At 71.8% G+C, this 114,487-nt stretch carries 105 protein-coding genes (2 of these 105 cut by a window edge); 54 read left to right on the forward strand and 51 right to left on the reverse strand.

Translation table 11 applies throughout. The features are described from left to right. The 5 genes from GIS00_RS09620 to GIS00_RS09635 form a co-directional block, all read right to left on the reverse strand. Positions 1-316 carry the beginning of an ABC transporter substrate-binding protein gene (locus GIS00_RS09620; protein WP_154768208.1) on the reverse strand. 989 nt of this gene lie to the left of the window's left edge, so the window shows 316 of its 1,305 coding nt (coding positions 1-316); its start codon is at positions 314-316; its stop codon lies off the left edge, out of view. A gap of 427 nt (positions 317-743) precedes the next feature. Next, a complete protein-coding gene (locus GIS00_RS09625; RefSeq protein WP_154768209.1) occupies positions 744-1,022 on the reverse strand; it encodes a hypothetical protein in 279 nt (92 codons plus the stop codon). Between the two features lies 1 nt (position 1,023). Beyond that, positions 1,024-2,079 carry a phosphotransferase family protein gene (locus GIS00_RS09630; protein ID WP_196073206.1) on the reverse strand — a complete coding sequence of 352 codons (1,056 nt, stop codon included), beginning with the start codon at positions 2,077-2,079 and terminating at the stop codon, positions 1,024-1,026. Next, positions 2,076-3,089: a DUF7064 domain-containing protein gene (locus GIS00_RS26860; RefSeq protein ID WP_196073207.1), complete on the reverse strand. Its 1,014-nt coding sequence runs from the start codon at positions 3,087-3,089 to the stop codon at positions 2,076-2,078. Before GIS00_RS26860 ends, GIS00_RS09630 begins: the two co-directional genes overlap by 4 nt. A 71-nt stretch (positions 3,090-3,160) precedes the next feature. Continuing rightward, positions 3,161-4,705: an AMP-binding protein gene (locus GIS00_RS09635; RefSeq protein ID WP_322097783.1), complete on the reverse strand. Its 1,545-nt coding sequence runs from the start codon at positions 4,703-4,705 to the stop codon at positions 3,161-3,163. Between the two features lie 389 nt (positions 4,706-5,094). Here GIS00_RS09635 and GIS00_RS09640 point away from each other — a divergent pair, with 389 nt between their 5' ends. The 6 genes from GIS00_RS09640 to GIS00_RS09665 all read left to right on the forward strand — a co-directional run bounded on the left by GIS00_RS09640 (position 5,095) and on the right by GIS00_RS09665 (position 11,682). Further along, positions 5,095-5,346: a hypothetical protein gene (locus GIS00_RS09640; protein WP_154768211.1), complete on the forward strand. Its 252-nt coding sequence runs from the start codon at positions 5,095-5,097 to the stop codon at positions 5,344-5,346. Next, positions 5,343-5,837: an acyl-CoA thioesterase gene (locus tag GIS00_RS09645; RefSeq protein WP_154768212.1), complete on the forward strand. Its 495-nt coding sequence runs from the start codon at positions 5,343-5,345 to the stop codon at positions 5,835-5,837. Before GIS00_RS09640 ends, GIS00_RS09645 begins: the two co-directional genes overlap by 4 nt. 112 nt (positions 5,838-5,949) lie before the next feature. Then, a complete protein-coding gene (locus GIS00_RS09650; protein WP_154768213.1) occupies positions 5,950-7,776 on the forward strand; it encodes a methylmalonyl-CoA mutase family protein in 1,827 nt (608 codons plus the stop codon). After that, positions 7,773-9,965, forward strand: coding sequence for a methylmalonyl-CoA mutase (gene scpA, locus GIS00_RS09655; RefSeq protein WP_154768214.1), 2,193 nt, complete (start codon positions 7,773-7,775; stop codon positions 9,963-9,965). Before GIS00_RS09650 ends, scpA begins: the two co-directional genes overlap by 4 nt. Then, entirely contained in the window at positions 9,962-10,954 is a 993-nt protein-coding gene (meaB, locus tag GIS00_RS09660; protein ID WP_154768215.1) for a methylmalonyl Co-A mutase-associated GTPase MeaB, read from the forward strand. The genes scpA and meaB overlap by 4 nt, the downstream gene beginning before the upstream one ends. Before the next feature lie 125 nt (positions 10,955-11,079). Further along, positions 11,080-11,682, forward strand: a complete 603-nt coding sequence (locus GIS00_RS09665) for a GNAT family N-acetyltransferase (RefSeq protein WP_322097784.1) — start codon at positions 11,080-11,082, stop codon at positions 11,680-11,682. A gap of 91 nt (positions 11,683-11,773) precedes the next feature. Here the strand turns inward: GIS00_RS09665 and GIS00_RS09670 are convergent, their stop codons facing one another. After that, positions 11,774-12,379 carry a TetR/AcrR family transcriptional regulator gene (locus GIS00_RS09670; RefSeq protein ID WP_154768216.1) on the reverse strand — a complete coding sequence of 202 codons (606 nt, stop codon included), beginning with the start codon at positions 12,377-12,379 and terminating at the stop codon, positions 11,774-11,776. Between the two features lie 92 nt (positions 12,380-12,471). On the opposite strand from GIS00_RS09670, the gene GIS00_RS09675 reads away from it, so the two are divergent. Continuing rightward, complete coding sequence (locus GIS00_RS09675; RefSeq protein WP_154768217.1) at positions 12,472-13,914, forward strand: DHA2 family efflux MFS transporter permease subunit; 1,443 nt, start codon at positions 12,472-12,474, stop codon at positions 13,912-13,914. An 86-nt stretch (positions 13,915-14,000) separates the two neighbouring features. Here the strand turns inward: GIS00_RS09675 and GIS00_RS09680 are convergent, their stop codons facing one another. Then, positions 14,001-14,723, reverse strand: coding sequence for a response regulator (locus GIS00_RS09680; RefSeq protein ID WP_154768218.1), 723 nt, complete (start codon positions 14,721-14,723; stop codon positions 14,001-14,003). A 121-nt stretch (positions 14,724-14,844) separates the two neighbouring features. On the opposite strand from GIS00_RS09680, the gene GIS00_RS09685 reads away from it, so the two are divergent. Genes GIS00_RS09685 through GIS00_RS09695 form a run of 3 tightly spaced genes read left to right on the forward strand, consistent with a single transcriptional unit; the run spans position 14,845 to position 18,780 of the window. Further along, positions 14,845-16,269, forward strand: coding sequence for a serine/threonine-protein kinase (locus tag GIS00_RS09685; RefSeq protein ID WP_196073208.1), 1,425 nt, complete (start codon positions 14,845-14,847; stop codon positions 16,267-16,269). A gap of 10 nt (positions 16,270-16,279) precedes the next feature. Then, complete coding sequence (locus GIS00_RS09690; protein WP_154768220.1) at positions 16,280-17,089, forward strand: purine-nucleoside phosphorylase; 810 nt, start codon at positions 16,280-16,282, stop codon at positions 17,087-17,089. A 2-nt stretch (positions 17,090-17,091) separates the two neighbouring features. Then, positions 17,092-18,780, forward strand: coding sequence for a phospho-sugar mutase (locus GIS00_RS09695; protein ID WP_154768221.1), 1,689 nt, complete (start codon positions 17,092-17,094; stop codon positions 18,778-18,780). A gap of 87 nt (positions 18,781-18,867) precedes the next feature. Here GIS00_RS09695 and GIS00_RS09700 read toward each other — a convergent pair whose 3' ends face one another. Both GIS00_RS09700 and upp read right to left on the reverse strand, forming a co-directional pair. Beyond that, a complete protein-coding gene (locus tag GIS00_RS09700; RefSeq protein ID WP_154768222.1) occupies positions 18,868-19,971 on the reverse strand; it encodes an META domain-containing protein in 1,104 nt (367 codons plus the stop codon). Between the two features lie 100 nt (positions 19,972-20,071). Then, positions 20,072-20,725: a uracil phosphoribosyltransferase gene (gene upp, locus GIS00_RS09705; protein WP_154768223.1), complete on the reverse strand. Its 654-nt coding sequence runs from the start codon at positions 20,723-20,725 to the stop codon at positions 20,072-20,074. Between the two features lie 135 nt (positions 20,726-20,860). Here upp and deoC point away from each other — a divergent pair, with 135 nt between their 5' ends. The 3 genes from deoC to GIS00_RS09720 are packed head-to-tail and all read left to right on the forward strand — an operon-like array spanning position 20,861 to position 24,245. Continuing rightward, complete coding sequence (gene deoC, locus GIS00_RS09710) at positions 20,861-21,886, forward strand: deoxyribose-phosphate aldolase (RefSeq protein ID WP_154768224.1); 1,026 nt, start codon at positions 20,861-20,863, stop codon at positions 21,884-21,886. A gap of 14 nt (positions 21,887-21,900) precedes the next feature. Next, entirely contained in the window at positions 21,901-23,358 is a 1,458-nt protein-coding gene (locus GIS00_RS09715) for an aldehyde dehydrogenase family protein (RefSeq protein ID WP_154768225.1), read from the forward strand. Beyond that, positions 23,358-24,245, forward strand: a complete 888-nt coding sequence (locus GIS00_RS09720) for an aldehyde dehydrogenase family protein (protein WP_154768226.1) — start codon at positions 23,358-23,360, stop codon at positions 24,243-24,245. The genes GIS00_RS09715 and GIS00_RS09720 overlap by 1 nt, the downstream gene beginning before the upstream one ends. 74 nt (positions 24,246-24,319) lie before the next feature. Here GIS00_RS09720 and GIS00_RS09725 read toward each other — a convergent pair whose 3' ends face one another. Continuing rightward, on the reverse strand, positions 24,320-25,522 hold the full coding sequence (locus GIS00_RS09725; protein ID WP_154768227.1) for a hypothetical protein: 1,203 nt from the start codon (positions 25,520-25,522) through the stop codon (positions 24,320-24,322). 110 nt (positions 25,523-25,632) lie between these two features. Between GIS00_RS09725 and GIS00_RS09730 the strand changes: the two genes are divergently transcribed. The 3 genes from GIS00_RS09730 (at position 25,633) to GIS00_RS09740 (ending at position 28,798) form a co-directional block, all read left to right on the forward strand. After that, positions 25,633-27,003, forward strand: a complete 1,371-nt coding sequence (locus GIS00_RS09730; RefSeq protein ID WP_154768228.1) for an FAD-dependent oxidoreductase — start codon at positions 25,633-25,635, stop codon at positions 27,001-27,003. Between the two features lie 8 nt (positions 27,004-27,011). Further along, positions 27,012-27,611: a DUF6891 domain-containing protein gene (locus GIS00_RS09735; RefSeq protein WP_154768229.1), complete on the forward strand. Its 600-nt coding sequence runs from the start codon at positions 27,012-27,014 to the stop codon at positions 27,609-27,611. 101 nt (positions 27,612-27,712) lie between these two features. After that, complete coding sequence (locus GIS00_RS09740; protein WP_154768230.1) at positions 27,713-28,798, forward strand: S-(hydroxymethyl)mycothiol dehydrogenase; 1,086 nt, start codon at positions 27,713-27,715, stop codon at positions 28,796-28,798. A 212-nt stretch (positions 28,799-29,010) separates the two neighbouring features. Here the strand turns inward: GIS00_RS09740 and GIS00_RS09745 are convergent, their stop codons facing one another. Beyond that, entirely contained in the window at positions 29,011-29,211 is a 201-nt protein-coding gene (locus GIS00_RS09745) for a DUF5302 family protein (RefSeq protein WP_154768231.1), read from the reverse strand. A gap of 204 nt (positions 29,212-29,415) precedes the next feature. Here GIS00_RS09745 and GIS00_RS09750 point away from each other — a divergent pair, with 204 nt between their 5' ends. From GIS00_RS09750 to GIS00_RS09760, 3 genes are all read left to right on the forward strand, one after another. Next, on the forward strand, positions 29,416-30,858 hold the full coding sequence (locus GIS00_RS09750) for a gamma-aminobutyraldehyde dehydrogenase (RefSeq protein ID WP_322097785.1): 1,443 nt from the start codon (positions 29,416-29,418) through the stop codon (positions 30,856-30,858). A 9-nt stretch (positions 30,859-30,867) separates the two neighbouring features. Then, complete coding sequence (locus GIS00_RS09755; protein WP_154768232.1) at positions 30,868-32,124, forward strand: aminotransferase class III-fold pyridoxal phosphate-dependent enzyme; 1,257 nt, start codon at positions 30,868-30,870, stop codon at positions 32,122-32,124. A gap of 204 nt (positions 32,125-32,328) precedes the next feature. Continuing rightward, positions 32,329-33,555: a hypothetical protein gene (locus GIS00_RS09760; RefSeq protein WP_230313354.1), complete on the forward strand. Its 1,227-nt coding sequence runs from the start codon at positions 32,329-32,331 to the stop codon at positions 33,553-33,555. A gap of 81 nt (positions 33,556-33,636) precedes the next feature. Here the strand turns inward: GIS00_RS09760 and GIS00_RS09765 are convergent, their stop codons facing one another. Together GIS00_RS09765 and GIS00_RS09770 are read right to left on the reverse strand one after the other, a co-directional pair. After that, the gene (locus tag GIS00_RS09765; RefSeq protein ID WP_154768233.1) at positions 33,637-34,650 is read right to left on the reverse strand and encodes a type IV toxin-antitoxin system AbiEi family antitoxin domain-containing protein; all 1,014 of its coding nucleotides are present in this window, start codon (positions 34,648-34,650) and stop codon (positions 33,637-33,639) included. Positions 34,651-34,855: 205 nt separating this feature from the next. After that, on the reverse strand, positions 34,856-35,947 hold the full coding sequence (locus GIS00_RS09770) for an adenosine deaminase (protein ID WP_154768234.1): 1,092 nt from the start codon (positions 35,945-35,947) through the stop codon (positions 34,856-34,858). Positions 35,948-36,117: 170 nt separating this feature from the next. Between GIS00_RS09770 and GIS00_RS09775 the strand changes: the two genes are divergently transcribed. Together GIS00_RS09775 and GIS00_RS09780 are read left to right on the forward strand one after the other, a co-directional pair. Further along, the gene (locus GIS00_RS09775; protein ID WP_154768235.1) at positions 36,118-37,140 is read left to right on the forward strand and encodes an ATP-binding cassette domain-containing protein; all 1,023 of its coding nucleotides are present in this window, start codon (positions 36,118-36,120) and stop codon (positions 37,138-37,140) included. Next, the gene (locus tag GIS00_RS09780) at positions 37,137-37,940 is read left to right on the forward strand and encodes an ABC transporter permease (RefSeq protein ID WP_154768236.1); all 804 of its coding nucleotides are present in this window, start codon (positions 37,137-37,139) and stop codon (positions 37,938-37,940) included. The genes GIS00_RS09775 and GIS00_RS09780 overlap by 4 nt, the downstream gene beginning before the upstream one ends. 64 nt (positions 37,941-38,004) lie before the next feature. Here the strand turns inward: GIS00_RS09780 and GIS00_RS09785 are convergent, their stop codons facing one another. Next, positions 38,005-39,288, reverse strand: coding sequence for a thymidine phosphorylase (locus GIS00_RS09785; RefSeq protein WP_154768237.1), 1,284 nt, complete (start codon positions 39,286-39,288; stop codon positions 38,005-38,007). Between the two features lie 282 nt (positions 39,289-39,570). Here GIS00_RS09785 and GIS00_RS09790 point away from each other — a divergent pair, with 282 nt between their 5' ends. From GIS00_RS09790 to GIS00_RS09805, 4 genes are all read left to right on the forward strand, one after another. Further along, positions 39,571-40,830: a cytochrome P450 gene (locus tag GIS00_RS09790; RefSeq protein ID WP_322097787.1), complete on the forward strand. Its 1,260-nt coding sequence runs from the start codon at positions 39,571-39,573 to the stop codon at positions 40,828-40,830. A gap of 68 nt (positions 40,831-40,898) precedes the next feature. Next, positions 40,899-41,609: a purine-nucleoside phosphorylase gene (gene deoD, locus GIS00_RS09795; protein ID WP_154768238.1), complete on the forward strand. Its 711-nt coding sequence runs from the start codon at positions 40,899-40,901 to the stop codon at positions 41,607-41,609. 10 nt (positions 41,610-41,619) lie between these two features. Continuing rightward, positions 41,620-42,375: a creatininase family protein gene (locus GIS00_RS09800; protein WP_154768239.1), complete on the forward strand. Its 756-nt coding sequence runs from the start codon at positions 41,620-41,622 to the stop codon at positions 42,373-42,375. 54 nt (positions 42,376-42,429) lie between these two features. After that, a complete protein-coding gene (locus tag GIS00_RS09805; protein ID WP_154768240.1) occupies positions 42,430-43,098 on the forward strand; it encodes an alpha/beta hydrolase in 669 nt (222 codons plus the stop codon). Between the two features lie 154 nt (positions 43,099-43,252). Here GIS00_RS09805 and GIS00_RS09810 read toward each other — a convergent pair whose 3' ends face one another. Further along, positions 43,253-44,611, reverse strand: coding sequence for an amidohydrolase (locus tag GIS00_RS09810; RefSeq protein ID WP_196073209.1), 1,359 nt, complete (start codon positions 44,609-44,611; stop codon positions 43,253-43,255). 155 nt (positions 44,612-44,766) lie between these two features. Here GIS00_RS09810 and GIS00_RS09815 point away from each other — a divergent pair, with 155 nt between their 5' ends. Next, entirely contained in the window at positions 44,767-45,693 is a 927-nt protein-coding gene (locus tag GIS00_RS09815; protein WP_230313355.1) for a class I SAM-dependent methyltransferase, read from the forward strand. Further along, positions 45,690-46,220 (forward strand): RBBP9/YdeN family alpha/beta hydrolase, encoded by a 531-nt coding sequence (locus tag GIS00_RS09820; RefSeq protein ID WP_154768242.1) that lies wholly within the window; start codon positions 45,690-45,692, stop codon positions 46,218-46,220. The genes GIS00_RS09815 and GIS00_RS09820 overlap by 4 nt, the downstream gene beginning before the upstream one ends. Here the strand turns inward: GIS00_RS09820 and GIS00_RS09825 are convergent. The 6 genes from GIS00_RS09825 to GIS00_RS09850 form a co-directional block, all read right to left on the reverse strand. After that, positions 46,217-47,416, reverse strand: coding sequence for an amidohydrolase family protein (locus tag GIS00_RS09825; protein ID WP_154768243.1), 1,200 nt, complete (start codon positions 47,414-47,416; stop codon positions 46,217-46,219). The genes GIS00_RS09820 and GIS00_RS09825 overlap by 4 nt on opposite strands. After that, positions 47,413-47,829, reverse strand: coding sequence for a cytidine deaminase (locus tag GIS00_RS09830; RefSeq protein WP_154768244.1), 417 nt, complete (start codon positions 47,827-47,829; stop codon positions 47,413-47,415). The genes GIS00_RS09825 and GIS00_RS09830 overlap by 4 nt, the downstream gene beginning before the upstream one ends. 105 nt (positions 47,830-47,934) lie before the next feature. Then, a complete protein-coding gene (locus GIS00_RS09835; protein ID WP_154768245.1) occupies positions 47,935-49,170 on the reverse strand; it encodes an ABC transporter permease in 1,236 nt (411 codons plus the stop codon). Continuing rightward, positions 49,167-50,279, reverse strand: a complete 1,113-nt coding sequence (locus tag GIS00_RS09840; RefSeq protein WP_154768246.1) for an ABC transporter permease — start codon at positions 50,277-50,279, stop codon at positions 49,167-49,169. Before GIS00_RS09840 ends, GIS00_RS09835 begins: the two co-directional genes overlap by 4 nt. Further along, positions 50,279-52,015 carry an ABC transporter ATP-binding protein gene (locus GIS00_RS09845; protein ID WP_154768247.1) on the reverse strand — a complete coding sequence of 579 codons (1,737 nt, stop codon included), beginning with the start codon at positions 52,013-52,015 and terminating at the stop codon, positions 50,279-50,281. Before GIS00_RS09845 ends, GIS00_RS09840 begins: the two co-directional genes overlap by 1 nt. A gap of 269 nt (positions 52,016-52,284) precedes the next feature. Continuing rightward, complete coding sequence (locus GIS00_RS09850; RefSeq protein ID WP_322097788.1) at positions 52,285-53,490, reverse strand: BMP family lipoprotein; 1,206 nt, start codon at positions 53,488-53,490, stop codon at positions 52,285-52,287. A 617-nt stretch (positions 53,491-54,107) separates the two neighbouring features. Between GIS00_RS09850 and sdhC the strand changes: the two genes are divergently transcribed. The 6 genes from sdhC to GIS00_RS09880 all read left to right on the forward strand — a co-directional run bounded on the left by sdhC (position 54,108) and on the right by GIS00_RS09880 (position 59,547). Further along, positions 54,108-54,548 (forward strand): succinate dehydrogenase, cytochrome b556 subunit, encoded by a 441-nt coding sequence (gene sdhC / locus GIS00_RS09855; protein ID WP_154768248.1) that lies wholly within the window; start codon positions 54,108-54,110, stop codon positions 54,546-54,548. Positions 54,549-54,618: 70 nt separating this feature from the next. Continuing rightward, on the forward strand, positions 54,619-55,050 hold the full coding sequence (locus GIS00_RS09860; protein WP_154768249.1) for a succinate dehydrogenase hydrophobic membrane anchor subunit: 432 nt from the start codon (positions 54,619-54,621) through the stop codon (positions 55,048-55,050). Between the two features lie 16 nt (positions 55,051-55,066). Next, positions 55,067-56,833: a succinate dehydrogenase flavoprotein subunit gene (sdhA, locus tag GIS00_RS09865; RefSeq protein ID WP_154768250.1), complete on the forward strand. Its 1,767-nt coding sequence runs from the start codon at positions 55,067-55,069 to the stop codon at positions 56,831-56,833. Next, complete coding sequence (locus GIS00_RS09870; RefSeq protein ID WP_154768251.1) at positions 56,833-57,627, forward strand: succinate dehydrogenase iron-sulfur subunit; 795 nt, start codon at positions 56,833-56,835, stop codon at positions 57,625-57,627. The genes sdhA and GIS00_RS09870 overlap by 1 nt, the downstream gene beginning before the upstream one ends. 112 nt (positions 57,628-57,739) lie before the next feature. After that, positions 57,740-58,408, forward strand: coding sequence for a hypothetical protein (locus tag GIS00_RS09875; protein WP_154768252.1), 669 nt, complete (start codon positions 57,740-57,742; stop codon positions 58,406-58,408). A gap of 455 nt (positions 58,409-58,863) precedes the next feature. Beyond that, positions 58,864-59,547 (forward strand): hypothetical protein, encoded by a 684-nt coding sequence (locus GIS00_RS09880; protein ID WP_154768253.1) that lies wholly within the window; start codon positions 58,864-58,866, stop codon positions 59,545-59,547. 110 nt (positions 59,548-59,657) lie between these two features. Here the strand turns inward: GIS00_RS09880 and GIS00_RS09885 are convergent, their stop codons facing one another. From GIS00_RS09885 to GIS00_RS09920, 8 genes are all read right to left on the reverse strand, one after another. Then, positions 59,658-60,080, reverse strand: coding sequence for a VOC family protein (locus GIS00_RS09885; protein WP_154768254.1), 423 nt, complete (start codon positions 60,078-60,080; stop codon positions 59,658-59,660). A gap of 149 nt (positions 60,081-60,229) precedes the next feature. Beyond that, positions 60,230-61,456: an MFS transporter gene (locus GIS00_RS09890; protein ID WP_196073210.1), complete on the reverse strand. Its 1,227-nt coding sequence runs from the start codon at positions 61,454-61,456 to the stop codon at positions 60,230-60,232. Positions 61,457-61,464: 8 nt separating this feature from the next. Continuing rightward, positions 61,465-62,079 (reverse strand): TetR/AcrR family transcriptional regulator, encoded by a 615-nt coding sequence (locus GIS00_RS09895; RefSeq protein ID WP_154768256.1) that lies wholly within the window; start codon positions 62,077-62,079, stop codon positions 61,465-61,467. A 237-nt stretch (positions 62,080-62,316) separates the two neighbouring features. After that, positions 62,317-63,432 (reverse strand): trans-sulfuration enzyme family protein, encoded by a 1,116-nt coding sequence (locus GIS00_RS09900; RefSeq protein WP_154768257.1) that lies wholly within the window; start codon positions 63,430-63,432, stop codon positions 62,317-62,319. A gap of 132 nt (positions 63,433-63,564) precedes the next feature. Continuing rightward, positions 63,565-64,623: an inner membrane protein YhjD gene (gene yhjD, locus GIS00_RS09905; protein WP_196073211.1), complete on the reverse strand. Its 1,059-nt coding sequence runs from the start codon at positions 64,621-64,623 to the stop codon at positions 63,565-63,567. A 319-nt stretch (positions 64,624-64,942) separates the two neighbouring features. Next, entirely contained in the window at positions 64,943-65,980 is a 1,038-nt protein-coding gene (trpS, locus tag GIS00_RS09910) for a tryptophan--tRNA ligase (RefSeq protein WP_154768259.1), read from the reverse strand. A 16-nt stretch (positions 65,981-65,996) separates the two neighbouring features. Beyond that, complete coding sequence (locus GIS00_RS09915; RefSeq protein WP_322097789.1) at positions 65,997-67,586, reverse strand: hemolysin family protein; 1,590 nt, start codon at positions 67,584-67,586, stop codon at positions 65,997-65,999. Between the two features lie 148 nt (positions 67,587-67,734). Then, positions 67,735-69,078: a S8 family peptidase gene (locus tag GIS00_RS09920; protein WP_154768260.1), complete on the reverse strand. Its 1,344-nt coding sequence runs from the start codon at positions 69,076-69,078 to the stop codon at positions 67,735-67,737. A gap of 287 nt (positions 69,079-69,365) precedes the next feature. On the opposite strand from GIS00_RS09920, the gene GIS00_RS09925 reads away from it, so the two are divergent. The 4 genes from GIS00_RS09925 (at position 69,366) to GIS00_RS09940 (ending at position 74,892) form a co-directional block, all read left to right on the forward strand. Further along, complete coding sequence (locus tag GIS00_RS09925) at positions 69,366-72,146, forward strand: CHAT domain-containing protein (protein ID WP_154768261.1); 2,781 nt, start codon at positions 69,366-69,368, stop codon at positions 72,144-72,146. 140 nt (positions 72,147-72,286) lie between these two features. Beyond that, positions 72,287-73,018 (forward strand): RNA polymerase sigma factor, encoded by a 732-nt coding sequence (locus GIS00_RS09930; protein WP_154768262.1) that lies wholly within the window; start codon positions 72,287-72,289, stop codon positions 73,016-73,018. A gap of 80 nt (positions 73,019-73,098) precedes the next feature. Then, on the forward strand, positions 73,099-73,599 hold the full coding sequence (locus GIS00_RS09935; RefSeq protein WP_154768263.1) for a hypothetical protein: 501 nt from the start codon (positions 73,099-73,101) through the stop codon (positions 73,597-73,599). 267 nt (positions 73,600-73,866) lie between these two features. Further along, complete coding sequence (locus GIS00_RS09940; protein WP_154768264.1) at positions 73,867-74,892, forward strand: LacI family DNA-binding transcriptional regulator; 1,026 nt, start codon at positions 73,867-73,869, stop codon at positions 74,890-74,892. On the opposite strand, the gene GIS00_RS09945 is transcribed toward GIS00_RS09940, so the two are convergent. After that, positions 74,871-75,740, reverse strand: a complete 870-nt coding sequence (locus tag GIS00_RS09945; RefSeq protein ID WP_322097790.1) for an exodeoxyribonuclease III — start codon at positions 75,738-75,740, stop codon at positions 74,871-74,873. The two genes, GIS00_RS09940 and GIS00_RS09945, sit on opposite strands and share 22 nt — an antisense overlap. 476 nt (positions 75,741-76,216) lie before the next feature. Between GIS00_RS09945 and GIS00_RS09950 the strand changes: the two genes are divergently transcribed. Then, positions 76,217-77,812 carry an AMP-binding protein gene (locus GIS00_RS09950; RefSeq protein WP_154768265.1) on the forward strand — a complete coding sequence of 532 codons (1,596 nt, stop codon included), beginning with the start codon at positions 76,217-76,219 and terminating at the stop codon, positions 77,810-77,812. A 101-nt stretch (positions 77,813-77,913) separates the two neighbouring features. After that, the gene (locus tag GIS00_RS09955; protein WP_154768266.1) at positions 77,914-78,348 is read left to right on the forward strand and encodes a MarR family winged helix-turn-helix transcriptional regulator; all 435 of its coding nucleotides are present in this window, start codon (positions 77,914-77,916) and stop codon (positions 78,346-78,348) included. Between the two features lie 85 nt (positions 78,349-78,433). Here the strand turns inward: GIS00_RS09955 and GIS00_RS09960 are convergent, their stop codons facing one another. Both GIS00_RS09960 and GIS00_RS09965 read right to left on the reverse strand, forming a co-directional pair. Then, entirely contained in the window at positions 78,434-78,730 is a 297-nt protein-coding gene (locus tag GIS00_RS09960) for an antibiotic biosynthesis monooxygenase family protein (protein ID WP_154768267.1), read from the reverse strand. Positions 78,731-78,992: 262 nt separating this feature from the next. After that, complete coding sequence (locus GIS00_RS09965) at positions 78,993-80,207, reverse strand: NADP-dependent isocitrate dehydrogenase (RefSeq protein ID WP_154768268.1); 1,215 nt, start codon at positions 80,205-80,207, stop codon at positions 78,993-78,995. 390 nt (positions 80,208-80,597) lie between these two features. Between GIS00_RS09965 and GIS00_RS09970 the strand changes: the two genes are divergently transcribed. Then, positions 80,598-81,074, forward strand: coding sequence for a MarR family winged helix-turn-helix transcriptional regulator (locus GIS00_RS09970; RefSeq protein WP_196073212.1), 477 nt, complete (start codon positions 80,598-80,600; stop codon positions 81,072-81,074). 176 nt (positions 81,075-81,250) lie between these two features. Beyond that, complete coding sequence (locus GIS00_RS09975) at positions 81,251-81,946, forward strand: maleylpyruvate isomerase N-terminal domain-containing protein (protein WP_196073213.1); 696 nt, start codon at positions 81,251-81,253, stop codon at positions 81,944-81,946. A 103-nt stretch (positions 81,947-82,049) separates the two neighbouring features. Here GIS00_RS09975 and GIS00_RS09980 read toward each other — a convergent pair whose 3' ends face one another. Both GIS00_RS09980 and GIS00_RS09985 read right to left on the reverse strand, forming a co-directional pair. Continuing rightward, positions 82,050-82,313 (reverse strand): DUF3017 domain-containing protein, encoded by a 264-nt coding sequence (locus GIS00_RS09980; protein WP_154768271.1) that lies wholly within the window; start codon positions 82,311-82,313, stop codon positions 82,050-82,052. A 16-nt stretch (positions 82,314-82,329) separates the two neighbouring features. Then, positions 82,330-83,193, reverse strand: coding sequence for a bifunctional methylenetetrahydrofolate dehydrogenase/methenyltetrahydrofolate cyclohydrolase (locus GIS00_RS09985; RefSeq protein WP_322097791.1), 864 nt, complete (start codon positions 83,191-83,193; stop codon positions 82,330-82,332). A gap of 207 nt (positions 83,194-83,400) precedes the next feature. On the opposite strand from GIS00_RS09985, the gene GIS00_RS09990 reads away from it, so the two are divergent. Beyond that, positions 83,401-83,973: a DinB family protein gene (locus GIS00_RS09990; RefSeq protein ID WP_154768273.1), complete on the forward strand. Its 573-nt coding sequence runs from the start codon at positions 83,401-83,403 to the stop codon at positions 83,971-83,973. Here the strand turns inward: GIS00_RS09990 and GIS00_RS09995 are convergent. From GIS00_RS09995 to purN, 3 genes are all read right to left on the reverse strand, one after another. After that, entirely contained in the window at positions 83,915-84,607 is a 693-nt protein-coding gene (locus tag GIS00_RS09995; RefSeq protein ID WP_154768274.1) for a pentapeptide repeat-containing protein, read from the reverse strand. The two genes, GIS00_RS09990 and GIS00_RS09995, sit on opposite strands and share 59 nt — an antisense overlap. Before the next feature lie 19 nt (positions 84,608-84,626). Then, a complete protein-coding gene (gene purH, locus GIS00_RS10000) occupies positions 84,627-86,240 on the reverse strand; it encodes a bifunctional phosphoribosylaminoimidazolecarboxamide formyltransferase/IMP cyclohydrolase (RefSeq protein ID WP_154768275.1) in 1,614 nt (537 codons plus the stop codon). A gap of 79 nt (positions 86,241-86,319) precedes the next feature. Then, the gene (gene purN, locus GIS00_RS28905) at positions 86,320-86,946 is read right to left on the reverse strand and encodes a phosphoribosylglycinamide formyltransferase (protein WP_322097792.1); all 627 of its coding nucleotides are present in this window, start codon (positions 86,944-86,946) and stop codon (positions 86,320-86,322) included. Between the two features lie 390 nt (positions 86,947-87,336). On the opposite strand from purN, the gene GIS00_RS29265 reads away from it, so the two are divergent. Together GIS00_RS29265 and GIS00_RS10010 are read left to right on the forward strand one after the other, a co-directional pair. Next, positions 87,337-87,546 (forward strand): hypothetical protein, encoded by a 210-nt coding sequence (locus GIS00_RS29265; protein WP_407666820.1) that lies wholly within the window; start codon positions 87,337-87,339, stop codon positions 87,544-87,546. Beyond that, positions 87,531-87,776, forward strand: a complete 246-nt coding sequence (locus GIS00_RS10010; RefSeq protein WP_407666821.1) for a GNAT family N-acetyltransferase — start codon at positions 87,531-87,533, stop codon at positions 87,774-87,776. The genes GIS00_RS29265 and GIS00_RS10010 overlap by 16 nt, the downstream gene beginning before the upstream one ends. A 143-nt stretch (positions 87,777-87,919) precedes the next feature. Here GIS00_RS10010 and GIS00_RS10015 read toward each other — a convergent pair whose 3' ends face one another. The 5 genes from GIS00_RS10015 to GIS00_RS10040 form a co-directional block, all read right to left on the reverse strand. Next, entirely contained in the window at positions 87,920-89,380 is a 1,461-nt protein-coding gene (locus GIS00_RS10015) for a cell division protein PerM (protein ID WP_154768277.1), read from the reverse strand. 260 nt (positions 89,381-89,640) lie between these two features. Continuing rightward, positions 89,641-90,564, reverse strand: coding sequence for a DUF5336 domain-containing protein (locus GIS00_RS10020; RefSeq protein ID WP_196073214.1), 924 nt, complete (start codon positions 90,562-90,564; stop codon positions 89,641-89,643). Positions 90,565-91,026: 462 nt separating this feature from the next. Next, positions 91,027-91,926: a succinate--CoA ligase subunit alpha gene (gene sucD / locus GIS00_RS10030; protein ID WP_322097793.1), complete on the reverse strand. Its 900-nt coding sequence runs from the start codon at positions 91,924-91,926 to the stop codon at positions 91,027-91,029. 32 nt (positions 91,927-91,958) lie between these two features. Continuing rightward, positions 91,959-93,125, reverse strand: a complete 1,167-nt coding sequence (gene sucC, locus GIS00_RS10035; protein WP_322097794.1) for an ADP-forming succinate--CoA ligase subunit beta — start codon at positions 93,123-93,125, stop codon at positions 91,959-91,961. A 240-nt stretch (positions 93,126-93,365) separates the two neighbouring features. Next, positions 93,366-95,396 (reverse strand): hypothetical protein, encoded by a 2,031-nt coding sequence (locus tag GIS00_RS10040; protein ID WP_154768280.1) that lies wholly within the window; start codon positions 95,394-95,396, stop codon positions 93,366-93,368. Positions 95,397-95,695: 299 nt separating this feature from the next. On the opposite strand from GIS00_RS10040, the gene GIS00_RS10045 reads away from it, so the two are divergent. Both GIS00_RS10045 and GIS00_RS10050 read left to right on the forward strand, forming a co-directional pair. Next, positions 95,696-96,049 (forward strand): hypothetical protein, encoded by a 354-nt coding sequence (locus GIS00_RS10045; protein ID WP_154768281.1) that lies wholly within the window; start codon positions 95,696-95,698, stop codon positions 96,047-96,049. 71 nt (positions 96,050-96,120) lie between these two features. Beyond that, positions 96,121-96,570, forward strand: a complete 450-nt coding sequence (locus tag GIS00_RS10050; RefSeq protein ID WP_407666828.1) for a hypothetical protein — start codon at positions 96,121-96,123, stop codon at positions 96,568-96,570. A gap of 92 nt (positions 96,571-96,662) precedes the next feature. On the opposite strand, the gene GIS00_RS10055 is transcribed toward GIS00_RS10050, so the two are convergent. Next, on the reverse strand, positions 96,663-97,403 hold the full coding sequence (locus GIS00_RS10055) for an SDR family NAD(P)-dependent oxidoreductase (RefSeq protein WP_154768282.1): 741 nt from the start codon (positions 97,401-97,403) through the stop codon (positions 96,663-96,665). 177 nt (positions 97,404-97,580) lie between these two features. Here GIS00_RS10055 and GIS00_RS10060 point away from each other — a divergent pair, with 177 nt between their 5' ends. Further along, complete coding sequence (locus tag GIS00_RS10060; protein WP_154768283.1) at positions 97,581-98,153, forward strand: TetR/AcrR family transcriptional regulator; 573 nt, start codon at positions 97,581-97,583, stop codon at positions 98,151-98,153. Here the strand turns inward: GIS00_RS10060 and GIS00_RS10065 are convergent. Continuing rightward, positions 98,114-99,127: a hypothetical protein gene (locus tag GIS00_RS10065; protein WP_154768284.1), complete on the reverse strand. Its 1,014-nt coding sequence runs from the start codon at positions 99,125-99,127 to the stop codon at positions 98,114-98,116. The genes GIS00_RS10060 and GIS00_RS10065 overlap by 40 nt on opposite strands. 48 nt (positions 99,128-99,175) lie before the next feature. Here GIS00_RS10065 and GIS00_RS10070 point away from each other — a divergent pair, with 48 nt between their 5' ends. Continuing rightward, positions 99,176-99,586 (forward strand): hypothetical protein, encoded by a 411-nt coding sequence (locus GIS00_RS10070; RefSeq protein WP_154768285.1) that lies wholly within the window; start codon positions 99,176-99,178, stop codon positions 99,584-99,586. Between the two features lie 833 nt (positions 99,587-100,419). On the opposite strand, the gene GIS00_RS10075 is transcribed toward GIS00_RS10070, so the two are convergent. From GIS00_RS10075 to GIS00_RS10090, 4 genes are all read right to left on the reverse strand, one after another. After that, positions 100,420-100,596 carry a hypothetical protein gene (locus tag GIS00_RS10075; protein ID WP_154768286.1) on the reverse strand — a complete coding sequence of 59 codons (177 nt, stop codon included), beginning with the start codon at positions 100,594-100,596 and terminating at the stop codon, positions 100,420-100,422. Between the two features lie 81 nt (positions 100,597-100,677). Next, positions 100,678-101,649 carry an isopenicillin N synthase family dioxygenase gene (locus GIS00_RS10080; protein WP_154768287.1) on the reverse strand — a complete coding sequence of 324 codons (972 nt, stop codon included), beginning with the start codon at positions 101,647-101,649 and terminating at the stop codon, positions 100,678-100,680. Continuing rightward, complete coding sequence (locus GIS00_RS10085) at positions 101,649-103,070, reverse strand: purine-cytosine permease family protein (RefSeq protein WP_154768288.1); 1,422 nt, start codon at positions 103,068-103,070, stop codon at positions 101,649-101,651. Before GIS00_RS10085 ends, GIS00_RS10080 begins: the two co-directional genes overlap by 1 nt. 466 nt (positions 103,071-103,536) lie before the next feature. Beyond that, positions 103,537-106,059: a UvrD-helicase domain-containing protein gene (locus GIS00_RS10090; RefSeq protein ID WP_154768289.1), complete on the reverse strand. Its 2,523-nt coding sequence runs from the start codon at positions 106,057-106,059 to the stop codon at positions 103,537-103,539. Between the two features lie 188 nt (positions 106,060-106,247). Between GIS00_RS10090 and GIS00_RS10095 the strand changes: the two genes are divergently transcribed. The 4 genes from GIS00_RS10095 (at position 106,248) to GIS00_RS10110 (ending at position 109,416) form a co-directional block, all read left to right on the forward strand. After that, a complete protein-coding gene (locus GIS00_RS10095) occupies positions 106,248-107,678 on the forward strand; it encodes a DUF222 domain-containing protein (protein WP_154768290.1) in 1,431 nt (476 codons plus the stop codon). Positions 107,679-107,941: 263 nt separating this feature from the next. Then, complete coding sequence (locus tag GIS00_RS10100) at positions 107,942-108,481, forward strand: peptidase (protein WP_322097795.1); 540 nt, start codon at positions 107,942-107,944, stop codon at positions 108,479-108,481. Positions 108,482-108,598: 117 nt separating this feature from the next. Further along, positions 108,599-109,099 (forward strand): SRPBCC domain-containing protein, encoded by a 501-nt coding sequence (locus GIS00_RS10105; RefSeq protein ID WP_154768291.1) that lies wholly within the window; start codon positions 108,599-108,601, stop codon positions 109,097-109,099. Continuing rightward, on the forward strand, positions 109,096-109,416 hold the full coding sequence (locus GIS00_RS10110; protein ID WP_322097796.1) for an ArsR/SmtB family transcription factor: 321 nt from the start codon (positions 109,096-109,098) through the stop codon (positions 109,414-109,416). The genes GIS00_RS10105 and GIS00_RS10110 overlap by 4 nt, the downstream gene beginning before the upstream one ends. Here GIS00_RS10110 and GIS00_RS10115 read toward each other — a convergent pair whose 3' ends face one another. From GIS00_RS10115 to GIS00_RS10125, 3 genes are read right to left on the reverse strand one after another with little or no spacing between them, the layout of a single operon-like run. Beyond that, positions 109,417-110,940, reverse strand: coding sequence for an AtzH-like domain-containing protein (locus GIS00_RS10115; protein ID WP_154768292.1), 1,524 nt, complete (start codon positions 110,938-110,940; stop codon positions 109,417-109,419). A gap of 5 nt (positions 110,941-110,945) precedes the next feature. Continuing rightward, positions 110,946-112,037: an acetamidase/formamidase family protein gene (locus tag GIS00_RS10120; protein WP_154768293.1), complete on the reverse strand. Its 1,092-nt coding sequence runs from the start codon at positions 112,035-112,037 to the stop codon at positions 110,946-110,948. Further along, complete coding sequence (locus GIS00_RS10125; protein WP_322097797.1) at positions 112,034-112,771, reverse strand: FadR/GntR family transcriptional regulator; 738 nt, start codon at positions 112,769-112,771, stop codon at positions 112,034-112,036. The genes GIS00_RS10120 and GIS00_RS10125 overlap by 4 nt, the downstream gene beginning before the upstream one ends. Positions 112,772-112,894: 123 nt before the next feature. Between GIS00_RS10125 and GIS00_RS10130 the strand changes: the two genes are divergently transcribed. Beyond that, entirely contained in the window at positions 112,895-113,608 is a 714-nt protein-coding gene (locus GIS00_RS10130) for a YoaK family protein (protein ID WP_230313357.1), read from the forward strand. A gap of 72 nt (positions 113,609-113,680) precedes the next feature. Further along, positions 113,681-114,487 carry the 5' portion of a pyridoxal-phosphate-dependent aminotransferase family protein gene (locus GIS00_RS10135; RefSeq protein WP_154768370.1) on the forward strand. Its footprint extends 387 nt past the window's final position, so the window shows 807 of its 1,194 coding nt (coding positions 1-807); its start codon is at positions 113,681-113,683; its stop codon lies beyond the right edge, outside the window.

Genomic DNA, 114,487 nt, shown 5'->3' on the forward strand with positions numbered 1-114,487 from the left:
CGGCGATCGCCAGCTCGACGCCGCGACGCTGCTCGAACTGGGTGGCCGGCGCGGCGCTCGAGCCCAGCAGCGCGATCTTCGCGGTGATCGGCCCCGAGGATCCGCCGCCGGTCGCCGAGCCGGTCGCCGAGCCCGTCGCCGAACCTGTTGCGGAACCGGCGGTGTCGGGAGCGGCGGTGCTCCCGCCGGAGGTGGCCGGTGTGGTGGCCGGGGTGGTGCCGGCGGAGTCCGATCCCCCGCCGCAGGCCGACAACAGCATCGCCACGGTGGCGGCGCCGGCGGCCAGCAGCATCCTGGTCCGGGAGTTGTTCCTCATCGAGCAGTCCTTTCGGGGGCCGGTCGTCGTCGATCCGGCGGCCTGGGAGCCTGGGAGTGGTCCGCCCGGTGCCGGCACGCGCATCACGAGGTCGACCGGCCTACCCGGTGCGACTCCAGGGCGTTGTCACCCTGCGCTGCGCATGTGCTCCGACGGGAGCGGTTGTACTACTTGCAACAGGGCCGTGCACCCCGTTGTACTGCGGCGATCACCTGTGTTGTGAACCATAGTTCTACCTCGGTGTGCGGTCAACCCGGGAGCGGCGCGGATGCCGTGCCGCACCCTCCCGGTTCCGGGCAGGCCGCAGCGCACCGGCTCACGCAGGGTCGGAGGTCGGTGTGCCGCGGTGGGAGGGGACGCCGGAGAAGCCCTCCGCACGAGGGAATCCGGGCCGCGCCGCGGCGGGATCAGGCATCCCGCGCGGTGTTCAGGCCTCGGCGCCGGTGACGGCCTTCCGGTAGTGCAGCGAGACCTGTCTGCCCAGCAGTCCTTCCACCTCGAGCAGGTGACTGTGCGTGCTGCCGTCCGGCGCGGCACCGTTCGGCGCGGCACCGTCCGCGTCCAGTTCGACGGCGATGTTGGAGAGCAGGCCCGCGGCGGCCCACAGCTGGCTCCGGGCGTAGGCGTCGGTGACGTGCGGCAGCACGTCGGCGGTCACCGCGTCGGCGATGGCCCGCAGCGCGACACCGGTGGCGATGTAGTCCATCTCAGCTCCCTTCCGGCCCTGCCGGCTCTGCCGGACCTGATGTCGCAGCGGGCGTCTCCCCTGCCGATTCCGACCGGAGGACCTTGCGCAGCACCAGGGCGGCGACGCTGCGGTTGGTGTAACAGGAGAGCAGCGGCCGCAGGTCCGCGTACTGCCCGGCACCGATGAGGTCGACCGCCTTCGCGTCCATCGACATCTTCGACCAGCCGGCCGCCACCTCCCACCAGAGCAACCGGTCGGCATCCACCGGCGTCCCGGTGAGATCGGCGTAGCGGTCGAGGAACTCGGCGCGAGGCAGCAGGCCCATCACCTCGTCGTCCGGACCGAAGGTCGACATCAGGGTCCAGCCGAGATCGAAGTACGGATCGCCGAGGCCGGCCTCCTCCCAGTCCAGTACGGCCGAGATCCGGTCCTCCCCCTCCCACATCACGTTGGCCAGCCGGTAATCGCCGTGCACCACGGCCCGGTGCGCCGGTTCCGGCGGGCGGTGGTCGACCAGCCAGCGGCCGATGTACTCGTGGTAGGCCGGCAGCACGAGAGCGGTGGCGGCCAGGGACTTCTCCCAGCGGTCGAGCACCGCGGTCGGGGTCTTGAGCGGGGCCCAGCCGAGCCGCCCCGCCCCGTCGTCGGTCACCGCGTGCACGCCGGCCAGCACCTGCAGGTACTCCTGCGCCATGGCGGCGCGGCGCTGCTGCCCGATGCCGTGGGCGCCGTCCAGGATCACCTCGCCGAAGACCTGGCGGCTGGCGAAGAACGGCCGGCCGATCACCTCCCCGGTGGGCTCGATCAGTTCGACGGCGGGTACCGGCAGTCCGGCGTCGCCGAGCCAGGACACCAGCCGCGCCTCGGCCTCCGGCTCGTACGGCTCCAGGGGCCCGACCGCCGGCGGGATCCGCACGACGATGCCCGGTCCGTCCTGCCCGGTGACCCGGTACAGCAGGGTGGACTGGGACAGCCCACCGCTGAGCAGGGTCCGGGCCAGCACGGCCGGGTCCACGCCGAGGTGCGCGGCGAGGTGGCGGTTCAGGGCGTCGAGGTCCAGCGCCGATGTACTCACCGGCCGGCTCCGGCCTCTGCAGCTGCCGCGCGCCGCTGCGCCGCGCGCACGCCCTGCAGCCGCATGATGTCGTCGTGCCACTGGATCTCGGCCCAGCCGGACCGGCCGTCCCAGGTGCAGTCCAGCAGGTCCATCACCAGGAAGATGTTCTGCCCGCCGTCGATCACTGCGGAACCGCGGGTGGTGCCGGTGATCTCGTAGTCGACGCCGTTCGTGTCGGTGACCCGGTAGCGGACCGCGCTGGTCCGGAAACCGTCGCGGGTGTAGTCGACCTCGGCCGAGCGCAGCGGTACCGGGCCCGCACCGGTGAGCACGTACCCGTTGCTGACCACCGGCTCCCCCGCGGCGTTCTCGCTGGTGTGCGTGAGCAGGGTGAGCTCGCGCCCGAAGTGGAACAGGTCGAAGGTGCCGATGCCGTGCCGGAACTCGGCCCGCGGGCTCCACGAGTGGTCCCGGTTGGAGACGCAGTCCACCGCGTGCTCGATCCCGTCCAGCACCACGGTGCCGGTGACCGCCATGGTCTGGTCGATGTGGCCGTAGGGCTCGTCGCCGGACCGTCCCGGCGGCCCGGCGGCCGCCTGCCGATGGAAGGCGGTGAACCCCTCACCACCGCCGTCGATCGCGGAGAAGTCCAGGGTCACCGGGTCCATGAGTGCCTCGAAGGTCAGCCGGGCGGTCATCCGGCCGCACTTGGACCGGTAGGTCAGCTCGTAGCGCTGCGGCGCCCGGCCGCGCACCGCCACCCCGGACAGCAGCGAGAAGTCGGAGAGCCGGTCGCTGCCGATCGGGCTGTGGTACTGCATGTCGGCGAGCTCCATGTCCAGCACGCTCTCGCAGTGGCCGGAGTAGGCGTACACCTTGCTGACCGCCACCCCGAGGTTGGTCCGGAAGCCCATCCAGAAGTGCAACCGGATCATGGTGTCGGTGGTGACCGCGGAGAACCACTGGGTCTCCAGCCATCTCGGCTCGCGGTAGCTGGGTCGGGTGAAATCCCCGTAACTGCGGGACATCTCGTGCAGACCTCGGTCTCTCTCGGGCCGACTCTCCCAGTCGCTCCCGGTGGTCGGAAAGGGCGGCGCGGTCAGGCCGGCCGGGCGGCGCCGACGTAGGCGTCGCGCAGCGTCCGCTTGACCAGCTTGCCGGTCGCCGTGCGCGGCAGGGTCGCCGCGAAGTCGACCGACCGGGGGCACTTGTACCGGGCCAGCCGGCCCCGGCAGAACTCGATGATCTCCGCGGCCAGCTCCGGCGAGGGCCGGTGCCCGGCGGTCAGCTCGACCACTGCCTTGACCTCCTCGCCGAGATCGTCGTGCGGGACACCGATCACGGCGGCATCCGCCACCGCGGGGTGCTCCACCAGCACCTCCTCGATCTCGACCGGGTAGATGTTCACCCCGCCGGAGATGATGGTGAACCCGACCCGGTCGGTGAGGTAGAGGTATCCGTCCGCGTCCAGGTGCCCGATGTCGCCGGTGGTGCTCATGTCACCGGCGGCGGAGCGGCCGGCCGCGGTCTTCTCCGGGTCGTTGAGGTAGACGAAGTTGGTCGCCCCCTTGATCCAGACCTCCCCGGTGGCGCCGGTGGGCAGCACGTTCCGGTCGGGGTCGAGGATCAGCACCTCGCCGAGCAGCGGCCGGCCGACGGTGCCCGGGTGGGCCAGCCACTCGTGCGAGTCGCAGATGACGCTGCCGTTGGCCTCGGTCGACCCGTAGTACTCGTAGATGATCGGGCCGAGCCAGTCGATCATCGCCCGCTTCACCGATGCCGGGCACGGCGCGGCACCGTGGGTGATGGCCTCCAGGGTGGACACGTCCCGGGAACGGCGCACCTCCTCCGGCAGCTGCAGGATCCGCGACAGCATGGTCGGGACCACGAGAGAGTGTGTGACGCCGTACTTCTCGACCAGCTCCAGGAACCGGCCGGCGTCGAACCTGGACATGATGACGCAGGTGCCGCCGCAGCGCAGCGACTCGGCCGTCGCGCTCTGCGGCCCCGAGTGGTACAGCGGGGCCGGCTGCAGGAACACCATGTCCGGCCGGGTCCGGTAGACCTTCGGGACCAGCTGGAACACCGGCAGCGGGTCGCTGGGGTCCAGGTCCGGCATCGGCCGCTGCACGCCCTTGGGGTTCCCGGTGGTGCCCGAGCTGTAGAGCAAGGCCATCCCGAGCTTCTCGCCCTCGACCGGCGTCGCCGGGAACGGTGCGACCGCCTCGGCCAGGTCCTCGAAGGAGCCGGCCAGCTCGTCGGGCCGGTCGACCATCAGCCAGCGGCGGACGCCGGGGCAGAGGTCGGGCAGCCCGGCGGCAGCGGCCATCCGGGCGGTGGTGACGACCACCTCGGCCGCCGAGTCGTTGATGATCCAGGCCGCTTCCGCCGTGGTCAGGTGCGAGTTGACCAGCGTGTAGTAGAGGCCGGTCCGTTCCCCGGCGCCCATCGCGACCACCATCTCCAGGGAGTTCTCCATGAAGTAGGCGACGTGGTCGGTGCGCTGCAGACCCTCGGCGCGCAGCAGGTGCGCGAGCCGGTTGGCCGCCGCTTCGTACTCGGCGTACGTGAGCTGCTCCCCGGTGTCGGCCATCACCAGCGCCACCCGGTCCGGGTACGCCTCCGCCCGCCTACCGGGATACACGGCGGTCCTGCCCGACGACTGGCAGGGCTGCTCGGCCCTGCTCGATGCTGCGCTGCATCCTGCTCTCCTCCCGGCGGCCCGCCGGGCCGCCACGTGCTGCTGATGCGAATGCTAGTTGCACCCGGAGATCGGGTCAATCAGTGGTACAAGTGCGGGAACGAGTCCCGATTGCTAATCTCCATTCTACCTAGTTCCACCACCCGCTGGTCTCCGGCCGGTCAGTCCACCGGCGCACCGACCGGCGCCCCCACCTCCGGAAGGCCGCACCCGGTGACCGCACTGCTGCTGATGATCCGCAAGCACCCCGACCTGGACGACGAGGAGTTCCGCGCCTACTACGAGCGCAGGCACCTCCCGCTGATCGCAGGCCTGATCCGGCCACGCCGCAGGTGTACCGCAGGCACTACGTCACCACCGCCGACCCGCTGGTGCAGCGACTGGCCGCCGGCCGCGGCGACCCGGCGCCGGCCGGGGACCTGTCGGCCGTCACCGAGCTGGTGTTCGCCACCCGGGAGGAGGCCGAGGACATGGTGGAACAGATGCTGGCCCTCGGCGTGCTGGAGCAGGTCCTCGCCGACGAGGCCGCGTTCATCGCCCCGGGCGGGGTCAGCTGGCTGCTGCAGCACCGGGTCAAGGGGTGACCGGTCGGCCCCCGGCGCCGGAGCTCTCCGCGGCGCTCGCCGTGCCGCCCACGATGGACCTTCTCGTCGGGCCGGATCGGCTCGACATCAACGGGCACATGGGGTTCCGGCACTACTTCGACCTCGCCTCGGAGGCGATGCGGCCGCTGTTCGAGCAGCAGCTGGAGGTGGACGGGCCCTACCGGCTGGAGCGGCGTCTCGGCTTCTTCGTCGTCGAGCACCGGCTGCGGTACCTGGCCGAGGTGCACGCCGGCCACCGGGTGACCGCGCACGCCGCGATCGCCGCGGTCGGCCGGCGGTCGATGGAGATCCGGACGATCCTGGTGAACCGCACCACCGACGCGGTCTCGTACGTGATGGACGCACAGTTCGTGCACATCGACCTGCGGACCCGGGCCTCGGCCCCGTTCCCGCCCGACCTGGAGCGGCGGCTGCGGGCGGCCACCGCCGGAGCCGCGGAGCCCGCCGGACGTGACCAGCACAACGTGTGACGTGAGCCAGCTCATGTGAGCCGCGGTTCACGCAAGCTCGTAGAGTCCGTGTCATGTTCGCCCTCGATGCGGAGAGCGCCCGGATGCCGGGTGCGCGCCGCCACCGCGCCCGATGACCGCCCGTCTGGACCCGGCCGCGCCGGACGCCGCCGCCGGCGCCGACCGGGAGACGCGCTGGCAGGAGGCCGCGGCCGGGGTGCTGCGCAAGGCCGGGCGCGACGTGCCGGACGCCGCCGCCGCGCCGGCCATGTTGTCGAAGCGGACCCTCGAGGGACTGCAGGTCCCCGCACTCGGCACGCCCGAGCTGCTGGAGTCGCTGCCCGAGCAGGGTGCACCCGGCGCCTCCCCCTACACCCGCGGGCCGGGACCCCGGCCGGACGGCTGGGACGTCCGCGCCGCGGTGCTGGAGACCGACCCGGCGACGGCCGCGGCGGTCGTGTTGGAGGAACTGACGGGCGGCGCCACCTCGCTGCTGCTGCCCGTCGGCATCGACGCCCTGCCGGCGTCCGGACTGGCCGACGTCCTGGACGGCGTCTACCTCGACCTCGCCGCGGTGGTGCTGCAGCCGACCGGGCCGGCGCTGCCCGCGGCCCGGGCACTCGCCGACCTCGCCGCGGCGAAGGGTGTGACCTTGCACCCGGCCTCCGGGCTCGGCGCCGACCCGATCGGGCACGCGGTACGCGCCGGGGCGACCGCGCCGGAGGCGACCGAGTCGGCCGAGCTGGCGGAGATCGCCGAGCTGGCCGCCGGTCTCGGCATCACCGCCTTCGTGGTGGACGGATCGGCCGCGCACGACGCCGGCGCCGGCGACGCCGCCGAGCTGGGCTGGGCGCTGGCCGCCGCCGTGCAGCTGTTGCGCGACCTGGAGGCGGCCGGCCGCCCGGCGGCCACGGTGCTGCCGCTGCTGGAGTTCCGGTTCGCCGCGACCGACGAGCAGTTCCCGACCATCGCGAAGTTCCGTGCGGCCCGACTGCTCTGGGACCGGGTGCTGGAGCTCTCCGGGGCGGACGGCCGGCCAGCCCAGCGCCAGCACGCCGTCACCTCCTGGCCGATGACCACCCGGTACGACCCGTACACGAACCTGCTCCGCACCACCGTGGCCTGCTTCGCGGCCGGCGTCGGCGGAGCCGACGCGGTGACCGTGCGGCCGTTCGACGTCGCGGTGGGCCTGCCGGAGTCGCTCGGCCGGCGGACGGCCCGCAACATCTCGCACCTGCTGCTGGGCGAGTCGCACGTCGCGGCGACCGCGGACCCGGCCGGCGGTGCCCCGGCCGTCGAGGCCCTCACCTGGGAACTGGCCGAGGCGGCGTGGACCGAGTTCGACGCCATCGAGGAGGCCGGCGGCGCCTGCGCGGCGCTGGCCGACGGGTCGGTGCGCGCCCGCTGGGCGGCCACCGTCGCCGAGCGGACCAAGCGGCTGGCCACCCGCAAGCAGCCGATCACCGGCGTCTCGGAGTTCCCGCAGACCGCGGAGACCCTGCCCGTCCGGCGGCCGCTGCCCTCGGTACCGGGCGAGAGGTGGGCGCAGCTGTACGAGGCGCTGCGCGACGAGCCCGTCGGCCACGTGCAACTCGCCACCATGGGCACCGCGGCCGCACACACCGCCCGGACCACCTTCCTGTCCAACGCGCTGGCGGCCGGCGGCATCCCCGTGACCACCACCGGCGACCTCGCCTCCGCGGAGGGTGTCGCGGACCGGCTGGACGGCGCGCAGGTGGTCTGCCTGGCCGGGACCGACAAGGACTACGCCGACTGGGGTCCCGGGCTGATCGAGGCCCTGCGGGCGGCCGGCGTCGGCCGGGTGCTGCTGGCCGGGCGGCCCTCGGACGAGCTGGCACCGCTGGTCGACGACTCGCTGGCGGTGGGCCAGGACCTGCCGTCCTTCCTCGCACGCACCCGGGCAGCGCTGCAGCTGCAGACCACAGGAGCGGACCGATGACCGACACCTCACCGACCACGAAGGCGTTCTCCGTGCCGGGCTCGTTCGCCGGGCTGCCGCTGCGCGGGGCCGCGGTCGCGGCGGCTCCGGCCGACGTCCCCGACTCGTGGCTGTCCCCCGAGGGCATCCCGATCGAGAGGGTCTACGGCGCCGGTGATCTCGCCGGACTGGACGCTCTCGACACCTATCCCGGGATCGCCCCGTTCCTGCGCGGGCCGTACCCGACGATGTACACCACCCAGCCGTGGACGATCCGCCAGTACGCCGGGTTCTCCACCGCGCAGGAGTCGAACGCCTTCTACCGCCGCAACCTCGCCGCCGGGCAGAAGGGCCTGTCCGTCGCCTTCGACCTGGCCACCCACCGTGGCTACGACTCCGACCATCCGCGGGTGACCGGCGACGTCGGGATGGCCGGCGTGGCCATCGACTCGATCCTGGACATGCGGCAGCTCTTCGACTCCATCCCGCTGGACCGGATGAGCGTCTCGATGACGATGAACGGTGCGGTGCTGCCGATCCTGGCGCTCTACATCGTCGCGGCCGAGGAGCAGGGGGTGAAGCCGGAGCAGCTCTCGGGGACGATCCAGAACGACATCCTCAAGGAGTTCATGGTCCGGAACACCTACATCTACCCGCCGAAGCCGTCGATGCGGATCATCTCCGACATCTTCGCCTACACCGCGGAGCACATGCCGAAGTTCAACTCCATCTCGATCTCCGGGTACCACATCCAGGAGGCCGGTGCGACAGCGGATCTCGAGCTGGCGTACACCCTGGCCGACGGGGTGGAGTACCTGCAGGCGGGTGTCGACGCGGGGCTGGACATCGACGCGTTCGCGCCGCGGCTGAGTTTCTTCTGGGCGATCGGCATGAACTTCTTCATGGAGGTCGCGAAGATGCGGGCGGGTCGGGCGATCTGGGCCCAGCTGGTGTCCGAGTTCAACCCGAAGAACGCGAAATCGCTGTCCCTGCGCACCCATTCGCAGACCTCCGGCTGGTCGCTGACCGCGCAGGACCCGTTCAACAACGTGGCCCGCACCTGCATCGAGGCGATGGCCGCGACCCAGGGGCACACCCAGTCGCTGCACACCAACGCGCTGGACGAGGCGATCGCGCTGCCGACCGACTTCTCGGCGCGGATCGCCCGGAACACCCAGCTGCTGCTGCAGCAGGAGTCGGGCACCACGTCGATCATCGACCCGTGGGGCGGCTCCTACTTCGTGGAGAAGCTGACCCACGACCTGGCGGCCAAGGCGCTCGAGCACATCGCCGAGGTGCGCAAGGCCGGCGGCATGGCGGCGGCGATCGACGCCGGCATCCCGAAGATGCGCATCGAGGAGGCCGCCGCCCGCACCCAGGCGCGGATCGACTCCGGCGCGCAGATCGTGGTGGGCGTCAACAGCTACCAGGTGCCCGCGGCCGAGGCCGGCGAGATCGAGGTGCTCAAGGTCGACAACGGTGCGGTGCGGGCCGCGCAGCTGGAGAAGCTGGCCCGGCTCAAGGCCGAGCGGGACCCGGCCGCGGTCACCTCCGCGCTCGAGGCGCTGACCCGGTCGGCCGCGCAGGGCAACGGGAACCTGCTCGACCTCGCGGTGCAGGCCGCCCGGGCGAAGGCCACCGTCGGCGAGATCTCCGAGGCGCTGGAGAAGATCTACGGGCGGCACACCGCGGTGATCCGTACGATCTCCGGCGTGTACCGATCCGAGGCCACCGCCACCGGCGGCTCCACCGCCGTGGACAAGGTGTTGGCCGCCACCGACGCCTTCGAGGAGGCGGAGGGCCGCCGCCCGCGCATCCTGGTGGCGAAGATGGGCCAGGACGGGCACGACCGCGGCCAGAAGGTCATCGTCTCCGCGTTCGCCGACCTCGGCTTCGACGTGGACGTGGGCCCGCTGTTCTCCACGCCGGAGGAGGTCGCGCAACAGGCGGTCGACGCCGACGTGCACGTGGTCGGGGTGTCCTCGCTGGCCGCCGGCCACCTGACCCTGGTGCCGGAGCTGCAGCAGGCGCTGGCCGACGCCGGCCGGCCGGACATCATGATCGTGGTCGGCGGTGTCATCCCGCCGTCCGACGTGCCGCTGCTGCTGGAGATGGGTGCCGCCGCGGTCTTCCCGCCCGGCACGGTGATCGCCGACTCGGCACTGGACCTGCTGGCCAAGCTGTCGTCCTCGCTCGGGCACGTGGCTTGACCCGCTCCGCCCCGATCCCCGGCCGGGACGACCCGGCCGGGCTCGCGGCAGCGGTCGCCGACGGTGGCCGCGGGGCGCTGTCCCGCGCCATCACCCTGGTCGAGTCCACCCGGGCCGACGACCGCGCCGCCGCTCGTGAGCTGCTCGGCACCCTGACCCCACCGGCGACACCTGCAGTGCGCGTTGGCATCTCGGGGGTGCCCGGGGCCGGGAAGTCGACCCTGGTGGAGACCCTGGGCATGCAGCTGATCGAGCAGGGCCACCGGATCGGGGTGCTGGCGGTCGACCCGTCCAGTACCCGCACCGGCGGCTCGGTGCTCGGTGACAAGACGCGGATGCCGAAGCTGGCCGCGCACCGCGACGCCTACGTGCGCCCCTCCCCCAGCGCCGGCTCGCTGGGCGGGGTGGCCCGGGCCACCGCCCAGGCGATCCCGCTGCTGGAGGCGGCCGGCTGCGACGTCGTGCTGGTGGAGACGGTGGGCGTCGGCCAGTCCGAGACCACCGTCGCCGGGATGGTCGACACCTTCCTGCTGCTCGCCCTGGCCCGCTCCGGCGATCAGCTGCAGGGCATCAAGAAGGGCGTGCTGGAGATCGCCGACGTGGTCGCGGTCAACAAGGCCGACGGCAGCCACGAGGTGGAGGCGAAGGCCGCCGCCCGCGAACTCACCGGGGCGCTGCACCTGGTGCAGGGCGCCGGCCGGATGCCGACCGTGCTGACCTGCTCCGGTGCCACCGGGGCCGGTGTGCCCGGGCTCTGGCAGCGGATCCTGCGGCACCGGGACGAGCTGGGATCCGAAGGGCTGCAGACGAAACGGGCCGAGCAGCGGGTCACCCTGGCCTGGGCACTGGTGCGCGACGAACTGGACCAGCGGCTGCGCCGGTCGGCCGCGGTGCGGGCCGCCCGGGGGGACGTGGAGTCCGCGGTCCGCGACGGATCGCTGTCCGCCGCCGGGGCCGCCGACGCGCTGCTCGAGGCCTTCGACGGCTGACACCGCTGCTGCGGCCGGGGCCGGTGAGACTGCTGCGGCCCGGGCCCGGCGGGACCGCAACTGCGGCCCCGCCCGGCCGACGCAATCCGGTGGTGCGGGGCGCGGCGGCCTGCCAGCATGACCGGGTGGCAATCCACCTGACGACCCCGCGGCTGGTGCTGCGGGAGTTCACCGCGCACGACGGCGCCCTGCTGGAAGCGCTGGACGCCGATGCGGAGGTGGTGCACTTCATCACCGGCGGGCGTCCCACCCCACGGGCCGAGATCGAGGACGATTGGCTGCCGGCGATCCTGGAGAGATACCGGCGCACACCGGGTTTCGGATTCTTCGCCGCGGAGCTGGTGGATGCTTCCCCGGACGGCGGCATGGGTGACGCGCGGATCGACGGACGGTTCGTGGGGTGGTTCCACTTCCGGCCCCGGCCGGAGGACCCGGACGACGTCCCCGAGCTCGGCTACCGTCTGGTGCGGTCGGTGTGGGACACCGGGCTGGCCTCCGAGGGATCGATCGCGTTGGTGGACAAGGGATTCCGGGAGCAGGGCGTCTCCCGGGTGGTCGCCGAGACCATGGTGGTGCACACCGCATCGCGAAGGGTGATGGAGAAGGCGGGGCTGCGCCCGGTGCGCTTCTTCCACGCCGTGTGGCCCGACCACATCCCGGGTGACGAGCACGGGGACGTGGAGTACGCCATCACCCGCGATGAATGGCTGGCGCAGGGCCGGGGCTGACAGGTTCGGCCGTGGGCGCCCCGCTTGTGCGCGCGGGAGGGGCGGGCGGGCATCCGGCCCGCGCCGCGCCGATGCCGGGAACGCCTGCCGCTCAGGCGGTCTCGCCGGCCGCCACGATGTCGGCAGCCTTGTCGCCGAACGCGCAGGTGAGCACCGCACTCGCGTCCGGGTCCAGGTCGTGCCGGTGCAGGTCCAGCGCCAGCACGGTGTTGATCAGCATGCCCTGGGCCAGGAACTCGCGGACCCGGTCCGGGTCGAAACCGGCGTCGTCGCGGAGCACCCGGAAGAACGACAGGAACCCGGCCCGCGCCACCGGCCCGATGGTCGGGTCGGTCCCGGTCAGGAACGACTGCATCAGCACCCGCAGCAGCGGCCGGTCGGTGACCAGGTCGACGTAGGTCCGGCCGATGGCGCGGACCAGCGCCTGCGGATCGTCCTTGCCCACCTCGGCGATGACCTGCTGCACCGTCCGGCGCAGGTCCTCCTGTGCCCGGGTGACGGTCTCCAGGAACAGTTCCTCCTTGGTGCCGAACATGCGCACCACATAGGGCTGGCTGATCCCGGCGGCGCGGGCGATCCGGTCGGTGGTGGTGCCGGCGTACCCCCGGCTGCCGAACTCCACCGCAGCGGCGTCGAGCACCATCTCCCGGCGCTGAGCTGCGGGGATGCGCTCCTTCGAGGGAACTTCGGCGGGCATGTTGACATGTTATCAGTCGATTACTACTGTCAGCGGCGGAAGTTATCAGTCGATTACAACAAGTCATTCAGAGATCCGAGGAGGAGGTCAGGATGAGCACCCCCACGAAGACCCGCACCATCCCGATCTGGCTGGCCGTGGTGGCCGTGTCGGTACCGATGTTCATGGCCACCCTGGACAACCTGGTGGTCACCAGCGCACTCCCGGTCATCCACGAGGAGCTCGGCGCAGGCGTCGAGCAGCTGCAGTGGATCACCAACGCCTACACACTCAGCTTCGCCGCGCTGATGCTGCTGGCGGTCGGGCTCGGCGACCGGTTCGGCCGGCGCACCCTGTTCCTGATCGGCACCGGCGTGTTCACCGTGGCCTCCGCCCTGGCGGCGCTGGCCACCGACCCGCTGTTCCTGGTCGCTGCCCGGGCACTGCAGGGCATCGGTGCGGCCGCGATCATGCCGCTCTCGCTCACCCTGCTGGCCGGCGCGGTCCCCGACCGGATGCGGGCCTTGGCGATCGGGATCTGGGGCGGCATCTCGGGTCTCGGCGTCGCACTCGGGCCGCTGATCGGCGGCGCGGTGGTCGAGGGCTGGAACTGGCAGGCGATCTTCTGGATCAACGTGCCGATCGGTCTGCTGTCGGTGCCGCTGGCCGCCTATGCACTGCGCAACTCCTTCGGCGCCCGGGTCCGGGCGGATCTGGTCGGCGTGCTGCTGGCCGGTGCCGGCGTGTTGGCCACCGTGTTCGGCATCGTCCGCGGCAACGACGCAGGCTGGACCAGCCTCGAGGTGCTGGGCTCGCTGATCGCCGGTGTGCTGCTGCTCGGCGGGTTCGTGCTCCGGGAATCACGCACCGCAGCCCCACTGCTGCCGCTGCGGCTGTTCAAGGTCCGCAGCTTCTCCGTGGTCAACGTGGTCGGGTTCGCCTTCAGCTTCGGTGCCTTCGGCGCGGTCTTCATCCTGGTGCAGTTCCTGCAGATCGTGCAGGGCAGCAGCCCGCTGGAGGCCGGTCTGCAGACCATGCCGTGGACGCTGGCGCCGATGGTCGTCGCGCCGCTGGCCGGGCTGCTGGCGCCGCGGTTCGGCACCCGCAACCTGCTGCTCACCGGCCTGGTGCTGCTCGCGGCCGGCATCGGCTGGCTGTCGCTGACCATGACCGCGGACGTCGCCTACTCGCGGATGCTGCCCGGGTTCCTGGCCGCCGGCATCGGCATGGGCCTGGTGTTCGCCCCGTCCTCCACCGCGGTGCTGTCCGACATGGTCCCGGCCGACCATGCCAAGGCCTCCGGCACCAACTCCACCGTCCGCGAGGTCGGGGTGGCGCTGGGCGTCGCGGTGCTGACCGCCGTGTTCACCGGGTTCGGCGGGGTGCTCTCCCCCACCGGCTACGTCGACGCCGCCCGCCCGGCGGTGCTGGTCGGTGCGATCGCGGTCGCCCTGGCCGCCGTGGTCACCGTGCTGCTGCCGGCCGGCAAGGGCGTCGCCGCCACCGACGACCGGCCGGACGCGCCGACCGGGAAGCCGGAGCTGGTCAGCGCCTGAGGTTCTCGTCCCGACGGCCCCGCCACCCTGCCACGGGTGGCGGGGCCGCGGTGATTCCTGGACCACCACACATTCCCAGGGCGATTTCAGCCCTGCTCGAACCGGTAGCCCATGCCCGGCTCGGTGAGCAGGTACCGCGGGTGCGCCGGATCCGGTTCCAGCTTGCGTCGGAGCTGGGCGAGATACACACGCAGGTAGTGGGTCTCGCCGTCGTAGGCGGGGCCCCACACCTCGGTCAGCATCACCTTGCCGGGCACCATCCGGCCGGCGTGCCGGACCAGCAGTTCCAACAGCGACCACTCGGTCGGGGTCAGCCGGACCGGGGCGCCGTCCCGGACCACCCGGTGCGCGGCCAGGTCCACCGTGAAGTCGGCGGTGACCACCGATTCCGGCTCGTCCGGTCTCCCGGCGGTGGCCGCACCGCGCCGGACCGCCGCCCGCACCCGGGCCAGGAACTCGTCCATGGCAAAGGGTTTCGTCAGGTAGTCGTCGGCCCCGGCGTCCAGCGCCTCGACCTTCTCCGCCGACGTCGACCGCGCCGACAGCACCAGTACCGGGGTGCCGGACCAGCCGCGGATGCCCTCCAGCACCGAGATGCCGTCGATGTCCGGCAGCCCGAGGTCCAGCACCACCGTCGCCGGCTTCTCCCGGGCGACCGCGTCCAGCGCCGACCGCCCGTCGTGCACCACCGTCACCTCGTAGCCGTGCGCCCGCAGGTTGATCGCCAGCGCCCGGCCCAGCGGCAGGTCGTCGTCGACCACCAGCACCTTCGTCGTCCGTCCGGACGCAGCGGGTTCGCCGGCGGTCATGGTGGCCACGCTAGGCCATCGGCCCGGAGCCGCTCACGTTCCGCGCCCTCCGGCACCATGCGGGCGCACCGTGCCTGATTCCCACGCCCAACCAGCACCCTTCGGGCGCACAATGGCACCCGTGCCCCCTGTCCCCCCTGGTCCGCCCGGTCCGCCCCGCCCCCGGGAGCCCGACCTGCCGACCACGCCGGCCCGGTACCTGGTCAACCGGTACCGGCTGGACCGCAAGCTCGGCCGCGGCGCGATGGGCACCGTGTGGGCGGCGCACGACGAGTCGCTGGATCGCTGGGTGGCGATCAAGGAGGTCGCCGTCCCCCCGGGCACCCCCTCCGGCCAGGCGGACCAGGTCGCCGAGCGGGCGATGCGGGAGGCCCGCGCCATCGCCTCCATCGCCGACCCGCACGTGGTCACCGTGTTCGACCTGGTCCAGGTCGGGAACGCCCCGGCGATCGTGATGGAGCTGCTGGACGCCACCCCGATCTCCGAGGTGATCGCCACCGGCGGCGCGCTGGCCGAGAGCCAGGCGGTGAACATCGGCCTGGCCGTGGCGTCGGCACTGATGGCCGCGCACGCCGCCGGCGTCACCCACCGGGACGTGAAGCCGGGCAACGTGCTGCTCTGCCGGGACGGCCGGATCAAGCTCACCGACTTCGGCATCGCGCGCAGCTCCTGGGAGCACACCCTCACCGCCACCGGCCTGCTGCTCGGTTCGCCCGCCTACATCAGCCCTGAGGTCGCCTCCGGCAAGCCCGCCACCCCGCGGTCGGACATCTGGGGGCTCGGCGCCCTGCTGTTCGCCTGCGTGCAGGGCCGGCCGCCGTTCGACGCCGGCGACCCGCTGCGCACCCTCGCATCCGTGGTGCAGGACCCGGTGCCGTCCGCTCCCGACGCGGGCCGGCTGACCGCGCTGATCGGTTCGCTGATGCAGAAGGACCCGCGCCGCCGGATGGGGCTGGACCACGCCCACCGGATCCTCCGCACCATGGCCGGCGATCCGCTCGGATCGACGCTGGTGCAACGGGTCTGGGGCGCCCCGTCGATCCCCGGAGCGCCGTCCCGGCCGGGTCGCGCCCGGCCGCTGCCCCGTCATCCCACCGGCGCGGTCGCCGGTCCCGGTGCCACCGGCGCACGTTCCGGCGCACCTTCCGGCGCAGCCGGCACTGTCGGCACCGCCGGCCCGGGCGGCGTCCCCGCCCCGGGCGTCGTCCCGGCAGCCGGCACCGCGGCGGCCGCCGTTGCGGCCCTGCGCGCCGGTGCGGCGGCCGGCATCCAGGCGAACCGGGCGAGCATCGCCGCCTCCGGCGGGGCGACCACCGGCGCCGCGCTGCCGCCACCGCCCTGGGCCGAGGGGACGTCGGCGGCGCTGCGGGCCCTGCCGCCCAAGACCGCCGCCGAAAACGGCGACGTCCGGTCGCTGCGCACCGTGGTGGTGGCAGCCCTGGTCGCGGTGCTGTGCGTGATTGCCGGGTTCGTCCTCGCCCGCGGCCTGGGCAGCGCCCTGGAGTGGGGCGCGACGATCATCGGACTGCTCGGGGGCGTGGCATAGGCTCGCGCGCATGAGCGAGCCGATCCCGACCGACCACCGCGAGCAGGCCGCGGCCGCCGCGAACGCCCTGGCCAAGGCCACCGGAACGCTGCACCACGACGTCGCCCTGGTGATGGGCTCCGGCTGGCTGCCGGCCGCAGACGCACTGGGCGAGCCGGCCGCGGAGATCGACGTGGCCACCCTGCCCGGCTTCCTGCCGCCGACCGTGCAGGGCCATTCCGGCCGGGTGCGGTCGGTACCCATCGGCGACAAGCGCGCACTGGTGTTTCTCGGCCGCACCCACCTCTACGAGGGCCGCGGGGTCCGACCGGTGGTGCACGCGGTCCGCACCGCGGTGGCCGCCGGCGCCCGGCTGGTGGTGCTGACCAATGCGGCAGGCGGTCTGCGCCAGGGGATGTCGCCCGGGCAGCCGGTGCTGATCTCCGACCATCTCAACCTGACGGCCACCTCGCCGATCGAGGGAGCGCACTTCGTCGACCTCACCGACCTGTACTCGCCGCGGGTGCGGGCGCTGGCGAAGGAGTTCGACGCGTCGCTGGAGGAGGGCGTCTACGCCCAGCTGCCCGGGCCGCACTTCGAGACCCCGGCGGAGATCCGGATGCTGCGCACCATGGGCGCCGACCTGGTCGGCATGTCCACCGTGCTCGAGGCGATCGCGGCCCGGGAGGCGGGCGCCGAGGTCTTCGGCCTGTCCCTGGTCACCAACCTCGCCGCCGGGATGACCGGGGAGCCGCTGGACCACGAGGAGGTCCTGCAGACCGGCCGGGACGCGGCCGCCAGGATGGGGACGCTGCTGGCCGACGTGCTGACGAGGGCCTGACGATGGCGCTGTCGCCGGCCCTCCGGGACGCCGCGCTGACCTGGATCGCCGACGACCCGCACGAGGGCGACCGGGCCGAGCTGCAGCGGGTGCTGCGGTCCGCGCTGGACGGCGACGGCGCCGCGGCGGCCGAGCTGGACCGGCGGATGAGCGCGCCACTGGCCTTCGGCACCGCGGGCATCCGGGGGCCGCTGCGGGCCGGGCCGGCCGGCATGAACCTGGCCGTGGTGCGGCGGACCGCGGCCGGGCTCGCGTCCTACCTGCACGGCCTGCGCGAGATCGGCAGCACCGTGGTGGTCGGCTACGACGCCCGGCACCGGTCCGAGGAGTTCGCCAAGGATGTGGCGGGAACCCTTGCGGCCAAGGGCTTCCGGGTGCTGCTGGCGCCGTCCGCGCTGCCCACCCCGCTCGTCGCCTACGCCACCCGGGCGCTACGCGCCGCGGCCGGGGTACAGGTCACCGCCTCGCACAACCCGCCGCAGGACAACGGGATCAAGGTCTACCTCAAGGGCGGCACCCAACTGGTCGGCCCGTCGGACGTGCAGATCGAGGCCGGCATCGCGGCGGCCGGTCCGGCGAAGGACATCGACGCCTCCGGTGCCGTCCTGCCGTGGCCGGAAGACCTGCTGACCGACTACCTGGCCGCGGCCGCCGCGGTGGCGCAGCGGTCCGGCAGCACGCCGGAGCAGCGGTCCGCGGTCCGTGTCGCCGCCACCCCGCTGCACGGCGTCGGTGGTGAGATCCTGGTCCGGGCGCTGGATCTGGCCGGCGTGCAGGACGTGCACGTGGTGGCCGAGCAGCGGGTGCCGGACCCGGACTTCTCCACCGTGGTGTTCCCGAACCCGGAGGAGGCCGGGGCCACCGACCTGCTGCTGGCACTGGCCGAGTCCGTCGACGCGGACCTGGCGATCGCGAACGACCCGGACGCCGACCGGTGCGCGATCGGCGTGCGCGGCCCGGACGGCTGGCGGATGCTGTCCGGCGACGAGACCGGTACCCTGCTGGGAGATCATCTGCTGCGGCACCTGGACCGCGCGGAGCACCCGGATCCGTTGGTGGCCACCACCATCGTCTCGTCGCAGGCGCTCGGGGCGGTGGCCGCGGCGCACGGCGTGCGGTACGACGAGACCCTCACCGGGTTCAAGTGGATCGTCCGGGCGGGCGACGGCGCGGGCACCGGGCTGGTGTTCGGCTACGAGGAGGCGCTGGGCCTCTGCGTCGACCCGGATCATGTGCGGGACAAGGACGGCATCTCGGCCGCGGTGCTGGCGGTGGACCTGGTGGCCGGGCTGAAGGCGGCCGGGCGGACGGTCGCCGACGCACTGGACGACATCGCCCGCCGGGACGGCCTGCACCTGACCGGCGCGCTGTCGGTGCGGGTCACCGACCTGTCGCTGATCGAACAGGCGATGGCCCGGCTGCGGTCCGGGCTGCCCGGCTCGCTGGCCGGCGAGGAGATCGTCGACGCCCGGAACCTGTTGCCGCGCACCGACGCCGTGCTGATCCGCACCGCGGCCGGATCACGGGTGGTGATCCGGCCGTCCGGCACCGAACCGAAGCTGAAGTGCTATCTCGAGGTGGTCGCCGAGGTGCCCGACGGCACGGGCGATCTCACCGCGATCCGGGCGGAGGCGACCGAGCGGCTGGGCCGGCTCAAGGCCGCCGCCGCCGAGCTCGTCGGGCTGGGCTGACTGGTCGGCCGGCGGAACGGTGCGCACACCGCTCCGCCGGCCTTCGTCAGGACGTCCTGGCGCCCGGCCGGACCGACCGGGCAGCGCTCACTTGTCGCCGGCGGGCTGCGACGGGATCTGCACGTCCGGTGTGGGCGCGGCACTCTCGCTGCCGGGCTCGATCTTGTCGCCCGGCTGGCCTTCGGTCGCGGCGCCACCGGAGACGGCCGGCGCGGCGCGGAACATCAGGCCGGTGCCGTCGGCGGCGGTGATGACCAGGCTCTGGTCGGTCAGCAGGTAGGAGACGGTCCCGTCCAGGGCGCCGAACATGGTCTGCTCGACCGTCATGATGTCCTCGTCGCAGGCCATCATGGTGCTGACGATGCCCTCGATCTCCATCGAGCCGGGGGTGTCCGGGGTGCCCTCGGTGACCGCGACGGTGCTGCCGCCGCCGTTGCACCCGCCGTTGACCGACAGCTGGGTGCCGTCGACCCGCAGCCAGGCGTTCACGTCGGCCGGGATCGAGGAGGCGACGTCACCGTCGAGGATGCCGTCGAGCACCCAGTTGGTGCCGGTCAGCGACGCCGGCTGCTGCATCCCGAAGGTGATGGACGACCCGTCGGTGCCGGTCAGCACCAGGCTGCCGTCGCCGTACTCGGCCTTCGGCCCGGCCTGCAGGAATTCTGCGACCCAGCTGTCCTGGTCCATCAGCGGCTGCTCGCAGGCCATCTCGGTCTGCGACAGCTCCGACACCGTCCAGACGCCGTCGGCCTCGGCCAGGGTGCCGCCCATGCTGTTGCAGCCGGCCCGCACCCCGAGCTGGGTGCTGTCGGTGATGCTCAGCGTGATCGAGCTGCCCTCGACCAGGTCATGCCCCTTCACGTCGGCCGAGTCGGTCACCACCCAGGTGGTCAGCGGCAGCGAGATCCCGGCCGCGCCACCACCTCCGGGCTGTGTCGGGGCATCACCCGCGCTCCCGGAGGCCGGCCCGCCCGGCGACGACGGCACCGGGGAGTCCGGGGCGGACGTCGGCAGATCGGAGGCCGTCCCGGAGCCGGCCGCTGCGGAGGTCGGCGCGTCGGACGTGCCGGCGGAGCCGGCGGGGGCGGCCTGCGCGCACCCGGCGACGAGCAGCCCGGCCGCGACCAGGGCGGCCAGGCCGCCGGCGCTACGGCGGGAAAGGGTCGTGGGAGTACTCGGTCCTCGGCTCATGGTGACTGGACGGAGGCCGGGGTCCGGCGGGTTGCACGGGGTGGCCGGAATTCTGCGCATCCGCGGGAACCCGTCGTCTCTCCCGGTCCTCCGGATACCCCTAGACCGAGCCGAACTGCCGGTCACCGGCGTCGCCGAGGCCGGGGACGATGTAGCCGGAGTCGTTGAGCCGCTCGTCGACCGAGGCGGTGACCACCCGCAACGGCAGGTTCGCCTCGGCCAGCGTGACCAGCCCCTCCGGCGCGGCGAGCGTGCAGATCGCGGTGACGTCGGTGGCGCCGCGCGCGGTCAGCAGCTCGATGGTGTGCACCATCGACCCACCGGTGGCCAGCATCGGGTCCAGCACGTAGACCGGGCGACCGGCCAGCGTCTCCGGCAGCGACTCCATGTACGGCGTGGGCTGCAGCGTTTCCTCGTCCCGGGCCAGTCCGACGAACCCCATCTGCGACTCGGGGATGAGGGCGTGCGCCTGGTCGGCCATCCCGAGACCGGCCCGCAGCACCGGCACCAGCAGCGGCGGGTTGCCCAGCCGGAAGGCGGTGGTGCGGGCGACCGGCGTGTGGATCGGGTAGCGCTCGACGGCCAGGTTGCGGGACGCCTCGTAGATCAGCATCAGGGTGAGTTCGCGCAGCGCCGCCCGGAATGTCGCGTTGTCGGTGCGGGCGTCCCGCATCGTCGACAGCCGGGCGGCGGCCAGCGGGTGGTCCACCACGGTGACGTCGAGTCCGGCGGGGATGGCGTGCGGCTCGGGCATGCCGGCGTCCTCTCGGGGCAGGGGTGCAGGTCGCGCCCACGGTAGCCGGGCGACCGCCGCCGCGGCGCACCGGTGACCCCGGACGGACCGGGGTGACACCGGGACCGCGCGCGGAAGGGCGCATAGGATCGGCGGATGACCACAGCACTCCCGCAACCGGGCGGAGCAGGCGGGGTCACCGGCCCCGCGGCAGCCGCTCCCGCGCCCGCGTCGGTCGCCGGGGCGGAGTTCGCCGACGTCGTGGCGGACGAGAGCTCGCTGCGCCGGTTCCTGCACGGCCTGCCGGGTGTCGACCCGGTCGGTGTCGAGCAGCGCGCGGCCGGCCTGTCCACCCGCTCCATCAAGAAGGACTCCAAGAAGCAGGCCATCGACCTGGCGATCGCGATGGTCGACCTGACCACGCTGGAGGGCGCGGACACCGCCGGCAAGGTGCGGTCGCTGGCCGCGAAGGCCCGGCGCCCCGACCCGGAGCGGCCGGACACCCCGACGGTGGCCGCGGTCTGCGTGTACCCGGACATGGTGGCCACGGCCGCGGAGCGGCTGGCCGGCACCGGGATCGGCATCGCGTCGGTGGCCACCGCGTTCCCGTCCGGCCGGTCCTCCCTCGAGGTCAAGCTCGCCGACACCCGGATGGCCATCGACAGCGGCGCCACCGAGGTCGACATGGTGATCGACCGCGGCGCCTTCCTGGAGGGCCGCTACGGCAAGGTCTTCGACGAGATCGTGGCGATCCGCGAGGTGTGCACGGCGGGCGGGGTACGGCTCAAGGTCATCATGGAGACCGGCGAGCTGGCCACCTACGACAACGTGCGCCGGGCGTCCTGGATGGGACTGCTGGCCGGCGCCGACTTCATCAAGACCTCGACCGGCAAGGTCGCCCCCGCCGCCACCCTGCCGGTCACCGTGGTGATGCTGCAGGCCGTGCACGACTGGCACCAGCGCACCGGCGAGCTGCGCGCCGTCAAACCGGCCGGCGGCATCCGGACCGCGAAGGACGCACTGAAGTATCTGGTGGCGGTGCGCGAGGTGGCCGGTCCGCAGTGGCTGGACCCGTACCTCTTCCGGTTCGGTGCCTCGTCCCTGCTCAACGACCTGGTGCTGCAACGCCGCACCCAGCAGGACGGCCACTACTCCGGCCCCGCCTACGTCACCGTCGACTGACAGATCGGGAGATCATGAGCGACAAGAGGTTCCCGCTCGACTGGGAGTACGCCCCGGCGCCCGAGTCGGCGGCGATCGGCCGCATCGCCGAGCGGTACCGGATGTTCGTCGGCGGCAAGTTCGTCGACGGCCGCGGCGACGACCTGAAGACGGTCAACCCGGCCACCGAGGAGCCGCTGGCGACCGTGAGCACCGCCGACGCGGCGGACGTGGACGCCGCGGTCGGGGTCGCCCGCAAGGCCTACGACAAGGTCTGGTCGTCGATGCCCGGCGCCGAGCGGGGCAAGTACCTGTTCCGGATCGCCCGCGGGATCGCCGAGCGGGCAAGGGAACTCGCCGTGGTGGAGACCCTGGACAACGGCAAGCCGATCAAGGAGTCCAGGGACGTCGACGTCCCGACCGCATCCTCGCACTTCTTCTACCACGCCGGCTGGGCGGACAAACTGCGTCATGCCGGGCTGGGTCCGGACCCGCGCCCGCTGGGCGTGGTCGGCCAGGTCATCCCGTGGAACTTCCCGCTGCTGATGGCCGCCTGGAAGATCGCCCCGGCGCTGGCTGCGGGGAACACCGTGGTCATCAAACCTGCTGAGACCACACCGCTCTCGATCCTGGTGCTGGCCGAGATCATCGCCGATGCGGATCTGCCGCCGGGCGTGGTGAACATCCTGCCGGGCGCGGGCGAGGTCGGCCGCACCCTGGTCGGGCACCCGGGGATCGACAAGGTCGCGTTCACCGGCTCGACCGAGGTGGGCCGGCAGATCCAGTCCACCCTGGCCGGGACCGGGCGGCGACTGACCCTGGAGCTCGGTGGCAAGGCCGCGAACATCGTGTTCGACGACGCGCCGATCGACCAGGCCGTCGAGGGCATCGTCAACGGCATCTTCTTCAACCAGGGGCACGTGTGCTGCGCCGGATCCCGGCTGCTGGTGCAGGAATCGGTCGCCGAAGAAGTGATCGGCAAGCTGCAGCAACGGATCTCGACCCTGCGCATCGGAGATCCGATGGACAAGAACACCGATGTCGGGGCGATCAACTCCGCGGAGCAGCTGGGACGGATCCGCGAGCTGACCGACGCCGGTGACGACGAGGGCGCGCAGCGGTGGACCTCCCCCTGCCCGGTCCCGGACCGCGGCTTCTTCTTCCCGCCGACGGTGTTCAGCGGTGTCTCCCAGTCGATGCGGATCGCCCGCGAGGAGATCTTCGGGCCGGTGCTGTCGGTGTTGACCTTCCGCACCCCGGACGAGGCGATCGCGAAGGCGAACAACACCCCGTACGGGTTGTCCGCGGGCGTCTGGACCGAGAAGGGCTCCCGGATCCTCGGCATGGCCTCCGCGCTGCGGGCCGGCGTGGTGTGGGCCAACACCTTCAACCGCTTCGACCCCACCGCCGCGTTCGGCGGCTACAAGGAGTCCGGGTTCGGCCGCGAGGGCGGCATCTCCGGCCTCGCCGCCTACCTGCAGGAGGAGGACTGATGGCGGATCGGGTCACGGTCGCCAAGACCTACAAGCTGTTCGTCGGCGGGGCGTTCCCGCGTTCCGAGTCCGGCCGGACCTACCAGGTCACCTCCCCGTCGGGGGCCTTCCTGGCGAACGCCGCCCTGGGATCCCGCAAGGACGGCCGGGACGCGGTGTCGGCCGCCCGCAAAGGCTTCGGCGGCTGGGCCGGCGCCACCGCCTACAACCGCGGCCAGGTGATCTACCGGATCGCCGAGATGTTGGATGGCCGGGCCGCCCAGTTCGAGGCGCTGCTGGTGGAGGCGGACGGCCTGTCGGCCAGGGCCGCCCGGGCGTCGGTGGCCGCCTCGGTCGACCGGCTGGTGCACTACGCCGGCTGGACCGACAAGTTGACCGCGGTGCTCGGCAGCTCGAATCCCGTGGCCGGGCCGTTCTTCTCGTTCACCTCACCGGAGCCGACCGGCGTGGTGGTGGCGGTCGCGCCGCAGCAGGACAGCCTGCTGGGCCTGGTGTCGGTGATCGCCCCGGTCATCACCTCCGGCAACGCGGTGGTGGTGATCGCCTCCACCGAGCGGCCGCTGGCCGCGGTCACCCTGGCCGAGGTGCTGGCCACCTCGGACCTGCCGGGTGGCGTGGTCAACATCCTCACCGGCGACCCGGCGGAGATCATGCCGCACCTGGCCGCGCACGGTGACGTCAACGCCCTCGATCTCACCGGCGTCGGGCCGGAGCTGCGCACCGAGCTGGAGCGGGCCGCGGCCGGGACGGTGAAGCGGGTCTACGCGCCGGCCGCCTTCGACCCGACGAAGGAGCCGGGACTCGGCCGGCTGCGTGCCTTCCTGGAGTTCAAGACCGTCTGGCACCCGACCGGCGCCGTGTCGCTGGCCGGTGGCGGGGGCTACTGAGCCGGGCTCGAAGCGCAGGCTGTCGGTCCGGGCGGGTCGGAGGGTCGCTGCCCGACTCTGCCCGTTCCGGCGGGTCAGAAGGTGGTGTAGCCGCTGCGGGCGAGGGTGAAGCCCTTCCCCGCGGGGTTGCGGCAGGTGATCCCCTTCGACTCGGTGACCAGGCAGCCGTACCCGCTGGGGTCGAGGTAGAAGGTGTCGTAGGCGGCGATGGCCGTCCCCGCGTTGACCAGCCGATCGCCCTGGCAGCCCTCCAGCGGCTTCGCGCCGGAGGCGTCCAGCAGGGCGACCGTGCCCGGCTGCACCCCGGTGGTGCAGGTCGGCAGGGTGAAGTCGGCCTTCTCGATCCGGCAGGCCAGAGAGGTGTCGAAGGCGCAGACGATGTTGCCGGTCGGGGTGATGAAGCCAGGACTCAGCGCTCCCAGCTTCCGGGCGGAATCCGGACCGAACCCCTCCACCTCGGGCGTGCCCTCGCACGGACCGGTCAGCGGGACGGCCGGCATCGGCGGCGCGTCCAGCGCCGGCGGGCCACATCCGTCCGCCGTGATGCCGCTGCCGTCGACCTGCCAGGTGTGCCAGGACTTCGGCGACTGCGCGTAGGCCAGCCCGTAGTCGGAGAAATCGGCGATCCCGGCGACCAGCAGGCCGCCGTCGTCCGTCGCCGCCACCGCCAGCTCTTCCTGGGCGACCAGCGACGGCACCACCGTCCGCAGCGTCCGGTCACCGACCTCGATCACGCTGCCGAACGCGGTGTGCGCGCCGGGCACACCGCTGACCAGGCACAACAGGGTCGCGTCGTGGGGCCGGCAGTCCACCGCCGGGCGGGGTCCGGTCAGCTCGATGGCAGCGGAGGCGATCACGTCCGCCCCGGCGATCAGCAGTGCGGCACCCTCGTCGGCGCCGACGTCCACCGTCACCAGGCTCCAGCCGCCGCCCAGGTCGGTGGCGGACTGCGCCGGGCAGCTGCCGGCGGTCCAGCAGTCCGGCACCTCGGGTCCGGCGCCGTCCGTGCTCCTCGGGCTCGCAGTGCTCGGGGTGCTCGGGGTGGTGGTGACCACCCGATCCGTCTGCTGCGGGGTGCTACCGGTCGTGGTGGTGCCGCTCGCCGGGGTGGAGCTGGTGGCCAGGGTGGTCGGGGTCGATGCGCCGGTGACCACCCGCGACGGGTCCGGCAATGCTTCACCCCGCACGCCGGAGGTGCAGCCGGCGATCACGCTCAGCACAGTGAGCAGGCCGCCCGCCAGGGCCGCCGCGCGCCGGCGACGGGTGGTGCCGGTCATGTCGGTCCTCCTGCAGGTCACCCCGGTCGTTGTCGAGTTGCTCACGAGTGGGGGAAGGGCACCCTTTCCTCCACTACCCTGGAGTGGTTGCCCGCACCGAGGAGATCTGCATGTCCCAGCCCGCGTCGCCCGCCCCGCTCCGTGTCGCCGTCGTCGGCGCCGGTCCGGCCGGAATCTACGCTGCCGACATTCTGACCAAGAACGATCCCGATGTCACGGTGGACATCTTCGATCGGCTGCCCACCCCGTACGGGCTGATCCGCTACGGCGTGGCGCCCGATCACCCGCGGATCAAGCAGATCATCGTCGCGCTGCACCGGGTGATGGAGTCGGAGCGCATCGCGTTCTTCGGCAACGTCCAGGTCGGCGTCGACGTCAAGGTCGACGAGCTGCGACAGTTCTACGATGCGATCATCTTCGCCACCGGTGCCGAGCGCGACCGGTCGATGGGCATCCCGGGCGAGGAGCTGGACGGCTCCTACGGCGCGGCGGACTTCGTGGCGTTCTACGACTCGCACCCGGACCGCGAGCAGACCTGGAACCTGGTCGGCCCGCGCGAGGTCGCTGTGATCGGCGTCGGCAACGTCGGGCTGGACGTCGCCCGGATCCTGGCCCGCACCGGCGACGAGCTGCTCTACACCGACATCCCCGAGCACGTGCACGCCGTGCTGAAGGACTCGACGGTCACCGACGTGCACATGTTCGCCCGGCGTGGCCCGGCGCAGGCCAAGTTCACCCCGGTGGAGCTGCGCGAGCTGGACCACTCCCCCAACGTGCAGTGCGTCGTGGTGCCCGAGGGCATGGAGTTCGACGAGGGCTCGCAGACCGCGCTGGCCGGGTCGAAGTCGCTGCGGATGGTCGTCGACGTGCTGTCCGAGTGGGCCATCCGGGATGCCAAGCCCGGCCCGCACCGCCGCATCCACCTGCACTTCCTGGAGAACCCGGTGGAGATCCTGGGCGAGGACGGCAAGGTCGTCGGGCTGCGCACCGAGCGGCAGGAGCTGACCGGTGACGAGGGTGTCCGCGGCACCGGCGAGTTCACCGACTGGCCGATGCAGGCCGTCTACCGCGCCGTCGGCTACCGGTCGGAGTCGGTCGAGGACCTGCCGTTCGACACGAAGAAGCTGGTGCTGCCCAACGTCGCTGGCCGGGTCGTCGACCTGCACGGCGAGCCGCTGCCGGGCATCTACGCCACCGGCTGGGTCAAGCGCGGCCCGGTGGGCCTGATCGGGCACACCAAGTCCGACGCTGCCGAGACCGTCCGGAACCTGCTCGCCGACGAGCCGGAGCTGGCCCGGGCCCCGCACCGCGGGCGCGCCGACGTCATCGCGCTGCTCGGCGAGAAGAGCCTCCCGGTCACCGATTTCGAGGGCTGGGACCGGCTGGACGCGCACGAGCGCACGCTCGGCGAGCCGACCTCCCGCGAGCGGATCAAGGTGCACACCCGCGACGGCATGACCTCCGTCGCCCGGGTGCGCTGACCGTCCCGGTGCCGCTGGACCCGTCCTCGTTCGACGAGGACGGTCCGCTCGACCGCGCCTGGGTGTCGATCGCAACCGGCTTCCGCACGCGTGCCGAGGTGATCGACGAGCTGGGCGATCTCGCCGCCGACGATCCCGATGCAAGCATCACCCCGGCCGACGTCCCGGGCATCGTCGACGAGCTGTGGGCGCTGCGCGAGCGGCAGATCGCGGCCGGCCCGCCGGTGTCCGACGCGCACCGGCTGGAGGGCGCGTTCGCCGAGCTGCGGGCGTCCGGCATCGTCGCCGCCGCCGACACCGGCTGGGACCAGGGCGAGGCCGAGGAGATCTGCCGCGCCGAGGCCGTCCGGGTCCGGGCGCGCGGATTCGTGTTCTTCCACCACCAGGACACCGCGCGGTTGCTGCTGCGGAAACCGTTGCTGTACCTGGGATTCGACGCCGCGGTGCGCTCCCCGGACCGGGCGACCTACGATGCCGAGGCCCTCGCGGTGGCACACCAGGTGTGCTCGACCCTGGTCCGGCACGGCCTGCGTGTGGTCTGGGACGGCACGGTGGGCAGCCGCATCCGGTTGCCGGGGATCGACTGGCGGCGCCCGCTCCCCCGCTGAATCCCCCGGCCCCGGGGCCGCTCCTTCCGCGCGGCACAGCCGGCTTCGTTAGGCTCCCGGGGACCGGCCGATCCGGCCCGAGAGACGAAGGAGATCAGTCAATGGTGCAGCGGGTGCAGGGTGTCATCTCCCGGGCCAAGGACGCCCCTGTCGAGCTGACCACGATCCTGGTCCCGGATCCCGGCCCGGGCGAGGCCGTGGTGAAGGTGCAGGCCTGCGGGGTGTGCCACACCGACCTGCACTACAAGGTCGGCGGCATCGGCAACGACTACCCGTACCTGCTCGGGCACGAGGCCGCCGGCATCGTCGAGTCGGTGGGTCCGGATGTCACCGATGTGCAGCCCGGCGACTACGTGATCCTGAACTGGCGCGCGGTGTGCGGTTCCTGCCGGGCCTGTCTGCGCGGCCGTCCCTGGTATTGCTTCAACACCCACAACGCCACGCAGAAGATGACTCTCGAGGACGGCACCGAGCTGTCCCCGGCGCTGGGCATCGGCGCGTTCGTGGAGAAGACCCTGGTCGCCGCGGGCCAGTGCACCAAGGTCGACCCGCAGGCGCCGGCCACCGTCGCCGGGCTGCTGGGCTGCGGTGTGATGGCCGGTATCGGCGCGGCGATCAACACCGGGAACGTGGCCCGCGGTGACAGCGTGGCGGTGATCGGCTGCGGCGGCGTCGGTGACGCGGCGATCGCCGGGGCCCGGCTGGTCGGCGCGCACACGATCATCGCGGTGGACACCGACCAGCGGAAGCTGGACTGGGCCAAGGAGTTCGGCGCCACTCACACGGTGCTGGTCGGCGACGGCGACGTGGTGGAGAAGATCCAGGAGCTGACCGACGGTTTCGGTGCGGACGTGGTGATCGATGCGGTGGGCCGGCCGGAGACCTGGAAGCAGGCCTTCTACGGCCGCGACCTGGCCGGCACCGTGGTGCTGGTCGGCGTGCCGAACCCGGCGTGGAACCTGGAGATCCCGCTGATCGACATCTTCGGCCGGGGCGGGCAGCTGAAGTCGTCCTGGTACGGCGACTGCCTGCCCAGCCGCGACTTCCCGGTACTGATCGACCTGTTCCTGCAGGGCCGGCTGCCGCTGGACAAGTTCGTCAGCGAGACCATCGGCCTGGAGGACATCGAGTCCGCCTTCGAGAAGATGCACCACGGCGACGTGCTGCGCAGCGTCGTCACCATCTGAGTCGCTCGCCGGGTCCGGGTTCTCCTCCCGGCTGGCTTTCCTGCGACCGGCATCGATCCGACGGCCGCGGGCTCCGGGTTCCGCATCGACGCCCGTGCGGCGCGGATCGACCCGAAGTGCAGAAGAGGCGGCGGTCCAGGACCTTCGGGTCCGGGACCGCCGCCTCCTGCTGTTGCGCCCTGCTGTCGGGACGGGCCGCGCCCGTCCCCGGCTCAGCCGGACTTGCGGCGGAAGGTGCGCGAGGCCTTGTGACTGGCCGTCGCGCCCTCCACCCCGCCGTGCCCGTCGAGATGGGCCGACCGGGCCTGACCCGCTGCCTTCTTCTTCTCCAGCGCCGCCGCGAACACCGCGGCAGGATCCACCTCGCCGGTGTCCGTCGCGGCCGCGTCCGTGCTCTTCTCGTCGCCTGCCATCGCAAACCTCCCGTGTCCGTGCCCCGGCCCCGTCCGGGACCGCTGCCCCCATCCTGCCCGTTGCCCGGTCGGACCGGCCACCCGATTCCCCGCCCGTCGCCGGAAGTGCCCGGCTGCTCTGGCACAGCCGGGCCCGGCAGGGAAAGCTAGGACGACCGCCCGGGTGCACCGCCCGGCCGACACTCGAGGAAGACGAGGCGACCTGTGAGCCAGGACCTGCGCACGCTGCGCAACTTCATCGGCGGCGAGTTCACCGATGCGCTGAGCGGGGCGACCGGAGAGATCGTGAACCCGTCCACCGGGCAGGCGTTCGCCACCGCCCCGGTGTCCGGGACCGAGGACCTGGACAAGGCGTACGGCGCCGCGGCGGAGGCATTCACCGGCTGGGGCCGGACGACGCCGGCGGAACGGCAGAAGGCGCTGCTGAAGATCGCCGACGCGTTGGAGTCCCGGGCCGAGGAGTTCGTCGCCGCGGAGAGCGAGAACACCGGCAAGCCATTGGGTCTCACCGCGTCGGAGGAGCTGCCGCCGGCCGTCGACCAGCTGCGCTTCTTCGCCGGTGCCGCCCGGGTGCTGGAGGGCCGGGCCGCCGGCGAGTACATGGCCGGGCACACCTCGTTCATCCGGCGCGAGCCGATCGGTGTCGTCGGCCAGGTGACGCCGTGGAACTACCCGCTGATGATGGCGATCTGGAAGATCGGCCCGGCGCTGGCGGCCGGCAACACGATCGTCCTCAAGCCCTCGGACACCACCCCGGTGACCACGCTGATGCTGGCCGAGCTGGCCGCCGAGTTCCTGCCGCCGGGTGTGCTGAACGTCGTCACCGGCGACCGTGAGACCGGCGCCGCACTGGTGTCGCATCCGACCCCGGCGATGGTGGCGATCACCGGCAGCGTGCGGGCCGGCATCCAGGTGGCCCGGGCGGCCGCGTCCGACGTCAAGCGGGTGCACCTGGAACTGGGCGGCAAGGCGCCGGTGGTGGTCTTCGACGACGCCGACCTGGAGGCCGCGGCCGAGGCGATCGCCGTCGCCGGCTACTTCAACGCCGGGCAGGACTGCACCGCGGCGACCCGGGTGCTGGCCGCACCGGGCATCCACAACGACTTCGTGGCCGCGCTCGCCGAGCAGGCGAAGAACACGGTGACCGGGCCGCCGTCGAACGAGGACGCTCTCTACGGGCCGGTCAACAACGCCCACCAGCTCTCGCACGTCTCGGGTTTCGTGGACCGGCTGCCGGACCACGCCTCGCTCGACGCCGGCGGGTCCCGGGTCGGCGACGACGGCTACTTCTACTCCCCGACCGTGATTTCCGGCCTGCAGCAGCAGGACGAGGCGGTGCAGAACGAGATCTTCGGCCCGGTCATCACCGTCCAGCGCTTCTCCGACGAGGCGGAGGCGCTGGCCTGGGCCAACGGCACCCAGTACGGCCTGGCCTCGTCGGTGTGGACCCGCGACCACGGCCGCGCGATGCGGATGTCGGCCGGGCTCAACTTCGGCTGCGTGTGGATTAACACCCACATCCCGCTGGTCGCCGAGATGCCGCACGGCGGTTTCGGGCACTCCGGCTACGGCAAGGACCTGTCGATGTACGGACTGGAGGACTACACCCGGATCAAGCACGTGATGTCCGCGATCGGCGAGATCTGAGGCTCTGAGATGTCTTTCAGGTTGCTCCAGGAGCGTCGGGTGGCGGGTGAGCTGCCCGGGCCGCGGTCGGTGGCACTCGCCGCCCGGCGGTCCGCGGCGGTGGCGGCCGGCGTCGGGTCGACGATGGCGGTGTACGCGGCGGACGCCGACGGCGGTGTCGTGGTGGACGTCGACGGCAACTCGTTCATCGACCTCGGGTCCGGCATCGCGGTGACCTCCGTCGGCGCGTCGGCGCCGCGGGTCGTCGCCGCGGTGCAGGAGGCGGCGGCCCGGTTCACCCACACCTGCTTCACCATCACCCCGTACGAGGGCTACGTGGCGGTCGCCGAGAAGCTCGCGGAGCTGACCCCGGGATCGCACGAGAAGCGGTCCGCGCTCTTCAACTCCGGCGCCGAGGCGGTGGAGAACGCGGTCAAGATCGCCCGGCTGGCCACCGGCCGGGACGCGATCCCGTACAAGAAGGGGTTCGGCCCGTTCGCGCCGGAGATCTACCGGATGCCGATGTCCTACCCGTTCCGCGACGGTCTCGACGGGAAAGAGACGGCGGAGCGCGCGATCTCGCAGATCGTGGCGCAGGTCGGCGTGGACTCGGTGGCCGCGGTGCTGATCGAGCCGATCCAGGGCGAGGGCGGCTTCGTGGTGCCGGCCGAGGGGTTCCTGCCGGCGCTGGCCGCGTGGTGCGCGTCGAGCGGTGCGCTGTTCATCGCCGACGAGATCCAGTCCGGGTTCTGCCGGACCGGTGACTGGTTCGCCGCCGAGCACGAGGGCCTGGTCCCGGACATCGTCACCACCGCCAAGGGCATCGCCGGCGGGATGCCGCTGGCCGCGGTGACCGGCCGCGCCGCGATCATGGACGCGGTGCACCCGGGCGGGCTCGGCGGCACCTACGCCGGCAACCCGGTGGCCTGCGCCGCCGGTCTGGCGTCGATCGAGACCATGGCCGAGTGGGACCTGAACGCCGCCGCCCGGCGGATCGAGGCGCTGGCCGTGCCGCTGCTGCGCGAGGTGGCGTCCGCGACCGGGCGGATCGGCGACGTCCGCGGCCGGGGCGCGATGCTGGCGGTCGAGTTCACCGAGGCCGGCACCACCGTCCCGGACCCGGCCGCCGCCGCCGCGGTGGCCGCCGCCTGCCACCGGGCCGGGGTGATCGTGCTGACCTGCGGCACCTACGGCAACGTCGTCCGCCTCCTCCCCCCGCTCGTCATTCCCGAACCCCTGCTCCTGGAGGGCCTGGACGTCCTCACCTCCGCCGTCACCGCCCTCTGACCCCTCCCCCTGGCGCGAGGATCATCATCGTCGACGCGTATGAAGTTGCCCCGTTTGGGACGGGTGTGCCTGGAGTCGCCACTTTCGTACGCGCGCCTACGACCTCCAGCTGCCCCGGAGGACCCGCCGCGGCGGGCACTCACCAGTTCCTCAGACGGGCGCCCGCTATCCTGGCGCCGCACCGCTCCGACGAGAGGATCCACCGTGGCCGCGCCCGACATCATCCCGATCCAGCTCGGCCTGACCGCCGGCAACGGACTCACCCTGTGGGCTCCGCGGTGGGTCGAGGACGGTGAGGAGTGGGAGGCGTTCCTCGGTCACGGCGACGATCTCTACGTCTTCCCGACGGCCGCACACCTGGCCGCCTTCATCCGCACCAGCACCGAGCACGACCTGATCGACCACCCGGAGTGGGACACCGCATCGCGCCTGCTGGTCGACGAGCTGGTCCCGGACGACGACCACCGGTTCGACATCGTGAGCGTGCCCGACCTGGTCGCCGAGACGCCCGACATCTGGACCCTGGCCGAGCTGTCCGACACGGTGTCGATCCTGCGGTCGCTGGCCGAGGTGTGCGACCTGGCACCGGTCGAGGAGGTCCTCGACTCGGCCGACGGGTTCTCGGTGCTGTCGGTCGGTGAGTCGGCCTTCACCGGCCGGGCCGGTGAGAAGCTCTGGAACGGCATCGGCGCCGCGGTCGTGGAGAACTGGGACAAGGTGGTCGACGCACTCGACGGGGTGGTCACCACGCCGGAGGTGGACGCCGCCGCACTGGGCACCGCCGAGGAGGAGGCCAAAGCCACCGGCACCGTGCTCGAGGAGTCCGACGACCTCATCGAGGAGCTGGAGGAGGGCGAGCGCGACCCGGAGCTGGCGTTCTGGGACGAGATCGGCATCGACTGCGTCGAGATCACCGTCGACGGCCGCACCGGCACCACCCTGCGCTGCTACCTCGACGACCAGCCGGTGTTCCTGGCCGTCGACAACCGGATCCAGATCTGGTCCAACGACGAGGATCTGGAGAACTACCTCGCCGATGCCACCGTCGACCACTCGTTGGCCTCGCTCGAGGTGTGGGCCGAGATCCGTGAGGCGATCGCCGGCGGTGACGCCGTCGTGGTGGCCGGGCCGGAGAACACCTACGCGCTGGACGGGATCGCGGACGGCCTGGAGACCGGGCCGGGCGGGGTCGAGCGCAAGCAGCTCTCGCTCGCCGTCGAACTGCTGACCGATGCGGCGAAGGCCCGTAAGGACGAGGAGAGCATCGAGGCGCTGACGACGGCGACGCCGTTGGCCAGCCTGATCGGCGCGATCGTCAAGCCCAGCAAGGACCGACTGCCCCCGGCCCCGCCGTTCACCGCCGAGGTCGACACCTGGAAGGTGCTGGTCGACCGGTTCACCGGTTCCCTGGACTGGAACGGCCGCAGCTGACAACGCCGCCACGACCACAGGGTGCCGCGAGATGCCCTGTGCGCTCGGGCCGCTCGACGCATCTCCTGGTGTCGGCGGGCGTCAGCCGGTCAGCCCGTCACCGATGATCGTCGGCATCTCGTAGGACCAGTCTGTGAACGGGCTGCCCACCCCGACCCGGCGGACTTCCGCATCGACCCGGTACAGGAGTGCCCTGGGGTCGTGCCACGCCATGCCCGCGGTGTAACGGACGACGGTCAACCCGGCCGAGCGCAGCAGGCGTTCCCGTTCGACCTGCTCGGTCACGACCTTCGCTGCGTCCGGCCGGTTGTCGTACTTGAGGGCGCCGTCCGCCTCCAGCACGATGCGTTGGTCCGGGAGCAGATGATCCACCCGGAACCGCCGACTCCCCACCCGGATCCAGACGTTCGACAGCGGCGGCGGCCGTCCGGCAGACAGGAACGCCATGCGTCCCAGGGTTTCCAGTGGTGACTCGGTTCTCGGGTCGGCATGCTCAGCGACCCACTGCGCGGTCGCGATGCCGGGATAGGCGACCATCTGTTCCACCAGCAGCCCCATCGACGACCGCTGACCGCCGATGGCCAACGCGGCATCGGCGACGATCAGGCCCGCGGTCGGTCCGTGATGGCGGGCGATGTCCACCGCGGCGAACGACGGCCCGACCACCCGGATTCCGGCTCGGCGTGTCCGGTGGTGCGGCGGCAGGTGACCGGTCCGGATCCGGCCGTGGGGTGTGCGGTTGGGCCCGATGCGGCCGCTGCCGGGCTTGATCGCCCGGACCTCGTCAGGAGGCTCGCCGATCGTCGGGAGGCCCAACAGGAGCACCGCCGACCAGCCGTTGAGATGGACGTCGTCGGCGGTGCACTGTCCGAACCCGATGGACCGCAAGCGAAATCGCTCCCATCCGGTCGCACCGTCCCAGATCTCCGCCTCGACGAAAGATGCCTTCGCGACACGCACGAGTCGACCGCGGTCGAGCTCCCTGCGGACCGTCGCCCGGGTGATCCCGGCCCGGTCGACGTCGCGCATGTGAACGACCGGCCCCGCCTGCTCCACGAGCGTCCGGATCAGCCGACGGTCGTCGATGTGCCCCATCGGCACATCGTGGCCCATCATCTGTCCGGTTCCGGAAGGATTCTGACTTGTCCACAATGCCCACGTCACAGGCACTCTCCCCGGCCGACCTGTGGCGCCCGCGCGTACGAAGTTGCGGCATTTGGGACCAGTGGGACGCCTGTCAACAACTTCGTACGCGTCGGCGAAGAAGATCCTCGCGCCGGGCGGGGGTGGTGGGGAGGGGTCAGGCGGACTTGAGGGCGGCGTAGCCGGGCTTGATCACGTCGTCGATGATCTTGAGGCGCTCGTCGAAGGGCAGGAAGGCGGACTTCATGGCGTTCAGGGTGAACCACTCGAGGTCGCCCCAGCCGTAGCCGAAAGCCTCGACCAGGCCGGTCATCTCGCTGGTCATGGAACAACCGCTCATCAGCCGGTTGTCGGTGTTGACGGTGACCCGGAAGCGGAGGTCCTTCAGGATCCCGATCGGGTGCTTGGCGATCGACTCGGCGGCGCCGGTCTGCACGTTGGAGGTCGGCGCCATCTCCAGCGGGATCCGCTTGTCCCGCACGTACTCCGCCAACCGGCCGAGCCTGGCGGTGCCGTCGAAGGCCAGCGAGATGTCGTCGACGATGCGCACCCCGTGGCCCAGCCGGTCGGCGCCGCACCACTGCAGCGCCTCCCAGATCGACGGCAGCCCGAAGGCCTCGCCGGCGTGGATGGTGAAGTGGGCGTTCTCCCGGCGCAGGTACTCGAAGGCGTCCAGGTGCCGGGTGGGCGGGAAACCTGCTTCCGCACCGGCGATGTCGAACCCGGCCACCTCCTGGTCGCGGAAGGCCACCGCCAGTTCGGCGATCTCCCGGCTGCGGGCGGCGTGCCGCATCGCGGTCAGCAGCGCGCGGATCCGGATCCGGTGGCCGGCCTGCGCGGCGGCGACCGTCCCGGCGGCGAACCCGTCGAGCACCGACTGGACCACCTCGGACAGCGAGAGCCCCTTCTGCACGTGCAGTTCCGGCGCGAACCGGACCTCCGCGTAGACCACACCGTCGGCCGCCAGGTCCTGGGCGCACTCCGAGGCCACCCGGATGATCGAGTCCCGGTCCTGCATGACGCCGACGGTGTGGGTGAAGGTCTCCAGGTAGCGCTCGAGAGATCCGGAGTAGGCGGACTCGGCGAACCACCGGCCCAGCGCCTCCGGCTCGGTGCTCGGCAGCGCGTCGTAGCCGGTCTGCTCGGCCAGCTCGATCAGCGTCACCGGGCGCAGGCCGCCGTCCAGATGGTCGTGCAGCAGCACCTTCGGCGCGGTGCGGATGGTGTCTGCGGTCAGTTCGGCGGCCATGGCGACGAACCTATCCGATCGGCGACACCGGGGATCCGACGATCGCACAACGATCCGTAGCTGTTCGCCGGCCGGTCACCGCTTCCTGCCGCCACCCGCTGCTGGACCCGCTGACCTGCGCATACAGAATCAGGAGGCGACTGTCGGGGGTAGTCCCTAGGGTGTCGATCATGGCTCCACTCATCGAAGCGGAAGCACTCGTCAAGAAGTTCAAGGACAACACGGCACTGGCCGGCGTCGACCTCGCGGTCGAGCAGGGCACGGTGCTGGGCCTGCTCGGGCCGAACGGCGCCGGCAAGACCACGGCGGTGCGCATCCTCACCACCCTGCTGCGCCCGGACGGCGGATCCGCCCGGGTGGCCGGGTTCGACGTGGTCGCCGACGCGGACAAGGTGCGCGCGACGATCGGACTGACAGGTCAGTACGCCGCCGTCGACGAGTACCTGACCGGGTTCGAGAACCTGGAGATGGTCGGCCGGCTCTACCATCTCGGCCGATCGGTGGCGCGGGAGCGGGCCGGGGAGCTGCTCGAGCGGTTCGACCTCACCGAGGCCGGCAACCGTCCCGCGAAGACCTACTCCGGCGGCATGCGCCGACGGCTGGACATCGCCGCCTCGCTGATCGCCCGCCCCGCCGTGCTGTTCCTGGACGAACCGACCACCGGGCTGGACCCGCGCAGCCGCCAGGGCATGTGGCAGTTCATCGCGGACCTGGTCGGCGACGGCACCACGATCCTGCTGACCACCCAGTACCTGGAGGAGGCGGACCGGCTGGCGAACGACATGGTGGTGATCGACCGCGGCACGGTGATCGCCCGCGGCACCGCCGACGAGCTCAAGGCCCAGGTCGGCGGCCAGCGGCTGGAGTTCGACGTGGTGCACGCCGAGGACCTGCCGCGGGTGGTCGAGGCGATCGCGTCCCTGGCCAGTGACCCGCCCCGGATCGACGAGCAGGTACGACGGGTCACCGCACCGATCACCGGCGGCGCGGAGACCCTGGCCCGGGCGCTGGCCCTGCTCGAGCCCACCGGTATCGAGCTGGCCGACGTCGGACTGCGCCGGCCCGACCTGGACGACGTGTTCCTCACCCTCACCGGCCACGCCGCCGAGGAGTCGGACGAGGCAGCGGGTGACGACGACCCGGATCCAGGGAAGTCCGCCAAGGGCACGTCGCAGAAGGGAGAGACCCGATGAGCACGGCCACCGAATGGCTCGGCGACAGCGTCGCCATCACCAAGCGGAACCTGATCAAGGTCAAGCGGGTTCCCGACCTGATCGTCTTCTCGATCCTGTCGCCGATCATGTTCGTGCTGCTGTTCGTCTACGTCTTCGGCAGCGCGATCCCGATCGAGGGGCTCAGCTACGCCGAGTTCCTGCTGCCCGGCATCTTCGCGCAGACCGTGCTGTTCGGCGCCTCGTTCAGCGGCACCAGCATCGCCGAGGATCTGCAGAAGGGCCTCATCGACCGGTTCCGCTCGCTGCCCATGGCCCGATCGTCGGTGCTGGTCGGGCGGACGGTCGCCGACATCGGACTGAACGCCATCTCGATCGTGGTGATGGCGCTGACCGGCCTGCTGGTCGGCTGGCGGATCCGCTCGTCGGTCCCGGAGGCGCTGCTCGGCTTCGTGCTGCTGCTGCTCTTCGCGTTCGCGATGTCCTGGGTGATGGTGATCGTCGGGATGCTGGTGCGCACGCCGGAGGTGTTCAACAACGCCAGCTTCATCGTGATCTTCCCGCTGACCTTCATCGCCAACACCTTCGTCCCGACCGAAGGATTCCCGTCGGTGTTGAAGGCGATCGCCGACTGGAACCCGATCTCCTCCATCACCCAGGCGTCGCGCGACCTGTTCGGCAACACCTCGGCGCTCACTCCCGTGCCGGACGTCTGGCCGATGCAGCACCCGGTGGTCTACACGCTGATCTGGATCGTGGTGATCCTGGCCGTCTGCATCCCGCTGGCCGTGCGGCAGTACCTGCGCACCGCACTCCGCTGACGCCGGACCTCGAGCTGCTCGACGGGACCCGCGCGTTGACCGGCGAGCTGATCCGGGTCCGAGGTCAGCGCACCACGTCCAGGACCAGCGGGCCCGGGTCGACAACGGCTCCCGGCGGGGCGATCTCGATCGCGCCGGCCAGGTCGGCGAGTGCCCCCTCGACCAGCGAGGGGTCGTCGGTGTGCAGTTCGAACAGCGGCGCCCCGGCCGCCACCGTCTCCCCCGGCTTGGCCAGGCAGAGCACCCCGGCCGCGGACTGCACCGGGTCACCGGGCCGCGCCCGGCCCGCACCGAGCCGCCAGGCCGCGATCCCGACCGGCATCGCGTCGAGCCGGCCGATGATGCCGGACCGGTCCGCCCGGACGATCTCGCGCACCTGCGGCTGCGGCAGCGGAGCGTCGGGGTCACCACCCTGACCGGCGACCATCGCGCGCCACACGTCCATCGCCCGGCCGGAGGCGAGCACCTGCGCCGGGTCGACGTCCAGCCCGGCCAGGGCCACCATCTCCCGGGCCAGCGCCAGCGTCAGCTCCACCACGTCCGCGGGCCCGCCGCCGGCGAGCACCTCCAGCGACTCGGCGACCTCGACCGCGTTGCCGGCCGCCCGGCCCAGCGGGCTGTCCATCGCAGTCAGCAGGGCGGTCGTGCGCACACCCGACCCGGCCCCCAGATCGACCATCGACCGGGCCAGCTCCGCGGCCTTCTCCCTGGTCTTCATGAACGCACCGGAGCCCACCTTGACGTCCAGGACCAGAGCGGACGTGCCCTCGGCGATCTTCTTGCTCATGATCGACGCCGAGATCATCGGGATGGACTCGACGGTCGCGGTCACGTCGCGCAGCGCGTAGAGCCGCTTGTCCGCCGGCGCCAGGTCGGCCGACGCCGCGCAGATCACCGCGCCGACCTCGGCGAGCTGCCGGGTCATCGCCTCGGGCGAGAGCAGCGGATCCCAACCCGGGATGGCCTCCATCTTGTCCAGCGTGCCGCCGGTGTGCCCCAGCCCGCGCCCGGACAGCTGCGGGACAGCGGCCCCACAAGCGGCCACCAGTGGCGCCAGCGGTAGTGAGATCTTGTCCCCCACACCACCTGTCGAGTGTTTGTCGACGGTCGGCCGACCCACCCCGGACAGGTCGAGCCGGATCCCGGAGGCGATCATCGCCGCGGTCCAGCGCACCACCTCGCGGCGCTCCATGCCGTTCAGCAGGATCGCCATCAGCAGCGCCGACATCTGCTCCTCGGCGACCTCGCCGGCGGTGTACGCAGCCACCACCCAGTCGATCTGCTCGTCGGTCAACGCCCGCCCGTCACGCTTGGCGATGATGACGTCCACCGCCGCGATGGTGCTCATCCGGTGTGCCTCCTCGGTCCGGCGTCCAGTATCGACCAGTGCCTGCGTCCCGGTGGTGCCCGGGCGGGACGGGCGAGCTGCCGGGTCGCGCGCGCCCGGAGGGTGGGCGGACGACGGCGGTCAGGCCCGGTCGAGTTCTCGCAATGTCAGCTGGAACAACCGTGCCGGCCCCGCGGCCACCGACGCTGCGCGGCACGGTGCCGGCGGCCCGACGCCTGGAGCCAGGAGCCAGGAGCCAGGAGCCAGGACGGCGCACCATGCCCGGCGGCATACCCTCGTCGGGTGCTGTCCGCCGCCGATCTCGACCCCGTCGCCCTCGACCCCGCCGCCGCCGGGTTCGATCCTGCCGACCCCCGGTTCCTCGCCGACCCCTACCCGGTCTTCGGCCGGCTCCGCGCACTCGGGCCGGTGCTGCCGTTCGGCCCGCGCGGGGTCTACCTGCTGCCCCGGTACGCCGAGGTCAACGCCGCGCTGCGCGACCGTCGGCTGGGTCGGGACTTCAAGCACCTCTACACCGAGGAGGAGTTCGGGCAGCCCGCGCCGGACGACCGCTGGCCGCGGTGGCAGCTCAGCGAGCGCTGGTCGCTGCTCAACCTGGAGCCGCCGGACCACACCCGCCTCCGGCGGCTGATCACCAAGGTGTTCACCGCCAGGTCGGTGGCGGCGCTGCGCCCGCGGATCGCCGACATCGCCGCCCGCCGTCTCGACGAAGCGGTCGGGAACAGCGGTGCTGCAGCGGGTTTCGACCTGATCGGCGACTACGCGCAGCCGTTCTCGGTCGCGGTCATCTGCACCCTGCTCGGCGTCCCGTTGCCGGACGGTCCGAAACTGCTGGAGTGGTCGCACGCCATCGTCAAGATGTACGAGTTCTCCACCAGCGACGACGAGCGCGGCCGGGCGGAGATCGCCGCGGACGAGTTCATCGACCGGGTCCGGGCCCTGATCGCCGAGCGGCGCACCGACCCGCGGGAGGACCTGATCACAGAGCTGGTGCAGGTGTCCGACAGCGGTGACCGGCTGACCGAGAACGAGATCGTCAGCACGGTGATCGTGCTGCTCAACGCCGGGCACGAGGCGACCGTCAACACCCTGGGCAACGGGATGCGGGCGATGATGCTGCACCCGGCCCAATGGGCCCGGGTGACCTCGGGCGAGGTCGGGACTGCCGCCGCCGTCGAGGAACTCATCCGCTGGGACGCCCCGCTGCAGCTCTTCGAGCGTTGGGTGCTGCACGACGGGGTCGAACTGGGCGGCGTCGAGTTCCGCCGTGGCGACCGGGTGGCGATGATGTTCGGGTCGGCCAACCGGGACCCGGATCGCTTCCCGGACCCGGACGCGTTCGACGCCGGCCGGGGCGATGCCACCCACATCGGGTTCGGCGGCGGTCTGCACTTCTGCATCGGGGCACCGCTCGCGCGGCTCGAGCTGGAGGTCTCGCTGGACCTGCTGCGCAGGTACCCGGACCTGCACCTGACGGAGACTCCCGTCTACCAGCCGTATTTCGTCATCCGCGGACTGTCCGCCCTGCGCCTGCAGCCCTGACCGCGCCCGGCGAGCGACCGAGAAGCACCGCCAAGCCCCGACCAGCCCCGACCAGCAAGGAGATCCACATGGGAACCCCGCACATCAGCGCCGCGGACGGCGACATCGCACCGGTGGTGCTGATGCCCGGCGACCCGCGCCGGGCCCGGCGGATCGCCCATGCCTTCTTCGACGAGCCGCGGCTGGTCACCGAGGTGCGCGGGATCGAGGGCTGGACAGGGACTTTCGAGGGCCGGCCGATGACGGCGATGGCCTCCGGCATGGGCATGCCGTCGATCAGCATCTACGCCACCGAACTGTTCCGGTTCTACGGGGTGCAGCGGATCATCAGGGTCGGGACGGCCGGCGGGATCGCCGACGAGGCCCAGCTGGGTGAGGTGGTCATCGCCTCGGCCGCGCACACCGACTCGTCGATGGCGGCGCTGCGCATCCCCGGTGTCCACTTCAGCCACGCACCCGCCTTCGGGCTGCTGGCCGCCGCTGTCACGGCGGCGCAGGAAGCCGGGATCACCCACCGGGTGGGGCCGATCTTCTCCTCGGACACCTTCTACTCGGACCGCCAGGACGTGACCGCCGGGCTCGCCGCGCACGGCACGCTGGCCGTCGAGATGGAGGCGGCTGCGCTCTACGGCGTGGCCGCGGCCGAGGGCAAGGAGGCGCTCACCGTCGCCACCATCACCGACCACATCATCCGGCACGAGGCGATGTCAGCCGACGAGCGGGAGACCCGGTTCGAGCCGATGGTCCGGATCGCGGCCCGGGCGCTGCTGGCCGGTTGACCCTCCGCCGATGAGCACCCACCACTCGTCCCCGGATCTCGGCGCGCTGCTGGCGGCCGGGTCGGTGCCGCTGCTGCCGTTCGGCGCGTTCGAGCAGCACGGGCCGCACCTGCCGCTGTCCACCGACACGATCATGGCCCGGGCGCTGGCCGAGCGGCTGTGCCCGGTGGTCGACGGGGTGCTGCTGCCGGCGGTCGAGTACGGGCAGACCACCGGCAACGACGGTTTCCCGGGCACCCTGAGCCTGTCGTTCGACACGGTGCGGGCCATCGCCGGCGACCTCATCTCCGCCCTTCACCGGCAGGGGGCGCGGGCGCTGGTCATCGTCAACGGCGATTTCGGCAACCGCGCGCCGCTGGCACTGGCTGCCCGGGATGCGAAGGAGCGCAACGGTTTCCCGGTGCTGGTGCTGAACTACCCGGGGATGACGGAGGCGTTCGCGGCGATCGGCACGTCCCGGCCCGCCGGCTTCGGCCTGCACCACGCCGACGAGCTGGAGACCTCGATCGTGCTGGCCGTCGCCCCGGAGGCGGTGGACATGTCCCGCGCCGTCGCCGAGTACCCGGTGTTCCCGCCCGACTTCCCGGACGCCGAGTACGGCATGGCCGAGCTCGGCGCCACCGGCGTGTTCGGCGATCCCACCCACGCCACCGCGGAGAAGGGTGAAGCGCTGCTGGATGCGCTCACCGCCGCGGCGGCACGACTGATCGGCGACTTCCTGCGGCTGCACCCGCAGGACCGGACGGGCGACCGAACGCGGGACTGAACACCGGCGGACCGGGAACCTGCCTGCTGCGGATCCGAGTGCAAGGAGGCGGCGATGACCTGGTTCGTCCTGGTCCCGGGCATGAACCACGGCGGCTGGTGGTACCGGCCGATCGTGGAGGAACTGGCGGCGCACGGCCACGTCGGCGACGCGGTGACCCTGGCCGGGCTGGACCCGGACGGCCCGCCGGCGCCCGACGCGAACCTGGACACCCACATCGACGACGTCGTCCGGGTGCTCGACGCCCGCGACGGCGCGGCCGTGCTCGTCGGCCACAGCTACGCCGGGAGTGTGATCTCCGGTGCCGCCGAGCTGCGCCCGGAGAAGGTGCAGGCGCTGGTCTACCTGGACGCCTTCGTCCCGGAGGACGGGGAGTCCGCCTGGACGATGACCAACGACGAGGAACGCGAGTGGTACATCGACGGGGCCGGCGCCGACGGCCTCGGGGTGGCGCCGCTGCCGTTCTTCGACGAGCGGGCCCGGCCGCACCCGCTCGGCACCCTGATCCAGAAGTCGAGGCTGCCCGGGCGGTGGCGGACCGTGCCGCGCAAGCACTACGTGGCGGCGGTCGGTGCCGAGTGGTTGCCGCACACCCCGTTCGCCGGGCTGACCCAGCGCCTCGAGATGGACCCGGACTTCACCGTGCACCGGGTCGACTCCCGCCACAACTTCCTCGCCCACGGCACCGACCTGCTGATGGGCGAGCTGCTGCCCTTCGGCTGAGCGCGGCATGCGGCGGCGGGGTGATCAGGGTCGCCTGCCGCCGCTACGGGGTCCCCCCGCGTCGCAGGGGCGAACTCGGCGACTCCTGCACCAGCCGTCCCATTCCCGCCCCGAAAAGCCCTGCGGACGTTGTTGATCCACGCCAGGGGCGGGGTCAGACGGCGTCGTACTGCTGGATCGTGCGGCCGTGGGCGGTGTCGGTGAGGGCGGCGAGGCGGGGTGCCAGGCGGGTGGAGAGCTCGGCGACGTCCACGGTCAGCAGCTTCCGGTCCCGCATCAGAACCTTGCCGGCGACGATCGTGGTGCTGATGTCGGCGGACCGGGCGCTGAACACCAGGGTCGAGGCGAGGTCGTGCACCGGCTGGGTGTGCGGGCCGGTCAGGTCGACCAGGATGACATCGGCCTGGTGGCCGGGCGCCAGCGAGCCGATCTGCCCGGCCAGGCCGAGGGCCGCGGCACTGCCGAGGGTGGCCAGGCCCAGGGTCTGCTTCGCCGACATCCACAGCTCGTCCCGCTCGACGAACTTCTGCACCAGCGCCGTCATCGTCATCGACTCCCACACGTCGAGCGTGTTGTTCGACGCGGCACCGTCGGTGGCCAGGCCGACCGCGACACCCGCGGCGAGCAGCAGCCGGATGGGCGTGGTGTCCTCCCCCACCTTCAGGTAGCCCTTCGGCGCGGAGCCGACGCCGACCCGCCCCTGCGCCGCCTGCAACAGCGGGACGTCCTCCGGCACAGTGCCTTTCGCGTGCGCGATCAGGGTCCGGCCCTCCAGCAGGCCGGTCTTCCCCAGCACCCCGATCGGGGTCAGACCGCGCCGGGCCCGGCTGGCCCGGGTCTCCTCGCGATGTTCCGCGGCGTGGATGTGCACCAGCAGGTCGTGCTCGATCCCGGCCGCCGCGGTGCGCTCCAGATCGGCGTCGTCGACGGTGTAGACCCCGTGCGGGGCCAGCGATGTGGTGATGCGCCCGCCGGCGGTGCCGCGGTAGGCCAGCGCGTACTCCAGGCCCCGTTCGAAGCCGGCCGGTCCCTCGGAGGAGAAGTAGGTCCAGCCGAGATTCGCACGCAGGCCGGTGTCGTCGACGGCGGTGGCCACCCGGTCCATCATGAAGTAGTGGTCGGCGAAGGTGGTCACGCCGCCGGCGATCATCTCGGCGCAGGCCAGCCGGGCCGCCAGCTCGACGTCGTCGGCGGTGAGGTTGACCTCCATCGGCCAGATCCGCTTGTTGAACCAGTCGACGGTCGACACGTCCTCCGCGGCCCCGCGGAACATCACCATCGGTGCGTGGGTGTGGCAGTTGATCAGGCCGGGCATCGCCACCTGGCCGCGACCGTCGATCACCTCGACACCCTCCGGTACGGGCGAGTCACCAGCTGCGGCAACGGATTCGATGACACCGTCACGGACCACGATCCGGGCGCCCGGCAGGAAGTCGATCGTCCCGTCCCCGCCGTGCACCAGTGCGGTCACGTTCTCGATCACCAGATCGGCGGCGCGTCCGTCCGTGCCCATGCCCACCACTCCCATCGCCCACTGCTCGAGGTCCCGGCGACGGACCGGGCCCGCCGCTCGCGTCCCGGACGTCGCCGGGCGTCCACTACCGTCGCACGTACACGCAGCGTCGCGGAACCCGGCCCGACCGGAACCACCAGCGCGAGGAGACAGCGATGACGGACAGCACCCCCGGCGGCACCTCCGCGCCGCTCTCGGACACCACCGTGCAGGACCTGGTGCTGACCCTGCAGCTCGCCGCCCACGGCGATCGTTTCGGAGCGATGGTCTCCGCTGCGCTGGCCGCGGAGGCCGGTTCGCTGCTGGGTGCGGCGCTGGAGCAGTACCTGACCGACCCGGCCGGTGACGGCACGGTGTACGACGCCCCGGCCGCTTTCGAGGCGTTCATCCGCGGCGGCGGCAACGTCGGGCTGTACCAGCGGACCAGCGCGGCACTCGCCGCGACCTACCGGGACGTGCGGCCCACCACGCTGCTGGAGATCGGCTGCGGCGACGGGCTGGCACTGCTGCCCGCCCTCGACGCGGCCGGCGGGGCCGCCCCGACGTCGGTCGAACTCGTCGAACCATCCGCCGCGCTGCTCGGGCAGTGCACGGCGGCGCTCGCGGCGCGGGACATCTCCGTCACCACCTCCGGCCCGGGCACACTCCAGGACCGGCTCGACAACAGCGACAGCAGCTGGGATCTCGCCGAGTCCTCCTTCGCCCTGCACGCCCTGGAGCCCACTGTCCGGACCGAACAGCTGCGCCGGCTCGCACCTCGCGTCAGGCGGCTGGTGCTGGTGGAGTTCGACGTGCACGTCCCGGAGCCGGGTACCGACGCGCACGTCCGGGAGCTGGCGATCCGGTACGAAAAGGGCCTGGCCGAGTACACCGACACCCGCGACCTGGTGGCGCAGGGTTTCCTGGCTCCGGTGCTGATCGGGCAGCTGGCGCCGGACGCGCCGCGGGCGACCTGGGAGCAGCCGCGGGAGGCCTGGGCGGCGCAACTGGCGGAGGCCGGTTTCACCGACATCACCACCGAGGACGTCTCGCCGTACTGGTGGTCACCGGCGTTCGTGCTGCGCGCCACCGGCCGGGCATGAGCGTGCGCACCGTCGTCGTCCCGGGCATCGACAGCTCCGGGCCGGACCACTGGCAGAGCTCGTGGGAGCAGCAGCTGGGCGCCACCCGGATCGCGCCGACCAGTTGGGCGGCACCGGATCTCGCCGACTGGTGCGCGGCGCTGGAGCGGGCCGGGGCGGACGGTGCCGTGCTGGTCGCGCACAGCCTCGGCTGCTGGGCGACCTCGGAGTGGATCGCGGGCGGCGGGCGCCCGGCCGGCGTGCTGCTGGTGGCACCGCCGGACACCGCGGCCCCCACCTTCCCGGCCGCTGCCGCGCCGACGTTCGTCCCGCTGACCCCACGGCCGCTCGGCATCCCGGCGCTGCTGCTCGCCAGCTCCGACGATCCCTACTGCAGCCTGGAGCGCGCCGAGGAGTTCGGCGCAGGTTGGGGTGTCACCACCCTCGACGTCGGCCCGCTCGGCCACATCAACTCCGCCAGCGGCCTCGGCGACTGGTCCACCGGCCGCCACCTCCTCACCGCCTTCACCGCCGGCCTGCGACGCTAGAGCAACCCTCCTGCTACCACGCGGCCCCGGCAGATCACGGCGGTGACTGCGTGCCGGTCCATCGCCGCGACGTCCTCCCACGGGCGCCCGCGCATGACCACCAGGTCGGCGGGCCGACCGGGCTCGAGCACCCCGACGTCGGACCGCAGGGCAGCAGCGGCGCGGGAGGTGCCGGCCTGCAGCGTGCGTTCCGCCGACCAGCCGAGCACCTCGGCCATCCTGCGCAGCTCCAGCCACTGGTCGCCGAACTCCAGGAAGTAGCCGTTCGCGTCGGTCCCGAGGACGAAGTCGACGCCCGCGGAAGCGGCGTCGGCCAGCGCCTTGTCCCGGTGCACCATCAGCTCCGCGGCGATCTCCTGCGCCTCGTCGGACACGGGAACATCCGCCCGGGCGATCATGTCGTTGATCAGCAGGGTCGGCGCGACCGGGATCCCACGCTCCGCCAGCACGACCGCCTGCTCCGGGGTGAGACCGGTGCCGTGCTCGATGGAGTCGACACCCTCCTCGAGCGCGATGTCGATGCCTTCGGCCGAGTGGGTGTGGCAGGCCACCGTCATGCCCAGCGCGTGCGCCTCGTCGACGGTGGCGGCGATCTCCCCCCGGGTGTGGTTGCGCCAGCCGACCTTGTCGCCCATGGAGAGCACGCCGCCGCTGGTGTAGATCTTGATGCCGGTCATCCCGGTGCGGGCCCAGCGTCGGACGAGAGCGCGGCACTCGTCGGGACTGTCGGCCGTGGGCGGCCGGTCCTTGACCGCGCGCGGGGTGAACAGGTCGAGGTGGCCGGCGGTCATGCCGACCGGGCCGGAGTTGTGCAGCCGCGGCCCGTCCATCACCCCGAGGTCGAACACCCGGGCCACCGCGGCCTGTGTCTCGTCCGCGCCCAGGTCGCGCAGCGAGGTGACACCGGCCCGCATAGCCCGCTGCGCGTTCGCCGCACCGTGCAGCGACTGCTCCTCCCGCTCGGTGACCAGCGGCCAGGTGAAGGTGTCGAAGCCCTTCACCCGGTCCCGGCCGCCGGCGAAACCGATGAGGTGGACGTGGGTGTCGACGAGACCTGGGATCACCGACAGACCCGAGTCCGGGCCGGCCGCCGGCACCACCTCGGTCACGAGGCCGCCGGACACGGTCAGGTCGACGAGGCCGCGGTCCGTCCGGCCGTCCCACAGCCGGACGCCGGACAGCACGTGCCCGGTCATGCCGGCAGGTGCTCCGGGCCGAACGCGTCCGGCAGCACCCAGGTCATCGGCTGGATGCCGGACGGGGTGTCCACCAACAGATCCGGGCCGCCGAACTCGTAGATGACCTGCCGGCACCGGCCGCACGGCATCAGCAGCTCACCGGTCCCGGACCGGCAGGCCAGGGCCGCCAGCCGGCCGCCGCCGGTCATCCGCAGCTGGCCGACCAAGGTGCACTCGGCACACAGACCCAGTCCGTACGACGCGTTCTCGATGTTGCAGCCGGTGATGATCCGGCCGTCGTCGACGATCGCCGCCACCCCGACCTGCAGGCCCGAGTACGGGCAGTAGGCGAGCTGGGCGGCCTCGACGGCGAGTGCGCGCAGCGCCTCCCAGTCGACGCCTGCGGGATCGAAGGCGGACGTGCTCTCCATGGTGCGTTCCTTCTGTCGTGCATCGGTGCTGTCGTGCCGTCGCGGCCGGATTCCGGGGCCCGGCGATGAGGCACCCGGGGCCTTCGGTCCCTGGGCACCCCGGAACTAGTGCGAGCCCTTCCGGTACGGGTGACCGTCCGCCTTCGGCGGCCGGAGTCGTTGCGAGGCAAGGCCCATCACCAGCAGGGTGATCGCGTACGGGGCCGCCTTCACCAGCTGGCTGGGCAGCGAGTCGGTGGTGAGGAACCAGACCAGGGCCAGCACCGCGATCACCGTGGTGACCACGGCGACGGCGGTGTTGCGGGCCCGGAACTGCAGGACCGCGTAGAAGGCCAGGGCCAGCACCACCAGCAGCAGGAACGCCCGCATCGCCAGCCCGGTGGAATCGAACAGCTGGACGCCGTCGGTGTAGCCGAAGAGCAGTGCGCCGGCCGCCATCCCGCCCGGTCGCCAGTTGCCGAAGATGACCGAGGCGAGGCCGATGTAGCCGCGGCCCGCGGTCTGCCCGTTCTGGAAGTTGAGGCCCACCACCAGGAACGCACCGGCCAGGCCGGAGATCGCGCCTGAGACGGTCACGCCGATGTACTTGTAGAGGTAGACGTTCACGCCGAGCGACTCGGCGGCGTAGGGCGCCTCGCCGCAGGACCGCAGCCGCAGCCCGAACCGGGTGCGCCACAGCAGGAACGCCGACCCGACGATCAGGATGACCGCGATCAGGGTCAGCAGCGACAGCTGGGTGACCGCACCGCCGGCGACGCCGGCCAGGTCGGAGATCAGGAACCAGCCCTTGTCGGCCAGACTGCTCAGCCAGTCGGACAGACCCGGGATGGTGATCCGCGGGACGTCGGCGACCCGCGGTGACTGCTGTCCGCCGAACCACAGCTGGGCCAGGAACAGCGCGAGACCCGGGGCCACGATGGACAGGGCGACACCGGCGATGATGTGGTCGACGCCGAAGGTGATGGCCGCCAGCCCGAGCAGCAGGCCGCCGAGCAGGCCGCACAGCACGCCCGTCACCACACCGGCCCACGGGCCGTGCTGGTAACCGACCACGGCACAGCCGAACGTGCCCAGCACCATCATGCCCTCGAGGCCGATGTTGACGATGCCCGCACGTTCGGACCAGATGCCGGACAGGCCGGCCAGCGCGATCGGCACGGCGGCGGTGAGTGCGGACTGCACCGCACCGACAGAGGTCAGGTTGTCGGCGCCGGTGATCAGCCGGACCAGCGACACCACGGCGAAGATGCCCAGGATGATCAGTGCCCAGACCGCCGGCGTCAGCTTCCGTTCGCGGACGACCTTGGCCGGTCGGGTGAGCGGGGCGTCGATGTCGGTCATACGGTCACGCTCTTCCGGGTCTTGGCCTGCAGGGCCCGTGCGACTTCTCGCTGTTCCAGCACCAGCTTGTAGCGGCGCACCAGCTCGTAGGCGATGACCACGGACAGCACGATCACGCCCTGCATGATCGCCACCAGCTGGTTCGGGATGTCCACGCCCTGCAGCGAGTTCGCCACGCCGTCGAGGGAGGCCCACAGCAGCGCGGCGAACACCATGCCGATCGGGTTGTTCCGGCCGAGCAGCGCGATCGCGATGCCGGTGATGCCGTAGCCGGCCGGGAAGTTCACCGAGTACTGCTGCGACGGGCCGTTGAGCAGCTCGGGGATGCCGACCAGACCGGCGACGGCGCCGGACATCAGCATCGCCGCGACCGCCATCTTCTTGGCGCTGATGCCGCTGGCGATCGCCGCCGCCGGGTTCAGCCCGGTGGCCCGCAGCGAGAACCCGAACACCGTGCGGTTCAACATGAACGCGTAGGCGACACCGACCACGACGGCGATCAGGGTGAGGGTGTAGATCGGGGTGGTCGACCCCTCGACCGCGATCGTCGCGACCCTGCCCCCGTCGCTGATCTTCGCGGTGCCGATGTTGTTGCCGATGGCCACGCCCAGCTGCTCCGGGGTGAGCAGGTAGGCGATGATCGCGATGGCGATGGAGTTCAGCATGATCGTGCTGATGACCTCGCTGACCCCGCGGGTGACCTTGAGGAACACCGCGATACCGGCCCAGGAGGCACCGACCAGCACTGCGGCCAGGATCGTCATGATGATCCGCAGGAAGCCCGGCAGGTCCGCCATCCAGCCGGCGCCGGCCAGCGAGGCCGACAGCATGGCGGCCAACTTGTACTGGCCGTCGACGCCGATGTTCAGCAGGTTCATCTTGAAGCCGATCGCCACCGCGACCGCCGCCAGGTAGTAGGCGCCGGCCGTGTTCAGCGCCGAGATCTGGATGCGGGTCCGGCCGATCGCCTCCCACATCGCCGAGGCCGCGGTGAACGGGCTGTGCCCGGAGGCTATGAGGATGATCGAGGAGATCACCGCCGAGATCAGCAGTGCGGCCACCGGCGCGGCCAGCGCCAGCGCGACCGAACGTCCCGAGATCCTGCGCATCAGTCCGCGTCTCCGTCCGGGCCGGTGGCCGTGTCGGTGTGGGCGTCGCCGGCAGCGTGGTGACCGCCGGCCGGTACCGGTGAGTCGGGCCCGTCGTCGGACGATGCCTTCCGCAGCCCGGCGGGGGGCGGTGGCGCAGCAGCAGGGGTCAGGTCACCCTCCGGGTCTGCGGCGACAACGTCCTCATGACCGGCGCCGGTCATGGCGCCGCCGAGCGACTCCGGCGTCACCTGGTGCGGGTCGTAGGTGCCCACCAGCCGGCCGCGCAGGATCACCGTCAGCGTGTCCGACATGCCGATGAGTTCCTCCAGGTCGGCCGAGATCAGCAGCACCGCAAGGCCGGCCGCACGGGCGTTGCGCAGGTGCTCCCAGATCGCCGCCTGGGCACCGACGTCCACCCCGCGGGTCGGGTGCGAGGCGATCAGCAGCACCGGGTTGCCGCTCATCTCCCGGCCGACGATCAGCTTCTGCTGGTTACCGCCGGACAACGCCGCGGCCAGCACGTCGATCCCCGGGGTGCGGACGTCGTACTGGTCCACGATCCGCTGGGTGTCCGACCGGGCACCGGCCCGGTTGACGAAACGGCCCTTGGCGGAAGGACTCCGGGTCTGGTGGCCGAGCATCCGGTTCTCCCAGAGGGATGCCTCCAGCAGCAGCCCCTGCCGGTGCCGGTCCTCCGGGATGAACCCGACCCCGGCCTCCCGGCGGTGCAGGGTGGACAGCGCCGAGATGTCCGTGCCGTCCAGCGCGACGGTGCCGCCGGCCAACGGGATGATGCCCATGATCGCGTCGACCAGTTCGGCCTGGCCGTTGCCCTCGACACCGGCGATGCCGACGACCTCGCCGGCGTGGATCGTCAGGTCGATGTCGGTGAGCACGTCGCGGCCGTCGCCGCCGGCCACCCGGACCCCGGTCAGCCGCAGCACCTCCCGGTCGGTGACGGTGGACTCGCGCAGCTCCGGGACCGGCAGCGCGGAGCCGACCATCAGCTCGGCCAGCTGCCGGTTGGTGACCTGCTTGGGATCGGCGGTGCCGACGGTGGTGCCGCGCCGGATCACGGTGATCTCGTCGGAGATGGACCGTACCTCGTCCAGCTTGTGCGAGATGAAGATGATGGTCAGGCCCTCGGACTTGAGGTCGCGCAGGTTGCCGAACAGCTCGTCGACCTCCTGCGGCACGAGCACCGCAGTGGGCTCGTCGAGGATGAGGATCTTCGCGCCGCGGTAGAGCACCTTGAGGATCTCCACCCGCTGGCGAGCACCGACGCCGAGGGTCTCCACCAGCGCGGCGGGATCGACGGTGAGGCCGTAGCGGGTGGCCAGTTCGGAGATGTGCCGGCGGGCACCGGCGGCGTCCAGCCGGCCGCCCTTGACCGGCTCGGAGCCGAGAACGATGTTCTCCCAGACGGTCAGGTTGTCCGCCAGCATGAAGTGCTGGTGCACCATGCCGATCCCGGCGGCGATGGCGTCGGCCGGCGAGTGGAACACCAGCTCGCGGCCGTCGACCTCGATCGTGCCCTCGTCCGGCTGGTGCATCCCGTACAGGGTCTTCATCAGCGTGGACTTACCGGCACCGTTCTCACCCACCAGCGCGTGCACGGTCGCCCGGCGCACGGTGAGGTTGATGTCGGAGTTGGCGACCACACCGGGATAGCGCTTGGTGATGCCGGTCAGCCGCACCGCGATCGGCGCGTCGGTGGCCTCCGCCGTGGTGGCGGACTGCACGCCGCTGGTCATGGGCCGCTCCTGGGGCTGGCTCGTCGGGTGGGGTCCGGAAGGGCCGGGTGGGCGCCCTCCGGGCTTGCCGGGGTGACCGGGGTCACCGTACTGCGCCGGACACCGGCACGGACAGGTCGGGCGGTCCGCCCCGCCGCCGCGTGCCGGACGGGACCACCCCGCAGAGAAGATCAGGGTCCGGTGACACCGGGGTTTCCCCGACATGTCACCGGACCCTGATCAGGTCACTGCTGTTCAGTGCTGTGTTGCTGCGAGTACTGCTGACGCGATCAGCCGAGGGTGGTCGGCACCGTGATCTCGCCGGAGATGATCTTCGCCTGGTACTCGTCGATCTGGGTCTTGATGTCGTCGATCGCCCCACCGGAGTAGGAGATGCCGACGCCACCGTTGGCCAGGTCGAAGGTCTGCACGCCGGTGAGCGGCGCACCGGTCGCACCGGAGGCGATGAAGTCGTACACCGCGATGTTCACGTTCTTGACGGCCGAGGTCATGATGACGTCCTTGACCGCGTCGAGCGTGGGCAGGTTGTACTGGTCGGAGTCGACGCCGATGGCCAGCTTGCCGGCGGCCTGCGCCGCCTGGAACACACCGGTGCCCGAGCCGCCCGCGGCCGAGTAGATGATGTCGGCGCCGGCGTCGTAGATGCCCTTGGCGATGGTCTGGCCCTTGTCGGGGGCGTTGAAGCCGGAGAAGTCCGGCGGCTCGGTGATGTAGCTGGCGGTGTTCTTGATGCTCGGGTCGATCTCGGCGACGCCGGCATCGAAGCCCGCCTGGAAGGTCTGCAGCAGCGGCACGTTGACGCCACCGATGAAGGCGACGCTCTTGGCCTCGGACTTCAGCGCGGCGGCGACGCCGACCAGGTAGGAGGACTGCTCGGCCGCGAACACCAGGGAGGCGACGTTCGGCGAGTCGGCCAGGGTCGAGTCGTCGACGATGCCGAAGTTGACGTCCGGGTTGGCCGCGGACACGGTGCCCATGGCGGTCGCGTAGTCGAAGCCGACCGCGATGACCATGGTGGCGCCCTGGTCGACCAACTGGGAGAGCCGGTCCACCTTGGCCGAGTCCGGCTCGCCGGTGGTGGCGAACAGCTCGGCGACGACCTCGACACCCTGCTTCTTCGCCTCCTCGACACCCGCGGACGCGGAGTCGGTGAAGGACTGGTCACCCTTGGGGCCGTCGTAGGCCATGCCGACCTTGACCGAGGCCGGGTCGCCGGTGATCGGGGCGTAGGGGCTGCCCGAGGCGGACGGGGTGCCGCTGGAGCTGCCGGCCGAGCCGTCGGACGACGCCGAGGTGGCCTCGGACGAGCTCGGGGCCTCCGAGGTGCCGGCCGACGACGAGGCGGCGCTGCTGGCCGCCGTGGTGGCGGCGGTGGAGGTCGTGGTGCCGGAGTCGGAACTCGAGCCACAGGCCGACAGCACCAGGGCCGCCGCGGCGACCCCTGCCATCAGCCGGACGCTGCGGGAGCGAAGCACAGCTTCTCCTTCATCTCACTGGTGGTGCGGGAACCCTGTTGGCACCGCTGGCCGAACCTGACACCCACCCTGGCGGGCGGACATCGGTCGGACGTTACCGTCCGACCGCCGCTGGTCAAAGGCCCATCCTGGTCCGTGACCGAATCGTGGCCTCTCGTCAGAATCTGCTGGAGATCAGGTGATCGGGCATCAGGTTCGTCGGCGCGCGGCGGTTCTGCCGGAAGATTCTGCGGCATCATCGGGGTCCGAATCGGGCGGAAAGGACACCGTTCCGATACGTCCCTGACACACGGACGTCATCCGGGGATGCGGTTCGATGCCCTGCCTCGGGCGGCTCCGCCCCGGCCCGAGAGGCGCGACGGCAGAGCGCGTTCGGGCCCGGTGATCACGGTCGCCGGATCCGCGTGTCGCACGTCACGGGTGATCATGGCTGTCCCGAGCGTCACATCGTGCCCGTTCGCACCACGTGTGAACGCAGGGTTAGCATCGCTGCAGCCCGATGAGGGGCGGTGTCCGACGGTTGTTCCGCCAGCCGCCGTCCGGACATCGGACCTGCCGGGACCTGCTGGAACCGACAGGACACAGCCCGCCGCCGACGCCGGAGGTCGAATCGCCGCATGTCAACGTCAACCGCCCTGCCGGGCTCGGGTAGTGGTCAGGGGTCACCCGGACCACGCCGCGGCTCGGTCTACCGCGGCGCCGAGGGCATGTGGTCCTGGGTCGCCCACCGGATCACCGGCGTCCTGACCTTCTTCTTCCTCTTCGCGCACGTGCTGGACACCGCCCTCGTGCGGGTCTCGCCGGAGAGCTACAACAAGGTCATCGAGACCTACAAGAACCCGTTCGTCAACCTGCTCGAGGTCGGTCTCGTCGGCGCGGTGCTCTACCACGCGCTCAACGGCATCCGGATCATGCTGATCGACTTCTGGGCCAAGGGCCCGCGCATCCAGCGGCAGATGCTCTGGGTGGTGCTGGGTGTCTGGATCGTCGTGATGGTGCCGGGCACGTACTTCATGCTCAAGCGCACTGTTGAGGTCATGTTCGGTGGTGGGGCCTGATGTACGGAGCCGCACTTTCGTCGGTGGCGACCAGCCACCGAACCATCGAGCAGAGCGGTGGGGGTGCGTGATGACCGCCGCATTCGACCCTCCTGCCACGCGGGGCATCGAGGCGCCGCGGGCGCCGAAGCGCAAGCTGGCCGGCCGCCGCTCGAACTTCGAGATGTACTCGTGGATGTTCATGCGGCTGTCCGGCATCGTGCTGGTGGTCCTGGTGCTGGGCCACCTGCTGATCATGAACGTTCTCGACGGTGGCGTGCACCGGATCAACTGGGGCTTCGTGGCGGGCCGCTGGGCCTCGCCGTTCTGGCAGATCTGGGACCTGCTGATGCTGTGGCTCGCCGAACTGCACGGCGCCAACGGCCTGCGCACCGTCATCAACGACTACGCCCGGAAGGACGGCACGCGCTTCTGGCTGCAGCTGCTGCTCGCCGCCTCCGTGGTCCTGACCGTCGGCCTGGGCACGCTGGTGATCTTCACCTTCGACCCGTCCATGGGCTGAGAACCGGAGACCTGAGATGCAATTCCACCGCTACGACGTGGTGATCGTGGGTGCCGGCGGGGCCGGCATGCGGGCCGCGATCGAGTCCACCAAGCGCGCCAAGACCGCCGTCCTGACCAAGCTCTACCCGACCCGCTCGCACACCGGTGCGGCGCAGGGCGGCATGTGCGCCGCCCTGGCCAACGTCGAGGACGACAACTGGGAGTGGCACACCTTCGACACCGTCAAGGGCGGCGACTACCTCGTCGACCAGGACGCCGCGGAGATCATGTGCAAGGAGGCCATCGACGCGGTCCTCGACCTGGAGAAGATGGGCCTGCCGTTCAACCGGACCCCCGAGGGCCGGATCGACCAGCGCCGGTTCGGCGGGCACACCCGCAACCACGGCGAGGCCGCCGTGCGCCGGGCCTGCTATGCGGCGGACCGCACCGGTCACATGATCCTGCAGACGCTGTACCAGAACTGCGTGAAGGAGGGCGTGGAGTTCTTCAACGAGTTCTACGTCCTGGACATCATGCTGACCGAGACCCCGGAGGGCCCGGTCTGCAACGGCGCGGTGGCCTACGAGCTGGCGACCGGCGAGATCCACGTCTTCCACGCCAAGTCCGTGGTGTTCGCGACCGGCGGCGCCGGCAAGGTCTTCAAGACCACTTCCAACGCGCACACCCTGACCGGTGACGGCATGGGCGTGACCTTCCGCAAGGGCATCCCGCTGGAGGACATGGAGTTCTACCAGTTCCACCCGACAGGCCTGGCCGGCCTGGGCATCCTGCTGACCGAGGGTGCCCGCGGCGAGGGCGCGATCCTGCGCAACGCCTCCGGCGAGCGGTTCATGGAGCGTTACGCCCCCACCATCAAGGACCTGGCGCCGCGCGACATCGTCGCCCGGTCGATGGTGATGGAGGTGCTGGAGGGACGTGGTGCCGGTCCGCACAAGGACTACGTGCTGCTGGACTGCACCCACCTGGGCGCCGAGGTGCTGGAGACCAAGCTCCCGGACATCACCGAGTTCGCCCGCACCTACCTGGGTGTCGACCCGGTGACCGAGCCGGTGCCGGTGTTCCCGACCGCGCACTACGCGATGGGCGGCATCCCGACGAACATCCACGGCGAGGTGCTGCGCAACAACACCGACGTCATCCCGGGCCTGTACGCCGCCGGCGAGTGCGCGTGTGTCTCGGTGCACGGCTCCAACCGGCTGGGCACCAACTCGCTGCTGGACATCAACGTGTTCGGACGCCGGGCCGGCATCGCCGCCGCGGACCACGCGAACAAGGAGGGTGTCGAGGTCGTCGAGGCCCCGGAGGCACCGCAGGCCTGGGTCGAGCAGATGGTGTCCACCCTGCTCACCTCCACCGGGTCCGAGCGGGTCGCCGACATCCGGATCGCCCTGCAGGAGACCATGGATGCGAACGCGGCGGTCTACCGGACCGAGGCCACGCTGAAGACGGCACTGGAGGACGTGCGGCTGCTCAAGGAGCGCTACGCCCGGGTCTCGGTGCACGACAAGGGCAAGCGGTACAACACCGATCTGCTGGAGGCGGTCGAGCTGGGCTTCCTGCTCGAGCTCGCCGAGGTGATGGTGGTGGGGGCGCTGGCCCGCACCGAGTCGCGCGGCGGTCATGCCCGGGAGGACTACCCGAACCGGGACGACACCAACTGGATGCGACACACCATGGCGTACAAGGATCCCGCCCGGCTGCACGAGCTGTCCGCCGACATCACCCTGGACTACAAGCCGGTCGTGCAGACCCGTTACCAGCCGATGGAGCGTAAGTACTGATGACTGTCACTTTCGGCGAGGTCGACGCGACGCCGACCGGTCCGGGCAAGCCGGCGGAGCTGCCGCCGGTGCCGGACGGGGCGATCATGGTGACCGTCCACATCCAGCGCTTCAACCCGGAGATCGACGAGGCGCCGCACAAGGAGTCGTACCGGATCCCGGCGCTGCCGACGGACCGCGTGCTCAACCTGCTGCACTACATCAAGTGGTACATCGACGGTTCGCTGACCTTCCGCCGGTCCTGCGCGCACGGCATCTGCGGGTCCGACGCGATGCGGATCAACGGCCGGAACCGCCTGGGCTGCAAGGTTCTCGTCAAGGACCTGGTCACCGACAAGAAGACCGAGATCACCATCGAGCCGATCAAGGGCCTCCCGCTGGAGAAGGACCTGATCGTCGACATGGAGCCGTTCTTCGACGCGTACCGCGCGGTGAAGCCGTACATGATCACCCACGGGAACGAGCCGTCCCGGGAGTGGATCCAGTCGCAGCACGACCGCGACCGGTTCGACGACACCACCAAGTGCATCCTGTGCGCCTGCTGCACCACCTCGTGCCCGGTGTACTGGTCCGAGGACGCCTACGTCGGGCCGGCGGCAATCGTCAACGCGCACCGGTTCATCTTCGACTCGCGGGACCAGGCGGGCCAGGAGCGGCTCGAGATCCTGTCCGACGCCGAAGGTGTCTGGCGCTGCCGTACCACCTTCAACTGCACCGACGCCTGCCCCCGCGGGATCGAGGTGACCAAGGCGATCCAGGAGGTCAAGCGCGCCTTGATGTTCCGGCGGGTCTGACCCTCTGATGCGCATACCCAGCACTCGTCGACAGCGCGGCGGCCTCGTGGCCGCCGCGCTGTTGGCGCTTCTCGCCCCGTTGCTCCCCGTCGTTCCTGCTGCAGCGACAACCATGGCAGGGCCTGCGCTCTCGACCGGCCCGGTACCGGCTGCGGCGCCGGAACCCGCCTGTGTGGCCCACGCGTTGCTGCCGACCCGGATCCCGGTGGACCGGCAGGAGCGGATCGTCTCCGTGCGACTGTCCGGCTGCGAGGGCTACCTGCGGTACGCCGGCGCCTCGGTCACCGGGCCGTCGGACATCATCGACTACCTGGAGTGGGACAACGTCCGGACCACCCAGCTGCACGTCTACGACACGATCGTCCCCGGCAGCTACCGCACCGTCGACGGCTGGGGGATGACCAAGGACGGCGACGTCATCCTCTTCGAGTCGACCAGCACGGTGATCAAGTTCGCGACCTTCGCCGGGGTCGCGGTGTCCCGGTCCGGCGGCATCGACCGGGTGACGGTGGCGGCCAAGCGCTACGCCGCACTCGACGGCTTCATCGCCTATCCGAACCGGGTGGTCGGCATCCAGAGCGCCCCGTCGGCCACCGGGCCGTGGACCAACGCCGGGTTCGTCAAGGTCGGTGCCACCGGTCGGGCCACCCTCGGGGTGCGTGCGGATCCGGGCCGCTTCTACCGCTCCTACTTCGGCGAGACCGGCTCCTTCTTCAGCGCCCAGAGCGTGGCCGCCGGCTCCCCGGTCCCGGTCGCCACCGACCCGACCGTCAGGCCCTGACCCTCCCCCGCTGCCCGTCCAACCCCCACCGGCGCGAGGATCTTCTTCGCATGCGCGTGTGAAGTTGCCGCCTTTGGGACTGGTGGGACAGGAGTCGACCACTTCGTACGCGCGCCGGATGATGATCCTCGCGCCGGGCTGGGTCGGGGTCTGCGGTACGGAGCAGGGTGAGGCGCAGTGGGGTGATACAGGGGCAACCCACGGCGCCTTCACATCGGACACCGTGCGGCGAACAAATGAACATCGCGGGCGGTGATACCAGATCGAGTCACTCCGTCACTCCAGTGGACGATGACACTTTCACCGCGCACTTGTTAGGTTCAAGTCGTCTTTAGTCACACCAGAAACACCAGTCACATCAGGAACAGCGTCGGATCGGACAGTTCCGTCCCCGCCGGACGTCCCCACGGCCGCGCGGATCACCGCCCACAGTCCCCCAGCAGGAAGTCATCACCGTGCAGTTCTCCCGAAAGCTCCCCGTCGCACTGGCCGCCATGGCGCTGGCTGCGCTGACCTCGGTGGTCGGCGCCGGTTCCGCCGCGGCGGCGCCGGAGAAGTTCGCCTGCACCGTGCAGGCCAACTTCCCGGAGCGGGTCGTGGTCTCCACCGACACCACCGCAGTGCCGGTCACCCTGACCGGCTGCTACGGCCACCTCCGCTACACCTCGTCGGATGTCATCAACCCGAAGGGCACCGTGCAGCGGCTAATCTTCGACGGCGTGCGCACCGAGACGCTGATGATCTACCCGTGGGACGGCCCCGGCACCTACCGGACGACCAACGCCTGGGGCGTCACCAAGGACTCCAAGCCCATCGCCTGGAACTGGACCCAGACGGTCGTGAAGTACAACGCCTGGGCCGGCGTCGCCGCCACCCGCTCCGGCGACAAGACGACGGTGACCGTTGCGGCCAAGCGGTTCTCGGCCTACCAGGGGCTCATCGCCTACCCGAACCGGGTCGTCGGCATCCAGAGCGCACCCTCGGCCACCGGACCGTGGAAGAACATCGGCTACGTGACGGTCGGCCCGGTCGGCCGCGCCACCAAGGTGTTCGAGGCCGAGCCGGACCAGTTCTACCGGTCCTTCTTCGGCGAGACCGGCTCCTTCGTCAGTGCGGTGAGCCGGCCGGTCCAGCGCTGACCGGTCACGCATTGCGCTGACTGCCCGGGACTTCTCCCCCGATCGATCCCCGTCCGGCCGAGCCGGACGGGGATCGGTGCTGTGGGGGTCGACCGGTGGGATCGTCCGGCTCAGGCAGCCGCGCTGCCGGTGCACAGGCCGATCCGCCGGCCGCCCGGGTCGACGATCTCGGCCCACCAGCCCATGTCGCCGCCGACCTCGGTCCGCGGCGTGCGCACCGTGCCGCCCGCGGCCGACGCCTTCGCCAGGGTGTCCTCCATGTCCCGGACGTTGATGTAGACCTGGATCCCGGCGGCGGCAACCTGCTCGGGCTCGGCCTTGAAGATGCCGCCCACCAGCGTCTCCGGGCCCCCGCCGTTGAGGATGCCCAGGTAGCCCTCGCCGAACGGCATGAAGGTCCAGCCGAACACCGCTGTCAGGAAGGTCGAGGACACGTCCAGGTCGGCCACCGGGATCTCCCACCAGGTGACGGTGCCCAGCGGCGTGCCGTCCTGATCGGTCCCGCCGGCCGGTGCCTGCTGCGTCTCGGTCATGTCGTGCTCCTCCGCTTCGGCGTCGATGCGCACCCGGCTGGTCCGCATCCGACATCAGGCAGACGAGTACCGTCCCGCGGATTCGACAGCCCTGCACGACGAACTTCCGGGATCGTCCGCAGGTTCCGTCCCGGGTGGGCGGCTCCGGGTCAGCCCTCGCGCGTGACCCGACGGCGACCGGTCAGCATCGCCACGAGCGCGAGCACCACCAGCACCGCGGAGTAGACGACCGCGGTGCGGACCAGGCCGAACGACCCGATCGCGAATCCGGCAGCCACCGCGGGGAGGCTGAAGGCCAGGTAGCCGGCCACGAAGAAGGCGGCGAAGAACTCGGCCCGCTCGTGCTCGGCGGGGAGCGGGGCGAGCACCTTGAACGTGCCGCTGATCGCGGCACCGACACCGAGCCCGGCGATCAGCGATCCGACCAGGTAGACCGGCACCAGCGGGATCACCAGACCGACCACCGTGATCACCGAGCCGACCGACATGCCGACCATGCCGAACTGGTTCGCCCGTTGTCCGTCGGTGGACCGGGTGAGGAATCCGGACAGGGCGCCGGCGGCGCAGGGCAGGGCGACGAGCAGGCAGTCGACGAACACGTCGTGCACGCCGAACACCCCCAGCGCCACGGACGAGGTCAGCGACAAGGTGAAACCGAGCTGCGCCCACGGAACCACCAGCGCGGGCAGCACCTGCAGGAACGTTCGCCGCGCCTGCGCCGGGATCCGCATCCGCGGCGTCAACGCCGACAGCGGGACCGGACGACGGTCACCGGATGCCGGCATCAGCGCGACCAGCACCGCGAGCACCAGGAACCCGGCGCCCAAGACCAGGTAGACCAGCCGCGTCGGCATCGGCCCGAACCGGACCAGGGCACCCGAGATCAGGGCACCGGCCGCCAGTCCGATCGCCGGGATGAGCGCACTGAGCACCGAGGCGAACCGCACCTTGCCCGGCGGGGCCAGATCGATCAGACCCGCCGTCATCGCGCCGATCGACAACCCGGCCGCGATGCCCTGCAGGACCCGGGCGACGAACAGCCACTGCACGTCCGGCGCCAGGGCGAACACCACCATGTCGACGGTGAACAGGCCGAGTCCGGCCAGCAGCACCGGGCGCCGCCCGATGAGGTCGGACAGGCCGCCGACAGTCAGCAGGGCGAGCAGCAGCAGCACCGCGTAGACGGCGAAGATCTCGGTCAGCGTGCTGGTCGCGAAGCCCCACTCGCGCTGGTAGATCGGGTAGATCGGCGACGGCGCGCTGCCGGCGATCATCAGGGCCAGGTAGCTCAGCGCCACCACCCGGAACGAGCCGGCGCGCCCCAGCCGCAGGCGTCCGGCCCCGGTCGGCACAGAGATCGCGGTTGATGTGCTCATGCTGGTACTCATCCCTGGGCCCCCGACGGGGCCGTCGTGGCGGCGACCGGCGCCGGGCGGGCGACACCCAGTGCGCAGTCGAAGAAGTCGTCGAGGGCGTCGTCGCTCTGCTCGATCTTGGACCGGGTCACCGCACCCTCGTAGGCGGTGACCAGGAAGCGGGCCCGGCGATCCGGATCGGTACCGGCGGGCAGCGAACCGTCCCGGACCGCAGCATCGACGAGCGCGGCGGCACGCGCGGTCCAGTCGTCGAGCGCCGCACGCACCGCGGCCCGGAGGACGGGCGAGTCCTCGCCGGCCTCCGCCCCCAGGTTGAACAGCAGGCACCCGCGTCGCCAACTCCGGGCCGAGTGCCGGTCGGCCAGTGCCCCGAACCGGACGGCCAGCTCGTCCAGCGGACCGAGCCCGGCCACATCGGCGGTCCGCCAGGCCGACGCCTCCTGGTACCGCCGGACCACCTCCGCGGCGAGCTGCTCCTTGCCCGGGAAGTGGTTGTAGAACGAGCCTTTCGGCACACCGGCGGCCTTGGTGATGGTGTCCACCGAGCAGCCGTGGAAGCCCAGCCGGTGGAACTCGGTCCGGGCGGCGTCGACGATCTGCTCACGGCAGGAAGGGCGGGGCACCCGACCAATATGACCGGTCGTCTTGGAATCGTCAAGGTGAACGCGTGTGATCCGGAAGCCACAAGAACGCCGGCACCGCCCGGCGCGCAGTCATCGGCCGCGGGCACACCGCCCGGCACCGACCCCGGCGGCACGGGCGGCCGCATTCAGCCACCTGGGGAGCGGCGCCGACCGCCCGGCCGGGCACCGGCAGCGGCGCCGACCGGCCGGCCGGCCAGGCACTGAGATCCGGCGCGATCAGCCCAGTGCCTGGTCCAGGTCGGACCAGAGGTCCTCCACGTGCTCGATGCCGACGGAGAAGCGCAGCAGGTTCTCCGGGGTGCCGTTGGCCGCGTCGACGGCGTACCGGGCCCGCCGCTCGAGCAGCGATTCCACCCCGCCCAGGCTGGTGCCGTGGCTGACCAGCCGCACCCGGCCGCAGACCGCCTCCGCGGCGTCCGCTCCCCCGGCCACCAGGAACGACATCATGGCGCCGAACCCGTCGTGGTCCCGGGCCACGATGTCGTGACCCGGGAAGTCGGGAAGGCCGGGGTACAGCACCTTCTCGACCCGCGGGTCGGCGTCCAGCCGCCGGGCGAGTTCGCCGGCATTGGCCTGCGCCCGCTCCATCCGGACGTCCAGGGTGCGCAGCCCGCGCAACGCGAGGAAGCACTCGAGGGTGCCCGGGAAGGCTCCACCCAGGGTGCGACGCCGCAGCAGGTCGTCGAACCGGGCGTCGTCGGCGGTCACCAGCACACCCATCAGCAGGTCGGAGTGCCCGCCGAGATACTTGGTGGCCGAATGCATCACGAGATCCGCGCCGTGCTCCAGCGGCCGCAGCAGCACCGGCGAGTTCCAGGTGGAGTCGACCGCGACGGCCGCCCCCACCCGGTGCGCGGCGGCGACCAGTGCCGGCAGGTCCGCGATGCCGACCAGCGGGTTGGTCGGGGTCTCCACCCACAGCAGGGCCGGCGCGGGCTCGGCCTCGAGCGCGGCGACCACCGCTGCGGTGTCACTGATCTCGACGAACCTGACCACCAGCCGGCCGTCCGCGACGTGCCGTTCCAGCAGCGACGACGTACCGGAGTAACACATGCGCGGCGCCACCACCACGGCGCCGACCGGGACCGCGTCCAGGGCAGCCGCGGTCGCTCCCATCCCGGACGAGAACGCCAGCGCCCGGCCGCCTTCCAGCGCGCCGATCGCCTCCTCGAGCCCCTGCAGCACGTCGGAACCGGTCTGCCGCAGGTACACCGGGTCCTTGCCGGCATGGAACGTCACCGACGCACCGATCGGCGCGTTGACCGGGTTGCCCGGCTCGTGCGCCGGGCGACCGGCGGAGACGGCGAGGGTGGCGCGACGGGGTGCACTCATGCCGACCACGCTAGGGCACGGCGCACCATGGTTCTCCCGGGCACCGGGTCACTCCGATCACACCCGCGGCGGGGCCGGCGGTCGGACGAGGGTGACGGTCGACAGCTCTTACCCCGGAACGACTGTCGGGACTCAGCGGCGGCGCCGACCGGCCCCGAAACCCAGCAGGGCGCCGGCCCCGAGCAGCCCGGCCGCCTTGCGGCCGCTGATCGGCTCCTGCGCCACCACCTCCGGGGTGAGCGGCAGGTCGCCCTCCTCGATCTCGTCGTCCTGCTCCACCCACGGCTTCTCCTTCACCGTGCCGTCCGCGGTGGAGATCCAGGCGGCGACGAACAGCACCAGGGTCGCCGTGAGGTTGAAGAAGAACAGCAGACCGATAATGTTGCCGAAGATCTGGTAGCTGGCCGACCGGTTGAACAGCTGCGGCAGCAGGGTCAGCGCCTGCTTGAGCACCTCGAAGCCGATCGCCGCGGCCAGCGCCCCGCGCAGCAGCGGCTTGCGGGCCGGGTGGGCGTCCCGCGGCGAGAGCGAGGTGTAGACCCAGATGAAGATGAGGGTGTCCGCGGCCACCGCCAGCAGGATCGGCACGATCACCAGGATCGGGTGCAGCCATCCCTGGTTCTCCAGACCGAGCCACCGGACGATCTGCGGCGACAGCGCCGCGCCCGCGGTGGACAGCCCGAGCGAGACCACGATCGCCAGGCCGAGCCCGACCAGCCGGACCAGGTTCCGGCCGATGCCGACGATGAAGTTCTCCTCGGCGATCTCCTGGTGCTCGTCGAAGTCGCTGCGCCACTGCGCCTGCACCGCCGCCCGGATGTTGCCCATCCATCCGATACCGGAGTAGAGGGCGACGACCAGGCCGATCAGGCCGACCGACAGCCGCGAGTCGATCGCGGTGTCCAGCGCCCCGGAGATGCTGTCGGACAGCCCGCCCGGGATCTGCTCGGTGATCTTGTCCCGGATGTCGTTGAGCAGTTCGGGCCGGCCGGCCAGCACGAACCCGGCCACCGAGAAGGCGACCATCAGGATCGGCACCAGGGACAGGAACGAGAAGTAGGTGATCGCGGCGGCGAACTGGGTGCCCAGCCGGGCGGAGAACCGCTGGGCGGCGCGGATCAGGTGGGCGATGCCGGGCCGCGACGTGATGCCCTTCGCCCCGCCCTGCGCGCTGTCCGTCCGACTCGCCACGCTGCCCTCCAGGTAGAGATCCAGGCCGGTCCGGCGGACCCGCCGCGGCGCCGGCGCCCGGCGACGGGTGCCCTCGCCTCACCCGATGCGGTGCCCGGCGGGGGGCGTCGCAAACCGGTGCGGAACCGACCTGCCGATTGCCGGTGGCCAGTGGCCGGTGGCCGGTGGCCGGTGGCCGGTGGCCGGTGGCCGGTGGCCGGTGGCCGGTACGAGCGGGTGGCACCAGCCCCGGCCCGGGGCACCCGGCCCGGGATCCTCCATCGGGACCGCCAGGAGAGCGATGCCGGTCCCATCCCTACCGGCCGGCGTCCCGGGTCGGTCAGCCGCGCAGGAACCCGATCCGGTCGTAGACCGTGGCCAGCGTGCCGTCGGCGACCTCACGGGCCCGGGCACCGCCGACGGCCAGGATCCGGTCCAGCTCGGCCGGGTCGTCCAGGTAACCGGTCACCTGCTGCTGCAGCGGCTCGACGAAGGCGGCGAAGGCGTTCGCCAGGTCGCCCTTGAGGTCGCCGTAGCCCTTGCCCTGGTAATCCAGCTCGAGCTGCGGCACGTCCCGGCCGGTGAACACCGAGAGCAGGGTCAGCAGGTTGGAGACGCCCGGCTTGTTCGTCTCGTCGAAGCGGATCTCCCGCTCGGCGTCGGTGACGGCCGACTTGATCCGCTTCACCGAGGCCTTCACGTCGGCGAGCAGGTCGAGCGCGCCGCCGGGCGAGCTCTTGCTCATCTTCACCGTCGGCTCGGTGAGGTCGTAGATCTTGGCGGTGGCCTTCAGGATGTACGGCTCGGGCACCGTCAGGGTGGCGCCGTAGCGGGAGTTGAACCGCTGCGCCAGGTTCCGGGTGAGCTCCAGGTGCTGCCGCTGGTCCTCGCCCACCGGCACGACATCCGCGGCATAGGCCAGGATGTCGGCGGCCTGCAGGATCGGGTAGGTGAACAGCCCGACGCTGGAGCGGTCGGCGCCGCCCTTGGCCGACTTGTCCTTGAACTGGGTCATCCGGCCCGCTTCGCCGAATCCGGTCAGGCACTCCATCACCCAGCCGAGCTGGTTGTGCGCGGGCACCTGTGACTGCACGAACAGGGTGGACCGCTCCGGTTCGATGCCCAGCGCGAGCAGCTGGGCAGCGGCGACCCGGGTGCGCCGGCGCAGCAGCGCCGGGTCCTGCTCGACGGTGATCGCGTGCAGATCGACGACGGTGTAGAAGGTCTCGTGGGTGGCCTGCAGGTCCACCCACTGCCGCAGCGCGCCCAGGTAGTTGCCGACGTGGAACGAGTCGGCGGTCGGCTGGATCCCGGACAGCACCCGGGGCCGGGCAGTGGTCGGGGCAGCGGGAACGGACTGGTCGGACGGCACGGTCATGCCTCCGATCCTCCCATCACCGGACGGGCGTCCCGGACACCTGCCGGCGCTCCCCCGGCCGTCCCGGGCGGACCCAGGAGCCGTCGTTCCCGCTGTCGTCGTTCCCGGTGTCCGTCGACGGCCCGTCGGCCGAGACCCCGTCCGTCGACGTCCCGCCGGCCGACACCCCTGGGGCCGGACTCCCCGCCGGTGGCGGGCCCGCATCGCGCGGCGGCACGGGTCGGGTGGCCGGCCGCGGCGCGGTGGTGCCGGCCGGACGGTCCGCCACCGGCCCGGCGGCGGCCGCGTCCCGGTGCCGGTCCGCCAGGGCCTGCTGGGCATCGGTCTGCTCGGTGACCCCGATGACACCGACCGCGATCCGGGCCACCCGCCGCCCGTCCATCTCGGTGACGGTGAGCGAGCGGCCGCCGACCTCGACGGCATCGCCGGCCACCGGGAGGCGCCCCAGACCGGCCATCACGAAGCCCGCGACGGTGCTGTACGGACCGGTCGGCAGCTCGACCCCGGTGGCCTCGGCGAAGTCGTCGAGGTTGAGCAGTCCGTCGACCTCACCGGCCCGCGGGGCCGGCTCCTGCGGCCCCGGTGCCGCGACCATCTCGCCGACGATCTCCTCGACCAGGTCCTCCAACGTCACGATGCCGTCGGTCCCGCCGTACTCGTCCATCACCACGGCCAGATGCTGTCCGGCGGCCCGCATCTCGTGCAGGGCGTCGAGCACACCCTTGGTCCCGGGGATCACGCTCACCGGCCCGGCGATGTCCACCAGGGTGGCCGACCGGGGCAGGTCCTTGCGCGGCGCCAGCAGGTCGCGGATGTGCACGACGCCGACCACCTCGTCGACGTCGCGGCCGATCACCGGGAAGCGGGAGTGCGGGTGCGCGATCGCCGTGCGGGCGGCCCGGGACACGGTCAGCGACGCCTGCAGGAACTGCACCTCGCGGCGCGGCACCATCACCTCGCGGGCCAGCGTGCCCTCGGCGGAGAAGACGTCGGCGATCATCCGGCGCTCGACCGTGGTCAGCGACTCGTGCGCGGCCACCAGCGACTGCAGTTCCTCGGAGCTGATCTCGTCACCGGTGGCATGCGGATCGCCGCGGAACAACCGGACCAGGCCGTCGGTGCTGCGGCCGAGCAGCCACACCAGTGGCCGGAACAGCCGGGCCAGCAGGGTGAGCGGCCCGGAGGCCAGCAGCGCGATGCTCTCCCGGCGCTGCAACGCCAGGCGCTTCGGGGTGAGCTCGCCGATCACCAGGCTGAGGAAGGACAGGATCAGGGTGATGCCGACCAGCGACAGCGCGTGCGCCCAGCCGGCGGACATGCCGGCCGACACCAGCGCGTCGGACACCCGGGCCGAGATGGTGGTGGCGCCCAGCGCCGACGACAGCATCGTCGACACGGTGACGCCGATCTGCACCGCCGCCAGGAACCGGTTCGGGTCGGAGACCAGCCGCTCCAGTCGGGCGCCACGGACGCCGCCGGTCTCGGCGAGACGCCGGACCTGACTCTCCCGCAGCGAGATCATCGACACCTCGGCCGCGTTGAACGCGCCGCCGATCAACAGGAACAGCAGGACGATGCCGATCTCCTGCAGCAGGTCAGAAACCACCACTCACCTCGCCGCACCGGTGGGACGGCCCGCCGCCAACTCGAACACCGTCGGACCAGCCGGACGCGCAGCCGCACCGGGCGGCACGGGACTCGGAGGTTCCACAGGCCGATCGTACGGCGGCCGGGCACCGGACCGGCCGGTGCGGTCAGAGCAGGTTGACCACCACGCCCAGGTCCGGCAGCCGGAACAGCCCCCAGGTGCGGACCAGGTCGTCGGCGGCCTGCTGCGCGTCGACCCCGCGGTCGGCCATGTACCGGGCGATCGCGCCGGCGACCTTCGGCGCGGCGAAGGACGTACCGCTCCACATCGCCCAGCCGTCGGCGAACGGGTCGACCCCGCTGACCCCGGTCCGGGTGTCACGGACACCACGGAAGAAGGTGCTGACGACGTCCACCCCCGGCGCGCAGGCACTGACCCACGGGCCGAAGTTCGAGAACCAGGCGCGGGCCGAGTCGCCGAGCGCCGCCACCCCGATCACTCCTGGAATGGCGGCCGGGTACGCCGGGCGGGAGGAGGCGTTGTTGCCGGCGGCCGCGACCACCACCGGCCGGTGCGGCAGGCCGGAGAGCGCCTGCACCGCCTGGGTGATCGTCGGCGGCGGGGCGTCGTCCTCGCTGTAGCCGCTCAGTGACATGTTGACCACGTCGACCTCGGGCACCTCGGCCGCGATCCGGGCCAGCCCGGCCGCCAGGGTGAAGTCGTCGCCGTCGCCGAACCCGGTGAGCACACCGATGTTCACGATGCGGGTGTCCGGCGCCAACCGCCGGACGATCCCGGAGATGAAGGTGCCGTGCCCGGCCTCCCGGTCCAGCCAGAGGTCGCCGTCGCTGTCCGGCACGTCGATGTCGTCGACGTCCTGCGGGGTGGACGCCGGGGTGGTCGACAGGACCGAGCAGGTGGTGGCCAGTTCCGGGTGATCGGCGACGGAGGTCCCCTCGGCCAACGCCAGGCCGGTGTCGAGCACCACCACCGTGGCGACGGTGCGTCGGGCGGCCGGATCCGCCGGCGACCAGGCCGGCACCGGCGCGGCGGCCGGCAGCACGGTGCTGGCCATCGGGTTGCCGAGATACGCCGGGTTCCCCAGGTACGCCGGGTTGCCCAGATACGCGGGATTGCCGAGGTACGCCGGGTTCCCGAGATAGGCCGGGTTGCCCAGGTACGCCGGACTGCCGGTGAACCGGTCACCGAAGAACACCGTGTTCGGATGGATGGCCCGGAACCCCTTGCGACGCACGCTGTCCAGCGCCTGCAGCGTGTCCTTCACCCGGAGCCGCACCACGTCGAGCACCCGGCCCGCCCGCTCGGCGTCGGGCAGGAGCTCACCGATCATGTTCTCGTTGCCGTCAAGAGCGCGCAGGTCGACCAGCACCTCACCGGCCCGGTACGCGAACCCGCGACCCGGCGCTGTCTCGCCGGTGGCGATCCGGGCCTTCTCCAGCCATGCGGAGAGCCGCTCGAACCCGGTCTGCTCCTGGTGCTCCTCGCGCATGCGCTGTCCTGTCGCCGTCGGTGCGGGTCGATGGATGCCGGTCGCCCCCGACCCGTCGGGTGCGCTCCCAGGTGCAGTTATAGCGCCGGGTGACCGGCCGTCAGCGGGATCCGGGGCGATTGGGGCCGAACCGGTGACGGCCTCCACCCGTTCTCCCGCAAGGACTGTCCGGCCGGTAGCCTGCCGGTGCGGATGGATCTCCGGCCGGTTGCGGCGATCGGGTCCGCGGGTGACGAGCGACCGGCGGACGATCCTCCGCCGCACACCGGCCGGACGGCGAGGAGCCCATGGATCTCCTGAGCGACGCCCGCGCCGCGGTCGACGCCGCACAGTCCGATCCCCGGGAGGCGCTGCGACTGGCTACCGCGGTACTCGACCACGCCGCCGACACCGCCGGCGCAGGCACCGGGCCGACCAGCACCGCCGGTAGGGACACAGCCGGCCCCGCTCCGATCGGTCCCCCGGCCGTGGCCGCGGCCACCGCGCACTGGGCGATCGGACTGGCCCGTCGCGAACTCGGGGATCTCGGCACGGCCGAGACCTCGCTCCGGCAGGCGGTGGACCTCGCCTCGGCCGCCGGGGCGACCGCGCTCGTGGCCTCCGTCCGGAGCAGTCTGGCCCTGGTCCGGACGTACCAGGGCGCGCCCGAGGACGGCCTGGCCGAGCTGGATCTCGCCGAACCGCACCTGGACGGTCCGGAACTGGCGCGGGCCCGGATGCAACGCGGTCTGATCCTGCAGCGACTGGGGCGGTTGGACGAGGCGCTGGAGCGGTACGCGGCAGCGCTGCCGGTGCTGGAGCAGGCGGGTGACCGGCTGGCCGAGGTCCGGCTCCGGGTGAACCGCGGGGTCGCGCTGGTGTACCGGAACGAGCTGCCGGCAGCAGATCTCGACCTGGTCCGGGCCAGGGAGCTGGCCATCGGGCTGGGCCAGGGGCTGCAGGTGGCGGCGTGTTCGCACAATCTCGGGTTCCTGTACGGGCGGCACGGCGACGTTCCGCGCTCGCTCGGTTGGTTCGACCGGGCGCAGCAGGAGTACACCGATGCCGGTGCGGGTGGTGGCGCCACCGCCGTCCTGCTGGCCGACCGGGCCGAGGTGCTGTCCGGGGCGGGATTGGTCGACGAGGCGCTTGCCGTTTCCCGGGAAGCACTGGCGCGGCTCTCCGACGGCGGCAACGATGTCGAGATCGCCGAGGCCCAACTGACTCTCGCCCGCAACGCCCGCTCGGCGGGTGCCCGGGCGGAGGGCGCCGAGCTCGCCCGGCGCGCAGCCACGTCCTTCGCCCTGCTCGGCCGCGACAGCTGGGTGGCCCACGCCCGCTGGATCGAGGCCGACTGCACCGCGGTCGACGGCGCCGATGGACTGCCGGCCACCGTTGACGCCACTGTCGTTGCCGCCGCCGGCATCGCCGACCTCGCCGGCGCCCTGGACCGCGCCGGCTGGGCTGCCGATGCCGTCTCGGCCCTGCTGCTGGCAGCCGGGACCGCCCGGTCCGCGGGCGACATCACCGTCGCTGACGGATATCTCGAGCGCGCCGCGGCGGCGCGCACCGATGCTGCGGCGGCCACCCGGATCACCGGCTGGTACGCCGAGGCCAGGCGACGCCTGCACCTGGGCGACCGGTCCGGCGCCGCGCGGGCGGCCAGGGACGGCCTGCGGACGGTGACCGCGGTCCGGTCCACACTGGTGGCGGGGGACCTCCGCGCCCACGTGTCGCTGCTGGGACAGCAACTCGCCGACCTGCTGGTCGCCCTGGCTCTCCGGCACGGTGGCCCCGAGGAGGTCTTCCGGGCGGCCGAGACCTGGCGCGCCGCATCACTGCTCGCCCCGGTGCGGCCGCCCGCGGACCCGGAACTCGCCCGCCGGTTGGCCGCCCTGCGGGCCGCCGTGGCGGAACTCCGGCCGGATGCCCCGGCGGCCGCCGTCGCGGTCCAGCGGCAGGAACGGGAGATCCGGGACCTGGTGCGGTCGACACCGGCCACGCCGGCCGCGCGAACGGCGGGGACCGGGGACGCCGGATCGGTCGACCCCGCGGCGGTACGGGATGCCCTGGGCGAACGGATCCTGCTCGAGTGGGTCCAGCACGACGGACGCCTGCACCTGCTGCAGATCGCCGCCGGCAGAACGCATCTCGCAGCCGTCGGTCACGTCGCGGAGATCCGGGAGCTGGTGGCGGACCTGCGTTTCCAGCTGCACCGACTGGCCCGCGGTGTCGGCTCGGAACGATCACTGGCGGCCGCCGAAGCGGGACTGGACCGTTCCGCCCGACTGCTCTCGGGCCTCCTGCTCGGGCCGGCGGCCGCCGACCTGCCGGCGTCGTCGGCGGTCCCGCTGCCCGGCTACTGCGTCCCGCTGCCGCCCGGCGGTGAGCTGGTCCTGATCCCGACCGGTGACCTGCACGGCGTGCCGTGGGCGGCACTCCCGTGGCTGCGGGAGCGGTCGCACGTCGTCGCGCCGTCCGCCCGGACCTGGGTGGCCGCGGCCTCACGGCACGGGCGTCCCGGACGCGGTGGCCGCACCGTCCTGGTCGCCGGTCCCGACCTGCCCGGGGCACCCGACGAGATCGGTGACATCTCCGGCCTGCTGCCCGACGCCGTGGTGCTGGCCGGTGCCGATGCGGGGGTCGGGGCGGTGCTGGAGGCGATCGGAGACCGCAGGACCACCGTGGTGCACGTCGCCGCCCACGGCACCTTCCGCACGGACAACCCGTTGTTCTCCGCCCTGCAACTCGCCGACGGCCCGTTGACCGTGTACGACCTGCAGGCGCTCGAGCGGGTCCCACCGGTCCTGGTCCTCGCCGCCTGCGACACCGCGGGCGTCGCGGTCCGTCCCGGCGACGAGCCCGAGGGCCTGGCGACAGCGCTGCTCTCGGCCGGCGCCGGGACGGTCATCGCCCCGTCGGTGCCGGTACCGGACGACGCGACCGCCCTGCTGATGCCCGCCCTGCACCGACACCTCGCTGCGGGCGCCGACCCGGCTCGGGCGCTGCGACTGGCCCGCACGCAGAGCGGTGACGGTGGGCCGCGGGAGCTGGCGGCGCGCAGCTCGTTCGTCGCCCTCGGCGGCTGAGGACGCATCGGTCGGCACCGCAACCGCATGGCCTGAGGCGGCCACTGACCTCGCGTACTGCGCCGATCGGGCGAACCGGACGGCCGTGCGTATCAGGACGGCCGCTGCTCCGCCCTTTCCACGGGGAGAGAGGAGTTGCGATGACCGTCCTGCAGCAGACCGGCACCACCGACCGGGCGCCCCGCGTTCCGGGTCAGATCGCACCGTCCGACCCCGGTGAGGTGACCGCCGGTCGATGGATCGAGGAACCACCGCCCCGCCGCACCGTCGCGGCGCTGCTCGCCGCGGTCGACGACCCCGGTGCCTGGCACGAGCTGGTCGATCGTTACGGGCGCCTCGTCTGGTCCGTCGCCCGAACCTTCCGGCTCGACGACTCCACCACCGCCGACGTCACGCAGAACGTCTGGCTCCGGCTGGTCGAGCACCGGCTGCGGATCCGCGAACCCGAGCAGCTCGCCTCCTGGCTGGCGACCACGACCCGGCACGAGGCGATCGCCGTGCTGCGCGGCCGCAAGCGGGAGTCACCGACCGACTCCGTCCAGGACCTCGAGGACCGCTCCGTCGCCCCGGTGGAGGACGCCGTGGTCGATGCGTTCGACGACGCCCGCCTGCACGCCGACGTCCGGGTGGCGTTCGGCATGCTGCCGCCGGAGGGCCAGTTGTTGCTGCGGCTGGTCACGGCGGAACCGAAGATCGGCTACGCGGCCATCGCCGAGATCGTCGGCCGGCCGATCGGCAGCATCGGCCCGACCCGCGGCCGGCTGCTGGGCGAGCTGCGCAGGCATCTGGCCTCCCTGCAGTCCGGGGAGGATCAGGAGCGCACCGGCCGGGTACCGGTCGGTGCATCGCACGAGAGGGGAGCCCGTCCGTGAACCGGAACGACACGACTGCACACGAGGACCCACGAGCGGCTCCCCACCGCAGGGGCCACCACCCGCCGCGGGTGGTGGACGTGCACACGCTCGACGACGACCGGCTCGCCACGCTCCTCGGTGCGGTGCTCGACCACGCGGACCCGGTGCCGCTGCGGGTGACCAGGCGGGCGCACGCACTGGCCACCGACGCCGCCACTGCTCCCGATGCGCTCGACATCCCCGAACTGACCACTGATCTCGACCTGGAGCTGGCGCTGCTCACCTTCGACTCCGACCTGCAGCCGGCCGGCCTGCGGTCCGCGGGGGCGTCCAGCCGGGAACTGCAGTTCGAGACCGGCGGTCACGAACTGGTGCTGCTGGTCACCGGATCCCCGGGCGCCCTGCGCATCGACGGACAGCTGATCCCTGCCGAGGGGTCCGGGATCGAACTGGCCGGCGCGGTGCCGGGCGAGCACTGGCACGCGGTTGTCGACGACACCGGACGCTTCCGTTTTTCATCGGTCGGTGCCCGGCGGGCGCGGATCGTCGTACCCGGCGCGCGCTTCCGTACTCCGGAGTTCGACCTGGGACCGGCCTGATCGCGGCGGCGCTGACGATGTGACGCGCGGCCGTGACCGCACGGCCGTCACCACGGCGTCGACGTGACTCCGCGGTCGTGACCACACGGTCGGTGTGACCACACGGTCGGTGTGACCACACGGTCGGTGTGACGGCGATGTCGTCAGGGCAGCGTGCCGTCGGATCCACCACGTCGTCGGATCCACCACGCCGTCGGATCCACCATGTCGTCGGATCCACCATGTCGTCGGATCTACGCTGTCGGTCCTGGCGGCTACCCTCGGTCCATGCCCGCCCGGACGAAACGCCCGACGCTGCGGGACATCGCCGCAGAGACGGGGTTGTCACCGGCAGCGGTGTCGTACGCGCTGCGCGGGCTCCAGGTCCCGGAGGCCACCCAGGAACGGGTGCGCGAAGCGGCCGAGCGGCTGGGCTACCAGGTGGACCCGATCGCCCGCGCGCTCGCCTCCGGACGCAGCGGGTACGTCGGGCTGCTCTGCGGGTCGCAGGAGGACAGCTGGCAGCAGTCGGTGCTGGCCGCCCTGGGCCGCGAGCTGCTGACCGCCGGTCTCGGCGCGCTGATGGTCGACGCGATCAACGATCCGGAGCTGGAGCGTGACCTCGCCCAGCGTCTGGTGGACCAGCGGGTGGACGCGCTCATCGTGCTGCCGCTGGACCCGGCTGCCCCGCACTGGGCGGAGATCGCCCGCCGCACCGTGCTGGTGTCCATCGGCGACAGCCTGCCCGGTGCCGCGACGGCGGCAGAGGTGGTGTTCGACAACGTCGCCGGGGTGACCGACGCACTGGGCCGGCTGGCCGCCGCCGGCCACCGGCGGGTGGCGGTGCTCAGCCCGAACGCGGCCTCCACGCCGGACCGGCCGTCGGAGGCGGTGGTGCACCGGGTGGCACCGGCGCTGGGTCTTCTCGAGCAGGTCCGGATGTGCCCGCACGACCTCGACGGGGCCACCGAGGTGGCCGCCTCCCTGCTGTCCGGACCGGACCGACCGACCGCGGTGCTGTGCCTGGCGGACTCCTTCGCCTACGGCGTGTACCAGGCCGCCCGGGATCTCGGACTCCGTGTGCCGGAGGATGTCTCGGTCCTCGGTTTCGACGACCGGCCGGTGTCGCGACTGCTCAGCCCGCCGCTGTCCAGCTACCGCTGGCCGATGGAGGAGATGGTGGAGGCGGTGGTCCGCCGCACCGTCCGGGCCATCGAGGAGGGCACCCGCTCGAAGCGCAAGGTGCTGGACGCGCAGCCGCAGATGCGGGGGTCGGTGGCGCCCCCGCCCGGTCACCAGCCGGGCGCCTCGTAGTCGACCACCACGGCGGCGTGGTCGGAGATCCGCTCGGCGTAGGAGTTCTCCCGGTCCACCCGGGCCGCGACAGCGGTGGCGGCTAGGCCGGGCGTCGCGACCTGGTGGTCGATCCGCCAGCCGGCGTCGTTGTCGAACGCCTTCCCACGCCAGGACCACCAGGTGTACGGACCGTCGGCCTCCGGGTGCACCGAGCGCAGCACGTCGACCATCTCGCCGTCGGCGAGCAACTCACCGAACCAGGCCCGCTCCTCCGGCAGGAAGCCGACGGACTTGAGATTGGTCTTCCAGGAACGGATGTCGGCGTTGGTGTGGGCGATGTTCCAATCACCGCAGACGACCAGCTCGCGGCCGGCGGCGGCCGTCTCGCGGATGTGCGCGGTGAGCTGCTTCATGAACAGCATCTTCCCGTCGTACTTCTCCCCCGCGGTGTCGCCCTTGGGCAGGTAGAGGGAGGCGACGGTGATCCCGCTCGGGGCGTCGGTGGCACCGGGTGGCGTGGCGGCACCGGGCGAGGTGGCAGCTGCGCCGGGCGAGGTGGCAGGTGCGCCGGGCAGGTCCACCTCGATCCACCGGCCCTCGGCGTCGAAGTCGGCCGATCCGAAGCCGATCCGGACAGCGGTCGGCCCGACCCGGCTGAGCACGGCGACACCGTTCCGCCCGGCCCGGTCGCCCTCGTGGTAGGAGAACGTCCAGCCGTCGAGGATCTCCGGCGGCACCAGCGCGACGGGCGAGCGCACCTCCTGCAGGCAGACCACATCCGCGCCGGTCCGGGCCAGCCAGTCACCGAACCCGCGGCGGACCGCGGCCCTGATCCCGTTGACGTTGAACGTCGCGACCCGCAGCACCCGCCGACCTCCCGCTCCCGCGCGTCTCCGCCGGACCGGCGGTGCGCGCCGACGATCGTGTCACGGGACAGCTGCGGCCCGGACCACGTCGGCCGGTGCCCGCTGTCATCACCGCTGGTGGAACCGGCCCGCCTGCGGCGCGCCGTGACCGGGCTCTCCTCCCCGATCCCGTCGCCGCAGCCGTTCGCCGACCAATGGCACAGGTGCCATCAGGTCGGCAGCGTCCCCGTGAGCGCGCCGCAGCTCCTTGTCGCCCCGACCGTGGCCGACCGGTCAATTCGGTCGGCAGCCTCCCGGTGAACGCGCGCCGCAGTTCCCGATCGCCTCGACCGGTGGCCGACCGGTCAAGTCAGTTCATCCGGTCGGCAGCGTCCCGACATCGCGCTGCAGCTCCCTGTCGCCTCAATCGGTGGCCGACCGGTGGCATAGGTACTGTGGGGGCGATCACAGTGCAGTGATCCCACGAAGGAGAGCAGATGAGCTTCCGCAGCCCGATGCCCGACGTCGAGATCCCCGACAAGTCCTTGTACGACTTCCTTTTCGAGGACCTGACAGGGAACGAGGAGACTGTCGCGCTGATCGACGGGCCGTCGGGGGCGGAGACCACCTACGCCGCCCTGCGAGCGCAGATCAACGCTCTGGCCGGCGGGCTGGCCGCCCGCGGCTTCGCGTCCGGCCAGGTGGCGGCGGTGCTGTGCCCGAACGTCCCGGCATTCGTGACCGTGTTCCACGGCATCCTGCGCGCGGGCGGCACCGCCACCACGGTCAATTCCCTCTATACCGCCCACGAGATCGCCGACCAGCTGAAGGACTCGAAGGCGGTGCTGCTGTTCACGCCGTCGATGTTCCTGCCGCAGGCGGAGGCGGCCGCGCAGGAGGCCGGGCTGGACGTCGCGAACATCGTGGTCATCGACGGGTCGGACACCGTGGCGCCGGAGCGGAGCAGCCTGCGGTCACTGCTGACCAGCGGAGTGCCCGCGCCGGAGGTGAGCATCGACCCGGCCACGCACCTGGCCGTGCTGCCCTACTCCTCCGGCACCACCGGCCGGGCCAAGGGCGTGATGCTCACCCACCGGAACCTGGTGGCGAACCTCGCCCAGACCGCCGACTGCATCGGGGTCGGGCCGGCGGACAAGGTGCTCTGCGTGCTGCCGTTCTTCCACATCTACGGGATGAACGTGCTGATGAACGGGGGTCTCCAGCACCGCGCCGCGCTGGTCACCATGCCGAAGTTCGACCTGCCGGAGTTCCTCCGGATCATCGCCGAGCGCCAGGCGAGCTACCTGTTCGTCGCCCCGCCGATCGCGGTGGCGCTGGCCAAGCATCCGCTGGTCGACCAGTACGACGTGTCGACGATCCGGATGATCTTCTCCGGCGCCGCCCCGCTGGACGCCGATCTCGGGCACGCGGTGGAGCAGCGCCTGGGCTGCACCCTGCACCAGGGGTACGGGATGAGCGAGATGAGCCCGGTCAGCCACTGCATCCCGCAGAGCCGGGACGACATCCCGCTGGGCACGGTGGGTCTCACGATCCCGAACATGGAGTGCAAGCTGGTCGACCCGGCGACCGGCGAGGAGATCGGGGTGCCGGAGGCGGGCACCAGCGCACCCGGCGAGCTGTGGTGCAAGGGCCCGAACGTCATGGTGGGCTACTTCGGCAACGCCCAGGCCACCGGCGAGACCCTCGACGGGGACGGGTTCCTGCACACCGGTGACGTCGCCACGGTGTCGTCCGAGGGCTACGTGACGATCGTCGACCGGGTCAAGGAGCTCATCAAGTACAAGGGCTACCAGGTGCCGCCGGCCGAGCTGGAGGCCGTGCTGCTCGGGCACCCCGGGATCGCCGATGCGGCGGTGGTCGGGGTGATCGTCGACGGCGAGGAGATCCCGAAGGCGTTCGTGGTGCTGCAGGCCGGGGCCGAGCTGACCGCCGACGACGTGATGGCCTACGTCGCCGAGCAGGTCGCGCCGCACAAGAAGGTGCGCCAGGTGGAGTTCATCGACGTCGTCCCGAAGTCCTCGGCCGGGAAGATCCTGCGCCGACAGCTGCGGGCCGCGCCGGCCTCCGTCTGACACCCGGGTCCGGCGGCGGACTGCGGCAGGCGTCGGCGCCGTCCGTATCGTGGGACCTCGGCGCAGGCGCACTGCGCCGGGCCTTCTCGGAAGGACGGGTGATGGACGGACGTGCCGATGTCGGCGTGCTCTCCGCCCGGTTGCTCTTCGCCTTCCAGGACGAGATGTTCCGGCGGCTGGCCGAGCAGGGCCATCCCGACCTGCGTCCGCGGCACGGTCTGGTACTGGCCCACCTGGATGCCGACGGCAGCCGGGCCAGTGAGCTGGCGGTCGGCAGCGGGCAACACAAGCAGGTGATCGGGACGACCGTCGACGAACTGGAACGCCTGGGTTACGTCGAGCGCCGCCCGGACCCCACCGACCGGCGGGCGAAACTGGTCGTGCCGACCGCGCGCGGGCTGGACCAGATGGCGCGGGCGCGCACGATCGTCGCCGATCTCGAGTCCCACTACCGCGATGCCGTCGGGACCGACCGGTTCGACGACTTCATCGCGGCCTTCTCCGCGGTCGTGGCTGTCGCCACCGCAGAGCGCTGACGGGCGAGGCCGACCGGCGACAACGGTCGGGCAGGACGAGAGTCGTTGCGCCGCTGACGCCTGCGCTTCGGATCGGCGCTTCGGATCAGCGCACCGGATCGACGAGCACGCCCTCGTCCGCCGACACCAGCCCAGCGATCGCGCCGAAGAACGCCGCGATCCCGGGCAGGTTCGCGCCCTTCGCCCGTAATGCCGCGAAGTCCTCGCTGCTGCGCCATTCCACGATGTCCAGCCACTGGTCATCGGGCAGCTCGACCAGCGTGGCCCCGAGATACCCGGCGCGGTCCTGCTCGAAGTCCCGCAGCATCCCGGGGCGGGCGTCCAGCAGTTCCTGCCGGCGCCCCGGCTCGATCCGGAAACGGGTGAGTTCGACGACGGTCATCTGGCCCTCTTTCGGTCACCGACCATGATAGTCACTAATCTTGACCATTTCTACCCTGCGGTGCCGGTCAGGGGTTGCAGGGGCGAACTCGGCGACTCCTGCCCCACCCGTCCCATTTCATGCCTGACATGCCATGCGGGCGAACATGATCCACGCGATGACGGGAGATGGGGGCAGAAACGAGAAGCGTCCGTGGTGGTGACCACCCGTCGACGACGGGCGGCCACCACCACGGACGCAAGGGTCTCGCGGGTCCTGCGGATCAGGCCAGGCGGGCCTTCAGGTTGGTGTCCAGCGCGTCGAGGAAGTCCTCGGTGGTCTGCCACTCCTGGTCCGGGCCGACGAGCATGGCCAGGTCCTTGGTCATCTTGCCGCTCTCGACGGTCTTGATGATGACGTCCTCGAGGGTCTCGGCGAAACCGGTGACCTCCGGCAGCGAGTCGAGCTTGCCGCGGTGCTTCAGACCACCCGTCCACGCGTAGATCGACGCGATCGGGTTGGTGGAAGTCGGCTTGCCCGCCTGGTGCTGGCGGTAGTGCCGGGTCACGGTGCCGTGCGCCGCCTCGGCCTCGACGACCGATCCGTCCGGGGTGGTCAGCACCGAGGTCATCAGGCCGAGCGAGCCGAAACCCTGTGCCACGGTGTCGGACTGGACGTCACCGTCGTAGTTCTTGCACGCCCAGACGTAGCCGCCCTCCCATTTCAGCGACGCGGCGACCATGTCGTCGATCAGCCGGTGCTCGTAGGTCAGGCCGGCCGCGGCGTACTGGTCGGCGAACTCGGCGTCGAAGATCTCCTGGAACAGATCCTTGAACCGGCCGTCGTAGGCCTTGAGGATCGTGTTCTTGGTGGACAGGTACACCGGGTAGTTCCGGGCCAGGCCGTAGTTCAGCGAGGCGCGGGCGAAGTCCTTGATCGAGCTGTCCAGGTTGTACATCGACAGCGAGACGCCGGCGCCCGGCGCCTGGAAGACCTCGTGCTCGATCGGCGCGGAGCCGTCCGACGGGGTGAAGGTGACGGTCAGCGTGCCGGCCCCGGGGAACTTGAAATCCGTTGCGCGGTACTGGTCGCCGTAGGCGTGACGGCCGACGATGATCGGCTTCGTCCAACCCGGCACCAGCCGCGGGATGTTGGAGATGATGATCGGCTCGCGGAAGATCACGCCGCCGAGGATGTTGCGGATGGTGCCGTTGGGCGAGCGCCACATCTTCTTCAGGCCGAACTCCTCGACCCGCGCCTCGTCCGGGGTGATCGTCGCGCACTTGACGCCGACACCGTGCTTCTTGATCGCATTGGCGGCGTCGACCGTGATCTGGTCCTCCGTCGCGTCCCGGCTCTCGATCCCCAGGTCGTAGTACTCCAGGTTCACGTCGAGGTACGGCAGGATCAGCTTGTCCTTGATGAACTGCCAGATGATCCTGGTCATCTCGTCGCCGTCGAGTTCGACGACGGTCCCGGTCACCTTGATCTTCGTCATGGTCGGTCGGTGCGCCTTTCGGAGAAGTCGTGCGTCTGTGCAGCCCTGCACTGCCTGTACCGCCGGTGGTGCTGTCTCGCGCTGCAGCGGACCGCCGGCGGGCGGCCGTTGCCTGCCGGGCCCGGGTCGACGACCGGAGTCCAGCAGTACAAGCGTACTGCTGGACGCGGAGCGCTGCCGCCCGGCCCGGGTGCGTGCCCGGTCACCCTACGGCCGCACCGTCCCCGCGGATGCCCCGTTCCGCCCGGTCAGGGCGGTCGCGAGGGCACCGGCACCCGCCTGTAGATTCGGCCGATCACTCCCGGCCCCACGCCGCGACAGCGGTCGGGAGCGCACATGCAACGACCGACCCGGGCGACGGCGTCCGGGCTGACAGGCGGAGGGACCAGGATGCCCGGCACACCCCGGATCGAGCCGGGAAAGATGACCGCCTGGGCGGCGTTCCTGCATGCCAACGCGCATGTGCTGCGGCGGCTCTCGGCCGAGCTGGAGGCCGCCGACCAGGTCCCGATGACCACCTACGACATCCTGGTCCAGCTCTCCGAGGCCGGCGGGTCGCTGCGGCTGCGGGACCTGCTGGACCGGCTCGTCGTGGTGTCCCAGCCCGGCCTGTCCCGGCGGGTGGAGCGGCTGGCCGCCGCCGGCCTGGTGGAGCGGCGTCCTGATCCCGAGGACGGTCGGGGTGTGATCGTCCGGCTCAGCCGCGCCGGGCGGGCCACCCTGCGGTCGGCCGCCGCGGTGCACATGACCGGCATCGCCCGCGAGTTCGCCGACCGGGTCAGCGACGAGGAGGCTGCGGTGTTCGCGCGGGTCTGCGCCCGATTGTCGGTCCCGCCCGGGCAGGAGGCCGCGCCGCCGGCGGTGTGACCGACCGCCGTCGTCGCGTGGCCGGGCCGTGGTCCGGGGAGTCGCGCGGACCGTCCTGCCGCGCAGCGGGGTGAAAGACACCCGCGACCGCACGGGAGCTGCCGCCGTCGGACAAGATGGAGGGACGAGCGGGGGCCGGTGCTCCTCGTCCGACCTGCCCGACCGAAAGGCTGACGGTGCTGCAGTCCGACCTGATCTACCTCGCCCAGTTCGAGGCGCTGTCGGTCTGGCTGGATGCGCTCGAACCGGGCGATCTGGAGCAGCCGAGCTCGCTGCCCGGCTGGTCCGTCGGCGAGCTGATCGCCCACCTGTGCGGGACCGCGGGGTCGATCTCCGCGCTCCGGCCGGTCGACATCCACGACGGCACAGAGCCTCTCACCGTGTCCGAGTACGTCGCGGGGTACCGGGCGTCGGCCGAGGACATCGCGGACCTGGCGCGGCAGATCGCCCAGGAGGAGTCCCTGCAGCCCGGTGTCGACATCCGCAAGACCCTGCACACCGCCCACCAGCAGGCCGTCGCCGCACTCGACCGGCTCGGCGGCGCGGATCTGGTCGTGGCCACCCGGCGGGGTCCGATGCTGTTGTCCTCGTTCCTGGACACCCGCGTGCTCGAGCTCGTGGTGCACTCGCTGGACCTGCACCGGTCGCTGCCCGGGCATCCCGCCCCACCGGTGCTGTCCTCCGCCTGGAGCCGGGTCCTCACCCTGCTCCGGGAGCTGCTCACCGAGCGCGCCGACGACCCGGCCGCGGCACTGGCCGCGGCATCGACCATGAGCCGGGACGAGTTCGTGGCGGCCGCCACCGGGCGCGCCGGGGACGACCCGACCGACGACCGGCCGCTGGCACTGACCGCGCTGCTGCCCCTGCTCTGACGATTCCTGCTCTGACGTTCCCTGCTCTGACGTTCCTTGCTCTGACGTTCCTTGCTCTGAACGTTCCATGCTCTGAACGTTCCTTGCTCTGAATGTTCCTTGCTCAGGGACGGGCCACCAGGAAGGTCATCAGCGCGGCCAGCGCCAGCGCGAAGACGACGTCGAAGGTCTTGCTGCGGATGGCCAGCACCCCGATCAGCTGCTCCGGCAGGACCAGCCGGAAGACCGCGGCCAACGCGGCGGCGCCGCCCAGGGTGGCGGCCCCGCGCCGCCAGTGATCGGTGGCGATCAGGGCGAGTCCGGCGGCGACGGCGAGCAGTACCAGGGTGATCGGCACCGCCCGCAGCAGGCGGCGGTCGGTGGTCACCGGATCACCGGGCCGGTCATTCGAGGGCCCCGGCGGCCCGGGCGGCGCGTTCTGCGGCCGCGACCACGTTGCTCAGCAGCATGGCCCGGGTCATCGGCCCGACGCCGCCGGGGTTCGGCGCGACGAATCCGGCGACCTGTGCCACGTCGGCGGCAACGTCACCGGCGATGCGGCCGTCGACCCGGCTGACGCCCACGTCGAGCACCGCCGCCCCTGGCTTGACCATGTCGGCGGTGACCAGGTCCGGCCGGCCGGCCGCGGCGATCACGATGTCGGCCCGGCGCACCTCGGCGGCCAGGTCCCGGGTCCCGGTGTGGCAGAGCACGGTCGTCGCGTTCTCCGACTTCCGGGTCAGCAGCAGCCCGAGGGGCCGGCCGACGGTCAGCCCGCGGCCGATCACCACGGCCCGGGCGCCGTCGATCGGCACCTGGTACCGGCGGAGCAGTTCGATGATCCCGAGTGGGGTGCACGGCAGCGGTGCCTCGCGACCGAGGACCAGGGCACCCAGGTTCATCGGGTGCAGACCGTCCACGTCCTTGACCGGGTCGACCCGGGACAGCAACGCGTACTCGTCCAGGCCGGTGGGCTGCTGCACCAGGAACCCGGTGCAGGCCGGGTCGGCGTTGAGCTCGTCGATGACGGCCTCGGCCTGCGCCTGGGTGGCGCCGACCGGCAGCTCGCGCTGCACCGAGTGGATGCCGATCTGCGCGCAGTCCTTGTGCTTGGCCGCGACGTACCACCGGCTTCCGGGATCGTCACCCACGAGCAGGGTGCCCAGTCCCGGGCGGTGCCCGGCCGCGGTCAGCGCCGCGACCCGGTCCTGCAGTTCCGCCTTGATGGTCGCCAGGGTGGCCTTGCCGTCCAGGATCGTCGCCGTCACGACAGGCATCCTGCCAGGCCGCCGGGCCTCCGACCGCACTCGCGGGCGCGCGCGCCGGACGGCGCTGCCCGGCCGGTCCCGAAGGTGAACCGGGTCCGTCCGGACGGCTCACCGTGGTCGGTCCTGACGTCGGGGCCGTTCCCGCCGGGAGGGCGACTGTCGGACCTGCGCGGTAGAACCGGACCACCGGGTCACCGGATCCCGGGGATGGACGACGAAGGGGTGTCCGCCGTGAAGAGCTGGACCGAGGAACTGCTGCTGCAGGAGAGCTGGCACTGGGACGCGCAGCTGCGCCCACGGCTGGAGGGTCTCACCGACGAGGAGTACCTGTGGGAACCGGTGCCGGGCAGCTGGAACCTGCGGCCGAGGGCCGAGTCCCGGACGTCCTGGGCCGTGGGCACCGGCACCCACCTGCTGGACTTCGAGATGCCCGAACCCGAGCCCCCGCCCGTCACCACCATCGCCTGGCGGCTGCTGCACGTCGTGGTGGGGGTGTTCGGCGAGCGGAACGCCCGGTACTTCGGCGGTCCGTCGATGTCGTACCGGGACTTCGACTACCCGGCCACGGCCGCCGGCGGTCTCGCGGCGTTGGACGCCGGCGAGGCGATCTGGCGGGCAGGGGTGGCTTCACTCGACGAGGCGGCCCTGGTGGAGAACTGCCGGGAGGAGGGCTTCGAGGAGGACTCGATGGCGGCGCTGGTGCTGCACATCCACCGCGAGATCATCCATCACGGCGCGGAGATCTGCCTGCTCCGCGACCTGTACGCCGCCCGCGGGTAGCGCCGCCGTCGGCCGGATCGGCGGGTTCCGGCGGGGTCAGCAGCAGACCGTGTGCCAGCGCGTAGAGGACCGCCTGCTCGGTGTCGACGATCGCACCGGTGAGCCGGGCGGAGGTCCACAGCCCGGGGTCGATCCGGGCCCGCCGTAGATCCGCCCCGGTCAGGTCGGTGTCGGTGGTCCGGGCCCCGGTCAGGTCCGCGCCGGTCAGGTCGGCCTTCTTGAGCACCGTGCGGGTCAGGTTCGCCTCGCGCAGCCGCAGACCGGAGAGGTTCGCCCCGGCCAGCCGCTCCCCGGCCAGCGACACCAGGGTGAGATCGCAGTCCCGGATGGCGATCTCGTCGAGCCGGCAATCGGTGAAACTGCTGCCGGTGAATCGGCAGCCGGTCAGCCGGGCCCGGCGCCAGGAGGCCTTGTCGAAGGTGCAGGTGACCCAGGAGACGGAGGCGCTGACCGTGTCGTAGAGCTCGGTGCCGTCGAAACGACAGTCGGTGAACGACGCGCCCTGCAGCTCGGTGCCGGCCAGCGAGGCACCGGAGAAGTCGCACCGGGTGAAGGCGACGCCGGAGAATCCGGCGTCGCGCAGGTCGACCTCCGCGAAATCCTCGTCCGTGTAGTCGGTCTCGGTGAACTGCATCGGAATCAGTGGAAATGACTCAGTGGAAGAAGTGCCGGGAGCCGGTCAGGTACATCGACACCCCGGCCGCATCGGCCGCGGCGATGGTGTCGGCGTCCCGCACGGAGCCGCCGGGCTGCACGATCGCCCGCACACCCGCGCGCATCAGGATCTCCGGGCCATCGGCGAACGGGAAGAAGGCGTCGGACGCCGCCACCGACCCGGCCGCCCGCTCCCCCGCCCGGTCCACCGCCAGCCGGCAGGAGTCGACCCGGTTGACCTGGCCCATCCCGATGCCGACCGACGCGCCGCCCGAGGCCAGCAGGATCCCGTTCGACTTGACGGCACGGCAGGCCCGCCAGGCGAAGTCGAGGTCGGCGAGTGTCTGCGGATCGGCCGCCGGGCCGGCGGCGTGCGTCCAGCTCTCCGGCGCATCGCCCGGGGCGTCCATCCGGTCCACGGTCTGCACCAGCAGGCCGCCGGAGATGGCCCGGAACTCGGCCGGGTCCGCGGTCTCCCTGGTCCAGGAGGCGGGCATCGTCAGCAGCCGGATGTTCTTCTTCCGGGTCAACACGGCCAGCGCCTCGTCGGTGAAGGACGGGGCGAGCAGCACCTCGGTGAAGATCTCCGCGATCTGCTCCGCCAGGGTTGCCGTGACCGGGCGGTTGACGGCGATGACACCGCCGAACGCGCTCACCGGATCGCAGGCATGGGCCAGTTGGTGCGCCTTCGCGATCGGATCGGCGACACCATCGGCGTCCGTGACAGTGGCGATGCCGCAGGGGTTCTGGTGCTTGATGATGGCGACGGCGGGATCGGTGAAGTCGTTGGCGGCGCGCCAGGCCGCGTCCACGTCGACGTAGTTGTTGTAGCTCATCTCCTTGCCGTGCAGCTGCTCGGCGTGCGCCAGCCCCGGCCGGTGATGGGTGTAGAGAGCGGCGCGCTGGTGCGGGTTCTCGCCGTAGCGCAGGGTGGCCCGGCGCTGCCAGGCGGCGCCGGTCCAGGCCGGCCAGCCCTCCGCGGCCGGTTCCGGGGGTGCGACGACGTTGCCCAACCAGGACGCGACCGCGACGTCGTAGGTGGCGGTGTGGGCGAAGGCCTTGGTCGCCAACCGGCGCCGCTCGGCGATCGGGAAACCGCCCGCCGCAAGTGCTTCCAGGACCAACGGGTAGTCGCCGGGCTCCACCACGGTCGTCACGCTGGGGTGGTTCTTGGCAGAGGCGCGGATCATGGCCGGGCCGCCGATGTCGATCTGCTCGATGCACTCGTCGGGCGAGGCACCGGAGGCGACGGTGGCGCTGAACGGGTACAGGTTCACCACGACCAGCTCGAACGACGCGATCCCGAGGTCGGCGAGCTGCTGCAGGTGGTCGGGCTTGCGGGTGTCGGCGAGCAGGCCGCCGTGCACGGCGGGGTGCAGCGTCTTGACCCGCCCCTCCAGGCACTCCGGGAACCCGGTGACGCTCTCCACCGGGGTGACCGGCAGGCCGGCTGCGGCGATGGCGGCGGCCGAGCCGCCGGTGGAGACGATCTCGACGCCGGCGTCCACCAGCGCACGGGCCAGCTCCAGCAGACCCGCCTTGTCGGAGACCGACAACAGCGCGCGGCGGATCGGCCGGCGGCCCGTCTCGCCGATCTCCTGGTGCTCGCTCATGCCGTCGATCCCTTTCCTGCTCCACCTCGGGCCGGCTGCTGCCGGACCCGTGTCGTCGTCCTGCTGTTCCGCCCGGTGCTCACGCGGAGGTCCCGGCCGCGAGACGCCGGGGCGGAGTGGTCGAGAGGTCCCGGACCACCTCGACCAGCAGCCGTCGTTCGGCCACCTTGATGCGCTCGTGCAGTGACTCCACGTCGTCGCCGGGTTCGACCGGCACCGCCCGCTGGGCCAGGATCGCGCCGGTGTCCACCCCGTCGTCGACGGTGAACACCGTGCACCCGGTGATCTTCACGCCGTGTGCCAGCGCGTCGGCCGGGGCGTGCATGCCCGGGAACGACGGCAGCAGGGACGGGTGTGAGTTGACCACCGCGTCCGGGAACGACTGCAGGAAACCAGGTCCGAGCAGCTTCATGAACCCGGCCAGCACCACGAGGTCGGCACCGGCGTCGCGGCAGCGGCGGGCGAGCGCGGCATCCCAGGCCGCCCGGTCCGCGAAGTCCTTGAGGCGGTGCACGAACGTCGGCACGCCGTGCCGCTGTGCCCGCTCCAGCGCGGTCGCACCGGCGACGTCGCTGCCGACCACGACGAGCGCGTACGGGCGGGGCGCCGGGTCGTCGAGCAGCGCCTGCAGCAGGGTGCCGGATCCGGAGGCGAGCACCGCGACCCTGCGGGGCCCGGGCGTCGACGGGTCGGGCTGTGCTGGCACTGGCGGTCTTCCGGTCGGCGGCGGCACCGGCCGAGTCGCCGGGCGTCCCGCGGTCGGCGGGGCGCCGTCCAGACTAGGGGTTGGCCGGGCCGGTGCTGCACCGCGCCCTCCGACCGGAGGCCGGGGCCGGTGTACGGCGGGTGGGACCGGGTCGGTTGCGGCCGACCGGGACTCGGCCGGGTGGGTGCGGCCGGGCGGTTGCGACGGGCAGTTGCGGTCGGGCGGTTGCGGCCGGGCGGTTGCGGTCGGGCGGTTGCGGTCCGGCGGGTGCGGCCGGGCGGTTGCGGTCGGCCGGGCGGTTGCGGCCGGGCGGTTGCGGTCGGCCGGTTGTGACGGGACGGTGGTGAAGGGACGGTTCGAGCGACCGGCTGCCGGGCCGACACTGGTGCGATGCACATCCAGTACCGCACCGACGTCGACAGGCTCGGTCCGGCGGCCCTGACCGGGTTCTTCGTCGGCTGGCCGGCGCCGCCGTCCCCCGCCACCCTGCTCGAGGTGTTGCAAGGCAGCAGCCACCGGATCATCGCGGTGGCGGACGGACCTGGTGGTGCACGCGGAGCGGCTCCGCACCGGGTGCCGAACGGGTGGTCGGGTTCGTGACGGCGGTGAGTGACGGGGTGCTCGCCGCGTACCTGCCGCTGCTCGAGGTACTGCCGGAGTTCCAGGGACAGGGGATCGGCTCCGAGTTGGTGCGACGGATGCTCGACCTGCTCGGCGGTCTCTACATGGTCGATGTGGTCACCGACCCGGATGTGGTGCCGTTCTACGAGCGATTCGGGATGGTGCCCGGCACCGCCCTCATGCTGCGGAGGCGGGACCTGCTGCGTTGACCGCCGCGGGGCCGACCCTGGTCCGGCACTGGTCGACACCGGCCGGCACCGGCCGACAGGGACCGACGGTGTCCGACAGGCATCGACAACAGCCGACATCGACCGGGACGTGACCGCCCGTACCGGTACGAGGCCCGCACCGGTCAGTCGGTGCTGTCGGCGTCAGGTGTCGGGCCGGAGGACACCGGTGTATCGGCGTGCGGGGTGCGTTGCGGCGGTACGACGGGACGAGGGCCGGCGGCCCCGGGGCCGACCGTGTCGGCCGCACCGGCCACGGAACCGGTTGTCGACCGGGAGGGGTGGACCAGGCTGATCGTCGCGTGCCCGTCGTCCGCGACGTCCTGGTCGTCCGACGGCGCGGCGGTCCCCACGGCCGACTCCCGGTCCGCGGCTCGCACCGTCTCCCGCGGCTCCGCTCGCCACGAACCGGCGACGAGGCCACCGACGACGCCGATCTCGAGCACCACGGACACTCCGAGCAGCAGCGGCTCGGGGCCGGAGGTCGCCCAGGCACCGCCGGTCACACCGCCGCCCGCGAGGACGCCGAGGACGGCCGTGCCGATCCCGGCGACGACCGCACCGACTCCGACGACCAGCAGCCGGTCCGCACGGTGGGCGCACCGGCGGACCGCGGACCGCCCGACGACCAGTGCGACCACCACCGGCACCAGCACGGCCAGCAGCCGGGGGCCACCGGCACCGGACGGTGCGGCGGCGAAGATGCTGAGCCCCGGCAGTGCGGCCTGGTCGACGGCCAGTGGCGTGTAATGACCGGCGCCGATCCCGAACCCGGTCCCGGTGGCATATGCCAGTCCGTCGATCACGGCATTGGGCAGGAAGGCGAGCCCGGCCAGTGCCATTCCGGCGCCGTCGCCCAGACCCGAGGTGGTCGTCTGGGCGATCGTCGTGGCGTCGCCGAACCCGGCGAGCAGACCGGCGGCGAGGACGATCGCCCCGGCGCCGACCAGTCCGGCGATGGCCACCCCGCCGAGGCGCACGCCCAGCGGCAGCCACCACGGGGCACGGTCGGACAGGGCAGCGCGCAGCCCGTCGCCGCGCACCACGGTCACCGTGGTGAGCACCACCAGGGCCCAACAGGCCGGCATCCACCACTGGTGGCCGGTCAGCGCACCGGGCGGGGCGAGCACGGTGCCGACCAGCCCGACGCCGATGCCGTAGACCGCGGCGGCCACCACGATCGCGAAGATCTCGTCGGCCGCGGAGGTGATCGCGGCCCGGCCGCGCCAGGTCCCGCTCGCCGTCGCCCAGAGCATCCCCGCGCCGAGCACCCCCAGGGCCAGCGGCGCGATCGTCAACGTGCTCGCGTCGATCGCGATGTCCATGCCGTGACCACCGGCGTAGGCGGCGACCGCACCACGAAGCAACGGCAGCGGCCCGGACCCTGACGCCGGGGTGATGGCCCAGATGAGCAGGGCGAGACCGCCGGTGATCAGGAGCCCGCAGGCGAGGGCGATCAGAGCACGGACCGCGGCGGCAGCGGCGACCAGCGCCGCCGAGGTCGGGCGCCCCGCTGCCGCCGGGCGGTGCGGCGCGGCCGCGTGCTCCGGCGCATCGGTGCGCGATCGGGCGGCCTGCACGGTCATCGCCCCACGATCACACGCGCGCTCACCCACCTGGCGCAGACTCGCGGGGCGAGCGCGACCCGTTGTTCCGGTCGGGTCGGGTGCTCACCCGTCCGCACATCCCGACCACACGCGGATGTGACGCTGGGGTGATGCCGTCGCCGCTCGGGTCGCCCGCGGTCGCACAACCGGGGCGGCCGGAGCCGGCACATGACAACGGGGCCCGGCCGGCGCCGGAGTGGCGCGGGCCGGGCCCCGTCGCGGAGACCTGGATCAGGTGATCAGAAGCGGACCTGCTGGGTGACGTCCGGGTTCGGGCCGTCGTCCGGACCACCCTGGCCCTGCTGGCCCGGCTGGCTCTGCTGGCCGTAGCCCTGGCCGGCCGGAGGCTGACCGACGGCCGGGACCGCACCGCTGGACGGGCCGGTCGGCACGCCGTAGCCGCCGGTATTCGGCTCCGACTGCGCCGAGTAGCCGCCGTAGGTCGGGGCCGCGGGGGCCTCCGGGGCCGGCGGGGCGGGCTGGAACTGCTGCGGGGCCGGCGGCTGGTTGAAGCCGGGACCGGCGGGACCACCGGCCGACGGACCGGCAGGAGCGCCGGGCACCGGGGCGGACGGGATGATCCCGCCCTCGATGAGCAGCAGCACCACGCCGGCGATCCCCTGGATGAGGCCGAAGATCAGGATCAGGATGAATCCGATGCCCGGGCTGACGACGTCGAAGAACGCGAACAGCGCACCGAACCCACCGGCGAAGGACAACCCGGCCACCGCCAGCGGCGAGGTCGACTTCTTCGGCAGCAGGCTGCCGGCGGCGATCACGCCGGCCGCGATCAGCAGGGCCGGCGACCAGCCGAGCGCCGCGTAGACCGACGACGATCCGTAGGTCGAGTCCTGGACGGAGAGGAACCCGAAAATCAGGTTCAGGAAGGCCAGGCCGGCGATCGCCAGCGGCAGGATCTTGCCGAGGTCCATCGGCTGCTTCGGCTTCGGCGGCGGGCCCCAGCCCGGTCCGCTCGGGCCACCGGGGCCGGGTCCGAATCCGCCGGGACCGCCCTGCGGGCCCGGGCCGAATCCGCCGGGTCCACCCTGCGGTCCGGGACCGTAACCACCGGGGCCGCCCTGGGGTCCGGGGCCGCCGTAGCCACCGGGGCCGCCCGGAGCACCGTACGGACCCGGCGCCTGCTGACCGTATGGGTTGCTCATCGCCACCACCTCGCGCTCTCCGGACCGCTCGGCGGGGGCCGAACGGTCCTGCTTCTCGTCTGTGTGCCACTGGACATCACCATCGGGCATCACCACTGGGCATCACGACGTCGGTCCCCGACCGCACGCCGTGCCGAACCTATCCCACCCGGATGAGCAGGGGGCCCGGTCGGTGGTTTGTCCGGATCGGGGTCGATCGCGTCCGGCCACCGATGTGCCGCAGGTGATCTGCCCGGCCGGCGGCACCGGAAACCCGGGTGCGTCGGGAAGTTGTCCTCGGCGCGGCGGACTCACCCGTCCGGGGGCGGCCTCCGGGTGACGGGGTCACCGCAACCCGGTCCGCCGGATCTCCGGATCGCGGGCCGGCCCACCGACCCCGACGGGCCCGCGGACGCGGAAGGCCCGCCCGGCACCGGCCGGACGGGCCCTTCCGTCGCGTACTGCAGACCGCTACGACCGCGATCAGGCGGGCAGGACCTCACGGAGCAGGCGGGCGGTCTCGGACGGCGTCTTGCCGACCTTCACGCCGGCGGCCTCGAGGGCCTCCTTCTTCGCCTGGGCGGTGCCGGCTGAGCCGGACACGATGGCGCCGGCGTGGCCCATCGTCTTGCCCTCGGGGGCGGTGAAGCCCGCGACGTAGCCGACGACCGGCTTGGTCACGTTCTCCTTGATGAAGGCCGCGGCGCGCTCCTCGGCGTCGCCGCCGATCTCGCCGATCATCACGATCGCCTTGGTCTCCGGATCCGCCTCGAACGCCGCGAGGGCGTCGATGTGGGTGGTGCCGATGACCGGGTCGCCGCCGATGCCGATGGCGGTCGAGAAGCCGAGATCCCGGAGCTCGTACATCATCTGGTAGGTCAGGGTGCCGGACTTGGACACCAGGCCGACCGGGCCCTTGCCGGTGATGGTGGCCGGCGTGATGCCGACCAGCGACTCACCCGGGGTGATGATGCCGGGGCAGTTCGGCCCGATGATCCGGGTCTTGCCGCCCTTGTCGATCGCGTACTGCCAGGCCGCGGCGGAGTCCTGCACCGGGATGCCCTCGGTGATGACGACCAGCAGGCCGATCTCGGCGTCGATGGCCTCGATGATCGCGGCCTTCGCGTGGGCCGGCGGCACGAAGACGATCGACACGTCGGCGCCGGCCTTCTCGATGGCCTCGGCCACGGTCCCGAAGACCGGGAGCTCGACGGCGGAGCCGTCCTTGGCGGTGTGCGCGACGGTCGTGCCGGCCTTGCGGGCGTTCACGCCACCGACGACCTGGGTGCCGGCCTTGAGCATGAGGGCGGTGTGCTTGGTGCCCTCACCGCCGGTGATGCCCTGGACGATGACCTTCGAATCGGCGTTCAGATAGATGGACACAGTGGGGCCACGTTCCTATCGGTTCCGGGGTTTCAGTTCTGGGCGGCGAGCGCGGCCGCGGCGTCGGCGCCGGCGTCCATCGTGTCGGCCAGGGTGACGAGCGGGTGGTTGGCGTCGGCCAGGATCCGCCGGCCGAGCTCCACGTTGTTGCCGTCGAGCCGGACGACCAGCGGCTTGTTGGCCTCGGCGCCGAGGATCTCCAGCGCCTTGACGATGCCGTTGGCGACCGCGTCGCACGCGGTGATGCCGCCGAAGACGTTCACGAAGACCGACTTCACGTCCGGGTCGGACAGGATGATGTCGAGCCCGTTGGCCATCACCTCGGCGCTCGCGCCGCCGCCGATGTCGAGGAAGTTCGCGGGCTTGACGCCGCCGTGCGCCTCGCCGGCGTAGGCGACGACGTCCAGCGTCGACATGACCAGCCCGGCACCGTTGCCGATGATCCCCACCTGGCCGTCGAGCTTGACGTAGTTGAGGTTCTTCTCCTTGGCACGCAGCTCCAGCGGGTTCTCCGCGGCGTTGTCGACCAGGGCGGCGTGGTCCGGGTGCCGGAACTCGGCGTTCTCGTCCAGCGAGACCTTGCCGTCGAGGGCGATGACCTCGCCGTTGGGGGTCAGCACCAGCGGGTTGACCTCGACCAGGGTGGCGTCCTGGGCGGTGAAGACGTCCCAGAGCTTGATCAGGATCTGGACGATCTGGTCCTGCACCTCGGTCTTGAACCGGGCGGCGGCCACGATCTCCTCGGCCTTGGCCTGGTCGACACCGACGATGGCGTCGACGGGGACCCGGGCCAGCGCCTCGGGGCGCTCGACGGCGAGCTCCTCGATCTCCATGCCGCCTTCCTTGCTGGCCATGGCCAGGTAGGTGCGGTTGGAGCGGTCGAGCAGGAAGGAGACGTAGTACTCCTCCTCGATGTCAGCGGCAACGGTGACCAGCACCTTGCGCGTGACGTGGCCCTTGATGTCCAGGCCGATGATGTCCTTGGCCTTCTCCTTGGCGGTCGCCGCGTCGGGGCAGTACTTCACGCCGCCGGCCTTGCCACGTCCACCGGTCTTCACCTGGGACTTCACCATCACCGCGGTGCCGTACTCGGTGGCGATGGCCTCGACCTCCTCGGGGGTCTCGGCCGTCCGGCCCTTGGTCACGGGTACACCGTGAGCCGCGAAGAGATCCTTCGCCTGGTACTCGTACAGATCCACGTGCGTCGCTCCCGCTTCGTCGCCGGGCACCGCGAGATCCCGCGGCCCCGGAGGTGGGTTGGAATCGGGTCCACCGCGGCGGGGCCAGATACCGGGCGCGCCGTGGGCCGTCGCGGACGAGGGTATCGGCCGCGGTCGATCCGGGGCACTTCGGGAACCGCCGTTCACAGGTGAGCTTGCCCACGCACCGCCGCTCCGGAGCCTCCGGAGGGCGATCCGGATGCCGTGCAGGGCGTCGGGTCAGCGCCCGGCGGGTCGGCCGGGTGACTTCCGCGCGGCGGGACGACCCCGACCGCGTCCCGATGTGCCCGTGCTTCCCGGGGCCTTGCCTTTCGGCTTTCCGGCCGACCTGCCGGATGCCTTGCCGCTCGCCGGCCCGGGCCGCTCCCCCGGGATCCGCGTCGGGGCGACGGCCGGGATCCGGCCGGCGAGCACAGCGAGCACGGCGGCCGCCACCACCACCAGGACGGCGACCACGATCACCGCGAAGGTGCCGGCCGCGGTCGCGAAGGCCTCGGCGGCGGCCGGCGCAGGGACGACCAACCGCACGGTCAACACGGCGGCGGCACCCAGCCCGCAGCCGAGCACCGCCTCGGGCCGGGCGCTGCGGGTCATCGCGAACACCGCACCGACCGCGGCCAGGGTGAGGATCCAGACACCGACCGAGTCGACGCCGTAGCCGGACAGCAGGGTCGGTGAGTCCCGCAGTCCGGACCGGTAGGCCGGCAGCAGACCGGACAGCACCACCAGCGCCATCAGCACCAGGCCGGGGACCAGCGCACGGCGGCGGAGGGCGCCCGCCGGCTCGTCGGCGGGCCACTGCTCGGCGGTGTCCGCGTCGCTGCGCAGCACCACTGTCGCGGTGACCGCGGCGGCGAGGCCGAGCACCACCGCAGCCAGCCCCCACCACATGCCGGGACCGAGGGACCAGGAGTGCGCCTCGATCCCGTAGGCCTCGGTGATCGCCGGGGTCGGCACGAACGCCGACGCGCTGGTCTCCAGTTCGCTGTAGACCACCAGGCCGGCGGCCACCCCGAAGGCCGGCACCGCCCACAGCACCGACGCCGCGGCCCGACCGACCGGGCCGACCCGCGGGAGCAGCGCGGCCACCCCGGCCACCGCGAACAGCAGCGCGGCGAGCCGGAACGGCGGCGGGATCGGCGCGGAGGCGGTGAAGACCGGGTCCAACGTGACGCCGACCGGATCCGGTGCACCGTCCAGGTACAACCCGGAGGTGCTCGAGGCGAACCAGGCGGCGAGGGCCGCGAGCAGGAGCAGGACACCGGGCAGCAGCCGGGTGAACCACGACGGCCGACCGGGGTCGTCGGCAGCCGGGGCGTCGGTGACCGCCACCGTCCCGCGGGCGGCCAGCGCGCCGGCGCCGACGATCAGCAGGGCCCCGACCAGGCCGATCCACGGCCCGGCCCCGATCGACAGGTCGGCCGACCCGGCGGCGGTCAGCGCCGTCAACGGCCCGACCGCGGACGCGGCGGCGACGCCGCCGAGCAACGGCAGGGTGAGCCCGCGCGGCAGCGCCGCGGCGATGAGCACCGCCGCCAGCCCGACCGCGACCAGCACCAGCGCCGCGACCAGACCCCACAGCCCGAGGGAGGCGGGCAGCCGGCGGAGGTCGAGGAAGCCACCGGAGTACGGGATCACCGCGGAGCCGATCAGCACCCCGACCAGCCCGAGTGCGGCGAGCAGGATCAGCGGGGTGTTCCGTCCCGACGACGCGGGATCGGCACCGGCCGGATCCGCGGCGGCATCGTACGGACCGGGCAGACGTGCCGTGGCGCCGAAGATCTCGCTCTCGGCGAGGAAGAGCCGCCGCGCCAGCAGCGCGGCGGCGAGCACACCTGCCGCGATCATCATCAGGTCGCCGGCGACCAGCAGCAGTGCACCCGGGCCGAGGCCGAAGGGCAGGCTGAAGGCCGACGTCTCGTGGAACAGCTCGGGCCGGATCGCGTTCTCCGGGTCGCCCAGCGCGTCCAGGTCGGCGATCGCGCGCGCGATCGCCGGCAGCCCAGCACCGGCGACGGCGAACACCCCGGCGATCGGTGAGCGCAGCGCGACCAGCACCGCGACCACGGCGGGCAACAGCGTCCACCAGACGGCCCCGGCGGACACCCCGACCGCCCCGCCGTCGCCGGGCCGCACCACGCCCGCAGCCGGGGACAGCGCGACCAGCACGGCACCGACCAGCAGCCCACCGGCAACGGTGAGGGCCGTGGTCCGGGCCACCGGCCGCGACGAGACGGTGGTGATGCTCACGGGCACCGCCGGCGGGTCGGCCGCAGCCCCACGCGACGGGCCCGGGGCCCGTCGGCGACGGGTCGGTCGGACACGGGACGGCCCCCGGTTACGGCAGAATGCACCCGACGACGGTAGCAACCCGGGGAGTGTTGCCCAGGTTGCGCGCGCCGCGCCGGGCGATCCGACCCGCACTCACCGGAAGCGTGTCGCCGCAGGTCGGAGAGCCGTCGGCCGCCTGCATCGGTGGCCGCCGGGGCAGTACCAGGAGATCGCCACGAGCGGGCGCGAGGACAGCGGAGGCGGTCGGTGAGCACCCGATGATCCCGGCACTGGGCTACGGGCTGCTGGCGGCCGGGCTGGTCCTCGGCGTCTGGACCGGCTGGCAGACCTACCGCCGCCGGCCGACCTCCGAGGCGCAGATGGTCGGCGCCATCGTGGTCGAGGCCGGGCTGCTGGTGCAGGCGGTGATCGCCCTGATCCGGATGGGCGGTGCAACCCTCACCGAGCCGGTGACCTTCATCGCCTACACGGTCGGCGTGCTGCTGCCGTTGCCGTTGGGCTTCCAGCTGGCCCGGATCGAGCGCACCCGCTGGGGGTCGTTGTCGCTGTCGTTCACGGCGGTCGTGGTGGCCGTGATGAACCTCCGGCTGCTGCAACTATGGACATCGTGAATGCGCCGAACGTCCCGGACCCGGCCGGTACCCGGGACCCCGGGGAGCCTGCGGTCGGCATCGACCCGGCAGTGTCCGGTGACGGCACGGTTGATCGGACCGAGGGTCCGGACGACGCGCCGCCGACCGGACCGCGCCGCATCCTGATCGCGCTCTACTCGGTGTTCGCGCTTGCGGCGACAGCCCGTGGCATCGTGCAGATCTCGGTGCAGTTCGACGATGCGCCGCTGGCGTACTCGCTGTCGCTGTTCTCCGGGATCGTCTACATCTGCGCGGCGATCGGGCTGCTCACAGCCAGGTCCTGGTCCCGGCCGCTCGCCTGGATCGCCTGCGGCACCGAGCTCGTCGGGGTACTGGTGATCGGCGTGGCCAGCCTGCTGGACCCGGCGGCCTTCCCGCACGACACCGTGTGGTCCAGGTTCGGCAGCGGGTACGGCTACTTCCCCGTGCTGCTGCCGGTGCTGGGACTGATGTGGCTGCGGTACAGCGCTCCCGGTCGGGACCGCGACCCGGTCGACTAGCGCGGCTTGCCGTGCGGTGGACCGGCCCGGGCCCGGTCGCGTGGACCGGGCCCGGACCGGAGCTGGTGGGAGCCGTGGATCGGGTGTGCGGGTCAGACGGCGAGGAACCCGCCGTCGACCACGTACTCGGCGCCGGTGATGAACGAGGCGTCATCGCTGGCCAGGAAGGTGATGACGGCCGCGACCTCCTCGGGCTTGCCCAGCCGGCCCATCGGGGTGGCGGCGCGCAGGCCGTCGCGGTCGGTCTCGCCGAGGATCGGGGTGTCGATGAATCCCGGGTGCACCGAGTTGACCCGGACACCCGCGGCCGCCCACTCCAGGGCGACGTTCTTGGTCAGGATGCGGACCGCGCCCTTGGCCGCGTGGTAGGCCGGGCTGGTGCCGAAGCCGCCGGAGATGCCGAACATCGAGCTGGTGTTGACCACGGCGCCGTGACCACTGGCCTTGAGCGCGGCCGCGGCGGCCTTCGTCCCCAGGAAGACGCTGGTCTGGGTGACCGCCACGACCTTCTGCCAGGTCTCGAGCGAGGTCTCCTCGATCGTGCCGTTGTCGCCGATACCGGCGTTGTTCACGAGGATGTCGAGCTTCCCGAAGGTCTCGACGGTGGTGGCGACCGCCGCCGACCACCCCTCCTCGCTGGTGACGTCCAGGTGCACGGCGAGCGCCGAGGCGCCGTTGGCGGTCAGCTCGGCGGCCACCACGTGCGCCTTGGCGTCCTGGACGTCGGCGATGACGACCGCGGCACCCTCGGCGGCCATCCGGGTGGCGGTGGCCAGGCCGATACCGCTGGCACCCCCGGTGACGAGCGCGACGCGACCTTTGAAGCGGGACATGACTTTTCCTTCCTCCGGTGGCGGCGCCACGGGAGGTGATCGGGTGGTGTCGCCGGTGGGCCCGGCGCCCTTGTCGGCGTCCGGACCCGCTGTTCGCCGGCAGCTTGCATGGTTCACGCAGTCCTGCCAGATAACCGACATCTGTCGGCTAACGTCGTGGATCGTACGCTTCTCCGCATGGTCGATGCGCGCCAACAACGCACCCGGGAGCGGTTGCGGGAGGCGATCCTCGCGCTCGGGACCCGGGGACCGGTGAGCGGAATCACGATGGCCGAGCTCGCGGGGACGGCGGGGGTGAACCGGTCGACGGTCTACGAGCACACCACGTCGCCGCAGGCGCTGCTCGAGCAGGTGCTGCTGGACGAACTCGACCGGGTACGCGAGCGCCATCTCGTCGGCCTGACACCTGAGCTGGCGGGCGCGGCCTCCCGGGCGGTGATGATCGACGTGCTCGCGCACGTCGACGACCACGCGGAGATCTACCGTCGCGGTCTGGGCGATGCGTCCCGCCCCGGTCCCCTGCTCGCCGTGCTGGCCGGCCACTTCCGCGAGTCGGTGCGGCTGATCCTGGCGGGGGGTGCCGTCCGACCGCCGCCCGGTGCGCCGCCGGCGGAGACGATCGCGCGGTTCATCGGTGACGGCGCCGCCGGTGCGGTCACCAGCTGGTTGGACGGGGACGGCGGGCGGGATCCCGAGGAGTTCGCCGACGCCTACGGGACCCTGGTGCCGACCTGGTGGCTGGGCGCCTGACCGCTGACCGTGGACCGCTGCGCCGGACCCGCTCCGGGGGCCTGTGCTCGCACGGCACCGAAGCCGAGCACGATCGCCAGCAGCACCGGCAGCTCGAGGAACGCGTGGTAGCTCGCCAGTGCCGAGTACACCGTCCGGCCCTGGCCGTAGTCGACGACGAACAGCACCAGCAGCAGGGCGCCGACGCCGAGGCCGAGCGCCCAGGTCCGCCATCCGCGCAGCCAGGGCACTTTCGCCTCGAAGGCGGCGGTCGTTGCGGGCGCGTAGCGCGGGAGGAAGAACACCCACACCACGAAGTGCATCAGCTGCAGGAAAGCGAACACCGCTAGGAACCGACCACCCGCGGTGGTCCCCCACAGTCCCGGCGGGGTCGTGCCGGCGATCACCGCCCCCGCCTGACCGGTGAACAGGCCTGCTGCGGCGTCGGCACCGGTGATCCACCGGTCCAGCAGTCCGGACAGGATCACCGCGGGTACCACCAGGACCCAGGTCAGCTGCACTGCAAGGAAGGTGATCCGGACACGGGGGGCGAACCGCTGCGCGAAGTCCCAGAGGAAGACCAGCGGGACCAGGTTGTGCAGGTGGGTGATCACGACGACGTGGTAGACCGGCCACAGCAGCGAGGTGATGGTTCCCAGCGCCAGCAGGGCGGACATCGCGGCGAGCGCGAGCCGGTGGTGCCGCAGTCCGGTCCACACCGCGGCGAACAGCACGCCGTAGGTCAGCAAGATCTCCAGCCTCATGGTCCAGGCGGTGCTGATCAACGCCCCGACCAGCCGGACCAGCACGATGCCGGTGACCAGGGTCAGCAGCAGCCGGAGCAGCGGCCCGGCCAGCAGTGAGGAGAAGCGCCCGCCGATGTACCGGAGCTCCAGCACGTTGTGCAGGACGCCGAAGACCATGAGTGCGATGGCCGTGGTCGCCAGCGGCGCCCGTAGCGCGAGGCCGAGCGAGAGTGCCGCGGCGAGCAGCAATCCCAGTGTTCCGGCCCGTGCGGCCGGATCGGTGCGCAGGATGTTGCGATGACCGATGTCCGCGAGTGGGCGGTGGCCTTCGTGTTCACCTGTGTGATCGAGGTGCCGATCTACACCCTGCTGCTGCGCCGGTGGTGTCGATGGCCGGTCGGCCTGCTGCTGGCGATCGGCGTCAATCTGCTGACCCACCCGCTGCTGTGGATCCTGTTGGCCGGCGGCTGGCTGGTGGACCTCGTCGGGTCGGGCACCGGCTGGCTCGCGGTGATGATCGGTGCCGAGATCGCGGTGTGGCTGGTCGAGGCGTCGGTGCTGAACTGGGTGCTCCGTCGCCTGGCCCGTTCCGGGACCGATGGCGCCGGGAGCGGGCGCCGGCCACCGGTTTTCGCCGACGTCGCGCTGATCGCCGCGTTGGCCAACCTCTGTTCGTTGGCCGCCGGGTTCGTGCTCTGGCTGTTCTGACACCCGGGTGATCGTTCCTGCGGCGACTGGCCCGGCGTGGTTCGTGACGGTGTCGATCGTGGCGTCCCGCCGGCTCACGGTCACGGCGCGTCGGGTCCCGTCCCCCACGGTGGGTTGTTCGGCGGTGGACTGTTCGGCGGTGGGTTGTTCCGAGGTGGGTGGCCGGGCTGCCATTGTCCAGGTGGCGGTTGATGTCCCCGCGGCGGTCCTTGGTGGCCCGGTGAGGGCCGGGCACCCGGAGGTGCTCCCGGCGCGGCACCGGTCTGCGGGTGGCCGGCTGGACTGTACGGTCCTCCCGATTGCGTCATCCCAGCGGTGTGGCCGACCGGCCCCGGTCCCGGCGTCCACGGGCCTGCCGGTCCCGGTCCGCCGTGGTGCGCACCGCCTGTCGCTGCACGACGCCGGATCATCAGGGCGACGACCACAGCGATCGCCGCCACGGCGACAACGATGAGCACGACCACCACGACGACCGGCGTACCCGAGCTCGTCGTCGCGGGGGTGACGCCCGGATTCGTCGCCGGGACGGTCGCGGACGCACCGCCGGGGTCGGTGAGGATCGGCACCGTCGGGAAGGTCGGGTCGGTGGTGGGCGGTTCCGGAGCGATGTCCCTCGGCAGCACCGCGGGATCCTTCGGCAGCAACGGGACTGCGCGCATCGGTCCGCCTCTCGCCGGCATCCGGTCACGGCGACCGCGACCCGGGACAGCAGGAGCATGGCACCGGAACTCCGCCCGCGCAGCACATTCCGGACACTGCCCTCCGGTCGGCAGAGCCTTCTGGTGCCACCTGTCCGGCCGACTGCGAGCGCGGGCCGCTGGGCCCGGCGGCTGTCAGGCGCGCGGATCCTCCGGACGGCCGTGCGCGCGCCGGCGTCGACGGACCGACCGGGCCACCAGCAACAGGGCGCCGAGCACCACCAGGACGAGCACGACGACCACCACGATCGGGACGACCGTCTCCGACGGACTCGGTGCGATGTCCGCCAGGACGTCGACGGTGCTGCGCATGTGCCCTCCGTCGGTCGCCTGCCGGTGCAGGGTCAGCCTACGGCCGACCACCTCCACCAGCAGCGGGACCGCCGTGGGGTTTCAGCCGACGGTGATCGCGTCCAGCAGCTTCTTCAGGAAGACCGAGGAGGTGACCGGTTCGTGGTCGTTCTCCCTGCCGAGAGGTGGTTGCAGAGCGACGATCTCGGCGTCGTGATCGGCCTCGTGGAAGTAGACCAGTGACACCAGGTCCTCGTCCGGCGCCTCGGCCTGCGGCGGCAGGACCCGGTGCCGGTTGGAGATCCACCGGTCACCGCTCCACCGTGCGAGCAGGTCCCCGGTGTTGATGGTGAACGCATCGGGGTGGAACGGCGCGTCCTCCCACTCACCGTCGGGGCTCCACACCTGCAGGCCGCCTTTGCCCGGCTGACGGTCGAGCACGGTGAAGGTGCCGAAGTCGGTGTGCGGCCCGATCCGGAACTGTCCCGGTTCGGGCTCGCCCGCCTCGTCCATCGACGGATAGCGGTTGATGTTCAGGGTGTGCGTGGCGCGCTCCGTCTGCCGGGTGAAGAGGTCGGGTTCGGCACCCAGCGCCACCGCCGCGATCTTCAGCAGTTCCTGCGCCAGCTCCTGCATCTGCTCCAGGTAGCGGCCGACGACCGGTTCCAGCCAGGGGATCTCGGACGGCCAGACGTTGTCGGCGAACCAGAAGTCGTCGGTCTCCGGGTCGCCGGTCTGGTCCGTGGTGCGGTCGGCCCCGATCGAGTACGACTCCTTGAGATCCGGTGGGGTGACGGTGCCCTCGGCGAACCCGTTCGCCTCGACACCGGGCGGCAGCCACCCACGGCCACCGACCGTCACCGCGTACTGCTCCTTGACCTCGTCGGGCAGCTCGAAGAAGCTGCGCGCCGCGATGCGCACGCCGGCGCGACACCCCCGGGTCACCCCGTGCCCGGTGACCAGGAAGAAACCGACGCGCTGCAGCGCCTCGTCGACCTGGGCGGCCACCGCCGCCATTCCCTCCGGTTCGCCGGAGTACCAGGGTTCCAGGTCGATGATCGGGACGCTGCCCATCAGGCCGCCTTCGTCGTGCTGTCGGTCGAGGGGGCGTAGGTGATCGGGTCGGCCAATGGTTTCACCAGCGCCGCGTAGAGCGCGAAGGCGATGACGAAGCCGACGACGAAGGTCAGGTCACCGATCGACGGGTTCGCGGCCGCGATCGGCCCGGTGTAGAAGACCTGGGCGGAGAACAGCCAGATCGAGGCCACGGCACCGACCAGCATCGCGATCGGACCGGCCCAGTTCCGGTACTTCCGGTCGGTGTAGACCGTCTCGCCGGGCCGGTACCGGCGCAGGATGCGGTCGGCGAACACCACGCCCAGCCACGGTCCGACCCAGTAGGCGATGACGAGCAGGAACTCCTCGTAGTTCTCGATGTGGTTCAGCCCGATGGCGGCCACCACGAACCCGGCGATGCTCATCACCACCGCGATGATCGCCCGTAGCGACGGCGTGCGGAGCGTGATTCCCATCGCGGCGAACGAGATCGAGCTCGAGTACATGTTCAAGGCGTTCGCGGCGATCGCCCCGAGAGCGATACCGAGCAGGGTGAGGTTACCGAGCCAACCCGGCAGCACGCTCGTGTAGCCGTCGGTGGGATTGCCGTCGAAGCCCGGGCCGAGAGCGGTGAACGCCGCGGCGCCGAAGGATTCCAGCAGCACGCAGGAAACGAAGAGTCCGATGCCGGCGAAGATCCCGGCCTTGCGTCCGCTGCCCGGCGGCAGGTAGCGGGTGTAGTCGGCGCCGTAGGGGTTCCAGCCGGCGGAGTACCCGAAGGTCGCACCCAGCAGCACCCACCAGGCGCCGGGGAACGCGCCGGACCCGGAACCGCCGATGTCGGCCTCGGTGAAGATGACGATCCCGCCGACGACGAAGATCAGCGTGAGCACCGGTGCCGCGAACCTCTCGAAGACCTGGATCAGGTTGTGGCCGAAGAACGCGAGCGCGAGCATCAGTGCCACCACGATCACCAGGCTGACGTAGCCGTTGAGCCCGGTCAGGGCCGACAGGGCGAGCGCACCGCTCACGCTGTTCACCGCGAACCAGCCGACTCCGGCCACCAGCGTGTTGATGCCGGCGGGCAGGATGTTGCCGATCCGGCCGAAGGCCCGGCGGGAGAGCACCATCTGACACAGGCCGGTGTCCGGACCCCAACTGGAGAGCACGGCGTGCGAGATCGCACCGAGCAGGGTGCCCAGCACCACGGCCGAGAACGTCTGCCAGAAACTGAGCCCGAAGATGATGCCGAGCGCGCCGACGTAGATCGTCGCGAACTCCATGTTCGGCGAGGTCCACGTCCACAGCAGCTGCAGCGGCCGGCCGTGCCGTTCGGCGAGCGGGATCTGCTCCGCCCCACCGGGTTCGACGGCCACCACCTTCGCGCCGTAGTGGCGATCGCCCTGCAGAGCAGGTTCCGGCGCGATGGTCGACGACATGGCGTGAATGGTTCGCCCGGCTCACCCTCACTTCAAGTACGCGGGTGTCAACACTGTGTTACAGCAACACTGCGAGCTGGCGCTCGCGGGTCGCTCGTCTTGTCAGGGATCCCGCGTCCTGCGCTTCTCGCCTCTGAACATGGCGAGCTGGCGCTCGCGGGTCACTCGTCTCGTAGGGGATCCCGCGTCCTGCGCTTCTCGCCTTCGTTCGTTCCTCACTCCGGCTGCGATGCTCGACCGCACGATCCCGACGAGCGACCGATTCCTCGCTGCGATGCTCGTCCGGCATGATCCCGGACCAGCAACCGGGGGGAGAGGCACACTGCACGCTCGCCGTGTCCTGGTCGCTCGTCGGGATCGTGCGGGCGAGCATCGCAGCACGAAGCGAGGCACGAGCAGAGTGCGAGACGCGCAGTACGCGGGATCCCTGACAGGACGAGCGACCCGCGAGCGCCAGCTCGCAGAGTTACAACTTGGTCATGGGGACGCCGCCGATGAGCATCAGGCGGATCGTGCCGGCGGTGCCGAAGTCGATGGTGGCGGTGGCGCGCACTCCGGTGCCGGACACCTCGGTGACCTTGCCCAGCCCGTACTTGTCGTGGTTGACCCGATCGCCCGCGGACAGTTCCAACGGCGGGCGGTTGATCGACCGCGACCGGGCAGGCGATCCGGCGCCGAACCGGGAGGCGGTGACCGGCGCCGACCGACCGCCGTAGCGCGACCCGGAGTCGTCGGACTCGTAGCGATTGCCGCCGAAGTATCCACCGGGACCGAAGGAGTCGGGTCGGTCGACGTACGGGGTGTGTTCGACCACCCGGCGCCAGTCGATCAGTTCCTCGGGGATGTCGGACAGGAATCGGGAGGCCGGGTTGGCGGCCGGCTGACCCCAGGCCGACCGCTGCACGGCGCGGGTGACGTACAGCCGCTGCCGGGCACGGGTGATGCCGACGTAGGCAAGTCGCCGCTCCTCGGCCAGCTCCTTGTCGTCACCCAGCGCCCGCTGGTGCGGGAACATCCCGTCCTCCATGCCGGTGAGGAACACGACCGGGAACTCGAGACCCTTCGCGGTGTGCAGCGTCATCAGGGTGACGACACCGTCCTCGGAGTCCGGGATCTGGTCGGCGTCGGCCACCAGCGACAACTGCTCCAGCACGGCGGCGAGCAGTTCGGGTCCGGTCTGCGGGGGCGGCGCGGGTGCGTCGTCGTCGGTGACGTCGGGGCCGAGATCGGCCAGTGCCCCGGCGGCCCCGCCACCGCCGAGCAGCAGTTCGGCGTTCTCCCGGAGCACGGTGACCAGCTGCTCCAGGTTCTCCAGCCGCGACCCGTCCTGCGGGTCGTCCGAGCCCTCCAGCTCGGCCCGGTAGCCGGACCGCTCGAGCACCTCGGTGAGCAGTGTCGCCGGGTCGGCGCCGTCGTCCATCTGCTGCCGCAGGACGGTCATCATGTCGTTGAAGCCCTTGATGGCGTTCGCGGACCGTGATGCCAGGAAAGGGATCTCGGCCACCTTGTCCAGGGCCGCACCGAAGGTGATGCGCTCCTGCTCTGCGTGGTGCGCGACGGTCGCCTCGGCGCGTTCGCCGATGCCGCGTTTGGGGACGTTGATGATGCGGCGCAGGGAGACCTCGTCGTCCGGGTTGGCCACGGCCTTGAGGTAGGCCAAGGCGTCCTTGACCTCGCGCCGCTCGTAGAAGCGCACGCCGCCGACAATCCGGTACGGCATTCCGGTGCGGACGAACACGTCCTCGATCGCCCGGGAGGCCGCATTGGTCCGGTAGAAGATCGCCACGTCGCCGTAGCGGACGTCCCCGGTGTCGGAGAGCTGGTCGATCTCCTGACCGACGAACCTGGCCTCGTCGTACTCGCTGTCCCCGACGTAGCCGATGATCTTCGGCCCGTTGCCCTCCGCGGTCCACAGGTTCTTGGCCCGGCGCTCACGGTCCTTGGAGATCACCGAGTTCGCGGCGGACAGGATGTTCTGCGTGGATCGGTAGTTCTGCTCGAGCAGGATCGTCGACGACTCCGGGTAGTCACGCTCGAACTCGACGATGTTGCGGATGGTGGCGCCACGGAACGCGTAGATCGACTGGTCGGCGTCACCGACGACCACGAGCTCGCCCGGCGGCAGCGCGTCTCCGCTGCCGGTGCCGTCGTCGGCGGCGGCCTGCTCGGCCAGGCTCGGTCCGACCAACTGGCGGACCAGCATGTACTGGGCGTGATTGGTGTCCTGGTACTCGTCGACCAGGACGTGCCGGAACCGGCGCCGGTAGTGCTCGGCGACAGCGGGGAAAGCCTGCAGCAGGTGCACCGTCTCCATGATCAGGTCGTCGAAGTCGAACGCGGAGGCGGCGTGCAACCGGCTCTGGTAGTTCGTGTACACCGAGGCGATCAGACGCTCGAGGTCGTTGCTCGCCCGGTCGGTGGCCGTCTCCGGGTCGATCAGCTCGTTCTTCAGGTTCGAGATCGCGCCGGCCAGGCTCCGCGCGCTGTTCTTCTTCGGGTCCAGCTCGAGGTCCTGCACCACCATCTGGACGAGCCGCTGGGAGTCCGCGCTGTCGTAGATCGTGAAGCCGGACCGCACCCCGAGCGTGGACGCCTCGTTGCGCAGGATCCGCACGCAGGCGGAATGGAACGTGGAGACCCACATCGCGCGGGAGCGGTTACCGACCAGGTCGGCGACCCGCTCCTTCATCTCGGCGGCGGCCTTGTTGGTGAAGGTGATGGCCAGGATCTCCCCCGGCTGCGCACCGCCTGCGGCCAGCAGGAAAGCGATCCGGCGGGTCAGCACCCTGGTCTTGCCGGACCCGGCGCCGGCCACCACCAGCAGCGGCGATCCGCGGTGCTGGACGGCCGCCTGCTGCTGCGGGTTGAGGCCCTCGAGCAGCGGAGCGGCTCGCTCGTCGAGCCGCGCCTGCAGCGCCGAGGACGTCCGGCCACGCGCAGCGGCGGGGCGGGACGGGGTCGCATCGGGCAGGTCGAACAGGCTCGTCATATCGGCGCTCACGCTACCCGGCCGGCCCGACAGCGAGGCCGTTCGCGGAGCCGACCGGTGGACAGTGCCGGTCCGGCCGCCCGAATGCGCTCGATCCGTCCGTGCCAGGTTGTCCACAGACCCGGATCGATCCACACCGGGCGGAGTTCTCCTCGTGCACGGGGGGCCGGTCGCACACGCTGGGCGCCATGGGGGACACCACCAACACCACGCCCATCGTCGAGTCGGACCTGCGTGCCGCTCCGCCGGATGACATCGCCACCGTGATCGAACGTGGCCAGGGGACGGACCTGGAGGCCATCCTGGACCTGGTCCGGGAGGCCGCACGCTCGGTCACCGACAACCACGGCCGGATCAGCAACATCACCGTGCTCGAGCAGTTGGTCGGCGTGTGCGCGGCCGAGCAGGCCCGGTTGACGAACGACTTCCGGAAGGTCGTCGAAGCCGAGAACCCGGTCACGTCCGAACGCGGGAAGAAGAAGCGCAAGCGCGACGTCACCGGGCAGATCGCGCTTGCCCGTCGTCGGTCCCCGTACCACGGTGGGCGAGCCGTGGCGCTCGCCGGAACCCTGTGCGAGGACATGCCACACCTGCTGGCGGCCCTCGACGCCGGCGACATCACCGAGTACCGCGCGGGCCGGATCGCCAAGGTGGCCGAGAAACTGCCCCAGGCCAGGCGTGCCGTCCTGGACGAACGTCTCGCACCCCGCCTGCCCGGCCTCGACGACAAGACCTGCCGGGACGAGGCGAAGGCGATCGCCTGCGAACTCGAACCCGGGATCTTCCTGCAGGCCCAGGAAGAAGCCGTTGCGGAGCGCAAGGTCTCGCTACAGCCGGCCGACAACGGGATGAGCCGGCTCACCGCCCTGATCCCTGCCGCGCACGCCATGGCCGTGTGGGACTGCCTGAAGAAGATCGCTCGGGCGGACGCCGTCGAGGGCGACCCCCGCAACCTCGACCAGCAGATCGCGGATGCCTTCGTCCGGCTCTGCAGCGGTGGTGCCGTCGGCGGGTGCACGGCCGAAGGCGTCCCGCTCGACCTCGCGGGCACGATTGTCCTCAACGTCGTCATGTCGGACCGCGCCCTTTTCGACGGGGACGACGTGGCGGCCTACCTGATGGGCTACGGCACCATCCCGGCCGAGTACGCCCGGTCGCTCGCCGGTCTCGTCGGCCCGGCCACCCGGACCTATCTGCGACGGCTGTTCACCGATCCGGTGACCGGCCGGCTCCACGACATGGACCAGCAGCAGCGCTACTTCCCGGACAGCGCCAAGATGTTCCTGCGGCTCCGGGACCGGATCTGCCGGACGCCGTACTGCACCGCGCAGATCCGGCATGCCGATCACATCCTCGGCCACGCCGCCGGTGGTCCCACTTCCCTGGTGAACGGGCAGGGGGAGTGCGCGTTCTGCGGTCTGGTCAAGGAGGTGGCGGGCTGGTGGCACCGTCGCGACGAGGACACCGGCGTGGTCACGATCACCACTCCGACCGGACACACGTATTCGTCTCCCGAGCCCACTCCCCCGACGTCCTCGCCGTGGACCTCCGGGCCGCTCGACGACGGTCGGCCGGCCGACATCGAGCGTGAGGCGGCCGACCTTCACGCTTCCGCGTGATCCCATCCCTGGTCGCGTGATGTCGCGATCGGGAGCCGGAGCCCCGGATCCACTTGATGTTTCGATCCGGACGCGGGCGTGTGACGACACCGTTGCGGGTCGAGCGAGAGTCGGCCAACTGCGGCGTGTCTGCGCAGCTCAGGGGGACCTGATGCGGAAGATCAGCGGATCGGACATCCAGAGTCGTTGGCACTCACCGGGTCTTGTGTGCCAGCCGGTGCTCGTCGCACGATCACCCTGAGGTCCCCGCACAGGAGGTCGCAGTGGAAGCGCAACCGTCGTCGCCCCAGTCCGTCGAAGTCTCCGCGTTCCAGGCCGACGGACTGCTGTCCGGGTTCGTGGTGTCCGGCCGGTGGCCCGAGACCACGCTGGAATGGTTGAAGTTCCTGGTGTTGGCCGTCCGGGTGGCGAGCGTCCCGGGTCTGCTGCCGATGACCACCGTCTTCTCCGTCCGGGAGGAGCTGCCGGACAACCCGCATCCGGGCACCGTCGGCCTGGTCCTCTCCGAGGGCACCTTCGTCGGCGACACCGCTCTCCCACCGGGCCATTTCGCCGACCACCAGCCCGCCGGACTGTTCGTGCTGCACCCGCCGTCGGAGACCACCCCGGCCCTGCCGGAACTGGACGGCGTGGCGTCCGGATGCGTGCTGCTACCAGGTATCCCGCACCTCGGCCTGGACCATCGAGCAGGGTGGGCCCAGGCCGACCACACCGGTGCGGTGACGAGCATGGTCACCCGGGCCGGGATCGACCCGAAGGACGACGCCGACACCGCTGTCCTGGCGATGCTGCTGGCTGCCTAATCATCAATCTGCAATCCTCTGGTTGCAGATCAACTCCTTCGATGGCACAGTGGATGCAACGCGCGTGTTGCACATCCAACGGCCGGCGATCGCCGTGCCCACATCGAAGGAGCCACCATGTCAGGGACGTCCGGCACCATCAGCAGCGAGACCGACCGCATCGAACGCACTGTGCACATCGGCGCCCCGCCGGAGAAGGTCTGGGCCGCGCTCACCCGCGCCGATCTGATCGGCGGGTGGTTCGGCAATTCGGCCACCATCGATCTGCGGATCGGCGGCCGGTTGACGGTCACCTGGGACCTGCCGGACCCCGCGCCGGAGGACGACTCCTGCTACGGCACCTTCATCGGGATCGTGACCGAACTCGAGCAGCCGCTGGTGTTCGGATTCCGCTGGGCGCAGCAGCGTGACACCGAGCCGGCACCCGGGACTGCCACCGACGTGCGGTTCACCCTGGAGCCCGTGGCCGGGGGCACCGACCTGACCGTCGTCGAGACCGGTTTCGACGAGCTCGATGTCCCGGACCGAATCGCGGCGCGGCAGGGCAACGTCGAGGGGTGGACCTTCGAGCTGGACGAGCTGGTCGAGTTCCTCGCCCCGGGTACCTCCGGATCGTGACTGCCGCCACCGATCTCGTCCCGGTGTTCGCCGCGCTCGGGGACGACACCCGCTGGGGAGTGCTGCAGGCTGTCGGCGACAGTGCCCGATCCGCCTCGGCCCTGGCCAAGGTGCTGCCGGTGACCCGGCAGGCGATCGCCCGGCACCTGGCTGTGCTGGAGCAGGCCGGGCTCGTCGAGCAGGTCCCGGTCGGACGCGAGATCCGCTACCGGGCGGTGGGCGCCACGCTCAGTGCGGCAGCGCACCGACTGGCCGCCATCGGCGCGGCATGGGACGAGCAACTCGCTGCGATCAAGCGCATCGCCGAATCGCTCTGATCACGGCCGGGTCGCCGCCAGTGCGGCGGCCCGGTCGAGCAGCGCCAGATCGCTGCCACGTGGCCCGACCAGGCAGAGTCCGACCGGACCGCCCTCCACCGTCAGTCCGGGCACCGACACCGCCGGTCGTCCGGTGATACCGGCGACGCAGGTGAGGGTCAGGGTCGCGGCGCGCACCCGGTCCACCGCCTCCGGCGGATCGGTGAGCAGCGGCGGCGCCGAAGCGGCCGACGGCAGCACCAGCACGCCATCGCCCAGCGCCTCGTCCCACCGGGATCTGGCGCCGGCCAACACCTGCCGCGCGGCGGCGTCCTGCTCCACGGTCACTGCAGCTGCGATCTCGAACCGGCCGGCAGCAGCGCCCTTCAACGCACCGGGGTGCGAAGTGATCCACTCCCCGTGCACCTGCCACGCCTGGAACGCCTGGTGCACCCGGAATGCCTCGTACGCCTTCTCGAGATCCCCGAGGTCGACGGTGTTCCGCGTCCCGAGGCCGTCGACCGCGGCGGCCACGGCGGCGGCCACGTCGGCCGACGCCCGGGCGATCACCGCCGGATCCATCACCAGTCCGCCGCACCCCGCGGTCGCGGACGGCACCAGGACGGCAGCGGCCCGTCGGAGCAGCTCGGAGTCGCGGGTCAGCAGGCCGACCGTGTCGAAATCCGGCGCCAGTGCCAGCAACCCGTCGGTCGGTACCGACCCGTGCGTGGTCCGCAGACCCCACAGACCCTGGTAGGACGCCGGGACCCGAATCGATCCGGCGGTATCGGTGCCCAGGCCGATCTTCGCGGCGCCCAGCGAGACGGCGGTCGCCGACCCGCTGGTCGATCCGCCCGGCACCGCCCCGGTGACCACCGGGTTGACCGGCGCACCGTAGTGCTCGTTGGTGCCGGCGATGGAGTAGGCGAACTGGTCGGTCCGGGCGATGCCACGGACCGACGCACCGGCTGCCAACAGCAACCCCACTGCCGCCGCCGACGTCTCCGCCAGCGGTGATCCGGCCAGGTAGGCCGGCACCCCCGCGCCGACCTGATGTCCGGCGACGGCGAAGACGTCCTTGACCGCGATCCCCTCGCCGGCCAGCGGCCCGGACTCGGCACCGGCCACGAGCGGGTCGCCGACCACCCGCCAGACCGTCGGATCGAAGGTCTGCGGCGGCGGACCGACCTGGGCCGCTGTCACCTGCCAGGTGCCGTCGATGCGGCGCCAGAGCTGGGTCTGCAGACCACGTCCGCCGGAGGCGGCCAGTGTGACGACCATGATCAGCGCGGTGTCGGCGTCGACGACCTGCACGTGCAGGTCGCCCAGGGTGCGGGCAGGCGCCCCGCCCCGACCCCGCCGGAACGCGGCGATGGCCTCGTGGCCGACCAGCAGCCCGCCGCGGTCGCCGCGCAGGGTCTCCGGGCCGGCGGCGAAGAGGCTGTCCATGGCATCGATGTCGTCGGTCATCAGAGCCCGCTCGTAGGCGCGGAAGGCCTCCAGCAGCCCGTCCGGAACGGCGTCGGCCGGGTCGATCGGCGTCATCCTGGTCACCTCCGGAAGTCCTCGACGCGGATCCGGGCGTGCACGCCCTTGACGATGTCGACCACCTGCGAGATGTCGAAGTCGGTGGCGGCGGACAGGTACGCGTAGGCATGCACGGCGTCCATCCCGAACCTGGCCTGCAGCAGGGCGATCGCCGCCCGGACGCAGTTCTGCACGGCGACGTCCAGGTCCGGGTCCATCCCGGTCGGCACCAGGTACTCGGCCGTCTCGGCGAGGGGGCCGATCAACTCGCCGAACTCGGCGACCGCCTGCTCGGCGGGGATCACGTCGAAGCGGACCGTCGCGCGCAGGGACGCCTCCATGGCGGTGAGCGACACCTCGCCGTCTCCCTGCGCGAAGTGCGGGTCACCGACGTAGGCCAGGGCATCCGCCACCTGCACCGGCAGGTAGAGGGACGAGCCCGCGGTCAGCAGGTTGATGTCGATGTTGCCGCCGTGCGGCCCGGGCGGGACCGAGTGCGGGCGCTGCTCTTCCGCGACCGCCACGCCCATGATCCCGAGGAACGGCCGCAGCGGGAACGTCACCTCACGGTCGGAGCCGGCGGCCAGCGGCAGCACCCCCAGATCACCGTCGGCGGTGCGCCGGGCGGCGGCGAAGACGCTGACATTGCCCGGGCCTGCCGGGTACTCGCCGACCAGTGCACCCTTGCCGTGCCGGTTGGAGATCACCCCGTACGGCACCCGCAGCTGCGTCGACTCCAGCGTCATCCGCAGCAGGTCCCCGGGCCGCGCACCGGTGACGGCGATCGGGCCGGTCACCACGTGCGGACCGTCGACGGCGGGGTCGTGCGACCGGTCGGAACCGGCCAGCGCGATCCCCTCGGCGAGCACCTGCTCCGGGTCGACCCCGTGCCCGCCGAACCAGGCCCGCGGGTCCCGCCCCTGGTCCTCGAGAATGCCCTCGTGGCTGAGCGTGTCGACGGTCACCGAGGTGCCGGGGTCGATCCGCAGCACGGGGGCGTCGGCCGCGCAGGGCAGCCGCCCCCACAGCACCTGCTCCGGATCACAGGACAGGTACACCGATCCGTCGACCGGACCCGTTCCGGTCTGCAGGATCTCGTCGTTCCAGGGGATCATCGGTCTCCTCGGGCGGTGGGATCAGCAGCCGGTTCGACCAGCTGGGCGACGTCCTGCAGGTGCCGGGTCATCGCGGCCTCGGCGGCCCCGGCGTCGTGCACCGCGACGGCCGCCAGGATCGCACGGTGGCCCTCGACGCTGGACCGGCGCCCCGCCCGGGTGGCGTGCGACCGCCGCCGGACGTCGGCGGTCCACCCGCTGACCAGGTCGCACAAGGTGACCAGCAGCGGGTTGCCGCTCGCGGTCGCCAGTTGCACGTGGAAGTCCCGGTCCAGGGCCAGTGATTCGTCCGGCGAGAGGCCGGCGTGCGAGTCGGTGAGGATCCGCTCGAGCTGCGCGAGATCGGTGTCGGTCGCCCGGGCTGCGGCCAGGCCCGCGATCCGCGGTTCGATCACCAGTCGGAGCTCGGCGACGTCGGCCCGTTCCCGGCGGCCGTCGGCGACGTCGTCCATCAGCTCGGCGAGGTCCTGGGCGCGGGCATCGGGCGGCAGCACGATGGTGCCGCGACCCGGCCGCCGGTCCACCACCCGGCGCCGTTCCAGGGCGTGCAACGCCTCGCGCACCGAGGTCCGGGACACCGCCAGCCGTTCGGCGAGTTCCCTTTCGGTGGGCAACTTGTCGCCCGGTGTCAGCTCGGTGGCGATGAGCTGCTCGAGGTAGGCGCCGATCTCCCCGCTGACCGACCGCGGGCGCCGGATCACCGGGACGGCGGCGCCGGGCACGGACTCACTCACCGCCACCCCTCCGATCGCGCGCACCTCGCCATACCTGGTTGGTTGGTCGGACCAAGTATGAGACACTGGGCGCCGACCGGGCAAGCCGCCCGGCGCAGCGAGCGGAAGGTGTGGATGCCGGCGATGGCCACCTCGACGCGCCAGGTGCAGTTGATGCTCGCCCTCACCTTCTCCACCGGCATCGGAGACGCCGTCGGCTATCTCGGCCTGGACCGGGTCTTCACCGGCAACATGACCGGCAACGTGGTCATCCTCGGTATGGGCCTGGTGGGTGCCGAGGGACTGCCCGTCACCGGCCCGCTGCTCGCCCTGGTCGGTTTCCTGGTCGGGGCCGCGGTCGGCGGCCGGGCGCTGAAGGGCCTGGACGCGGGCTGGTTCCCGCGGACCACGATCCTGCTGGCCGTGGTGGCCGTGGTCATCGCGGCGCTGGCCGGTCTGCTCTTCGTCTTCCCGCACCCGACGATCCCGGTGGCCGTCACCGTCACCACCCTGCTGTCGACGGCGATGGGTCTGCAGGCCGCGACCGCCCGGCACATCGCGGTCAAGGACGTCACCACCGTCGTCGTCACCTCGACCATCACCGCGATCGCCGCCGACTCCCCGCTCGGCGGCGGCTCCCCCAAGGGCTGGGAGCGCCGGCTCGGCGCGATCGTGCTGCTGATCCTCGGTGCCGCCGTCGGCGCGCTGCTGCTCCGGCTGCACATCGGCAGCGGCATCGCCCTGGCCGCCGTGGTGACCGCGGTGGTCGCCGTGGTCGGGCATCTCGGCCACCGCCCGCACCGCGCACCGAAGCCCACCGCAGGGCAGGGAAACAGCACAGAAACGTCCGCAGCCTAGGTTCGGCCGCACGGCCACCGGGAGGAGTCACCCGTGTCATTCGCTCAGATCAACCCGCCGCCCCGGCTGCTGATGGGGCCGGGCCCGATCAACGCCGACCCACGCGTGTTGCGGGCGATGTCCGCACCGCTGCTGGGCCAGTACGACCCGGCGATGACGGCCTACATGACCGAGACCCAGGAGCTCTACCGGCAGGTCTTCCGCACCGCCAACGACGCCACCCTGCTGGTGGACGGCACGTCCCGGTCCGGGATCGAGGCGGTGTTGGTGTCGCTGCTGGAGCCGGGTGACCGCGTGCTGGTCCCGGTGTTCGGCCGCTTCGGCCACCTGCTCAAGGAGATCGCCGAGCGGTGTCTGGCCGAGGTGCACGTGATCGAGGCGGAGTGGGGCACCGTCTTCGAGCCCGAGCAGCTGGAGGCGGCGATCGTCGAGGTCCGGCCGAAGGTGCTGGCCCTGGTGCAGGGCGACACCTCCACCACCATGTGCCAGCCGCTGGCCGACGTCGGGGAGATCTGCCGCCGGCACGGGGTGCTGTTCTACAGCGACGTCACTGCCTCCCTCGGTGGCAACGCCTTCGAGATGGACGGCTGGGGACTGGATGCCGCCACCGCCGGGCTGCAGAAGTGTCTGGCCGGCCCGTCCGGCAGTGCCCCGACGAGCCTGTCCGACGCCGCCGTCGAGGTGATCCGCTCCCGTAAGCACGTCGAGGCCGGGATCCGGGAGAGCTCCGACGATCTCGACGAGGAGGCCACGATCCGGCCGCGGATCCGGTCCAACTACTTCGATCTGGGGATGATCCTGGACTACTGGGGCCCGCGTCGCCTCAACCACCACACCGAGGCCAGCTCGATGCTCTACGGCGCCCGCGAGTGCGCCCGG

It is taken from the genome of Nakamurella alba (genome assembly GCF_009707545.1).
GTDB classification, from domain to species: Bacteria; Actinomycetota; Actinomycetes; order Mycobacteriales; family Nakamurellaceae; genus Nakamurella; species Nakamurella alba.

Bases quoted from the DNA above. Each gene is read 5' to 3' on its own strand.
- GIS00_RS10070 (WP_154768285.1), top strand. From the start codon at position 99,176: ATGACCGATGTCCGCGAGTGGGCGGTGGCCTTCGTGTTCACCTGTGTG.
- GIS00_RS09830 (WP_154768244.1), bottom strand. From the start codon at position 47,829: ATGGAGAGCACGTCCGCCTTCGATCCCGCAGGCGTCGACTGGGAGGCG.
- GIS00_RS09675 (WP_154768217.1), top strand. From the start codon at position 12,472: ATGAGCACCCCCACGAAGACCCGCACCATCCCGATCTGGCTGGCCGTG.
- GIS00_RS09990 (WP_154768273.1), top strand. From the start codon at position 83,401: ATGGACGACGAAGGGGTGTCCGCCGTGAAGAGCTGGACCGAGGAACTG.
- GIS00_RS09820 (WP_154768242.1), top strand. From the start codon at position 45,690: ATGAGCGTGCGCACCGTCGTCGTCCCGGGCATCGACAGCTCCGGGCCG.
- GIS00_RS09785 (WP_154768237.1), bottom strand. From the start codon at position 39,288: ATGAGCACCATCGCGGCGGTGGACGTCATCATCGCCAAGCGTGACGGG.
- GIS00_RS09995 (WP_154768274.1), bottom strand. From the start codon at position 84,607: ATGCAGTTCACCGAGACCGACTACACGGACGAGGATTTCGCGGAGGTC.
- GIS00_RS10020 (WP_196073214.1), bottom strand. From the start codon at position 90,564: ATGAGCAACCCATACGGTCAGCAGGCGCCGGGTCCGTACGGTGCTCCG.
- GIS00_RS09765 (WP_154768233.1), bottom strand. From the start codon at position 34,650: ATGGGGCACATCGACGACCGTCGGCTGATCCGGACGCTCGTGGAGCAG.
- GIS00_RS09680 (WP_154768218.1), bottom strand. From the start codon at position 14,723: ATGACCGCCGGCGAACCCGCTGCGTCCGGACGGACGACGAAGGTGCTG.
- GIS00_RS09625 (WP_154768209.1), bottom strand. From the start codon at position 1,022: ATGGACTACATCGCCACCGGTGTCGCGCTGCGGGCCATCGCCGACGCG.
- scpA (WP_154768214.1), top strand. From the start codon at position 7,773: ATGACCGACACCTCACCGACCACGAAGGCGTTCTCCGTGCCGGGCTCG.
- GIS00_RS09960 (WP_154768267.1), bottom strand. From the start codon at position 78,730: ATGACCGTCGTCGAACTCACCCGTTTCCGGATCGAGCCGGGGCGCCGG.
- GIS00_RS09725 (WP_154768227.1), bottom strand. From the start codon at position 25,522: ATGACCGGCACCACCCGTCGCCGGCGCGCGGCGGCCCTGGCGGGCGGC.
- GIS00_RS10075 (WP_154768286.1), bottom strand. From the start codon at position 100,596: ATGCGCAGCACCGTCGACGTCCTGGCGGACATCGCACCGAGTCCGTCG.
- GIS00_RS10105 (WP_154768291.1), top strand. From the start codon at position 108,599: ATGTCAGGGACGTCCGGCACCATCAGCAGCGAGACCGACCGCATCGAA.
- GIS00_RS09825 (WP_154768243.1), bottom strand. From the start codon at position 47,416: ATGACCGGGCACGTGCTGTCCGGCGTCCGGCTGTGGGACGGCCGGACG.
- GIS00_RS09800 (WP_154768239.1), top strand. From the start codon at position 41,620: ATGAGCACCCACCACTCGTCCCCGGATCTCGGCGCGCTGCTGGCGGCC.
- GIS00_RS10130 (WP_230313357.1), top strand. From the start codon at position 112,895: ATGGCCACCTCGACGCGCCAGGTGCAGTTGATGCTCGCCCTCACCTTC.
- GIS00_RS09870 (WP_154768251.1), top strand. From the start codon at position 56,833: ATGACTGTCACTTTCGGCGAGGTCGACGCGACGCCGACCGGTCCGGGC.
- upp (WP_154768223.1), bottom strand. From the start codon at position 20,725: ATGCCCGAGCCGCACGCCATCCCCGCCGGACTCGACGTCACCGTGGTG.
- GIS00_RS10055 (WP_154768282.1), bottom strand. From the start codon at position 97,403: ATGTCCCGCTTCAAAGGTCGCGTCGCGCTCGTCACCGGGGGTGCCAGC.
- GIS00_RS09890 (WP_196073210.1), bottom strand. From the start codon at position 61,456: ATGAGCACATCAACCGCGATCTCTGTGCCGACCGGGGCCGGACGCCTG.
- GIS00_RS09970 (WP_196073212.1), top strand. From the start codon at position 80,598: ATGCCCGGCACACCCCGGATCGAGCCGGGAAAGATGACCGCCTGGGCG.
- sdhC (WP_154768248.1), top strand. From the start codon at position 54,108: ATGTCAACGTCAACCGCCCTGCCGGGCTCGGGTAGTGGTCAGGGGTCA.
- GIS00_RS09720 (WP_154768226.1), top strand. From the start codon at position 23,358: ATGGCGGATCGGGTCACGGTCGCCAAGACCTACAAGCTGTTCGTCGGC.
- GIS00_RS09900 (WP_154768257.1), bottom strand. From the start codon at position 63,432: ATGAGTGCACCCCGTCGCGCCACCCTCGCCGTCTCCGCCGGTCGCCCG.
- sdhA (WP_154768250.1), top strand. From the start codon at position 55,067: ATGCAATTCCACCGCTACGACGTGGTGATCGTGGGTGCCGGCGGGGCC.
- GIS00_RS09930 (WP_154768262.1), top strand. From the start codon at position 72,287: ATGACCGTCCTGCAGCAGACCGGCACCACCGACCGGGCGCCCCGCGTT.
- purH (WP_154768275.1), bottom strand. From the start codon at position 86,240: ATGAGCGAGCACCAGGAGATCGGCGAGACGGGCCGCCGGCCGATCCGC.
- GIS00_RS10060 (WP_154768283.1), top strand. From the start codon at position 97,581: ATGGTCGATGCGCGCCAACAACGCACCCGGGAGCGGTTGCGGGAGGCG.
- GIS00_RS09940 (WP_154768264.1), top strand. From the start codon at position 73,867: ATGCCCGCCCGGACGAAACGCCCGACGCTGCGGGACATCGCCGCAGAG.
- GIS00_RS09780 (WP_154768236.1), top strand. From the start codon at position 37,137: ATGAGCACGGCCACCGAATGGCTCGGCGACAGCGTCGCCATCACCAAG.
- GIS00_RS26860 (WP_196073207.1), bottom strand. From the start codon at position 3,089: ATGTCCCGCAGTTACGGGGATTTCACCCGACCCAGCTACCGCGAGCCG.
- GIS00_RS10080 (WP_154768287.1), bottom strand. From the start codon at position 101,649: ATGGGCAGCGTCCCGATCATCGACCTGGAACCCTGGTACTCCGGCGAA.
- GIS00_RS09695 (WP_154768221.1), top strand. From the start codon at position 17,092: ATGGCGCTGTCGCCGGCCCTCCGGGACGCCGCGCTGACCTGGATCGCC.
- GIS00_RS10090 (WP_154768289.1), bottom strand. From the start codon at position 106,059: ATGACGAGCCTGTTCGACCTGCCCGATGCGACCCCGTCCCGCCCCGCC.
- GIS00_RS10045 (WP_154768281.1), top strand. From the start codon at position 95,696: ATGATCCCGGCACTGGGCTACGGGCTGCTGGCGGCCGGGCTGGTCCTC.
- GIS00_RS09875 (WP_154768252.1), top strand. From the start codon at position 57,740: ATGGCAGGGCCTGCGCTCTCGACCGGCCCGGTACCGGCTGCGGCGCCG.
- GIS00_RS10120 (WP_154768293.1), bottom strand. From the start codon at position 112,037: ATGATCCCCTGGAACGACGAGATCCTGCAGACCGGAACGGGTCCGGTC.
- GIS00_RS09815 (WP_230313355.1), top strand. From the start codon at position 44,767: ATGACGGACAGCACCCCCGGCGGCACCTCCGCGCCGCTCTCGGACACC.
- GIS00_RS09650 (WP_154768213.1), top strand. From the start codon at position 5,950: ATGACCGCCCGTCTGGACCCGGCCGCGCCGGACGCCGCCGCCGGCGCC.
- GIS00_RS09805 (WP_154768240.1), top strand. From the start codon at position 42,430: ATGACCTGGTTCGTCCTGGTCCCGGGCATGAACCACGGCGGCTGGTGG.
- GIS00_RS09700 (WP_154768222.1), bottom strand. From the start codon at position 19,971: ATGAGCCGAGGACCGAGTACTCCCACGACCCTTTCCCGCCGTAGCGCC.
- GIS00_RS09840 (WP_154768246.1), bottom strand. From the start codon at position 50,279: ATGCGCAGGATCTCGGGACGTTCGGTCGCGCTGGCGCTGGCCGCGCCG.
- GIS00_RS09925 (WP_154768261.1), top strand. From the start codon at position 69,366: ATGGATCTCCTGAGCGACGCCCGCGCCGCGGTCGACGCCGCACAGTCC.
- GIS00_RS29265 (WP_407666820.1), top strand. From the start codon at position 87,337: ATGCACATCCAGTACCGCACCGACGTCGACAGGCTCGGTCCGGCGGCC.
- GIS00_RS09860 (WP_154768249.1), top strand. From the start codon at position 54,619: ATGACCGCCGCATTCGACCCTCCTGCCACGCGGGGCATCGAGGCGCCG.
- GIS00_RS09845 (WP_154768247.1), bottom strand. From the start codon at position 52,015: ATGACCAGCGGCGTGCAGTCCGCCACCACGGCGGAGGCCACCGACGCG.
- GIS00_RS09835 (WP_154768245.1), bottom strand. From the start codon at position 49,170: ATGACCGACATCGACGCCCCGCTCACCCGACCGGCCAAGGTCGTCCGC.
- GIS00_RS10115 (WP_154768292.1), bottom strand. From the start codon at position 110,940: ATGACGCCGATCGACCCGGCCGACGCCGTTCCGGACGGGCTGCTGGAG.
- GIS00_RS09885 (WP_154768254.1), bottom strand. From the start codon at position 60,080: ATGACCGAGACGCAGCAGGCACCGGCCGGCGGGACCGATCAGGACGGC.
- GIS00_RS09715 (WP_154768225.1), top strand. From the start codon at position 21,901: ATGAGCGACAAGAGGTTCCCGCTCGACTGGGAGTACGCCCCGGCGCCC.
- deoD (WP_154768238.1), top strand. From the start codon at position 40,899: ATGGGAACCCCGCACATCAGCGCCGCGGACGGCGACATCGCACCGGTG.
- GIS00_RS10085 (WP_154768288.1), bottom strand. From the start codon at position 103,070: ATGTCGTCGACCATCGCGCCGGAACCTGCTCTGCAGGGCGATCGCCAC.
- GIS00_RS10015 (WP_154768277.1), bottom strand. From the start codon at position 89,380: ATGACCGTGCAGGCCGCCCGATCGCGCACCGATGCGCCGGAGCACGCG.
- GIS00_RS09745 (WP_154768231.1), bottom strand. From the start codon at position 29,211: ATGGCAGGCGACGAGAAGAGCACGGACGCGGCCGCGACGGACACCGGC.
- GIS00_RS09955 (WP_154768266.1), top strand. From the start codon at position 77,914: ATGGACGGACGTGCCGATGTCGGCGTGCTCTCCGCCCGGTTGCTCTTC.
- trpS (WP_154768259.1), bottom strand. From the start codon at position 65,980: ATGACCGTGCCGTCCGACCAGTCCGTTCCCGCTGCCCCGACCACTGCC.
- GIS00_RS09740 (WP_154768230.1), top strand. From the start codon at position 27,713: ATGGTGCAGCGGGTGCAGGGTGTCATCTCCCGGGCCAAGGACGCCCCT.
- GIS00_RS09755 (WP_154768232.1), top strand. From the start codon at position 30,868: ATGTCTTTCAGGTTGCTCCAGGAGCGTCGGGTGGCGGGTGAGCTGCCC.
- GIS00_RS09810 (WP_196073209.1), bottom strand. From the start codon at position 44,611: ATGGGCACGGACGGACGCGCCGCCGATCTGGTGATCGAGAACGTGACC.
- GIS00_RS09730 (WP_154768228.1), top strand. From the start codon at position 25,633: ATGTCCCAGCCCGCGTCGCCCGCCCCGCTCCGTGTCGCCGTCGTCGGC.
- GIS00_RS09950 (WP_154768265.1), top strand. From the start codon at position 76,217: ATGAGCTTCCGCAGCCCGATGCCCGACGTCGAGATCCCCGACAAGTCC.
- GIS00_RS09690 (WP_154768220.1), top strand. From the start codon at position 16,280: ATGAGCGAGCCGATCCCGACCGACCACCGCGAGCAGGCCGCGGCCGCC.
- GIS00_RS09670 (WP_154768216.1), bottom strand. From the start codon at position 12,379: ATGCCCGCCGAAGTTCCCTCGAAGGAGCGCATCCCCGCAGCTCAGCGC.
- GIS00_RS09770 (WP_154768234.1), bottom strand. From the start codon at position 35,947: ATGGCCGCCGAACTGACCGCAGACACCATCCGCACCGCGCCGAAGGTG.
- GIS00_RS10095 (WP_154768290.1), top strand. From the start codon at position 106,248: ATGGGGGACACCACCAACACCACGCCCATCGTCGAGTCGGACCTGCGT.
- deoC (WP_154768224.1), top strand. From the start codon at position 20,861: ATGACCACAGCACTCCCGCAACCGGGCGGAGCAGGCGGGGTCACCGGC.
- GIS00_RS09920 (WP_154768260.1), bottom strand. From the start codon at position 69,078: ATGCGCGAGGAGCACCAGGAGCAGACCGGGTTCGAGCGGCTCTCCGCA.
- GIS00_RS09775 (WP_154768235.1), top strand. From the start codon at position 36,118: ATGGCTCCACTCATCGAAGCGGAAGCACTCGTCAAGAAGTTCAAGGAC.
- GIS00_RS09965 (WP_154768268.1), bottom strand. From the start codon at position 80,207: ATGACGAAGATCAAGGTGACCGGGACCGTCGTCGAACTCGACGGCGAC.